At 65.6% G+C, this 114,951-nt stretch carries 99 protein-coding genes and 4 tRNA genes (2 of these 103 cut by a window edge); 54 read left to right on the top strand and 49 right to left on the bottom strand.

What is annotated here, in order from left to right; genetic code table 11:
- From GOQ09_RS22020 to pcp, 7 genes are all read left to right on the top strand, one after another.
- A protein-coding gene (locus GOQ09_RS22020; protein ID WP_157615709.1) for a LysE/ArgO family amino acid transporter crosses the window boundary here: on the top strand, positions 1 to 503 show its 3' portion. The gene continues 133 nt to the left of window position 1, outside the view; the window shows 503 of its 636 coding nt (coding positions 134–636); its start codon lies beyond the left edge, outside the window; the stop codon is at positions 501 to 503.
- Between the two features lie 30 nt (positions 504 to 533).
- Positions 534 to 1,208, top strand: coding sequence for an RsmD family RNA methyltransferase (locus tag GOQ09_RS22015; RefSeq protein WP_157615708.1), 675 nt, complete (start codon positions 534 to 536; stop codon positions 1,206 to 1,208).
- Between the two features lie 54 nt (positions 1,209 to 1,262).
- Positions 1,263 to 1,766, top strand: coding sequence for a pantetheine-phosphate adenylyltransferase (gene coaD, locus GOQ09_RS22010; RefSeq protein ID WP_157615706.1), 504 nt, complete (start codon positions 1,263 to 1,265; stop codon positions 1,764 to 1,766).
- A 141-nt stretch (positions 1,767 to 1,907) separates the two neighbouring features.
- The gene (gene pxpB, locus GOQ09_RS22005; RefSeq protein ID WP_157615704.1) at positions 1,908 to 2,573 is read left to right on the top strand and encodes a 5-oxoprolinase subunit PxpB; all 666 of its coding nucleotides are present in this window, start codon (positions 1,908 to 1,910) and stop codon (positions 2,571 to 2,573) included.
- Positions 2,570 to 3,568, top strand: coding sequence for a biotin-dependent carboxyltransferase family protein (locus GOQ09_RS22000; RefSeq protein ID WP_157615702.1), 999 nt, complete (start codon positions 2,570 to 2,572; stop codon positions 3,566 to 3,568). Before pxpB ends, GOQ09_RS22000 begins: the two co-directional genes overlap by 4 nt.
- 67 nt (positions 3,569 to 3,635) lie before the next feature.
- The gene (gene pxpA / locus GOQ09_RS21995; RefSeq protein ID WP_157615700.1) at positions 3,636 to 4,376 is read left to right on the top strand and encodes a 5-oxoprolinase subunit PxpA; all 741 of its coding nucleotides are present in this window, start codon (positions 3,636 to 3,638) and stop codon (positions 4,374 to 4,376) included.
- A gap of 15 nt (positions 4,377 to 4,391) precedes the next feature.
- On the top strand, positions 4,392 to 5,051 hold the full coding sequence (pcp, locus tag GOQ09_RS21990; protein WP_157615698.1) for a pyroglutamyl-peptidase I: 660 nt from the start codon (positions 4,392 to 4,394) through the stop codon (positions 5,049 to 5,051).
- On the opposite strand, the gene GOQ09_RS21985 is transcribed toward pcp, so the two are convergent.
- The gene (locus tag GOQ09_RS21985; RefSeq protein ID WP_431769287.1) at positions 5,039 to 5,740 is read right to left on the bottom strand and encodes an alpha/beta fold hydrolase; all 702 of its coding nucleotides are present in this window, start codon (positions 5,738 to 5,740) and stop codon (positions 5,039 to 5,041) included. The genes pcp and GOQ09_RS21985 overlap by 13 nt on opposite strands.
- A gap of 143 nt (positions 5,741 to 5,883) precedes the next feature.
- On the opposite strand from GOQ09_RS21985, the gene GOQ09_RS21980 reads away from it, so the two are divergent.
- Positions 5,884 to 6,525, top strand: a complete 642-nt coding sequence (locus GOQ09_RS21980) for a Yip1 family protein (RefSeq protein WP_157615694.1) — start codon at positions 5,884 to 5,886, stop codon at positions 6,523 to 6,525.
- A gap of 32 nt (positions 6,526 to 6,557) precedes the next feature.
- Positions 6,558 to 7,250, top strand: coding sequence for a histidine phosphatase family protein (locus GOQ09_RS21975; RefSeq protein ID WP_157615691.1), 693 nt, complete (start codon positions 6,558 to 6,560; stop codon positions 7,248 to 7,250).
- A gap of 55 nt (positions 7,251 to 7,305) precedes the next feature.
- Here the strand turns inward: GOQ09_RS21975 and GOQ09_RS21970 are convergent, their stop codons facing one another.
- Positions 7,306 to 8,664 carry a tetratricopeptide repeat protein gene (locus tag GOQ09_RS21970; protein ID WP_157615689.1) on the bottom strand — a complete coding sequence of 453 codons (1,359 nt, stop codon included), beginning with the start codon at positions 8,662 to 8,664 and terminating at the stop codon, positions 7,306 to 7,308.
- Positions 8,665 to 8,695: 31 nt separating this feature from the next.
- On the bottom strand, positions 8,696 to 9,094 hold the full coding sequence (locus GOQ09_RS21965) for a tautomerase family protein (RefSeq protein ID WP_157615687.1): 399 nt from the start codon (positions 9,092 to 9,094) through the stop codon (positions 8,696 to 8,698).
- A 108-nt stretch (positions 9,095 to 9,202) separates the two neighbouring features.
- Between GOQ09_RS21965 and GOQ09_RS21960 the strand changes: the two genes are divergently transcribed.
- Both GOQ09_RS21960 and GOQ09_RS21955 read left to right on the top strand, forming a co-directional pair.
- A complete protein-coding gene (locus GOQ09_RS21960; RefSeq protein WP_157615686.1) occupies positions 9,203 to 10,072 on the top strand; it encodes a LysR family transcriptional regulator in 870 nt (289 codons plus the stop codon).
- Positions 10,073 to 10,115: 43 nt separating this feature from the next.
- Positions 10,116 to 10,742, top strand: a complete 627-nt coding sequence (locus GOQ09_RS21955; RefSeq protein WP_157615684.1) for a YitT family protein — start codon at positions 10,116 to 10,118, stop codon at positions 10,740 to 10,742.
- 306 nt (positions 10,743 to 11,048) lie between these two features.
- On the opposite strand, the gene GOQ09_RS21950 is transcribed toward GOQ09_RS21955, so the two are convergent.
- From GOQ09_RS21950 to GOQ09_RS21925, 6 genes are all read right to left on the bottom strand, one after another.
- Complete coding sequence (locus tag GOQ09_RS21950; protein ID WP_157615682.1) at positions 11,049 to 12,470, bottom strand: amidase; 1,422 nt, start codon at positions 12,468 to 12,470, stop codon at positions 11,049 to 11,051.
- Positions 12,467 to 13,954, bottom strand: a complete 1,488-nt coding sequence (locus GOQ09_RS21945; protein WP_157615680.1) for an ABC transporter substrate-binding protein — start codon at positions 13,952 to 13,954, stop codon at positions 12,467 to 12,469. The genes GOQ09_RS21950 and GOQ09_RS21945 overlap by 4 nt, the downstream gene beginning before the upstream one ends.
- A gap of 263 nt (positions 13,955 to 14,217) precedes the next feature.
- A complete protein-coding gene (locus GOQ09_RS21940; RefSeq protein WP_157615678.1) occupies positions 14,218 to 15,048 on the bottom strand; it encodes an ATP-binding cassette domain-containing protein in 831 nt (276 codons plus the stop codon).
- Complete coding sequence (locus GOQ09_RS21935; RefSeq protein WP_157615676.1) at positions 15,045 to 16,034, bottom strand: ABC transporter ATP-binding protein; 990 nt, start codon at positions 16,032 to 16,034, stop codon at positions 15,045 to 15,047. The genes GOQ09_RS21940 and GOQ09_RS21935 overlap by 4 nt, the downstream gene beginning before the upstream one ends.
- Positions 16,035 to 16,038: 4 nt before the next feature.
- Positions 16,039 to 16,914 carry an ABC transporter permease gene (locus GOQ09_RS21930; protein WP_157615674.1) on the bottom strand — a complete coding sequence of 292 codons (876 nt, stop codon included), beginning with the start codon at positions 16,912 to 16,914 and terminating at the stop codon, positions 16,039 to 16,041.
- Positions 16,911 to 17,861, bottom strand: coding sequence for an ABC transporter permease (locus GOQ09_RS21925; RefSeq protein WP_157615672.1), 951 nt, complete (start codon positions 17,859 to 17,861; stop codon positions 16,911 to 16,913). Before GOQ09_RS21925 ends, GOQ09_RS21930 begins: the two co-directional genes overlap by 4 nt.
- Positions 17,862 to 17,923: 62 nt before the next feature.
- On the opposite strand from GOQ09_RS21925, the gene GOQ09_RS21920 reads away from it, so the two are divergent.
- Positions 17,924 to 18,226 (top strand): YfhL family 4Fe-4S dicluster ferredoxin, encoded by a 303-nt coding sequence (locus GOQ09_RS21920; protein ID WP_157615670.1) that lies wholly within the window; start codon positions 17,924 to 17,926, stop codon positions 18,224 to 18,226.
- Here the strand turns inward: GOQ09_RS21920 and GOQ09_RS21915 are convergent.
- The 8 genes from GOQ09_RS21915 to GOQ09_RS21880 form a co-directional block, all read right to left on the bottom strand.
- Entirely contained in the window at positions 18,212 to 18,562 is a 351-nt protein-coding gene (locus GOQ09_RS21915; RefSeq protein ID WP_242630913.1) for a hypothetical protein, read from the bottom strand. The genes GOQ09_RS21920 and GOQ09_RS21915 overlap by 15 nt on opposite strands.
- Positions 18,563 to 18,771: 209 nt before the next feature.
- Positions 18,772 to 19,404, bottom strand: coding sequence for an aminoacyl-tRNA hydrolase (gene pth / locus GOQ09_RS21910; protein WP_157615668.1), 633 nt, complete (start codon positions 19,402 to 19,404; stop codon positions 18,772 to 18,774).
- Between the two features lie 72 nt (positions 19,405 to 19,476).
- Positions 19,477 to 20,145: a 50S ribosomal protein L25/general stress protein Ctc gene (locus GOQ09_RS21905; protein WP_157615666.1), complete on the bottom strand. Its 669-nt coding sequence runs from the start codon at positions 20,143 to 20,145 to the stop codon at positions 19,477 to 19,479.
- 90 nt (positions 20,146 to 20,235) lie between these two features.
- A complete protein-coding gene (locus GOQ09_RS21900) occupies positions 20,236 to 21,207 on the bottom strand; it encodes a ribose-phosphate pyrophosphokinase (protein WP_126747032.1) in 972 nt (323 codons plus the stop codon).
- A 172-nt stretch (positions 21,208 to 21,379) separates the two neighbouring features.
- Positions 21,380 to 21,456 (bottom strand) — tRNA-Gln (locus GOQ09_RS21895).
- Between the two features lie 68 nt (positions 21,457 to 21,524).
- Positions 21,525 to 22,415 (bottom strand): 4-(cytidine 5'-diphospho)-2-C-methyl-D-erythritol kinase, encoded by an 891-nt coding sequence (gene ispE / locus GOQ09_RS21890; protein ID WP_157615664.1) that lies wholly within the window; start codon positions 22,413 to 22,415, stop codon positions 21,525 to 21,527.
- Complete coding sequence (locus GOQ09_RS21885; RefSeq protein WP_157616808.1) at positions 22,412 to 22,924, bottom strand: lipoprotein insertase outer membrane protein LolB; 513 nt, start codon at positions 22,922 to 22,924, stop codon at positions 22,412 to 22,414. Before GOQ09_RS21885 ends, ispE begins: the two co-directional genes overlap by 4 nt.
- Before the next feature lie 5 nt (positions 22,925 to 22,929).
- Positions 22,930 to 24,783 (bottom strand): tetratricopeptide repeat protein, encoded by a 1,854-nt coding sequence (locus GOQ09_RS21880; RefSeq protein ID WP_157615662.1) that lies wholly within the window; start codon positions 24,781 to 24,783, stop codon positions 22,930 to 22,932.
- A gap of 70 nt (positions 24,784 to 24,853) precedes the next feature.
- Here GOQ09_RS21880 and mutM point away from each other — a divergent pair, with 70 nt between their 5' ends.
- The 3 genes from mutM (at position 24,854) to mutY (ending at position 28,792) form a co-directional block, all read left to right on the top strand.
- A complete protein-coding gene (gene mutM, locus GOQ09_RS21875) occupies positions 24,854 to 25,666 on the top strand; it encodes a bifunctional DNA-formamidopyrimidine glycosylase/DNA-(apurinic or apyrimidinic site) lyase (protein ID WP_157615660.1) in 813 nt (270 codons plus the stop codon).
- 89 nt (positions 25,667 to 25,755) lie between these two features.
- A complete protein-coding gene (locus GOQ09_RS21870) occupies positions 25,756 to 27,717 on the top strand; it encodes a dynamin family protein (protein ID WP_157615659.1) in 1,962 nt (653 codons plus the stop codon).
- Positions 27,718 to 27,757: 40 nt separating this feature from the next.
- Positions 27,758 to 28,792 (top strand): A/G-specific adenine glycosylase, encoded by a 1,035-nt coding sequence (mutY, locus tag GOQ09_RS21865; RefSeq protein WP_157615657.1) that lies wholly within the window; start codon positions 27,758 to 27,760, stop codon positions 28,790 to 28,792.
- A gap of 28 nt (positions 28,793 to 28,820) precedes the next feature.
- Here mutY and rapZ read toward each other — a convergent pair whose 3' ends face one another.
- From rapZ to GOQ09_RS21850, 3 genes are read right to left on the bottom strand one after another with little or no spacing between them, the layout of a single operon-like run.
- Positions 28,821 to 29,696, bottom strand: a complete 876-nt coding sequence (rapZ, locus tag GOQ09_RS21860) for an RNase adapter RapZ (RefSeq protein WP_157615655.1) — start codon at positions 29,694 to 29,696, stop codon at positions 28,821 to 28,823.
- On the bottom strand, positions 29,696 to 31,375 hold the full coding sequence (gene recN, locus GOQ09_RS21855) for a DNA repair protein RecN (RefSeq protein ID WP_157615653.1): 1,680 nt from the start codon (positions 31,373 to 31,375) through the stop codon (positions 29,696 to 29,698). The genes rapZ and recN overlap by 1 nt, the downstream gene beginning before the upstream one ends.
- A gap of 1 nt (position 31,376) precedes the next feature.
- Positions 31,377 to 32,288 (bottom strand): NAD kinase, encoded by a 912-nt coding sequence (locus GOQ09_RS21850; RefSeq protein ID WP_157615651.1) that lies wholly within the window; start codon positions 32,286 to 32,288, stop codon positions 31,377 to 31,379.
- Between the two features lie 28 nt (positions 32,289 to 32,316).
- Between GOQ09_RS21850 and hrcA the strand changes: the two genes are divergently transcribed.
- The 3 genes from hrcA to GOQ09_RS21835 all read left to right on the top strand — a co-directional run bounded on the left by hrcA (position 32,317) and on the right by GOQ09_RS21835 (position 33,574).
- Positions 32,317 to 33,324, top strand: coding sequence for a heat-inducible transcriptional repressor HrcA (gene hrcA / locus GOQ09_RS21845; protein ID WP_157615649.1), 1,008 nt, complete (start codon positions 32,317 to 32,319; stop codon positions 33,322 to 33,324).
- Between the two features lie 33 nt (positions 33,325 to 33,357).
- Positions 33,358 to 33,434, top strand: a tRNA-Ile gene (locus GOQ09_RS21840).
- Positions 33,435 to 33,497: 63 nt separating this feature from the next.
- Positions 33,498 to 33,574, top strand: a tRNA-Arg gene (locus GOQ09_RS21835).
- A gap of 51 nt (positions 33,575 to 33,625) precedes the next feature.
- On the opposite strand, the gene GOQ09_RS21830 is transcribed toward GOQ09_RS21835, so the two are convergent.
- Positions 33,626 to 33,889 carry a hypothetical protein gene (locus GOQ09_RS21830; RefSeq protein ID WP_157615647.1) on the bottom strand — a complete coding sequence of 88 codons (264 nt, stop codon included), beginning with the start codon at positions 33,887 to 33,889 and terminating at the stop codon, positions 33,626 to 33,628.
- A 191-nt stretch (positions 33,890 to 34,080) separates the two neighbouring features.
- Here GOQ09_RS21830 and GOQ09_RS21825 point away from each other — a divergent pair, with 191 nt between their 5' ends.
- Both GOQ09_RS21825 and greB read left to right on the top strand, forming a co-directional pair.
- Positions 34,081 to 34,530, top strand: a complete 450-nt coding sequence (locus GOQ09_RS21825; protein WP_157615645.1) for a hypothetical protein — start codon at positions 34,081 to 34,083, stop codon at positions 34,528 to 34,530.
- A 140-nt stretch (positions 34,531 to 34,670) separates the two neighbouring features.
- Positions 34,671 to 35,249: a transcription elongation factor GreB gene (greB, locus tag GOQ09_RS21820; protein ID WP_157615643.1), complete on the top strand. Its 579-nt coding sequence runs from the start codon at positions 34,671 to 34,673 to the stop codon at positions 35,247 to 35,249.
- A 20-nt stretch (positions 35,250 to 35,269) separates the two neighbouring features.
- On the opposite strand, the gene GOQ09_RS21815 is transcribed toward greB, so the two are convergent.
- The 4 genes from GOQ09_RS21815 to GOQ09_RS21800 all read right to left on the bottom strand — a co-directional run bounded on the left by GOQ09_RS21815 (position 35,270) and on the right by GOQ09_RS21800 (position 39,397).
- Positions 35,270 to 37,525 (bottom strand): RelA/SpoT family protein, encoded by a 2,256-nt coding sequence (locus tag GOQ09_RS21815; RefSeq protein ID WP_157615641.1) that lies wholly within the window; start codon positions 37,523 to 37,525, stop codon positions 35,270 to 35,272.
- Positions 37,526 to 37,618: 93 nt separating this feature from the next.
- The gene (gene rpoZ, locus GOQ09_RS21810) at positions 37,619 to 37,822 is read right to left on the bottom strand and encodes a DNA-directed RNA polymerase subunit omega (RefSeq protein WP_021009011.1); all 204 of its coding nucleotides are present in this window, start codon (positions 37,820 to 37,822) and stop codon (positions 37,619 to 37,621) included.
- A gap of 31 nt (positions 37,823 to 37,853) precedes the next feature.
- Positions 37,854 to 38,474 carry a guanylate kinase gene (gene gmk, locus GOQ09_RS21805; protein ID WP_157615639.1) on the bottom strand — a complete coding sequence of 207 codons (621 nt, stop codon included), beginning with the start codon at positions 38,472 to 38,474 and terminating at the stop codon, positions 37,854 to 37,856.
- An 8-nt stretch (positions 38,475 to 38,482) separates the two neighbouring features.
- Positions 38,483 to 39,397, bottom strand: a complete 915-nt coding sequence (locus GOQ09_RS21800) for a YicC/YloC family endoribonuclease (protein ID WP_157615638.1) — start codon at positions 39,395 to 39,397, stop codon at positions 38,483 to 38,485.
- A 91-nt stretch (positions 39,398 to 39,488) separates the two neighbouring features.
- On the opposite strand from GOQ09_RS21800, the gene GOQ09_RS21795 reads away from it, so the two are divergent.
- From GOQ09_RS21795 to GOQ09_RS21770, 6 genes are all read left to right on the top strand, one after another.
- Complete coding sequence (locus tag GOQ09_RS21795; RefSeq protein WP_157615636.1) at positions 39,489 to 40,496, top strand: serine/threonine protein kinase; 1,008 nt, start codon at positions 39,489 to 39,491, stop codon at positions 40,494 to 40,496.
- The gene (locus tag GOQ09_RS21790; protein WP_157615634.1) at positions 40,493 to 41,398 is read left to right on the top strand and encodes a PP2C family protein-serine/threonine phosphatase; all 906 of its coding nucleotides are present in this window, start codon (positions 40,493 to 40,495) and stop codon (positions 41,396 to 41,398) included. Before GOQ09_RS21795 ends, GOQ09_RS21790 begins: the two co-directional genes overlap by 4 nt.
- A gap of 62 nt (positions 41,399 to 41,460) precedes the next feature.
- The gene (rph, locus tag GOQ09_RS21785; protein WP_157615632.1) at positions 41,461 to 42,192 is read left to right on the top strand and encodes a ribonuclease PH; all 732 of its coding nucleotides are present in this window, start codon (positions 41,461 to 41,463) and stop codon (positions 42,190 to 42,192) included.
- A gap of 12 nt (positions 42,193 to 42,204) precedes the next feature.
- The gene (rdgB, locus tag GOQ09_RS21780) at positions 42,205 to 42,804 is read left to right on the top strand and encodes an RdgB/HAM1 family non-canonical purine NTP pyrophosphatase (protein ID WP_157615630.1); all 600 of its coding nucleotides are present in this window, start codon (positions 42,205 to 42,207) and stop codon (positions 42,802 to 42,804) included.
- A gap of 29 nt (positions 42,805 to 42,833) precedes the next feature.
- On the top strand, positions 42,834 to 44,093 hold the full coding sequence (gene hemW, locus GOQ09_RS21775; protein WP_157615628.1) for a radical SAM family heme chaperone HemW: 1,260 nt from the start codon (positions 42,834 to 42,836) through the stop codon (positions 44,091 to 44,093).
- Between the two features lie 32 nt (positions 44,094 to 44,125).
- Positions 44,126 to 44,210: transfer RNA gene (locus GOQ09_RS21770), tRNA-Ser, on the top strand.
- A gap of 586 nt (positions 44,211 to 44,796) precedes the next feature.
- Here the strand turns inward: GOQ09_RS21770 and GOQ09_RS26145 are convergent.
- Positions 44,797 to 44,997, bottom strand: coding sequence for a hypothetical protein (locus GOQ09_RS26145; protein WP_165442112.1), 201 nt, complete (start codon positions 44,995 to 44,997; stop codon positions 44,797 to 44,799).
- On the opposite strand from GOQ09_RS26145, the gene GOQ09_RS21765 reads away from it, so the two are divergent.
- From GOQ09_RS21765 to GOQ09_RS21740, 6 genes are all read left to right on the top strand, one after another.
- Positions 44,986 to 55,788 (top strand): cadherin-like domain-containing protein, encoded by a 10,803-nt coding sequence (locus tag GOQ09_RS21765; RefSeq protein WP_165442111.1) that lies wholly within the window; start codon positions 44,986 to 44,988, stop codon positions 55,786 to 55,788. The two genes, GOQ09_RS26145 and GOQ09_RS21765, sit on opposite strands and share 12 nt — an antisense overlap.
- A 53-nt stretch (positions 55,789 to 55,841) precedes the next feature.
- Positions 55,842 to 57,743: a TolC family protein gene (locus tag GOQ09_RS21760; protein ID WP_157615624.1), complete on the top strand. Its 1,902-nt coding sequence runs from the start codon at positions 55,842 to 55,844 to the stop codon at positions 57,741 to 57,743.
- Positions 57,743 to 58,528 carry an efflux RND transporter periplasmic adaptor subunit gene (locus GOQ09_RS21755; protein WP_157615622.1) on the top strand — a complete coding sequence of 262 codons (786 nt, stop codon included), beginning with the start codon at positions 57,743 to 57,745 and terminating at the stop codon, positions 58,526 to 58,528. The genes GOQ09_RS21760 and GOQ09_RS21755 overlap by 1 nt, the downstream gene beginning before the upstream one ends.
- 31 nt (positions 58,529 to 58,559) lie before the next feature.
- The gene (locus GOQ09_RS21750; protein WP_157615620.1) at positions 58,560 to 59,912 is read left to right on the top strand and encodes an efflux RND transporter periplasmic adaptor subunit; all 1,353 of its coding nucleotides are present in this window, start codon (positions 58,560 to 58,562) and stop codon (positions 59,910 to 59,912) included.
- A complete protein-coding gene (locus GOQ09_RS21745) occupies positions 59,906 to 61,999 on the top strand; it encodes an HlyD family efflux transporter periplasmic adaptor subunit (protein WP_157615618.1) in 2,094 nt (697 codons plus the stop codon). Before GOQ09_RS21750 ends, GOQ09_RS21745 begins: the two co-directional genes overlap by 7 nt.
- 253 nt (positions 62,000 to 62,252) lie before the next feature.
- Positions 62,253 to 62,606 (top strand): hypothetical protein, encoded by a 354-nt coding sequence (locus GOQ09_RS21740; protein WP_157615616.1) that lies wholly within the window; start codon positions 62,253 to 62,255, stop codon positions 62,604 to 62,606.
- A 60-nt stretch (positions 62,607 to 62,666) separates the two neighbouring features.
- Here GOQ09_RS21740 and GOQ09_RS21735 read toward each other — a convergent pair whose 3' ends face one another.
- On the bottom strand, positions 62,667 to 62,921 hold the full coding sequence (locus GOQ09_RS21735) for a hypothetical protein (protein WP_157615614.1): 255 nt from the start codon (positions 62,919 to 62,921) through the stop codon (positions 62,667 to 62,669).
- A gap of 780 nt (positions 62,922 to 63,701) precedes the next feature.
- Here GOQ09_RS21735 and GOQ09_RS21730 point away from each other — a divergent pair.
- The 12 genes from GOQ09_RS21730 to GOQ09_RS21675 all read left to right on the top strand — a co-directional run bounded on the left by GOQ09_RS21730 (position 63,702) and on the right by GOQ09_RS21675 (position 82,134).
- On the top strand, positions 63,702 to 67,928 hold the full coding sequence (locus tag GOQ09_RS21730) for a tandem-95 repeat protein (protein ID WP_157615612.1): 4,227 nt from the start codon (positions 63,702 to 63,704) through the stop codon (positions 67,926 to 67,928).
- Between the two features lie 342 nt (positions 67,929 to 68,270).
- A complete protein-coding gene (locus GOQ09_RS21725; protein ID WP_157615611.1) occupies positions 68,271 to 69,512 on the top strand; it encodes a TolC family outer membrane protein in 1,242 nt (413 codons plus the stop codon).
- Between the two features lie 92 nt (positions 69,513 to 69,604).
- Complete coding sequence (locus GOQ09_RS21720; RefSeq protein ID WP_207309980.1) at positions 69,605 to 71,797, top strand: type I secretion system permease/ATPase; 2,193 nt, start codon at positions 69,605 to 69,607, stop codon at positions 71,795 to 71,797.
- Positions 71,794 to 73,023 (top strand): HlyD family efflux transporter periplasmic adaptor subunit, encoded by a 1,230-nt coding sequence (locus GOQ09_RS21715; protein WP_157615607.1) that lies wholly within the window; start codon positions 71,794 to 71,796, stop codon positions 73,021 to 73,023. Before GOQ09_RS21720 ends, GOQ09_RS21715 begins: the two co-directional genes overlap by 4 nt.
- A gap of 40 nt (positions 73,024 to 73,063) precedes the next feature.
- A complete protein-coding gene (gene bamE / locus GOQ09_RS21710; protein WP_242630910.1) occupies positions 73,064 to 73,516 on the top strand; it encodes an outer membrane protein assembly factor BamE domain-containing protein in 453 nt (150 codons plus the stop codon).
- A gap of 339 nt (positions 73,517 to 73,855) precedes the next feature.
- Complete coding sequence (locus tag GOQ09_RS21705; protein ID WP_157615602.1) at positions 73,856 to 74,146, top strand: winged helix-turn-helix domain-containing protein; 291 nt, start codon at positions 73,856 to 73,858, stop codon at positions 74,144 to 74,146.
- A 13-nt stretch (positions 74,147 to 74,159) separates the two neighbouring features.
- Entirely contained in the window at positions 74,160 to 74,306 is a 147-nt protein-coding gene (locus tag GOQ09_RS21700; RefSeq protein ID WP_157615600.1) for a hypothetical protein, read from the top strand.
- A 493-nt stretch (positions 74,307 to 74,799) separates the two neighbouring features.
- Positions 74,800 to 76,104, top strand: a complete 1,305-nt coding sequence (locus tag GOQ09_RS21695; protein ID WP_157615598.1) for an HlyD family efflux transporter periplasmic adaptor subunit — start codon at positions 74,800 to 74,802, stop codon at positions 76,102 to 76,104.
- Between the two features lie 41 nt (positions 76,105 to 76,145).
- The gene (locus tag GOQ09_RS21690; RefSeq protein ID WP_157615596.1) at positions 76,146 to 77,465 is read left to right on the top strand and encodes a hypothetical protein; all 1,320 of its coding nucleotides are present in this window, start codon (positions 76,146 to 76,148) and stop codon (positions 77,463 to 77,465) included.
- Positions 77,453 to 80,851 (top strand): efflux transporter outer membrane subunit, encoded by a 3,399-nt coding sequence (locus tag GOQ09_RS21685; RefSeq protein WP_157615594.1) that lies wholly within the window; start codon positions 77,453 to 77,455, stop codon positions 80,849 to 80,851. The genes GOQ09_RS21690 and GOQ09_RS21685 overlap by 13 nt, the downstream gene beginning before the upstream one ends.
- A 173-nt stretch (positions 80,852 to 81,024) precedes the next feature.
- A complete protein-coding gene (locus GOQ09_RS21680; protein ID WP_157615593.1) occupies positions 81,025 to 81,402 on the top strand; it encodes a hypothetical protein in 378 nt (125 codons plus the stop codon).
- A gap of 42 nt (positions 81,403 to 81,444) precedes the next feature.
- Positions 81,445 to 82,134, top strand: coding sequence for a L,D-transpeptidase (locus GOQ09_RS21675; RefSeq protein ID WP_242630909.1), 690 nt, complete (start codon positions 81,445 to 81,447; stop codon positions 82,132 to 82,134).
- 113 nt (positions 82,135 to 82,247) lie between these two features.
- Here the strand turns inward: GOQ09_RS21675 and GOQ09_RS21670 are convergent, their stop codons facing one another.
- The 12 genes from GOQ09_RS21670 to GOQ09_RS21615 form a co-directional block, all read right to left on the bottom strand.
- Positions 82,248 to 82,529: an HU family DNA-binding protein gene (locus GOQ09_RS21670; RefSeq protein ID WP_126747002.1), complete on the bottom strand. Its 282-nt coding sequence runs from the start codon at positions 82,527 to 82,529 to the stop codon at positions 82,248 to 82,250.
- Positions 82,530 to 82,664: 135 nt separating this feature from the next.
- Positions 82,665 to 82,895 carry a hypothetical protein gene (locus GOQ09_RS21665; protein ID WP_157615591.1) on the bottom strand — a complete coding sequence of 77 codons (231 nt, stop codon included), beginning with the start codon at positions 82,893 to 82,895 and terminating at the stop codon, positions 82,665 to 82,667.
- 182 nt (positions 82,896 to 83,077) lie between these two features.
- Positions 83,078 to 85,084 (bottom strand): AsmA family protein, encoded by a 2,007-nt coding sequence (locus tag GOQ09_RS21660; protein ID WP_157615589.1) that lies wholly within the window; start codon positions 85,082 to 85,084, stop codon positions 83,078 to 83,080.
- Positions 85,085 to 85,305: 221 nt separating this feature from the next.
- On the bottom strand, positions 85,306 to 85,752 hold the full coding sequence (locus GOQ09_RS21655) for a universal stress protein (protein WP_157615587.1): 447 nt from the start codon (positions 85,750 to 85,752) through the stop codon (positions 85,306 to 85,308).
- A gap of 137 nt (positions 85,753 to 85,889) precedes the next feature.
- Complete coding sequence (locus GOQ09_RS21650; protein ID WP_157615586.1) at positions 85,890 to 86,390, bottom strand: pyridoxamine 5'-phosphate oxidase family protein; 501 nt, start codon at positions 86,388 to 86,390, stop codon at positions 85,890 to 85,892.
- Between the two features lie 153 nt (positions 86,391 to 86,543).
- Positions 86,544 to 87,194 carry an urease accessory protein UreG gene (ureG, locus tag GOQ09_RS21645; protein ID WP_157615584.1) on the bottom strand — a complete coding sequence of 217 codons (651 nt, stop codon included), beginning with the start codon at positions 87,192 to 87,194 and terminating at the stop codon, positions 86,544 to 86,546.
- Between the two features lie 18 nt (positions 87,195 to 87,212).
- On the bottom strand, positions 87,213 to 87,884 hold the full coding sequence (locus tag GOQ09_RS21640) for an urease accessory protein UreF (RefSeq protein WP_157615581.1): 672 nt from the start codon (positions 87,882 to 87,884) through the stop codon (positions 87,213 to 87,215).
- A 64-nt stretch (positions 87,885 to 87,948) separates the two neighbouring features.
- Positions 87,949 to 88,527, bottom strand: coding sequence for an urease accessory protein UreE (gene ureE, locus GOQ09_RS21635; protein ID WP_157615579.1), 579 nt, complete (start codon positions 88,525 to 88,527; stop codon positions 87,949 to 87,951).
- Between the two features lie 109 nt (positions 88,528 to 88,636).
- Positions 88,637 to 90,379, bottom strand: a complete 1,743-nt coding sequence (gene ureC, locus GOQ09_RS21630; RefSeq protein WP_157615577.1) for an urease subunit alpha — start codon at positions 90,377 to 90,379, stop codon at positions 88,637 to 88,639.
- Positions 90,380 to 90,382: 3 nt separating this feature from the next.
- The gene (locus GOQ09_RS21625; protein ID WP_157615575.1) at positions 90,383 to 90,688 is read right to left on the bottom strand and encodes an urease subunit beta; all 306 of its coding nucleotides are present in this window, start codon (positions 90,686 to 90,688) and stop codon (positions 90,383 to 90,385) included.
- Between the two features lie 19 nt (positions 90,689 to 90,707).
- Positions 90,708 to 91,307: a HupE/UreJ family protein gene (locus GOQ09_RS21620; RefSeq protein ID WP_157615573.1), complete on the bottom strand. Its 600-nt coding sequence runs from the start codon at positions 91,305 to 91,307 to the stop codon at positions 90,708 to 90,710.
- A gap of 28 nt (positions 91,308 to 91,335) precedes the next feature.
- Positions 91,336 to 91,638, bottom strand: coding sequence for an urease subunit gamma (locus GOQ09_RS21615; protein WP_015867014.1), 303 nt, complete (start codon positions 91,636 to 91,638; stop codon positions 91,336 to 91,338).
- A gap of 105 nt (positions 91,639 to 91,743) precedes the next feature.
- Between GOQ09_RS21615 and GOQ09_RS21610 the strand changes: the two genes are divergently transcribed.
- From GOQ09_RS21610 to GOQ09_RS21600, 3 genes are all read left to right on the top strand, one after another.
- Positions 91,744 to 95,373, top strand: coding sequence for an ATP-binding protein (locus GOQ09_RS21610; protein ID WP_157615571.1), 3,630 nt, complete (start codon positions 91,744 to 91,746; stop codon positions 95,371 to 95,373).
- A gap of 23 nt (positions 95,374 to 95,396) precedes the next feature.
- Positions 95,397 to 96,401, top strand: a complete 1,005-nt coding sequence (locus tag GOQ09_RS21605; protein WP_157615569.1) for a response regulator transcription factor — start codon at positions 95,397 to 95,399, stop codon at positions 96,399 to 96,401.
- A gap of 80 nt (positions 96,402 to 96,481) precedes the next feature.
- Entirely contained in the window at positions 96,482 to 97,195 is a 714-nt protein-coding gene (locus GOQ09_RS21600) for a hypothetical protein (protein WP_242630908.1), read from the top strand.
- Positions 97,196 to 97,209: 14 nt separating this feature from the next.
- Here the strand turns inward: GOQ09_RS21600 and GOQ09_RS21595 are convergent, their stop codons facing one another.
- A complete protein-coding gene (locus GOQ09_RS21595; RefSeq protein WP_157615567.1) occupies positions 97,210 to 98,130 on the bottom strand; it encodes a LysR substrate-binding domain-containing protein in 921 nt (306 codons plus the stop codon).
- A 99-nt stretch (positions 98,131 to 98,229) separates the two neighbouring features.
- On the opposite strand from GOQ09_RS21595, the gene GOQ09_RS21590 reads away from it, so the two are divergent.
- Together GOQ09_RS21590 and GOQ09_RS21585 are read left to right on the top strand one after the other, a co-directional pair.
- Positions 98,230 to 99,441 carry a pyridoxal-phosphate dependent enzyme gene (locus GOQ09_RS21590; RefSeq protein WP_157615565.1) on the top strand — a complete coding sequence of 404 codons (1,212 nt, stop codon included), beginning with the start codon at positions 98,230 to 98,232 and terminating at the stop codon, positions 99,439 to 99,441.
- A 30-nt stretch (positions 99,442 to 99,471) separates the two neighbouring features.
- A complete protein-coding gene (locus tag GOQ09_RS21585; protein ID WP_157615563.1) occupies positions 99,472 to 100,455 on the top strand; it encodes a Bug family tripartite tricarboxylate transporter substrate binding protein in 984 nt (327 codons plus the stop codon).
- Between the two features lie 52 nt (positions 100,456 to 100,507).
- Here the strand turns inward: GOQ09_RS21585 and GOQ09_RS21580 are convergent, their stop codons facing one another.
- On the bottom strand, positions 100,508 to 100,816 hold the full coding sequence (locus GOQ09_RS21580; RefSeq protein ID WP_126746989.1) for a hypothetical protein: 309 nt from the start codon (positions 100,814 to 100,816) through the stop codon (positions 100,508 to 100,510).
- A gap of 190 nt (positions 100,817 to 101,006) precedes the next feature.
- Here GOQ09_RS21580 and secA point away from each other — a divergent pair, with 190 nt between their 5' ends.
- From secA to GOQ09_RS21555, 5 genes are read left to right on the top strand one after another with little or no spacing between them, the layout of a single operon-like run.
- Positions 101,007 to 103,799: a preprotein translocase subunit SecA gene (secA, locus tag GOQ09_RS21575; RefSeq protein WP_157615562.1), complete on the top strand. Its 2,793-nt coding sequence runs from the start codon at positions 101,007 to 101,009 to the stop codon at positions 103,797 to 103,799.
- A 28-nt stretch (positions 103,800 to 103,827) separates the two neighbouring features.
- A complete protein-coding gene (gene argJ, locus GOQ09_RS21570; protein ID WP_157615560.1) occupies positions 103,828 to 105,057 on the top strand; it encodes a bifunctional glutamate N-acetyltransferase/amino-acid acetyltransferase ArgJ in 1,230 nt (409 codons plus the stop codon).
- Entirely contained in the window at positions 105,054 to 105,929 is an 876-nt protein-coding gene (locus tag GOQ09_RS21565; RefSeq protein ID WP_126746986.1) for an ATP-binding protein, read from the top strand. Before argJ ends, GOQ09_RS21565 begins: the two co-directional genes overlap by 4 nt.
- Positions 105,926 to 106,375, top strand: a complete 450-nt coding sequence (locus tag GOQ09_RS21560; protein ID WP_157615558.1) for a (deoxy)nucleoside triphosphate pyrophosphohydrolase — start codon at positions 105,926 to 105,928, stop codon at positions 106,373 to 106,375. The genes GOQ09_RS21565 and GOQ09_RS21560 overlap by 4 nt, the downstream gene beginning before the upstream one ends.
- 55 nt (positions 106,376 to 106,430) lie before the next feature.
- A complete protein-coding gene (locus tag GOQ09_RS21555) occupies positions 106,431 to 108,398 on the top strand; it encodes an acyltransferase family protein (protein WP_157615556.1) in 1,968 nt (655 codons plus the stop codon).
- Positions 108,399 to 108,432: 34 nt separating this feature from the next.
- Here GOQ09_RS21555 and GOQ09_RS21550 read toward each other — a convergent pair whose 3' ends face one another.
- The 8 genes from GOQ09_RS21550 to pilB form a co-directional block, all read right to left on the bottom strand.
- Positions 108,433 to 108,654 (bottom strand): DNA gyrase inhibitor YacG, encoded by a 222-nt coding sequence (locus GOQ09_RS21550; protein WP_157615555.1) that lies wholly within the window; start codon positions 108,652 to 108,654, stop codon positions 108,433 to 108,435.
- 28 nt (positions 108,655 to 108,682) lie between these two features.
- On the bottom strand, positions 108,683 to 109,438 hold the full coding sequence (gene zapD / locus GOQ09_RS21545; RefSeq protein WP_157615553.1) for a cell division protein ZapD: 756 nt from the start codon (positions 109,436 to 109,438) through the stop codon (positions 108,683 to 108,685).
- A 27-nt stretch (positions 109,439 to 109,465) separates the two neighbouring features.
- Positions 109,466 to 110,506: a hypothetical protein gene (locus GOQ09_RS21540; RefSeq protein ID WP_157615551.1), complete on the bottom strand. Its 1,041-nt coding sequence runs from the start codon at positions 110,504 to 110,506 to the stop codon at positions 109,466 to 109,468.
- 1 nt (position 110,507) lies between these two features.
- A complete protein-coding gene (locus GOQ09_RS21535; protein WP_157616805.1) occupies positions 110,508 to 112,001 on the bottom strand; it encodes an MBOAT family O-acyltransferase in 1,494 nt (497 codons plus the stop codon).
- Between the two features lie 74 nt (positions 112,002 to 112,075).
- On the bottom strand, positions 112,076 to 112,678 hold the full coding sequence (gene coaE, locus GOQ09_RS21530) for a dephospho-CoA kinase (RefSeq protein ID WP_157615549.1): 603 nt from the start codon (positions 112,676 to 112,678) through the stop codon (positions 112,076 to 112,078).
- 10 nt (positions 112,679 to 112,688) lie between these two features.
- Complete coding sequence (locus GOQ09_RS21525) at positions 112,689 to 113,654, bottom strand: prepilin peptidase (RefSeq protein WP_157615546.1); 966 nt, start codon at positions 113,652 to 113,654, stop codon at positions 112,689 to 112,691.
- Complete coding sequence (locus tag GOQ09_RS21520) at positions 113,654 to 114,883, bottom strand: type II secretion system F family protein (RefSeq protein ID WP_157615544.1); 1,230 nt, start codon at positions 114,881 to 114,883, stop codon at positions 113,654 to 113,656. Before GOQ09_RS21520 ends, GOQ09_RS21525 begins: the two co-directional genes overlap by 1 nt.
- A 29-nt stretch (positions 114,884 to 114,912) precedes the next feature.
- Positions 114,913 to 114,951, bottom strand: the 3' end of a protein-coding gene (pilB, locus tag GOQ09_RS21515; RefSeq protein WP_157615542.1) for a type IV-A pilus assembly ATPase PilB. The gene runs 1,701 nt beyond the window's last position; only the last 39 of its 1,740 coding nucleotides appear in the window; its start codon lies off the right edge, out of view; it ends in the stop codon at positions 114,913 to 114,915.

Below are 114,951 nucleotides of genomic sequence, written 5' to 3'. Positions count from 1 at the left end.
TGCTGTTCTGCGCGGCGAGCGACGCGCTCCTGATCACGGCGGGCGTGGCCGGTATGGCGCAGGCGCTGCAAGGGCGGCCTGCGGTGGCCACGGCACTCGCGGGGCTTGGCGCCCTGTTCCTGGGCGGCTACGGGTTGCGCGCGCTGTGGCGCTCGCGGCAGCCCGGTGCGCTGCAGGCTACGGCCCAGGGCGCATCGCTTTCGCGCGCCGCCGTGCTCGCTCAGGCGGCAGGCTTCACGCTGCTGAATCCGCATGTCTACTTGGACACCGTGCTGCTCGTCGGCAGCACCGGCGCGCAGTACGGCGGAGCGCTCAAGGCCTGGTTCGTCGCGGGGGCGACGCTGGCAAGCGCGCTGTGGTTCTCTGCGCTGGGCTTCGGCGCGCGGTGGCTGGCACCGGTGTTCGCGCGCCCGCGTGCCTGGCAGGTGCTGGACGCGCTGATCGGCGGCACGATGCTCGTGCTTGCCGCGCTGCTCGCGCGGCGGGCCTTTCTCGGCATCTAGCGGCACGCGCGGCGGCGTTAAGCTTGCCGCATGCCCCAGAAGAAAGCCGCAGCCGCCAAGCGCCCCCCCTCGTCGTCATCGCCGTCATCGCAATCGCCCTCCCGATCCAAATCGCGGCCGAGCGAAGTGCGCATCATCGGAGGCCAGTGGAAGCGCACCCGTCTTTCCGTGGCCGACAAGCCGGGCCTGCGCCCCACGCCCGACCGCGTGAGGGAAACGCTGTTCAACTGGCTCGCAAGCATCGCGGGTGCGGGTGGCGGCGAGTTGCCGGGCTGGCATTGCGTCGACGCGTTCGCGGGCACTGGCGCCCTGGGCCTGGAGGCCGCTTCGCGCGGCGCCGCGAGCGTGCTGCTGTGCGAACAAGACGCCGCGCTGGTGGGGCAGCTGCAGGCCGCCAAGACCAAGCTCTCGGCCGAGGCCGTGCGCATCGAGCGCGGCAACGGGCTCACCGCGCTCGAACGCGTTGCCGCAGGCAGCCTGGATGCCGTATTTCTCGACCCGCCTTTCGACAGCACCGCCCTCTACGAACCTTCGCTGCGCGCCGCGGGCCGGGCCGTGAAGGCTGGGGGAGCCGTCTATCTGGAAGCACCTCGCAAGTGGACCGACGAGGAGCTCGCCGCCGTCGGCCTTGTTGGTTTTCGTTACCTAAAGGCGGGTGCCGTGCACGCGCACTTGCTGCGGCACCTTGCGACCGGAACCGCATAGGGACTGCATAATTCGCCGGACAAGCCGCACCGGCTGCATGAGGAAGAAGCAACCATGGCCAGCAACGTGATCGCGGTTTATCCCGGCACTTTCGATCCCATCACCCTCGGCCACGAGGACGTGGTGCGGCGTGCAACCCAGCTTTTTTCGAAGGTCATCGTCGCGGTTGCGGCGGGCCACCACAAGAAAGCGCTCTTCACCTTGCAAGAACGCATGGAAATGGCGCGCGAAGCTGTGAAGCCCTATAGCGACCAGGTCACGGTCGAGAGCTTTTCGGGCCTCCTGCGCGACTTTGTGGTGGCGCGCGGCGGCAAGGCCATGGTGCGCGGCCTGCGCGCCGTGACCGACTTCGACTACGAATTCCAGCTGGCGGGCATGAACCGATCGCTGATGCCCGATGTGGAAACCGTGTTCCTGACGCCCAGCGACAAATACCAGTTCATATCTAGCACCTTCGTGCGCGAGATCGCCATGCTTGGTGGCGAGATCCACAAGTTCGTTTCGCCCGATGTGGAGACGCATCTGGCCGCAAAGGTGCGCAGCCTCGGTCGTGAATAGGTCCTCCCCCAGTCTTCGCGCACTTCGTGTCGCTTCGCCAACCCCCTCGCCGGGGGCAACACCAGCGGCCCGGCAAAGCCGGTTCCGCGGTGTTCCACGAAGATGCAAGACCGTCATCCGCATAGACGGCATGGGACTGAGATGAGCAGTCAACATCCGGTACCTCGCCTGCATCCGCTGGGCGATGCGGCGTTGCTTTGCGAGCTGGCGCCGCCGGCCACGCTGGCTCAGCAGCAGCAGATCTGGGCCTTGGGTGCCGAGGTGCAGCAGTGGCCCGGCGTGGGCGAGGTGCTGCCGGGCATGAACAATCTCACGCTGACTTTTGATCCGCTCGCGATCGATGTCGATGCGCTGATGGCGCGGGTCAACGAGGCTTGGCCGCGGCTGTCGGCAGCCGCCATCGAAGGCCGTATGGTGGAGATTCCGGTGGCCTATGGTGGCGAGCACGGGCCTGACCTTGCCGATGTCGCGGCTCACACCGGCCTCACCCGAGCCGAGGTGGTGCGGCGCCACAGCGGCGGCGAATACGTGGTCTACCTGCTGGGCTTTCTGCCCGGCTTTGCCTTTATGGGCGGGCTGCCGCCCGAGCTCGCCACGCCCCGGCGGGCCGAACCACGCACGGCGGTGCCTGCGCGCTCCGTGGGCATTGGCGGCGAGCAGACCGGCATCTATCCGCTGGTGTCGCCGGGTGGCTGGCAGCTGATCGGCCGTACGTCGCTGGAGCTTTTCAACCCGGCGGCCGAACCTCCCACCTTGCTGCGTCCGGGCGACCGCGTGCGCTTTGTCGTCGAAAGCGTCGAGACATGATGCTGGTCCAGAAACCCGGCATGCTGGCCTCGGTGCAAGACCTGGGCCGTCACGGGCACCGGCAGGTCGGCATCTGCCCCGGCGGCGCGCTGGATGTGCTGGCGCTCACGCTGGCGAACCGGCTGGTCGGCAATGCCGACGGCGCAGCGGGCCTTGAACTCACCATGGGCGGCTGCGAGATCCGCTTCGAAACCGACACGCGCATCGCGTTGGCCGGCGATGATTTCGCCGCCCAGCTCGACGGCACACCGCTCTGGCCGTGCTGGAGCGTGCCCGTCAAGGCGGGGCAAACGCTCAAGCTCGCGGGCGCGAATGCACCCGGCGCAAAGAAGGCCGGCTTGCGCAGCTGGCTTGCGGTGGCGGGGGGTATCGACGTGCCGCCGGTGCTCGGTTCGCGCAGCACCGATCTGAAGGCCGGCTTTGGCGGCCACCAGGGGCGGGCGCTGCGCAAGGGCGACCGGCTCGCGCTGGGTGCAACGTTGCTCGATGCCGCCCGGCTCGCGCGGCGGCCTTTCGGGCTGCGCGGCCCCGAATGGGGACCGGAGGAAGACGACTCGGCCATCGAGTTGCGCGTGCTGCCGGGACCCGAATTCGACCAGTTCACCGCGGAGTCGCATGCGCAGCTCTGGAGCGAGCGCTGGCGCATCACGGCACAGAGCAATCGCATGGGAAGCCGGCTGGCGGGCGCCGAACTCAAGCGCAAGCGCAGCATCGACATGCTCTCGTCGGGCGTCATTCCCGGCACCATCCAGGTGCCGCCCTCGGGCCACCCGATCATCCTGATGGGCGACGCGCAGACCACCGGCGGCTATCCGCGCATGGGCGTGGTGATTCGCGCCGACCTCTGGAAGCTCGCACAGGCGCCGCTCGACGGCCGGCTGCGGCTGGTGCAGGTCGACATGGCGGCGGCGCTGGAGGCGTGGGCCGGGCAGCAGCGCTATCTTGCGCAAGTGGCGCAAGGGCTGGCGGCTGCGGGTTGGAGCAGACCGGCATAGACTGTGCGAGCAGCGGGCGCGCGTACGGCATCGATGTGCCGGCGGCCTGAAGAAGGAAGAAACCCAAATGCAAATCGACCTGAATGCCGACCTCGGCGAAGGCGCCGGCAGCGACGAAGCGCTGCTTGGCCTTGTGAGCTCGGCCAACATTGCCTGCGGCTGGCACGCGGGCGATGCCAAGACCATGCGGCAGTGCGTGCGCTGGGCCATCGAACACGGCGTGGCCATCGGCGCGCACCCCAGCTTTCCCGACCGCGAGAACTTCGGCCGCAGCACCATGCACCTGCCAGCCGACGAGATCGTGGCCAATGTGCTCTACCAGGTCGGCGCGCTCGCCGCGATCGTCAAGGCCGAAGGTGGCAAGCTCTCGCACGTCAAGCCGCACGGACAGCTCTACAACCAGGCCGTGAAGGAGCCCGAGCTTGCCGACGCGCTGTGCGAGGCGGTGCGGCGCTTCGACCCGTCGCTCAGGTTCTTCGGCCTTGCGGGCAGCGGCATGATCGACGCCGCGCGCCGCGCCGGCCTCACGCCCGTCGAAGAAGTGTTTGCCGATCGCGGCTACATGCCCGACGGCAGCCTTGTGCCGCGCAGCCAGCCCGGTGCGCTCATCGAAGACGAAGAACAGTCGCTTGCCCAGACGCTCTCGCTGGTGCGCGACCGCAAGGTGACCGCCATCGACGGCAGCACCGTGCCCGTCAACGCCCAGACCGTGTGCCTGCACGGCGACGGTGCCCACGCATTGGCCTTTGCCCGCCGCATTCGCGACCGCCTGCAGCAAGAAGGCATCGCGGTTCGCGCGACGGCCTGAGAGCACTGTTAACCCGTGGCGCAGCGAACCAACGTCCTGCTGACCGGTTTCGATCCGTTCGACCGCGAAGCCCTCAACCCTTCATGGGAGGCCGTGCGCGCGCTGCACGGCTGGAAATGCGGCCGCGCCACCGTGCATGCCCGCCAGATGCCCTGCGTTTTCGGCGATGCCATCGAGACGCTTGCGGGCGCCATGGACGAACTGCAGCCGCAGCTGGTGCTGTGCATCGGCCAAGCCGGTGGACGCGCGGAGATCACGCCCGAGCGCGTGGCCATCAACATCGACGACGGCCGCATTGCCGACAACGCAGGCCGGCAGCCGATCGACACCCCAGTGGTGCGCGGCGCGCCCGCCGCGTATTGTTCGACACTGCCGATCAAGGCCATCGTGCGTGACCTGCGCGCGGCCGGTGTGCCCGCGTCGGTGTCGAACACCGCTGGCACGTTCGTGTGCAACCACATCTTCTACGGCCTGATGCACCGCATGGCCACTCACCCGGTGCCGGGGCTGCGCGGCGGGTTCATTCATATTCCCTACCTGCCCGAGCAGGCAGCGCGCTTTCCGGGGCTGCCCAGCATGTCGCTGGCCACCATGGTCGAGGCGCTGCGCATTGCGGTGGCCACTGCGCTGGCGGTTGAAAAGGACATTGCCGAAACCGGCGGTCAGCTCCACTGAGCCAGCCAGGAGAGCAGCGCCGCATTGACGAGCGCGGGCTTCTCCATCGTGAGCATATGGCCGCACTGCGGCAGCCACACCACTTCCGCATGCAGCACCAGCGCCGCAATTTCGCGCGTGCAGTCGGGCGGTGTCAGCCGGTCGGTGTCGCCGCAGACCAGGAGCACCGGCACGCGAAGCGAAGGCAGGTGGGTGCGCGCATCGGGGCGTCGCATCACCGCACGGTTCTGGCTGATGAGCTGCTGCGTGCCGGCGTCCAGCACGATCTGGACGTAGCGCTCGACCAGCTCCTGGTCGGCCGCCTGCGCGGGGTGGAACGCGAAGACGGCATTCGGCTCGATCACGTCGCGCAGTTCGCCGCGCTCGAACAACTCGATCGCGCTTTCGCGCAGCTCGTACATCTCTGGCGACTCGGGCCGGGCGTTGGTGCCCAGCAGCGCAAGCCCCGCAATGCGCTCGGGCGCCTGCCGCGCGGCTTCCATGGCGACCATGCCGCCCATCGATGCGCCGCACAGCACCAGCGGGCCGGGGTTCTCGCGCAGCACGGCCGCGGCCATGTCTTCGATGGTGTCGTGCCGCATGTGGGCATCGCTCACGCGCGCTTCGAACATGGGCGGAAGAACGGGAAGCTGTGCCTCCCAGAGGCGCTCGTCGCAGGCGAGGCCGGGCAGCAAGACAAGGTGTGGCATGAGCGGATTTTGCGTCATCGCGCCCTCCGGCGTAACGGCATAGGCTGCTTGGCCAGAAGCCATCCGGCGGCGGAATCGACATACTTTCCATTGCTGCGCGATCTGCGGTTCGCGCGTTTCCGCTTCATACCGAGGACAAGAAAATGAACCTGGTTCAACGCGTGCAGGACATCCTGCTCAAACCCAAGGCCACCTGGCCCGCCATCGACGCAGAGCCCGCGGACACCGCGTCGCTCTACAAGAACTACGTGATGATCCTTGCGCTGATACCGGCGGTGGCGGGCTTCATCGGCCTGTCGGTCATCGGCTTCGGCGCCTTCGGCGTCAACTTTCGTGTGCCCGTGGTCACAGGGCTCGTGAACATGGTCGTCGGCTACGTGCTCTCGCTCGTCATGGTGTTTGTGCTGGCGTTGATCATCGATGCACTGGCACCGACTTTCGAGGGCTCGAAGAGCCAGATCGGCGCGCTCAAGCTGTCGGCCTATGCCAGCACGGCGAGCTTCCTGGGCGGGGTGTTCAGCCTGATCCCGTCGCTCTCGATCCTGGGCGCGCTCGCGGCGCTCTACGGCATCTACCTGATCTACGTGGGCCTGCCGGTGCTCATGAAGTGCCCGCCCGACAAGGCGCTGGCATACACGGCAGTGGTGGTGGTTTGCGCCATCATCGGCGGCGTGGTGATCGCCTGGGTGCTCTCGCTTCTCACGCCTTCGCCGGCACGCGTGGGCGCGGCACCGTTCGCGGTGCAGGTGGCGGCCATGCAACAGATGGTGCCGCCGAGGCTCTGAGCGCCGCGCATGCGGTGGAGAATGGGCGTTCCATGCCAACGCCCACACCCGACTCCGCGACCGAACTCATCCTGATCCGCCACGGCGAAACGGCCTGGAACCGCGAACTGCGTTTCCAGGGGCATGCCGATGTGCCGCTCAACGACATGGGGCACGAGCAGGCGCGCCGCCTGGGCTTGCGGATGGCGGGCGAAACGGCGCAGCACATTGTCAGCAGCGACCTCCTTCGTGCGCAGCAAACCGCGGCGCCGGCGTCGCTGCAGCTGTCGCTGCCGGTGGTTACCTCGGCTAGTTTGCGCGAGCAGCACTTCGGCGTGGTCGAGGGCATGCGGGCCGACGAAATACAAGCCCTGCACCCCAGGGCATGGGAAGAGTGGCTGCAGTTCCGCGAGGACCACGCCATGCCCGAGGGCGAGTCGGCACGCGAATTCCACACGCGCATCGTCGCGGCCCTGGGCAACCTCGCAGCCACCTACCGCGGCCAACGCCTCGTGGTCGTCACCCACGGCGGCGTGCTCGACATGGTGTGGCGCACCGCGCGCGGCCTCAGCCTCAGCGGGCCGCGGCAGAGCGACATTCCCAATGCGGGCTTCAACCGCATCCGCATTGCCGAGCCCGCCATGCCCGACGCGATCGAGATCGTCGACTGGGCCGACACGCGGCATCTTGCCGACCTGCCACCGCAGCCGGTGTACGACCAGCGGCGGCACCTCGAGAAGAGCTGAACAGCGAAAGGCCGCGCCTCTTCGAGCGAGGTGCAGCTGCCGGTTTTTTCATTTCTCAGAGGCGAGAAGCCAGTTCTCCGAGCCCAAGCCGCGCATACACATCGCCGGCCTGCCGCCGCAGCCGCAGCGATTCGGGTTGGCCATTGAGCTGCTGCTGCAGGATGCCCTGCGCCCCCGTGAGCGTGGCTTCGGTGTCGGCACGCACGAGCGCGTCGAGGTACACCTGCTCGAACAGGTCGCGCTGCGCATGGCTACCGCCGATCTCGATGAGGCGAGGCAAGGCGCTGCCGAGCCCGTCGATGGCCGAGGCGAAGTCTCCTCGTGCATGGGCAATGAGCCCGCGAGCGGCCGGCACGCACACGTGCTGCCACGCCGCCCGGGTCGAGGCGGGTGCGCGCGGCGCGAACGCCTCGATGTTGCGCAGCAGCGCATCCGCTTCGGGCCGACCCGCGCGGGCCAGGCCATAGAGGTACTGCAGGTCGAGAAAGGGCAGCACATGGTCTGACTGGCGCTGAACGAGGTAGTGGCCCACGTCGCTCCACCGTGTGCCGACATCGATACCCGCAAGCTCGAAGCGCGCCAGCAGCGAGACCGCGCCGATCTGGTCCTGCGAGTAGTCCTTGGCTACGCCCCACACCTCACGGTCGTACACCGCAAGCGCCTCGGCATCGCGCCCGAGCTCGATGAGGAACAGGGCCACGTGCCACCAGTTGTGCGTCACCATGAACGAATTGAGCCCGGTCCAGGTGTCGCTCACGCCCTGCATGAACGCCAAGCCCTCGGAAAGCCGGCCTTCGGTGAGCATCACATGCGCCAGCGCATGGTGCGCCCACGGCTCCTTGCGGCACATGCCGATGGCGCGGCGCGCGCTGGCCTCGGCATCGCGCATCAGGTGGCACTGCTCGTAGCCGAAGGCCGCCATGCCGTGAACGTAAGGCACGTCGGACGCGGCAGGCAATGCGGCAAGTGCTAGCCGGAGCATGCCGGGGCAGTCGCCAGTATTGAAGCAGTGGTATTGCCCCAGCTTCAGCGACACGAGGTCGCGCGGGTACTCGCGCGCCTGTTCCGTATGCAGTGCAATGGCCCTGGTGATGTCGCCGTCGGCCCAGGCCTCTATCGCTGCGACGTAACGTTGCTCGCGCTGCGTGGCACGGGAGGATGTGGCGCAGGCCTTGGCGAGATAGGGGCGCGCATTGGCCGCGGCATCGCGCGACTCGGCGAAGAGGTGGAGCGTTGCGCAATAGGCCTGGACGAGGGGGCTCGAGTCGCTGCCGGCCAAGGCCAGCAGGTTGACCGCACGCGCCTCGGTCGAAACGAAGCCCATGACGAAGTCGTCGAGAAGCGGCAGGCTGGCGGCATCGTCGAGCGTGAGCGGGTTGCCGAAGCTGTCGGCATGCAGGGTTGCGGAAGGCATGGCCGGATGGTGCCATGCCCCGCCGCAAGCTTCAAACGCCCGCTTGCTGGTGGCGGTACTCCTGCGTCTTTCCGCCGTAGCCGTAGGCCGCGCCGCGGGCGTCGATCACGTGGATGTACGACACCTCGTGCAGGTTCGGCCGCAGCCTTGCCATGGCGGCATGCACTTCGCGCAGGTAGCGCGCCTTTTCCGCCTTGGTGTTGGTTTCGTCCGTGACGCTGATGTCCAGGTGAAACGCCGACTTGCCAAGGGAGGCCAGAGACTGCCCGCCGATGAACCACGTGTCGGCGGCGATGTACTGCACCGTGATGGCGATCACCGGCAACTGCTTGCCGAGCACGCTCTGGGTGAGCTCGGCGACCGTGTCGACGGTCTTGCGGGTGAGATCGGCATCGGGCTCGCCCGAGAGATGAACAACGATATGGGGCATTTGGAACTCCGTGAATGAGTGAACGATGGGGCTATTCTGGTCATTGTGGTTCCATCGGAAAAGCGGGAAGATATGATGGCAATCATCGGATTACCGAATGGATAAGCCATGCAGACATTCGACCTGGAACAGCTTCGCACGCTGGCCGCGGTGATCGACGCCGGCAGCCTCACGGCGGCCGCGCCGCGCGTTTTTCTTTCGCAGTCATCGGTGAGCGAGCAGATCCGCAAGCTCGAGGAGCGGGCAGGGCAGTCATTGCTCACGCGCAGCAAGAGCGGCGTGGCGCCGACCGAGGCGGGCACGCGGCTGCTGGCCTATGCGCGCCGCATCCTCGCGCTCAGCGACGAGGCCTTTCGCAACCTGCACGGCGAAACCTTGCAGGGCGAGCTGCGGCTTGCCGTGACCGACTACTTTCGGCCCGGCGATCTGACTCAGCTGCTGGCACGGCTTGGCAGGAGCTATCCGCAGGTGCGGCTGAACGTGAGCATCCTGAAGAGCGACGCGTTGCGGGCGGCTTATTCGAACGGCGAATTCGACGTGGGGCTGGCGATGAATATCTCAGGTGCGGCCTCTTCGCCGGAGCAGGGCCCAAAGGTGCCGGCAATACGCCGCGAATCGCTCGTGTGGCTTGGCGCAGCCGGCATGCGGCTGGCCAAGGGCGAGCCGCTTCGGCTGCTGGCCTTGCCGGACACCTGCTCGTTGCATCAGTACACCGTGGCGCTGCTTCGGCGGCGCAAGGTGCCGTATGTGCTGGCGCATGTGGCGTCGGGCGTGGCGGGATTGCAGTCGGCGCTGGCCGCCGGGCTCGGGGTGGCGTGCCTGAACGAGTCTGCCGTGTGCGATGGCGTGGGGCGGCTGGTGCCGCCGCACGGATTGCCGGCGCTGCCCCGGGTTGCATTTCAATTCTTGCCAGGCCGCCGGGGCGAGACGGAGTTTGTGACCCGGGCCCGGGAAATGCTGGCGACCCACCTGGTATGACACCACCTAGAGGTGGCGCGGGACTTGCGTCAAGCTGCCTGACATGAGCGCGCCACAACCCAGAACCCCGGCGGACTTTTTGCGGCACTCCCGTTTCGACGACGCACAGGCCATCTTTTCAGGCACCTTGTTCGTTGCCATTGCCATGATGCTGTTCGGCCAGGCGGGCCTGCTCACGGGCGGCACGGCAGGCGTTGCGTTTCTCTTGCACTACGCCACCGGGGTGAGCTTCGGCAAACTGTTCTTCCTGGTCAACTTGCCGTTCTATTGGTTCGCATGGCGCCACATGGGGCGGGCCTTCACCATCAAGACCTTCTCCGCCATTGCACTGCTTTCGGTCATGACCGACTGGGCGCCTCGCTACATCTCCATCGATTCGCTGCACCCAGCCTTCGCGGCCGTGCTCGGTGGATTGCTGCTGGGCACCGGATGTCTGTTTCTCGCCCGACACCGCGCGAGCCTGGGTGGTGCGACGGTGCTGACGCTGTACCTGCAAGAGAAGCGCGGCTGGCCTGCCGGCAAGGTGCAGATCGGTATCGACTGCACGGTGGTGCTGCTGGCACTGTTCGTGATTCCGCCGCAGCGCGTGGGCTGGTCGGTGCTGGCCGCTGTGGTGATGGGGCTTTTCTTATGGATCAATCACAAGCCGGGGCGGTACGCTGCGACTTGATTCGTCGGGCGTTTTTTTGGGTGCCGCTATTCAGGGCTTGTGCAAAGGCCACCGGGTACTCCCCTCCGCGAATGTCCCCCGGGGCTGCGCCCCTCCTCCTTTATTTCGCTGCGGGGAGCACCCGATGCCCTATGCACCAGGGCACGCTGCTATTGATCCTGCGATCAACGACCGCCGTTCATCACGCACACGTCGATGGGGTGCCTTGCGCAGCGAAATAAAGGAGGAGGCCGCAGGCCGGGGAACATTCGCGGAGAAAGGTACCCCGTCGGCGGGTGAGCGCCCTGAACGGCGACGGCAAAACTGCTACGGCAGAACAGGCCAGGCCCGCTGCGGCTCCCGAATCTGCTCGAACGCACGCGACACGCGCAGCACGCCGAGATCGTCGAAACGCTTCCCGGCAATCTGCAGCCCGATCGGCAGTCCGCTCGCCGAGTACCCGCAGTTCACTGAAGACGCCGGCTGCTCCGACATGTTGAACGGGACAGTGAAACCGATGTGCTCCAGCGGCCGCAGTGGGTCGTTGGTCGGTGAGGGCGCTTCCGCGGCCGCGGGCATGTTGGGCGACACCGGCGAGATCACATAGTCGAACCGTGCACAGGCCTGCACCGCCGCCACGCGCGTTGCATGGAACTGGCTGAAGCCGCGGAACACATGTTCGCCGCTGAACTCGGCCGCGCTCTCGGCCCACTCGCGAATGTAGGGCAGCACCTTGGCGCGCTGGTCGGCGCGCAGGGCCTTCATGTCCACCAGCGAGCGCATGCGCCACAAATGGTCCATGCCGTCGAGCATGGCCTGCGACATGAAAGGCTGCATGGTTTCGACAATGGCTCCGGCCTTCTCGAACAGGCGGGCCGCACGCTCGACCGCCGCTTCGATCTCGGGCTCCACTGCCAGGCCGCAGCCCGCGTCGAGCAGCAGCCCGATGCGCAGCCCGCGCAAGTGGTCGGGCGTGACATCGAAGCTTGCCCAATCGATGTCTTGCGGCGGCAGGCTCATGCTGTCGCGCGCATCGGGCTTGGAGAGCACCTGCATCATCAGCGCGGCATCGGCCACGCTGCGGGTCATGGGGCCCGCGGCGCGCCCCATGTATGGTGGATCGATGGGAATGCGGCCCAGGCTCGGCTTCAGCGTGAAGATGCCGCACCAGCTTGCGGGCAGCCGCAGTGAGCCGCCGATGTCGGTGCCGATGTGCAGCGGGCCGTAGCCCGCGGCAGCCGCTGCGCCTGCGCCCGCGCTGGAGCCGCCCGGAGTCTTGCTCAGGTCCCACGGATTGCGCGCCAGCTTGTGAAAGCTCGAAAGCCCCGAAGACAGCATGCCGTAGTCCGGCATCGTGGTTTTGCTGACGATCACCGCGCCGGCTTCCTTCAGCCGCGCGGCCGGCGGTGCATCGGCGGTGGCAGGCTTCAAGTCGACGGCGGCGGTGCCCGCCGGCATCGGGTCGCCGCGCGTGGCGATGTTTTCCTTGATGGTGGCGGGAACGCCGTCGAGCGGGCTCAGCGCTTCGCCGCGCTGCCAGCGCGCTTCCGAAGCGCGCGCCTGTTCGAGCGCGGCTTCTGGCCTGAAGAGCCAGGTGGCCTGCAGCTTCGATTCCCAGCGCTCGATGTGCGCGATGACGGCCTGCGTCACCTCGACCGGCGACAGCCGCTTGTCGCGGTAGGCGGCGGAGAGCTCCTGGGCGGAAAGGTCGTTCAATGCAGAGGAAGGAGAAGACACGTCCGTGCTCATCCCCACGACAGCGCCGACAGGTCGTTCACGAAGATCGGGTTTTCCTTCCAGAGGCCCTTGACGTTCTTCTTCGCGATGGTCGGGAACTGCGGCTGATACAGGAAGCCGTTGGCCGCATCGGCGGCCAGCATCTTCTGCGCCTCGCCGAGCAGTTTGCCGCGTTCGGCCGCATTGCCCGTGGACTTGATCTTGTCGAACAGCGTGTTGAAGGCCTTCGACTGGTAGCCCCAGTAGTAGTCGGCCTTGGCGTAGTTGCCGAGGTCGAAGGGTTCCACGTGCGACACGATCGACAGGTCGTAGTCCTTGTTGCCGTAGGTGCCGCTGAGCCACTGGGCCCACTCGACGTTCTGCACCTTCACGGTGATGCCGATCTTGGCCAGCTGGGCCACGATCACTTCGCCGCCCTGGCGCGCATAGGGCGGCGGCGGCAGAGTCATGGTGAGTTCGAGCGGCGTCTTCACGCCGGCTTCGGCGAGCAGCTTCTTCGCTTTCTCCACGTCGAACGGGTTGACGGCGGTGGTGTCGACATAGCCGGCGGCGCCCGGCACATAGTGGCTGCCGATCGGCACGCCGAAGCCGTCCGCCGCGCCTTCGATCACGGCCTTGCGGTCGATGGCCGCGAGGATCGCGCGGCGCACGCGCACGTCGTCCAGCGGCTTCTTCTTGTTGTTGATCGAAAGAATGGTCTTGGCGCGCGAGCCGGCCAGGATGGTCTGGAACTGAGGGTTGTTCTTGAACTGCGGCACCACGCGCGTGCCGATGCGCGTGAACACATCGACATCGCCTGCCAGCAGCGATGCAGCCTGCGCGGCGGCATCGGCAATGAAGCGGAACGTGACCTTGTTGATCTTCGCGTTGCCGGGGCTGCGAAAGCCGTCCCACTTGCTCAGCGTGATCGACGAGCCCTTGGCCCAGTTGTCGAGCTTGTAGGGGCCGGTGCCCACCGGCTTGGTGGCATTGGTGTCGGCGCTCTTGGGCTCGACGATCACCGCCGTGGCCTGGCCCAGCACAAAGGGCAGGTCGGGGTCGATTTCCTTGTTGATGATGACCACGGTGTAGTCGTCGACCACCTGCGTGCTCAGGTTTGCGAAGGTGCGCTTGTCCTTGTTGGTGCTCTTCTCGCCGCCCGCGCGGTCGAAGGCGAACTTCACGGTGTTGGCGTTGAAGGGCTCGCCGTTCTGGTACTTGACGCCGCGCTTGAGCTTGAAGGTGTAGGTCTTCAGGTCGGGCGAGACTTCCCAGCTCTCGGCCAGCAGAGGCGTGACGTTGCCGTCGACGTTGATCTTGGTGAGCGTCTCGAGGATGTTGTAGTGCACCACTTCCCCAATCGCGGCCGCGGCACCCGCAGTGGGGTCGAGCCCCGGCGGCTCCAGCGCCATGCCGATCACGATGGCGTCCTTCCGACCCTGCGCCATGCCGGCGACAGGAGTGGCCAGGGCAACGGTGGCGCCGGCGGTGGCAAGGAGGGTGCGACGATTCAGCATACGGTGTGATCTCCGGAAAAACTGGGTGTGCGATTCGGCTGCTTCAACGCGCACGGCGCCCCGAATGGAGGCGCCGCGGCGCGGAGTAGGAGCACGCAGCACGAAAGATGCCACGCGCGCAGCCAAAGTCATTCTCTCGCAGCGGGCGCATTGCTGCTTGCCTGCGAGGGCGGTTTTTCCTCCGGACGTACCCGGATGCGGGTTCAGCGCCATCGGAGGGCGGCGCCGTCGCCGCCGCGACGACCCGACTGGTGCGCCTTTCCTCAGGCGGCCAGCAGCGTGCCGCCCGCGGGCGTGCGCGGCACCGCATCGAGCAGGGTGCGCGTGTACGGATGCTGCGCGTTGCTGAAAAGCTCGCCGGGCGGGCCTTGCTCGACGATCTTGCCCTTCCACACCACGCAGACCTCGTCGCACAGGTGGTTCACCACCGCGAGGTCGTGGCTGATGAGCAGGTAGCTGATGCCGAACTGCTGCTGCAGGTCCTGCATGAGGTTGAGCACCTGGGCCTGCACGGACACGTCGAGCGCGCTCACGGGCTCGTCGGCCACGATGAGCTTGGGGCGCGTGATGAGCGCGCGCGCAATCGCGATGCGCTGGCGCTGCCCGCCCGAAAATTCGTGCGGGTATTTGTCCATGTCGGTGGTGCGCAGGCCCACGGCGGCCAGCGCCTCGGAGGCACGCTCGCGCTGCACGGTGCGGCTGGTTTCGGCCAGCGCTTCGAGCGGCTCGGCCACGATTCGCGCCACCGTCTGGCGTGGATCTAGCGAGCCGTAAGGGTCCTGGAACACCATCTGGAAGTCGCGCCGCGCTGTGCGCAGTTCGCCGCGGGGCAGCTGGTGCAGGTCGCGGCCCAGCATGCGCACGCTGCCCGAGGTGGGTGTGTCGAGCGCCATCACCAGGCGTGCGATGGTCGACTTGCCCGAGCCCGATTCGCCCACGATGCCCAGGCTGCGGCCGGTCTCGACCTTGAAGCTGACGCCGTTAAGCGCCTTGACGAGCGGCGGCGGGCCGAAGAGCTTTTCGCGCGGCAGGGCGTAGTGGCGCACGAGGTCGGTCACCTCGAGCAGGGGCTGGTTGCTGATCGGCTGACTCATGATGCGAGGGCGCCTTCCGCGGCAATCTCTTCGAGCCGAATGCATCGCACCGCGTGGTCGTGCGGCAGCATCGTGGGCGCAGGCTTGGTCGCATGGCACGCGTCGACGGTGTACTTGCATCGGCCCGCAAAAGGGCAGCCCTGCGGCAGGTCGATCAATTCGGGCACGCTGCCGCGGATGGTCGCCAGGCGGATGCCGCGTGGCGCGCCAAGCGCCGGCCGCGCCGCAAACAGCCCCTGCGTGTACGGATGCGCGCGCTCGGCGAACACAGTTTCGGTCGGGCCGCTCTCGACCACGCTGCCGCCGTACATCACCAGCATCTTCGAGACGCTCTGGGCAATCACGCCAAGGTCGTGCGAGATCAGGATCAAGGCCATGCCGCGCTCGGCGACCAGGCCCTGGATGAGTTCGAGAATCTGCTTCTGGATGGTGACGTCGAGCGCGGTGGTGGGCTCGTCGGCAATGAGCAGGTCGGGGCCGCAGGCCAGCGCCATGGCAATGCCGATGCGCTGGCGTTGCCCGCCCGAAAACTGGTGCGGATAGGCATCGAGCCGCGAAGCCGCATCGGGAATGCCCACGCGCTCCAGCAATGCGAGCACCTCCTTGCGCGCATCGGCGCCTGTGAGCCCGCGGTGCAGGCGCAGCGGTTCGCCGACCTGTCGCGCAATCGTGTGCACCGGGTTCAGTGCCGTCATCGGCTCCTGGAAGATCATGCCGATGCGGTTGCCGCGAATCTGGCACATGGCTTTTTCGCCCAGGCCCACGAGCTCGGTGCCGTCGAAGCGGATGCTCCCGCTGACTTTTGCGGTGGCGGGCAGCAGGCCCATGAGCGACTGCACCGTGATCGATTTGCCGCAGCCCGATTCGCCCACGATGCCCAGTGTTTCGCCGCGCTCGAGCGTGAAGCCGATGCCGCGCACGGCCTCGGCGGGGCCGCGCTGCGTTTGCAGCTCGACGTGCAGGTCTTTTACTTCGAGAAGAGGCATGGCTTTAACGCGCCCTCGCCAGGCGCGGGTCGAGCAGGTCGCGCAGGCCGTCGCCCAGCAGGTTGAGCCCCAGCACCGCCAGCGCGATGGCCATGCCCGGAAACACCGCGAGCAAGGGCGACTGGAACATCATGGTCTGCGCCTCGTTGAGCATGCGGCCCCAGGAGGCCTGCGGCGGTTGCGTGCCCAGGCCAAGGTAGGAGAGGGCGGCCTCGGCGAGGATGGCTATCGCAAAGCGGATGGTGATCTGCACGATCAGCACGGCCGAGATGTTGGGCAGCACATGCTGCATGGTGATGGCGAACGAACCCTTGCCGCAGGCGCGCGCCGCCGCCACGTATTCGCGCGACCAGATGGCGTTGGCCGATGCGCGCGTGATGCGCGCGAACGTCGGAATGTTGTAGATGCCAATTGCGATGATCGCGTTGACGATGCCCGCGCCGAACACGGCCGTCATCATGATGGCCGACAGGATGGCCGGGAAGGCGAGCGAGAAGTCGGTGAGCCGCATGATGGCTTCTTCGACCCAGCCGCGCCGCGCCGCGGCCAAGAGGCCCAGCGCCGTGCCGACGACAAGGCCGATGCCCACGGCAATCATGCCCACCAGGATGGACGCTCGCGCGCCCACCAGAAGCAGCGAGGCGACGTCGCGCCCATAGGTGTCGGTGCCCAGCCAGTGCGCGCCGGAGGGCGGCTTGAGCTTGTTGGGCATGTCCATCTCGTAGGGCGACCACGGCGTCCACACCAGCGAGACGACGGCGGCCAGCAGCAGGAGCAGCGTGAGCACGCCGCCGAGCACGAAGCTGCGGTGCCGCAGCGCGCGGCGCCAGAAGCCGGGAACCTTGAGCGCCGCTGCGCTTGGAACGGGTACAGCGCTCATATGTCGCTCGCCTTGATGCGCGGGTCGATCACGGCGTAGAGCACGTCGACCACGAAATTCACGATGACCACCAGGGCCGCGAGCAGCATCACGCAGTTGCGCACCACGATCAGGTCGCGGTTGCCGATGGCTTCGAAGATCAGCCGGCCGAGGCCGGGAAGGTAGAACACTTTTTCGATCACGATGGTGCCGGCCAGCAGTTCGGAAAACTGCATGCCCATGACCGTGACCACCGGAATCATCGCGTTGCGCAGCACATGGGTCCAGAGCACCGCGCGCTGCGAAACGCCCTTGGCGCGCGCCGTGCGAACGAAGTCTTCGCGCATCACTTCGAGCACCGCCGAACGCGTAATGCGCGCGAGGATGGCCGCCTGCACCACGGCCAGCGACAGGGCCGGCAACAGCAGCGACTTGATGCCCGCGAAGACTCCCTCGCCCCAGCCCTCGAAGCCGCCCGCCGAGAACCACTGCAGCTGAACGGAGAACACCAAAATGAGCAGGATCGCGAACCAGAAATTGGGAATGGCGATGCCCACCTGCGTGAGGCCCATCAGGCCGACGTCGCCGAGCTTGTTGTGGCGCGCTGCGGCGGTAACGCCCACAAGCAGCGCGAGCACCGTCGTCAGCGCCATCGCGAGCAGCGCCAAAGGCACGGTGAGCGCGAGCCGTTCCAGGACGAGGTCGAGCACCGGGGTGCTGTAGGCATAGCTGTCGCCCAGGTTGCCGGTCAGGAGGCCCGCAATCCACTGCCAGTAGCGGGTCCAGGCGGGCTGGTCGAGGCCGAGCTTGGCGGCCAGCGCGGCCACTGCTTCCGGTGCCGCATCGGGGCCCATGAGCAACTGCGCGGCGTTGCCGGGCAGGATCTCCAGGACAAGAAACACTATGACCGAGGCGCCGATCAGCGTGGCGATCAGCGTGGCGAGGCGCTTGAGAATAAACAGGCTCATGGGGCGGGGCGCAGCATAACCCGACTCCTGCAACAAGCGTGCCTTGTTCGCGATAATCGGGTATGGCCCTCATGATCACCGACGAATGCATCAACTGCGATGTCTGCGAGCCCGAGTGCCCGAACGATGCGATCTACATGGGCGCGGAATTCTACGAAATCGATCCGCACAAGTGCACCGAATGCGTGGGCCATTTCGACGAGCCCCAGTGCGTGCAGGTGTGCCCGGTGGCGTGCATCCCCATCCATCCGGAGCACGTGGAAAGCCGCGAGACGCTGTGGCAGAAGTTCGAGCGGCTTGCCGCGGCCAAGGCAGCAGCCGCGGCTGTGGAGCCGCGGCCGCCAGTGCCTTCAGCCGGCGTCTGAGCCGGACGACGGCTTTCGCTTTTTCGTGCTGCCCGCGCCATCCGGCGGCGAGGCTGGTTTCCCGGCAGATGCGCCACTGAAGCGCGTGCTCGACTTGTGCGGCTCGGAGGCGAGTTTTCGGGCGCGTGCCTGCGCGAGTTGTTCGGAAGACGCGAGCTTTCGCTCGGCGACGGCGGCCTGCCGGGCCTCGTGGGCGGAACGGCGATCGCGCTCGTAGGCTTCTTTTTCCTGCGACAGGCGAATGCGTTCGAGCTGATCGGCGCGAACCTCGGCCTTGTGCGTGGCGGCCTCCGAGGCGCGGCGGTCCGCATCGGTGCGCAGGTCGTCAACCTTCACCGGTTTTCCGCCCTCGCAGGGCCGGTCGGTGTAGGTGTTGCCGCAGCGGTAGGTTTCGGACCTTCCTTGTGCCGCGGCGGGTAGCCAGACAAAACTCGATGCTATTAAAACTATAGCTGCGCCCGTTTTCCCGGTCTGGGTGGCTCTTCTGCTTCTTCTCATTTTTATTTCTCTCCCTTTTTCTCTCCCGCGCTCTCGTTGCCGGCTGACTAGGTGGCGGCGGGCGTGCCTCCGTCGCCGGGCTCTCGCCGCGGCGGTTTGGGCCGGGGCGGTTTGCTCGTGTGAATGATCAAGGTCGCCTTTTCCATCTCGCCCGCCACCAGGGCAGGGGCCGCATGCAGCGTGCGCACGATGGCGTCTTGGATGGCTTCGCGCTGTTCCTTCAGCGGCTTCTTCAGCACCCAGTTGATCACCTCCGACTTCACGCCGGGATGGCCGATGCCCAGGCGCAGGCGCCAGTAGTCGCCCGTGCCCAGCTGCGCATGGATGTCGCGCAGGCCGTTGTGGCCTGCATGGCTGCCACCGAACTTGAGCTTGGCCTGGCCGGGCACCACGTCGAGTTCGTCGTGCACCACGAGAATTTCTTCGGGTGCAATCTTGAAGAAGCGCGCGAGCGCGCCCACCGACTTGCCCGACAGGTTCATGAAGGTTTGGGGCTCGAGCAGCCACACGCTCTGCCCGCCGATGTTCGCGCGCGCCGCAAGGCCGTGATAGCTGCGCTCGGGCACTAGGTTGAGCTTCCAGTCGCGTGCGAGCGCGTCGATCCACCAGAAGCCCGCGTTGTGCCGTGTGGCTTCGTATTCAGGCCCGGGATTACCGAGGCCGACAAACAGCTTGATCATGAGGGAATTATCTCGCCGCCCCAAAAGCAAAAGGCCCGCACGAAGCGGGCCTTTTGCAGGGTGCGGGAAGAATTACTTCTTCGCAGCGGGCTTTGCCGTCTTGGCGGCAGGCTTGCCACCGGCAGCTGCGGCGCCTTCGGCAGGTGCTGCGCCTTCAGCGGCAGGTGCCGGCTCTTCGGCGACCAGCGGAGGCACGGCCGACACGATGACGGGGTTCAGCTTGCCGTGGCTCACGAACTTCACGCCCTTGGGCAGCTTGATGTCGCTCACGTGCAGCGTGGCGTTCTTCTTGAGGCTGGAGAGGTCGACCTCGATGAACTCGGGCAGGTCGCTCGGCAGGCAGCTCACTTCGAGCTCGTTCATCACGTGCGTCACCAGGTTGTGGTCGAGCTTGACGGCGTCGGACTCTTCTTCACCCTTGAAGTGAAGCGGCACCTTCATGTGCAGGCGGGTCTTGGCATCGACGCGCTGGAAGTCGATGTGTTGCACCAGCTGGCGGAATGGGTGGTACTGCACGTCGCGCAGCAGCACTTTGCTGGTGGCGCCGCCGAGTTCCATTTCGAGGATCGAGGCGTGGAAGGCTTCCTTCTTGAGGGCGTGCCACAACGCGTTGTGATCGAGCTCGATCAGCTGGGGCTTGCCTTCACCACCATAGACGATACCGGGCGTCTTGCCCGAGATGCGGAGACGGCGGCTCGCACCCGTGCCCTGCTTGGCGCGCTCAAAAGCGACGAATTTCATAACAACTCCTGTGAGAGTCCACCGCGACCAGTGCGACTCCGGTTCAACAAGGGCGCCGTTCCGACAAAGGAGGTGGCGCCCGCTTTTTGCTCAGAACAGGTTGTCCTGGTCCGAGAACAAACTCATGACCGACTCGCCCTTGGCAATGCGCTGGATCGTTTCGGCGATCAGCGGTGCCACGGAGAGTTGGCGGATCTTTCCGCACGCCAGGGCGCCGTCGGAGAGAGGAATGGTGTTGGTCACCACCACTTCGTCCAGCGCGGAGTGGGTGATGCGTTCGATGGCCGGGCCCGAGAAGATCGGGTGCGTGCAATAGGCGTAGACGCTTTTTGCGCCGCGTTCCTTGAGCACTTCGGCCGCTTTGACCAGCGTGCCGGCCGTGTCGATCATGTCGTCCATGATCACGCAGTTGCGGCCATCGATTTCGCCGATCACGTTCATGACCTCGCTCACGTTGGCCTTCGGGCGGCGCTTGTCGATGATGGCGAGGTCGCAATTCAGCTGCTTGGCCAAGGCGCGCGCGCGCACCACACCGCCCACGTCGGGCGACACGACGATCAGGTCTTCGTAGTTCCGCTGGCGCAGGTCGCCCAGCAGCACCGGCGACGCATAGATGTTGTCGACCGGAATATCGAAGAAGCCCTGGATCTGGTCGGCGTGCAGGTCCATGGTGAGCACGCGCTCGACACCCACGGTTTCCAGCAGGTTGGCCACAACCTTGGCCGAGATCGGCACCCGGCTGGAGCGCGGGCGGCGGTCTTGGCGGGCATAGCCGTAATAGGGAATCACGGCGCTGATCCGCTCGGCCGAGGCGCGCTTGAGCGCGTCGACCATGATGAGCAGTTCCATGAGGTTTTCGTTAGTCGGTGCGCAGGTGGACTGCACCACGAACACATCGCGCGCCCGGACGTTCTGGTTGATCTCGACGGTGACTTCGCCGTCGGAGAAGCGGCCAACGCGCGCGGCACCCAGCGAGGTACCGAGGTTTTGCGCGATTTCTGCGGCGAGGCCAGGATTGGCATTGCCGGTGAAAACCATGAAATCAGGGTGATTAGCCTGCATGAGCGCGTCCCGGCAGTCGAATGGCTTTTAGGAAGCCGCCAAAGAGTTTGAGTCGTGGTGGCGGCCCGGAGGCCGCCGATTATTGCAGCGGGTAGGCTGCAAAAGAAGCACTGCGGCCCGTGGGCCGCAGTCTGAAAGCGCTGCGGCGGTGAGACCGCAGCCTGAAGAGATTTGGCAGGGGAGAAAGGATTCGAACCTTTGCATGCTGGAATCAAAATCCAGTGCCTTAACCAACTTGGCGACTCCCCTACACGGGTCGATGGTTTTCACCACAAACCGATATATGTCGCATCGGACCCATCACGATCCGATTATCTTCAGGTCGCCCATCCCCAAAGTGGATGAACGGCCATGTTGCTGCATTGACGAACCTGCCAGCCCGCGGGGGCTTCGGTCAGTTCCGCTTCTTGCGGCCCTTGCGGCAATTTCGCGAATACCGAACTTCCGGAGCCGGTCATCCGGGCCTTCAATCCTTGGGCGCCGAGCCATTCGATGGCTTCGGTGACTGCAGGGCAAAGCCGTTGGGCAACCGGCTGCAGGTCGTTGTGGCCGAAGTCGAAAACCTTGAAAGCGCTGCTTTCCTGGTTTGGAGCTTCAAGCTGTTCGCTATCTGCAGCAAAGCCCGAGATTATAGCAGCAGGAGTGGCGCGTTGAAGGTCCGGCGCAGAAAAAATTAAGCGCGTGTCGAGTCCCTCGGGTGGCTTGGCCACAACGAAACGTGCCGCAGGCACATTCACGGGAGTAATTTTCTCGCCGATTCCCTCGACCCAGGCATTGCGGCCCCCAAGGAAAAACGGCACGTCGGCACCCAGTTTCACGCCTATTTCGGCCAGACGCGCCAGCGGCAGATTCAGGTTCCAGAGGCGGTTGAGCGCCAGTAGACACGTTGCAGCGTCCGAAGAGCCTCCGCCCATGCCGGCCTGCGCCGGAACCTGCTTGGCAACGCCGATATGGGCCCCCTGGCCCGGGCTGGCATGCACCTGCAGCGCCCGCGCCGCACGCAGCACCAGGTCGTCGGGCGGCAACTCGGTCGTCAGGTCTTCGCGGCTGAGTTGGCCATCGCGCCGTAGTTCGACGTGCAGTGTGTCGCACCAGTCGATCAGCATGAAGACCGACTGCAGCAGGTGGTAGCCGTCTTCGCGCCGGCCGGTGATGTGCAGGAAGAGGTTGAGCTTGGCCGGTGCGGGAAGGTCGTAGATTGCCTTCATGACCGTTCGAACACGATGCGCAGGTCGGCCGTGGGCCCCGGGTTCTCGCGCGTGGCCTGCAGGCGGCCGTTCGCGACCTGCGCCAAGTCGGGGCGCCAGCCGGGAACGCGGTCGTCGCGGCCCGCGAGCCAGCCGAAGAGCGCGCCGACGGGTATTGCGGCACCGGTGGCGGCTTCGATCAGTGCGTCGACCGACTCGTAGCGCCGGACTTCGCTGCCGTTCTTGAGCAGGGCCTCGCCAGGCGACCAGTGCAGTTGGGCCAGGGTGCTGCCGATGGGGCTCGTGAGCGACAGCTCACCCGCTTCAGGGGAGCCGCGCAATTCGAACAGGGCGGAGAAGGTCTGCACCGGCTGGCTGTCGATGCGCAGCGACATGCGGCCGCTCCATATGTCCGTGCCTTGAGGCCGCACGCCGCCGGAGAGCTGCGCGCAGCCGGCCGTGACCAGAAGCGCCGCGACGCCCGCCGCCAGCAAACCCCTGCGGCCGCCCTGAAGATCCGCCGCGAACATTGCCGTCACGGCTTGACCCGCAGGCGCTTGAGCGTCTCCTGCAGGGTTTCGTTTTCGGCGTCGCTCAGCAAGGCTTCTTTCCAGATCGTCACGGCGCGGTCTTTCTGACCGGTCGACCAGAGCACTTCACCAAAATGCGCGCCGATCTCCGGATCGGGCCGCGTCTTGTAGGCCGCCTCGAGAATGCGAATGGCTTCGGTGGTGTTGCCGAGCCGGAATTCCACCCAGCCCAGGCTGTCGGCAATGAACGGGTCCTGCGGTGCCAGCTGCACCGCTTTCTGAATCAGCGTGCGCGCTTCGTCGAGCCGGATCTTGCGATCGGCGAACGAGTAGCCGAGCGCGTTGTAGGCGTTCTGGTTTTCGGGCTTGAGCTCGATCAGCCGGCGCAGGAGCCGTTCCATTTCGTCGAGCCGGTTGAGCTTTTCGGCCACCATGGCCTGGTCGTAGATCAGGTCGGTGTCGTTCGGCGCAGCCACGGAAGCCTGCGCCAGCATGTCGTACGCGGCCTGGTATTGCTTGGCATCGCGCAGCAGCTGCACTTCGGCGAGAAACTTCTGCTTCTTGTCCTCGGGCGTGCGCTCGGGCAGGCCGCGCAGCACTTCGCGCGCTTGCGGCAGTTTGCCCTGGCGCGCCAGCAGGCCTGCGCGGCGGGTCTGCGCCACGACCAGGTCGTCGGTGCTGTCGACGCGTGCGAGCCAGCGCTCCGCGCCCGTAAAGTCCTTGCGGCGCTCCGAGAGCTGCGAGAGAAGCAGGTATGCCTGGGTGGTGCCGCGCTGGCGGTCGTCCGCATCCTTCTGGTCTTTTTGGGACGCGGCGAGCTCGACATAACGCTTGAGCGATGTTTCGGCGGCCCCGTCCTGCCGGGCCTGCGCCTGCAGGCTGCCGAGCAGCAGCCAGGGTTCGGCCAGCTCGGGCCGCGCCGAGGTCAGTGCCTGCAGTTGCGCACTGGAATCGGCAAAGCGGCGGTTCTCGACCAGCACGCGTGCGTAGGCAACACGCAGGTCGGGCGAGGCCTTGGGGTTGCTGGCGAGGTAGCGCGTGACGATCGGCTCGGCCAGCGGCTGGCTGGGGTCGATCATTTCGAGCGCCAAGGCGGCCGGCGCGTCGGAGGCGGGATCGATTTCCTGGCCCTTGAACGCGGCGTCGAGCGCACCGGAGGTATCGCCCGCATTCAGGCGCATACGGCCTACCGTTGCCCAGGCCAGCCCGCCGGTGGCGGGCTTCTTGAGTTCGTCGGCCAGTGCCTGCTCGACCACCGAGGCGGCCAGCTTCTTGTCGGTGGAGCGCGAGTAGTTGCGCACGATCACCGCCATGAGCATGGGGCGTTCGACTTGCGAGGTGGCGGCGACTTCGGCGCGCAGCAGCTCGGCGGTTTCGCCGATGCGATTGAGCGCAATCAGGATCTGGAGCTCGATGCGGCGTGCATCGCGCGAGTTGGGCAGCGTTTCCTGCCAGGCGCGGGCCGCTGCGAGCGCTGCATCGCCCGAGCGCGACTGCAATGCAATTTCGACCGCGCGCTGAAACAGCTTGCCGTCGCGCAGGCGACGCGCCGCGTCGAGCACCAGCGCGTAGCCCGCTCCGGGATCGCCGGACCGCGTGGTCATCTCGCCCATCAGGATTTCGTAGAACAACTCGGCCGTGAGCGCCGAGGGCTGTGCGACGGGTTCGCTCGCCGGCTTGGCGGCGACCGGTGCCGCGGCCGGCGGCCTTGTGCCGGGCCGGGACGGAGTCGGCCGCTCGATGATGGGCGCCGGGCTATTGGGCGCGGCGGGATCGGAGGTTTGCGCGTGAACCGCGCAAGCAAGCAGCACGAGAGACGCGGCCGCCGCAAGGCGGTGTCGGCGGGGCGATGGAATCATCGAACCATAATAATCCAAGCTTTTGAGCGAGCACCGCGTGGGGCTTCATTGCGGCCCGGAGTTTTTTCTTATGCCAGAGCTTCCAGAAGTTGAAGTGACGCGGCGCGGTTTTGCCGAGCGCATTGCCGGTGCACGCATCGATGCCGTGCGCATCGGCAAGCCCTTGCGCTGGGCGCTGATGGTCGCGCCCGAGGCACTGGTCGGGCGGCAGGTGCTGCAAGTGCGCCGGCGCGGCAAGTACCTGCTGATCGATCTCGATCGCGGCCTGCTGCTCTTGCACCTGGGCATGTCGGGCAGCCTGCGCTTCGATGCGGCGCTGCCGCCGCCCGGCGTTCACGATCACTTCGATCTCGTGACCGACCGGGGCACCTTGCGGCTCAACGATCCGCGCCGCTTCGGCGCCGTGGTCTACGTGGAAGACGAAGCGGCGCCATGGGCCACCAAGCTGCTCGGCGGACTGGGCATGGAGCCGCTGGGCGACGGATTCGACCTCGACGCGTTTCACGCCGGCCTTCGAAAGCGCCGCACCGCGGTGAAGCAGGTGCTGCTCGCGGGCGACGTGGTGGTGGGCGTCGGCAACATCTATGCGTCAGAGGCGCTGTTCCAGGCGGGCATTCGCCCGACCCTGTCTGCCGCGCGAATCAGCCGGCCGCGCGCCGCCAGGCTTCATGCGGCGGTGCGCGAAATTCTGGCCAGGGCGGTGGAGAAGGGCGGCAGCACGCTGCGCGATTTCTCCAACGTGGACGGGCAGAACGGCTATTTCCAGCTCGAAGCCACCGTTTATGGCCGGGCTGGCGAGCCTTGTCGGGTCTGCGCAACGCCCATACGGCAGCTACGCCAAGGCCAGCGTTCCACTTACTATTGCCCGAATTGTCAAAAATAGTGTTCCGGCGTCCGCGTTCGAATATCCTGCAAACGGTTGCTCCACAGCTTGCGATGCTATATTTGTAAGTTGTTTCTTACATATTCCCTTTGAGCCGCTCTTTCAACCAACAACTCGATCAGCACGGCGCCTGGCGAAGCAATTTTGCTCACCGCCTCCAGTGGCTGTCCCGCTGGCTGACCGAGAACGAGCTGCTCGACCAAGCCGTGGCCGAGCGCCTGCGCGGCCTCGAGCTGCAGATTCGCAACAGCAAGGTCATGGTCGCGTTCGTGGCCGAGTTCTCGCGCGGCAAGTCGGAGCTGATCAACGCGATCTTCTTCGCTGGCTACGGGCGGCGCATCATGCCCGCCAGTGCCGGACGCACGACGATGTGCCCGACCGAACTGGGCTACGACGCCGCGGTGTCGCCCAAGCTGCGGCTGCTGCCGATCGAAACCCGGCTGGAACCTCATTCGCTCACGCACTGGCGCGAGAAGCCCACGCGCTGGACCGAAATTGCAATCGACGTGGAGAACGCCGAGCAACTGGCCCAGGCCATGGGCAAGGTGGCCGAGGTGCGCTGGGTCAGCAAGGACGAGGCCAATGCGCTCGGCTTCTGGAACGAAGAAACCCCAGACGACAACCCGGTGCAGGACGCCGAAGGCCGAGTCGAAATTCCGCGCTGGCGCCACGCCATCCTGAACATGCCGCACCCCTTGCTGGAGCAGGGGCTGGTCATTCTGGACACCCCGGGCCTGAACGCGATTGGCGCCGAGCCCGAGCTCACCGTCAGCCTGATCCCGCAGGCGCATGCGGTGGTCTTCATCCTCGGCGCCGAAACGGGGGTGACGCGTTCCGACCTGTCCATCTGGCGCGAGCACCTGGTCACCGAAAGTGAAGGCAGCGACACGCGCTTCGTGGTGCTCAACAAGATCGACACCATGTGGGACACGCTGAGCACGCCCGCGCAGATCGAGATGCAGATCGAGCGGCAGCGTGAAGTGGCGGCCAAGTTTCTCGAGGTTCCGCTCGTGCAGGTGCTGCCGGTGTCGGCGCAAAAGGGCCTGCAGGCAAAAATCCAGCGCGACGGGCGACTGCTCGAAGCCAGCCGGTTGCTGGCGCTCGAAACATTGCTCGCCGAAGGCGTGCTCGGCAAGCGCGAAACCATGCTGCGGCTTGCTGTCGATGCCGGCATGGTGGCATTGCGCGTGGAAGCCGAGCGCATCCTGAAAGTGCGCCAGCGCGACCTGTCGGAGCAGGCGCTCGAACTGCAGGGGCTGCGCGGCAAGAACGTTTCGGTGATTCGCCACATGCGCGCCCGCATCGACCAGGAGCAGACCGAATTCGAAGGCAGCAACACGCGCATCCTCGCGCTGCGCTCCGTGCAGGGCAAGCTGCTGCGCGAGGTGTATGCCGTGCTTGGCCGTACCGCGCTCAAGGCGGACATGGTGCGGCTTTCGACCGCGCTCAAGCGCCCCGGCATCAAGCTCAACGTGCGTAAGGTGTACGGCGAGACCTTCGATTCATTGCGCAACAACCTGCGCGAAGTGCAGGCGACTACCGCCGAGATCCAGTCGATGCTGCACGCCACCTTCCGCCAGCTCAATGCGGAGCAGGGCTTCAACCTGCAGGCGCCGGCGGAGCCCGACCTGACGAGCTTCGAGCAGGAGCTGAGCCAGATCGAGCGCAGCCACATCCATTACCTGAGCGTCGGCAATCTGCTGAGGCTGGCGCAGGCGGATTTTTGCGACAAGCTGGTCCGTGCGCTCGCTAGCCGGCTGCGGCTGGTCAACGAAGCGGCCATGACCGAGGTCGAACGCTGGAGCAAGGGCGCCAGCGCACAGATCGACGCGCAGCTGAAAGAGCGCCGCCGCACTTTCAGCAAGCGCATCCAGGCGATCGAGCGCATCCAGAATGCGGCCGGCAATCTCGATGAGCGTTTGCTTGAGCTTGCCGCGCAAGAGAGCAGCCTGGCCGAATTGCATCTCCGACTGAATGAATTCACTTCGATGATCACGCATCAGGGAAAGCCGGCTGCTCCGGCCGCTATCGGCGAACTGCGTGCGGCCTGATTGTTCGGTGCCTCGCGGCGGCGCAACGCAGGAGTTGCACGTGCCGCTCGATTTTGCGCAGCGTATCGTTGCCTGGCAGCGCAGCCACGGGCGCAGCGAGCTGCCGTGGCAGAACACGCGCGACCCCTACCGCGTGTGGCTGTCGGAGGTCATGCTCCAGCAGACCCAGGTTTCGACGGTGCTCGGTTACTTCGCGCGCTTTCTTGAACGTTTTCCGACGGTGCGGGCTCTGGCCGACGGCACCGAAGACGAGGTGTTCGGACTCTGGAGCGGCCTGGGCTATTACAGCCGCGCGCGCAACATGCACCGCTGCGCCCAGGAGGTGGTCGCGCGCTTCGGCGGCGAGTTTCCGCGCACGGCCGCCGAGCTCACCACCTTGCCCGGCATCGGCCGTTCCACCGCGTCAGCAATTGCGGCCTTCTGCTTTGGCGAGCGCGTTGCAATTCTCGACGGCAACGTGAAGCGCGTCCTGACGCGCGTGCTCGGCTTTGGCGGAGACATGTCGTCATCGGCGCAGGAGCGCGCGCTGTGGGACCGGGCTACCGAGCTGCTTCCGCCCGACGGGCAGAAGGAGGCCATTGCGGGCTACACGCAGGGCGTGATGGATCTGGGCGCCACGGTTTGCCTGCCGCGCAAGCCGAGCTGCATGATCTGCCCGGTGAACAGCATCTGCACCGGCTTGCGGGAAGGCCAGCCGGAGCGCTATCCGGTCAAGACCCGCAAGCTCAAGCGCAGTGCCCAGTCGCTCTGGACCCTGCTGGCGCGCGATGCGCAAGGCCGTGTCTGGCTTGAAAAGCGTCCCGCCAAGGGGATCTGGGCCGGGCTCTATTGCCTGCCGGTGTTCGAAAGCCGCGAAGACCTGTTGGCCGCACTGCCGCCGGCCGCGCAGCGCAAGGCCCAAGACCTGCCGCCCTTCGTGCACGTGCTGACCCACAAGGACTTGCATCTTCACCCGGTGATGCTTCAGGGCGGCCAACCGCAAGGCGAGACCGCGCGCTGGGTGGATGCAGAGGAGTGGGGGCGGCTCGGGTTGCCGGCGCCGATGCGCAAGCTGCTGGAAAGCAGCGCAGGCTAGCTTCGAGAGCTGCCGGCTGTGGGCGAGTTCAGATCGCGTCCAGCTCGCGGTGCCGCTTGAGGGCACCCCAACGCGCGCCAAAGGCACGTGCCAGCTGTTCGACCAGAAATACCGAGCGATGCTGGCCGCCGGTGCAGCCGATGGCCACCGTCACGTAGCTGCGATGGTCTCGCGCCAACGCATCCAGCCAGCGTGAAAGGAACTGCTCGATGTCGTCGTACATGCGTGCCACGTCTTCATGCTCGCGCAGCCATTCGACCACCGGCGCGTCGCGGCCGGTGAGCGGCCGCAAAGCGGGCACGTAGTGCGGATTGGGGAGCATGCGCACGTCGAACACGTAGTCGGCGTCCAGCGGCACGCCACGCTTGAAAGCGAACGATTCGAACACCAGCGTGAGCGCGCTCTGCGGCGCGGAGATCAGCGCCTTGATGTAGCTCTGGAGCTGCGCCGGCCGTATCAGGCTGGTGTCGATCACGTCGGCGCCGTCGCGCAGGTCGGCCAGCAGCTCGCGCTCCAGTTCAATGGCCTGTATCAGCGCGCGCTCCTGCTCGGGCGCGTCGGTGCGGCCCTCCTGGCGCGACAGCGGGTGCCGCCGGCGGGTTTCCGAATAGCGCCGCAGCAGGGCATCGGTGGTGGCGTCGAGAAACAGCGAACGCAGCGAAACGCCGTCGTGCCGCAATGCCTCGAGCTGCTGCGGAACGATCGGCAGCGACACGCCGCTGCGCACGTCCATGGCAATGGCAACGCGCTTGGCCTCCTGCTCGTGCTGCAGCGCGATGAAAGGCGTCAGCAACTCAGGCGGAAGGTTGTCGACGCAGTAGTAGCCCGCGTCTTCCAGCGCATGCAGCGCCACGGATTTGCCCGAACCCGACATGCCGGTGATGAGCACCAGATCGAGGTTCATCACAGCGTCGCCGAAGTCTTGTGGCCGAGCATTTCGCGGGCATGCGCCAGCGAGGTGTGCGAAACCTTCTCGCCGCCGAGCATGCGGGCGATTTCCCGGGCGCGGTTCTCGTCGTCCAGCCGCGAAACGCCGCTTTCGGTGCGCGGGCCGTCCTGGCCGGCCGCGGCCGTCTGGCGCTTGGCCACCACCAGATGATGATCGGCGCAGGCAGCCACTTGCGGCAGATGCGTGACGGCCAGGACCTGGCGGTCGCGCCCGAGCTGCTTCATGAGGCGCCCCACGGTCTCTGCGACAGCCCCGCCCACGCCGGCATCGACCTCGTCGAAGATCAGCGTGTGCGCGGCGCCAAGCTGGCTCGTGGTGACCGCGATGGCCAAGGCGATGCGGGAAAGCTCGCCGCCCGATGCCACCTTGCCGATGGGCCGGGGCGTGCTGCCGGGATGGCCGCTCACCAGAAAGGCGACGTCTTCGAGCCCCGCGCGGCCCGGCTGCGCCAGCGGCTGCAATTCGACTTCGAACCGGCCGCCCTGCATGCCCAGCCCTTGCATGGCCTGTGTGACCGCTTCGGACAGGCGCGGCGCGGCCTGCTTGCGCGACTTGGCGACCGCCTTGGCTTCCTTCATGTAGGCCTGCTGTGCAGCCTGCTCGGCGCGCTCCAGGCCTTCGAGGTCGCTTTGTGCGTCCAACGCCTTCAACTCGGCTTGCCATCCCGCCAGCAGCGCGGGCAGGTCGTCGGGCGTGCGCTTGTAGCGGCGCGCCAGCGACATCCACAAGCCCATGCGTTCGTCCAATTCGGCAAGGCGCTGCGGATCGGCCTCGGCGTTGCGCAGGTAGCCGTGCAGCGAGTGCGCGGCGTCGGATGCTTGCGCCACGCTGGAGGCCAGCACTTCGCCGAGCGCTCGAAACTCCGGCTCGATGTGCTCGCAGTTCTGCAGCAGCGTCACCGCGCGCGAGAGCGCCGCCAGGGCGCCGTTGTCGTCGTCTTCGAGCGCCTGGCTTGCGCCCTGCGCCGCATCGATCAAAGCCTGCGCGTTTGAAATGCGCGCGTGGTTGGTCGAGAGCTCTTCCCACTCGCCTTCGGCGGGCGCCAGCTTCATCACCTCGGCAATCTGCCATTGCAACCGTTCGCGTTCGCGCTGCAGAGAATCCTGCGCGGAGCGCGCGTTGTCCAGTGCCGAGATCGCTTGCCGCCAGCTGTGCCAGGCTGCGTCGAGCGCGTCGGTGCGCACGCCGGCATAGGCGTCGAGCAGGCCGCGCACGGCCTCGGGCCGCGTCAGGCTTTGCCATGCATGCTGGCCGTGGATGTCGAGCAGGCGGTCGCCGAGCTCCCGCAACTGCGTGGCCGTGGCCGGGCTGCCGTTGATCCAGCCGCGACTGCGGCCTTGCACGTCCACCGTTCGGCGTAGCAGCAGGGCGTCGCCGGATTCGAATCCGCCTTCGTCGAGCCACGCCGCGAAGGCCGGATCAGCGTCGAATTCGGCGCTCACGTCCAGGCGCTCGGCGCCCTCGCGCACAGCGCCTGCATCGGCGCGGTTGCCGAGCGCCAGCTGAAGCGCGTCGATCAATATGGATTTGCCGGCGCCGGTTTCACCGGTCAATACCGTAAAGCCGCCGGACAGGTCGAGTTCGAGTGATCGCACGATCACGAAGTCGCGCAGTGCGATGCGTCGCAGCGCCATCTCAGGAGCCCCCTTCGTTCCAATGAAGTTTCTTGCGCAGCGTGTCGAAATAGCTCCAGCCGCGCGGGTGCAGAAAGCGCACCCGGAAGTCGGAGCGGCGCACCACCACCCGGTCGCCGATGGCGAGCGAGGCCAGGGACTGCATGTCGAAATTGGCGCTGGCGCCGCGCCCCGACACCAGCTCTATCACGATCTCGTCCGCGTCGGGCAGCAGCACCGGGCGGTTCGACAAGGTGTGCGGTGCAATGGGCACCAGCACCCACCCCGGCACCGCCGGATGCAGCAGCGGCCCGCCGGCCGACAGCGCATACGCCGTCGACCCCGTGGGAGACGCAATGATCAGCCCGTCGGCGCGCTGGTTGGCCACGAAGTGCCGGCCCACCGACACCCTCAACTCGACCATGCCCGAGGTGGAGTCGCGGTTCACCACCACATCGTTCATTGCCAGCGCATCGAACACCGACACACCGTCGCGCATGACCTGCGCATGCATGAGGCTGCGGTGGTCTTCCTCGTACTCGCCGGCCAGCATGGGAATCAGCGTGGCCTGGTAGTTGTCGAGCGGAATGTCGGTGATGAAACCGAGTCGGCCGCGGTTGATGCCGATCAGCGGAATGCCATAGCACGCCAACTGGCGGCCAATGCCCAGCATGGTTCCGTCGCCCCCGACCACCAGGCCAAGGTCGCAGCGCTGCCCGATTTCTTCCACGCTCAGCGGCTGGTAGCGGCCGCCCACGCTGGCGTCCGCTTCGGCCTCCTCAGCGGCGGATTTTTCGACGAAAACCGTGCACCCTTGCGATTCCAGGAAGGCGCCAATATCTTCCATGACACCGTCGCGCGCGTCCCCCTGCGCCCGGGCGCCTGAAGCCTGGTATTTGCCGATCAGGGCGACGTTGCGGAAGCGGGAAGTCATGTACAAATTACAACACTAAAATCTTGCAATGCTGGACGACCGTGCCAAGTTGCTCCTCAAGACATTGGTGGAGCGTTACATCGCCGAAGGCCAACCGGTCGGGTCGCGGACTTTGTCGCGCGCGCCGGGGCTGGACCTTTCGCCCGCGACCATTCGCAACGTCATGTCTGACCTCGAGGCGCTGGGGCTGATTGCCAGCCCGCACACCTCCGCCGGCCGCATTCCCACAGCCCGTGGCTACCGGCTCTTCGTCGACACCATGCTCACTGCGCAGCGCGAGCAGATGAGCACGCCAAGCCTGGCGCCCGACCAGCCGCAAAAGGTGATTGCGAACGCGGCCAGCCTGCTGTCCAACCTGTCGCAGTTCGTGGGCGTCGTCATGGCGCCGCGGCGGGCCTCGGTGTTCAAGCAGATCGAGTTCCTTCGGCTTTCCGACCGGCGGCTGCTGGTGATCATCGTCTCGCCAGATGGCGACGTACAGAACCGCGTGATCTTTCCCGAGGCCGACTATTCGCAGTCGCAGCTGGTCGAGGCGTCGAATTACATCAACGCCCACTATGCGGGCCTGACCATCGAACAGGTGCGCGACCGGCTTCAGTCGGAAGTCGAAAAGCTGCGCGGCGAGATCGCCGCTTTGATGCAGGCCGCCGTCAAGGTCAGCTCCGAGGTGCTCACCGAAGCGCAGGAAGACGACGTTGTGATCTCCGGCGAGCGCAACCTGCTCTCGGTGACCGACTTTTCGAGCGATATGGGCCAGCTGCGCCGCGCCTTCGAGCTGTTCGAGCAAAAGGCGCAGCTCATGCGCCTGCTCGATGTGTCGAGCAAGGCAGAGGGCGTGCGCATCTTCATCGGCGGCGAGAGCCAGGTGGTGCCCATCGAAGAGCTTTCCATCGTCAGCGCCAACTACGAAGTCGACGGGCAGGTCGTGGGTACCCTGGGCGTCATCGGCCCGACCCGCATGCCTTACGAGCGCATGATCCAGATCGTCGACATCACCTCGCGCCTGGTCAGCAACGCGCTGAGCCACCGTAAGTAAGGCCGCACGGCGAATAGAATCGGGGTCTCTCGTGGGCCGTTAGCTCAGTTGGTTAGAGCAGCGGACTCATAATCCGTTGGTCGATGGTTCAAGCCCATCACGGCCTACCACTTGCATTCATTTCTAACCTGGCCCGGTTTGGGCCAAAAATGGATGCTATAATCGATAGCTGTGCGGCTGTAGCTCAGTTGGATAGAGTACTTGGCTACGAACCAAGGGGTCGTGGGTTCAATTCCTGCCAGCCGCACCACTCTCTTAAAGGGTTAGGACATCAACGTGTCCTAACCCTTTTTCTTTTTGCCTACCGGCATGCCAAAGAGGGGCTTCCAGGCAAGCTGGTCACATCGATGGGATCTCTGCCGATGCTGGTGGCAAACCACCGAAAGGTGTTCGTCCGGTTGTCGCCGCGGCCCGTCGTTCGCACGAACAGATAGCCTGAGGTTGCATTGCCCAACCCGTCGACCGGAATGCCCGCGGTCCGAAGCGCCGCCACTTCGGCGCTGGCACTCATGCCGAAGGGCAATTGCAGCGTGATCGTCGCGTTGTGAATGACCTGAGTGACCATTGCTTCCCACCAGAGTCCATAGAACTCAGAGCTTCCCTCCCACTCGACTCATCAGTAGCAAGCCTCCGGAATGAAGAACGTGACTTATTTCACGTGAAGACGAAAATGTTAACGTTTATTGATGCCGTAACAATTAGTCCATACGACGTAGGTCGAACCCTGCCGGCCGGGGAAACGGCTTAGAGTGAATCATGGGTACCCACGCAAAAAGAATCGCATTTCCGCTCCTTTTCTTGCTGTCCTTGGCCACAGGTTCGACCTGGGCAGGAAAGATCACCTGCATTCCGGGCGCAAACAGCGGAACCGCCTCGCCTCTCAATTCGATCCGCAGGATCTCGATCGACGAGCACTCTCGCACCGTCAACATGGACGTCGTTCGCTCCAGAACGAAAGACACGGAAACCATGGGCAAGCTGAGAGCGGACCTGGTGAACATGGAAGACAACCAGTCCGGCGAGCCCGTCTATGTCTTCAACTCCATCCCGACGGTCGGGGTCGAAACCACGAGCCTCTTCAAGCTGTTCAAGACCACGGAGTGGCGCCTGATAAGCGCTGGCGTGACTTTTGTGAACAAGGTACCCGCGTTGCGCGCCGTCGAGCAAAGCGTGGTCTTCGACTGCAAGCGCTCCGACCTGGGGTGAGCAAGCCGGCCCGGTCCCCAGGCCTCGCGCCCATGCATCGGGGCACAATATGTTGAACGGGCGACTCAGGAGTTCGCCGCACTTCATCATGAAGGCCTGCAACGAAAGTTGCGGGCCTTTTTAAATTCGGAGGTTTTGCCTTGAGCAAAGCATTCACCAAGGAAACAGACGCCGACGAAGACGACGATGGCGGCGAAAGCGCCGGCCCCGCGTTGCCGAGCGGAAGCAAAAACTACATCACGCCGGCCGGCTATGCCCGGCTGCGCGATGAATTGCTGCAATTGATGGATGAAGAGCGTCCCAAGGTCGTCGAGGCGGTGCATTGGGCCGCCAAGAATGGCGATCGCTCCGAAAACGGCGACTATCTCTACGGCAAAAAGCGCCTGCGAGAAATCGACCGACGCATCCGCTTTCTGACCAAGCGGCTAGAGATTGCCGAAGTGACCGATCCCTCGGTGCACCACGGCAGCGACCAGGTCTTTTTTGGCGCCACGGTGCGCTATGCCGATGAAACGGGCGACGAACGCAGCGTCACCATCCTGGGCATCGATGAGGCGGACAGCGCCCAGTCGCAGGTCAGCTGGATCTCGCCCATTGCCCGGGCCCTGCTCAAGTCGCGCGAAGGCGATGTGGTGAAGCTCGTAACGCCCGGCGGCACGCATGAGGTCGAGCTGCTGTCCGTGAGCTATCCCGCTCCGGGGTCAGGCACCGCGGCATAAAACTGCCGCGGGCGGGCATTTCAGGGCGCGGGAACCGTTCGCGCCGCCGTCAGCACGGAAGCAGTTCGCCGCGCCGCGCGCAACACCGCGTCAAGGTGGCTTCTGTCGCGCACGGCAATCACAAAGCGCAGGTCGGTCGAATCTTGCGGCGTTTCATCGGCCATTTCGACGTGCGTGATGTCGGCCTCGGCATCCGCCAGCGTTGCAGCCACCCGTGCGAGCACGCCCTTGTCGTTGCGCACGGTAATCACCACGCCGGTTTCGAACGCGCGGGTCGGCTCGTCGGCCCATTCGACTGCGAAAAAGCGCTCGCTGTCCTTATGCCGCAAGCGTTGGCCGACACCGCAGCTTTCGGTGTGCACCACCAGGCCCTCGCCGTGCCCCAGATAGCCGACGATCTCGTCACCCGGAATCGGTCGGCAGCACAGTGCAAAGCGAACGGAGGAGTTTTCGCTTCCGTCCAGCGTCACGGCGCCCTGCGAAATGGTTTCGTGCGAAATGAAGCGCTCGCGGCTCAGCAGCAGTGCATCCGGCCGCTCGCCCAGTTCGGAGAGCATGGCCACGAGCCGCTTGGCCACGATGCTGGCAATTCGCTTGCCCAGGCCGATGTCAGTCAGCAGCTCGGCGCGGGTGCGGTTGCCGGTAAAGCGCAGCAGCTTTTCCCACAGCGCCTGGTGCTCGGCGTCGTCGGCCGGCAGCTTGCTAAGGCCTTCGGCACGCAGCGCCTGCGCCAGCAGTTTTTCGCCGAGCCCTTCAGACTCGGCGTGCGCCAGCGTCTTCAAATAGTGGCGGATCTTGGATCGCGCGCGGCCCGTTCGAACAAAGCCGAGCCAGGCCGGGTTGGGCGTTGACACCGGCGCGGTAATCACCTCGACCACGTCGCCGTTTTTCAGCTCGGTGCGCAGCGGCACCTGGTCGCCGTTGATCCGCGCGGCGGAGGTGTGGTCGCCGATGTTGCTGTGAATGGCGTAGGCAAAGTCGACCACCGTGGCACCGCGCGGCAGCGCCAGAATCTGGCTCTTGGGCGTGAACACGTAAACGGCATCGGGAAACAGGTCGACCTTGACGTGGTCCCAGAACTCGGCCGCGTCACGGGTTTCGTCCTGAATGTCGAGTAGCGACTGCAGCCACTTGGTGCCAAGCCGGTCATTGCTGGCCGCATTCGGCTCCGCGGCTTTGTAGAGCCAATGCGCCGCCACGCCCGATTCGGCTACCACGTGCATGGCCTCGGTGCGCAGCTGAAATTCCACGTTCACACCCGCCGGGCCCACCAGCGTGGTGTGCAGCGACTGGTAGCCGTTGAGCTTGGCAATGGCGATGTGGTCCTTGAACTTGCCCGGCAGCGGCTTGTACATCTGGTGCAGGATGCCCAGGCCCGTGTAGCAGGCGATCACGTTTGGCACGATCAGCCGAAAACCGTAGATGTCGGTCACCTGGGCAAAGCTCAGGTGCTTTTCTTCCATCTTGCGGTAGATCGAATAGAGCGTTTTTTCGCGGCCCGCAATCCGCAGCGTCATGCCGGCGGCCGAGAAGGCGGTTTCGACCTCTTTCTGCACCTTCTGGATCAGGTCGCGCCGACGGCCTCTCGCCTTGGCCACAGCCTTGGACAGCGTGGCGTAGCGCCAAGGCTTCAGGTGTCGGAACGAGAGTTCTTGCAGCTCCCGATAAGTCTGGTTCAGGCCGAGCCGGTGCGCGATGGGCGCATAGATCTCGAGCGTTTCGCGCGAGATGCGGGCCCATTTTTCGCGCGGCGCATCGTCCAGCGTGCGCATGTTGTGCGTGCGGTCGGCCAGCTTGACCAGAATGACGCGCACGTCGCGCGCCATGGCCAGCAGCATCTTGCGGAACGATTCGGCCTGGTTTTCTTCGCGCGTGTTGAACTGCAGCTTGTCGAGCTTGGTGAGCCCGTCGACCAGCTCGGCAACTGGGGCGCCAAAGCGCTCGATCAGTTCCGGCTTGGTGACGCCGCAATCTTCGATGGCGTCGTGCAGCAGGGCGGCCATCAGGGCCTGCGCGTCGAGCTTCCATTCGGCACATTGCGCAGCCACGGCAATCGGGTGCGTAATGTAGGGCTCGCCGCTGTTGCGCAGTTGGCCCAGGTGAGCCTCGTCGGCAAAGCGGTAGGCGCGGCGGACCAGCTCGGTGTCTTCGGGGCTCAGGTAATCGAGCCTGGCCGTCAGCGCGGCAAAGCTTGCGGCGGCCGCATTCAGCGCCGCCGGGCTCGGCTTTGGCATGCCCGAAGGGGCATGGGACTGATGTTTGGCAACCGCACTCATGGCTACCACTTTAGCGTGACCGCTGTATGGACGCGTCCAGACGTAAAAAAAGCACCGCTTTGCGGTGCCTTTTCGTTGCAGGGCTGCGTCAGATCAGCCCGGCACCTTCTTGAGCATTTCGATGCCGATCTTGCCTTCGGCGATTTCGCGCAGGGCGGTGACGGCGGGCTTGTTCTTGCTCTCGATCTTGGGCGCGTGGCCTTGGCTCAGCATGCGCGCACGGTAGGTGGCGGCCAGAACCAGTTGGAAACGGTTGGGGATCTGAAGCAGACAATCTTCGACGGTGATGCGGGCCATGATCAGAATCTTTCGGTCGGTGAGCAGGAAATCAGGGGATGTTCAGTGCGGCGAATGTGTCGGCACGTGCGCGGCGCTGTGCAGAGTACCGAAGCCGCTGAGCGTGGACGATCGCCTTGAGATCGAAAAGCGCGCGCTCAAATAACTCGTTGATTATAACGAAGTCGAATTCCCCCGCCCGGGCCATCTCTTCGGCGGCATTCTTCAGCCGCAGCTCGATGACGGCGGCGCTGTCTTCCCCGCGCCGCTCCAGCCGGGAGCGCAGTTCTTCCCAGCTTGGCGGCAGGATGAAAATCATGACCGCGTTCGCAAAAGTCTTGCGGATCTGGATCGCGCCCTGGAAGTCGATTTCGAGAATGACGTCTGCCCCCTGGACAATCCGCTCTTCGATGGCCTTTTTGGAGGTGCCGTACCGGTGCCCGTGCACATGGGCCCATTCCACGAAGCCGTCCGCGGCAATCATGGCGTCGAACTCCGAGGGCGAGGTAAAAAAGTACTCCCGGCCGTGTTTTTCTTGCCCGCGCGGCGGCCGGGTGGTGTGCGAAACCGAGGGCTGAACGGCCGTGTCCAGTTCCATGAGCGCTTTGACCAGGCTCGATTTGCCGGCACCGCTGGGTGCCGCCACGACAAAGATGTTGCCTGGATAGTCCATTCGCTCGCTCATTCGATGTTTTGTACCTGTTCGCGCATCTGCTCGATCAGCACCTTCATGTCCACGCCAATGCGGGTGAGCTCCAGCGCTGCGGACTTGGAGCCCAGTGTATTGGCCTCCCGGTGCAGCTCCTGGATCAAAAAGTCCAGCCGCTTGCCGATTTCGCCGCCCTTCTTCAGCAGCCGCTCGATTTCGTCCAGGTGCGAATTGAGGCGCGTGAGCTCTTCCGCCACGTCGATGCGAATCGCAAAAGCCGTGGCTTCGTTCAGCGCCCGGTCTTGCGCCGCCTCGGGCAGGGTGCCGCCCGTCAGGCCCATGGCCTCTTGCCAGCGCTCCAGGAAGCGCGCGCGCTGCTGCTCGACCAGTTGCGGAATCAGCGGGCCGGCCTGTTCGACCAGCGTACGCAACTGGGCCAGATGGGCTTCCAGCATCTTGGCGAGCCGCGCGCCTTCGCGCTGGCGGGCGGACATCAGCGCTTCCAGCGCCTTGCCGGCCACGTCGAGCAGGTCGCTGCCCCAGTCGCCGCGGGTGGTGCCGTCGCCGCCGGCCAGCCGCAATACGTCGGCCACGCTCAGTTCGCGGGCGCCGGGCAGCCAGGCCTTGATGCCGTCCTGCACGCCGTTCAGCCGCTGCAGCAGCTTGACCGAGGGTTCGGCAATGCCGCCCTGGGCCGTGTTTTCGATGGCGGCCCGCACCTCGACCTTGCCGCGCTTCAGCTTGCCCGTGAGCAGCTCGCGCAGTGCGGTTTCATGCTGGCGCAGTTCTTCCGGCAGCTTGAATGTGAGGTCGAGAAAGCGGCTGTTGACCGAGCGTATTTCGACCCCGAGTCGGCCTGCGGCGCTAGGCCGTGCTTCGGCTTCGGAGTGGCTGCCAACGGGGCCGTTCTGGCCACTGGCATAGCCGGTCATGCTGTAAACTGGCATTGCGCCTCACTGTGGTTTTTGCTGTATGCACCGAGGCGTCGGCATGGCGTTCGCTTGCCGCACCATCGCCTTCGGGCGAAACTCCCGGATTATGTCAAAGGTCAAGCCTTCGCCCCTGCCGCCCGATACGGTCATTGGCGGTTACCGCATCGTTCGCCGGCTTTCAGCAGGCGGGTTTGGCGTCGTCTATCTCGCCATCGACCCCAGCGGACAGCAGGTTGCCATCAAGGAATACCTGCCTTCCTCGCTTGCAACGCGCGGGCCGGGCGAGCTCACGCCCGAAGTTGCGCCCGAAAAGCTCTCGCTCTACCGGCTCGGCCTGAAGAGCTTTTTCGAAGAAGGGCGCTCGCTCGCGCAAATCTCGCATGCCTCGGTGGTCAGCGTTCTCAATTTTTTCCGCGAGAACGAAACCGTCTACATGGTCATGAACTACCTGGAGGGTGCCACCCTGCAGGACTTTGTGGTGACCGCGCGCGACCTGAAACGGCCCAAGGTCTTCCGCGAATCGACCATCCGCTCGCTTTTCGATGAAATTCTGCGCGGCCTTCGCATCGTGCACCAGTACAAGATGCTCCACCTGGACATCAAGCCCGCCAACATCTTTGTCACCGACGAAGACCGCGCGGTGCTGATCGACTTTGGTGCCGCACGCGAAGTGCTCAGCAAAGAGGGCATCTTCATCCGCCCCATGTACACCCCTGGCTTTGCCGCGCCCGAGATGTACCGGCGCGACTCGTCCATGGGCCCCTGGACCGACATCTACGCCATTGGCGCCTGCATCTACGCCTGCATGCAGGGCTACCCGCCCAACGACGCGCCGCGCCGCATCGAGAAAGACCGGCTCAGCCTGTCGCTGTCGCGCCTGCGCGGCGTGTACTCCGACAACCTCATCGAAGTGGTTGAATGGTGCATGTCGCTCGACCCGCTCTCCCGCCCGCAGTCGGTCTTTGCGCTGCAAAAAGAACTCAGCCGCGAAGGCGAGCGGCGCTACACCAAGCTCACCGTTGGCGAGAAGGTGCGGCTTTCATTCGACAACATCCGCTCCTTCGATAAGAAGGCCCTGCCCAGGGCCGCGGCACCTACCACCCGTCCGGCATGAAATTCTCGGTATTCCAGGTCAGCCGAAAAGGCGGCCGCGTCAAGAACGAAGACCGCATGGGCTATTGCTACACGCGGGAGTCCGGCCTTTTTGTGCTGGCCGACGGCATGGGCGGCCACCCCGAGGGCGAGGTTGCGGCCCAGCTCGCGTTGCAGACCATTGCGGCGCTGTACCAGCGTGAAGCCCGCCCAACGGTCAAGGACGTAAAGGCCTTTCTGGCTGAATCGGCCATGGCGGCGCACCAGCAGATCATGCGGTACGCCAGCAACAAGGCCATGCTCGACACGCCCCGCACCACCGTGGTTGCGGCCGTGCTCCAGGGCACCACGGCCACCTGGATGCATTGCGGCGACTCGCGCCTTTACGTGGTGCGCGACGGCCGCCTGCTCACCCGCACGCGCGACCATTCGCATGCCGAGCGCCCGCGCCCGCAGGGCTCTGACATGCCCGTCAACCGCAACCTGCTGCTCACCTGCTTGGGCTCGCCGACCACGCCGCTGTTCGATATTTCTGCCCCGCTGCAACTGCAGCGCGGCGACCGCATCATGCTGTGCTCCGACGGCGTGTGGGGCGTGCTCGACGACGCCGTCATCGTGCACACCCTGTCTTCCGACAAGCCCGTGTCCGACGCCGCGCCAGACCTGGCTGAAATGGCGCTTCGCAAAGGCGGCGCCCACAGCGACAACGTCACGCTCATTGCGCTCGAATGGGAAATGTCCGATTCAAAGCGCGAAGACCGCGGCGTTTCGACCGAAACCATCGACGACGGCGTGTTTGCCTCCACCATCCAGGCCGGCATGCCCTCCGATGGCGAGATCGACGACATGGACGAAGACGCCATCGAGCGCTCCATTGCCGAAATCAACGAAGCCATTCGCCGCTCTGCTGCCAAGAAAATCTGATTCCAGGGCTGCTTCGGCTTGCGGGGCTGCCCCCGCTTTTGTCTCTTACACACCTCTAAAAAATGACTGCTTTCACACGAAGCGGCGGCCGTGCCGCCGACCAGCTGCGCCCCGTTCGCATGACCCGCGGCTTCACCATTCACGCTGAAGGCTCGGTGCTCATCGAATTCGGCCAAACCCGCGTGCTGTGCACCGCATCCGTTGAAGAGCGCGTGCCCCCGCACAAAAAGGGCAGCGGCGAAGGCTGGGTTACCGCCGAATACGGCATGCTGCCGCGCGCCACCCACACCCGCAGCAGCCGCGAAGCCGCCAAGGGCAAGCAGACCGGCCGCACGCAAGAAATCCAGCGCCTTATCGGCCGCTCGATGCGCGCCGTGTTCGACCTGGCCGCCCTGGGCGAGCGCACCATTCACCTCGACTGCGACGTGCTCCAGGCCGACGGCGGCACCCGCACCGCCGCCATTACCGGCGCCTTTGTTGCCGCGCAAGACGCCGTCAACAAGCTGCTGGCCGCCGGCACCATTCCCGCAACGCCCATCCGGGGCCACGTGGCAGCTATTTCTGTCGGCATCGTCGGTGGCACGCCGCTGCTCGACCTGGAATACACCGAAGACTCCGCCTGCGACACCGACATGAACGTGGTGATGACCGGCGCCGGCCACTTTGTCGAAGTGCAGGGCACCGCCGAAGGCGCGGCGTTTTCGCGCGACGAGATGAACATCCTGCTTGGCCTGGCCGAAAAGGGCATTGGCGAACTCATCGTCGTGCAGCAGCAGGTTTTGCTCGCTAAATAAGCAATGGCGGCAATGCAACTGGTCCTGGCATCAAACAACGCCGGCAAGCTGGCCGAGCTGCAGCAGCTGTTTGCGGAGCTGTCGGTCACGCTCGTGCCCCAATCGGCACTTGGCGTGGGAGAGGCCGAAGAGCCGTTTCGCACCTTTGTAGAAAATGCCCTGGCCAAGGCGCGCCATGCCAGCGCCGCCACCGGCCTGCCCGCCATTGCAGACGACGCCGGCCTGTGCGTTGATGCATTCGGCGGCCTGCCCGGCGTCGACACCGCGTTTTATGCCACCCAGTTCGGCTACGCCAAGGGCGACGCCAACAACGTGAAGACCCTGCTCGAGCAGCTGAACGGCGTCGCCAACCGCCGCGCCGCGCTCGTCAGCACCCTGGTTGCGCTGCGCGGCCACGACGACCCCGAGCCCCTCATCGCCGTAGGCCGCGTGGTCGGCGAAATTACGCAGGCGCCCATTGGCGACAACGGCTTCGGGTTCGACCCCGTCATGTACCTGCCCAGCTTTGGCAAAACCTTTGCCCAACTGCCGCCCGAAGTAAAAAACGCCAACAGCCACCGCGGCCAGGCGGCAAAGGCCATGCTCGCCCTGATGCGCGAACGCTGGTTCTGACCGACGGGCTGACTGACTGACTGAACCCAATGGCCACCGTGTTCCCTATTCAGCCGGCGCAGGCCGCGGGCGCCCCGCAGGCCAACGACGTGCTGCACTGGATGCGCCCCGGCCCGCTGCAACTGGCCGCGCTGCCGCCCCTGTCGCTCTACATTCATTTGCCGTGGTGCCTGCGCAAGTGCCCCTACTGCGACTTCAACTCGCACGAGTGGCGCGCCGCCAGCGAGGCCGAGGCCGAGGGCATTCCTGAAGCCGCGTACCTCGATGCGCTGATTGCCGACCTGGACGCCGCGCTGCCTCTGATCTGGGGTCGCACAGTTCACACCATTTTTATCGGCGGCGGAACGCCCAGCCTCTTTTCGCCCCAGGCCATAGACCGCCTGCTGGGCGACGTGCGCGCTCGCCTCAAGCTAGCGCCCGAGTGCGAAATAACGCTCGAAGCCAACCCCGGCACCTTCGAGCGCAACCGCTTTCGCGCCTATCGCAGCGCCGGCGTTACCCGCCTTTCAGTGGGCGTGCAAAGCTTCAATGACGAGCACCTGAAAGCACTTGGCCGCGTGCACGACCGCGCCCAGGCCATTGCCGCCGTGGAAGAGGCTGCCAGCGCGTTCGACACCTTCAACCTCGACCTGATGTACGCCCTACCGGGCCAGACCATCGAGGGCCTGGACGCCGACCTGAGCCAAGCGCTGGCGCTCGCGCCGCCGCACATATCGGTGTACCACCTCACCATTGAGCCCAACACCTGGTTCGCCAAGTTTCCGCCCGCGCTGCCGGAAGATGATTTGGCCTACGCCATGCTCGACCGCATTACAGAGCGAACCGCTGCCAGCGGCATGTCGCGCTACGAGGTTTCTGCCTATGCGCGCAGCGGCCACACCTGCGCGCATAACCTCAATTACTGGCAGTTTGGCGACTACCTTGGCATTGGCGCCGGCGCCCACAGCAAGCTGAGCTTTGCGCACCGCATCGTGCGGCAGGTACGCTTTCGCGAGCCGCGCCTGTACATGCAAAACGCCAGTGCCGGCATGGCCGTATCGCAAAGCGACGAGGTTGCGCTGGCCGACCTGCCGTTCGAGTTCATGCTGAACGCGCTGCGCCTTAAAGAAGGCTTTACGCTGCCCCAGTTCAGCGAGCGCACCGGCCTTGCCATGACCAGCATTCAAAAAGGTTTGGAAGAAGCCGAGCGCAAGGGCCTCATCGCCCGCGACCTGCACCGCGTGTGGCCCACCGAACGCGGGCTGGATTTTTTGAGCGACCTGCAGACGCTTTTCCTCCCCGAGGATTGAAGGGCCGGCGTCAGCATAAAATCGACGGTTCCGGAGAGTTGGGTGAGTGGTTTAAACCAGCAGTCTTGAAAACTGCCGACGTGAAAGCGTCCGTGAGTTCGAATCTCACACTCTCCGCCGGCAGCCCAATATCTATGCGGGTTTGCAGCAGAGCAGGCACTTTGCCCACGTTTTTCCCCCTTTTCTTTTTACGCTCGGGTGGGCTTTTTGGGGCCCCTTTGCACAAGCCGTACTCACTGGCCGCGTGGGCGGCGGCTCAAACCCTAGCTTCGCAGCACGCTAGCTCGCCCTCGAAGAGGCCGGCGCCAAGGCGCGGCGGGCCGCTCGAAAGACATGGCCAGCGGCCGTCCAACCAGCTTTTTTGACCGCTCGTTCAACGATTCCTGTGGATCACGCTGAGCCGGTCTGAGACATGAGACCGCACCAACCAGCGCGACGGTCCGACGTAACGGCCGTCCGGTCGCTCCAGCCGTGCTCCAAAAACTGCGGCCCAACTGCGACAAATCTGTAACACGGACTTGTGGACTATTTCACGGATTGGTCCGCTTTCTCTAAGGCAATGGTGCCATTGATAGTGATTGTTAGCGGATTTTCCTTTGTTGACAACAACTTAGACTAGTTAGGAGGCGATGAGGGTTGCATCTTGGATTCTTGGGCAAATGGCGAGTTTGCAATCAAAATCGCGCCGCCGTTAACAATTGTTTCAGATCGAGAACAGTTGCGCAGCCGCGGTCAGCTGAAAACTTTCATGCCCAAGCTCAAATTTCTTCGTCCTCGTGCCCACCGATTCGCACTCGAGAGCCGCCAGCTTTTTGATGGTGCCGCCATCGTCGAGGCCGCGGCGCATGCCGATGCGGCGCCGGCCGACGCGCACCACGCGCCTGCGCCCGAAATGCCAGTTCAAGCGCAGCCCGCTCCGCATGAGGCCGTGGCCGAGCATGCCACCGCCGAGCCGGTCCAGCCTGCGGCAACGGCGCCCCACGAGGTCTATGTCGTCGACCAGAACATCGCCGGTTGGCAGCAGCTTGCCGCCGCAGTGCCGCCGGGCGCACAGCTGATCCTGCTTGATTCCGGCTCTTCCGGCGTTCAGCAGCTTGCCAACGCACTCAGCGGCCAGAGCGGGATTACCGCGCTGCACATCCTGAGCCATGGCAGCACGGGGGAGATCACCCTCGGCAACGAGCAGGTCGACACGGCTTCGCTCAACGGTTCGGCAGAAGCCTGGCGCGCCATCGGTGCAAGCCTGAGCGCCAATGCCGACATCCTGCTCTACGGCTGCGACGTGGCGGCCGACGGCGCGCAGTTCTCACTGGCCCTGGCCAATCTGACCGGCGCGGACGTCGCATCCTCCTCCGACGCCACCGGTGCCGCGGCGCGCGGCGCAGACTGGGCGCTCGAATCCGCGACCGGCGTCATCGAGGCGCGCAGCTTCGCGGCCGCGGATTTCGACGGCCTGATGGCGGCCCCGACGGTGGCAACCACCGCGACCCGCCTGACCGTGGCGGAACCGAGTGATCTCAACGCGGTCGGCGCCGACCGCGCGACCCTGAGTGGCTGGACCATCACCGACGACGGATCGGGCAACGTGACCGTCACCGTGGTTGTGGAAAATCCGTCCGTGGGCACGCTGTCTTCGGCCAGCACCACGGGCGTGAGCGCCATCGCCGGCGGCTTCAGCTTCACCGGCAGCGTGGCGAACGCGAACATCTGGGTGAACCAGCTGGTGTTCACCTCGGCCAATGTCGAGCTCGGCACCACGGCCGCGAGCACGCGAATTCTCGTCAACGTCACCGATTCCGAAGCGCCCGCGCTCACCGCGAACCGCGCCCTCGACGTGACAGTCACGCCGTCCAACGATTCGGTCGCCGTTGCGGACACGGCCCAGGCCGTTTCCGAAATCGGCAGCACCACGATCACCGTTGCGACACTGAATGCGATCGATCCCGAAGTGACGCTCGGCACCCAGGTGCCGAGTCAGATCGTCTACGGCCTCACGGTTGCGCCGGCCTACGGCTACCTGACGCTCAACGGCACGCGCCTGGGCATTGGCAGCGTGTTCACGCAGCAAGACGTCATCGCCGGCCTCGTGGTCTACGTTCACACGGCAACTGGTGTCGACCAGAACACCCAGGACGGCTTTGCCGTGCAGATCAACGACGGTGCCACCTTGGCGAACCGCTCCGATACGGCCACGATCACGCTGAACGTCACGCCGCAGAACCAGGCTCCGTCCGTGAGCGGCTCGGGCAACATCCTCGAAGGCCAGCCGGCCAATGCGCTCGACAGCGGCGGCAATCCCGCTTCCGTGGTCGGCAACTTCATCGTGGCGGAGGGCGGCGGCGACGACGGCGAATCGGCACTCATGGTGCGGCTGACCAGCCTGCCAAGCGACGGAACCCTGTTCTATACCGGGGCGGTGACCATCAATGGAGTCCTGCAGACGGTTACCAACCGACCCGTGACGCAGGCCGACATCGATACAGGCTCCGGCTTTGTGTTCGCCTACGGTGCACGCGGCGGCCTGACCTATGCCAACACCGGCAACCGCGACGCCGATGTCGACCCGGCGACCGGCTACCCATTCGCCGACGGCTTTGGCGTCCAGATCACCGACGGCGGCGGCGGCGCCGGCGCCGGCGCGGCGCTGACCGCCAGCACGACCATCGCTCTGAACATCCGGCCGACCGACGACGAGCCGGCGCTCGTTCCTGGCAGCAGCCTCGAGGCCACCGTAACCGCGGCAGGCGATGGCAGCGGCCCTTACATGGTGACGCTGACCGCAGCCATGCTGAATGCGATGGACGTCGACTCGAGCGACGAGCGCCTGACCATCGCCGTGGTTTCGCAAGCCGGCATGAACCAGGGCCGCCTGCTGCTGAACGGGAAGGAGTTGCCGAACGGCGGCACCTTCACGGTCGCCGACGTCAAGGCCGGCCGCGTCAAGTACGTGCAGCAGCTCGGTGCGAACGCGGGCGATATCGACAACTTCCAGTTCCAGGTCCGCGACAACACGACAAGCGTGCACTGGAATGCGGACGGCACGCCGGTCCTGCGCGACGGCGGCCAGTACGACGACAACGGCACCCCGGGCGACCATGGCGACGACAGCCTGCGCACCTTCAATTTCACGATCAACCTCGCGCAAACGCCCGCAGGTAACGGAGGCGCTCTGGTGCCGCTGGACAACACGGCCGCTCATGCCGATTCGAGCTATGCGGGCACCAATACCGCCGGCGTGTCGCGCGGCACCCTTAGCGAAGGTGGCGTCATCATCCTGTCGGGCACCGGCGCCGACTTCAGTGTCACGCCAGGGCTCAGCTACACGGTCGGCGGCGTCTCGCCCAATCAGGTGGTCTACACCGTTCTGGGCCTCAGTGGCGGCGACGACGGCGAGAGCGACGGCGAATGGAACGGCGCCCTGCAGCGCTTCGACACGGCCACCAACAGCTGGGTCGACCTTGGCGTCTTCGATACCTTCACGCAGGCCGACCTCAACGCCAACAGGGTCCGCTTCGTGCACGACGGCGCCAGCGAGGACTTCGAATCGAGCGTGCAGCTGTCGGCGTCGGCCGGCGTGCTGGTCAGCGATGGCAATGGCGGCGTGCAGGCCGACTCGTGGACCACGAGCTTCAGCTTCTATGCGAGGCCGGTCAACGACGCGCCCGTTACCACGGGCTCCTCCAACACCGTGATTCCCGAAGGCGGCACGGCCTACATCACGACCGATCAGATCCGGATCAACGATCCGGACGATGTGCTCAGCGAGGGCTATCTGGAAAGTTCGGCCACGCTGCCTGGCGGCGGCAGCAACTACGCGTTCGACAATGCCGCGAGCGGCGCGGGCGCGCTGCAATTCCAGGTCCTCGCGTTGCCGCCCGGCGGCACGCTGCAGTATTCGCTCGACGGCGGTCTCAATTGGAGCAATGTGGCGGTCAATACCCCTCTGGCCGCGTCGTTGATCACCGGTGCGGCCGGCACCACCGGCCTGCGCTTCGTGAGCGATGGCTCCGAAGTGCGCAACACGAGCTTCGACGTGGTCGCGATCGACCGCTGGGGCGCCACGTCGAACACAGCGACCGTGACGATCCAGATCACCAACGTCAACGATGCGCCGCGGATCGCGACTGATCCGACGAAGGCCGATCCGGACGCTTTCTCCCACAACGAGCCGCTCACCGTCGCCGAAGGCGGCTATGCGCGGATCACGACGGCCATGCTCTCCGCCTTCGATCCGGACAGCACCACCACGCAGGTGCAGTACACCATCACCACCGCGGCGGCGCAGGGCAGCATCGCCTATTCGACCGACGGCCTCACCTTCCTGCGCCTGGGCGTCGGCTCCAGCTTCACCGAAGCCGATGTGCAGGCGGGACGCATTTACTACCTGCATGGCGGCACCGAATCGAACGGCGCGACCTATCCGGCCTCGCCGACCGATTCCTTCCGCTTCAGCCTCGGCGACGGCGACAAGGAACAGCAGAACAACCAGTTCTGGATCTACGTCACGCCCGCCAACGATGCGCCGGTGGTGAGCGGGCCGACCAACCCGATCCCCGTCGACAGCGCGAGCGGCGCCAACAACCCGGTGCCGGGCTTCAGCGTGGCCGATTCAGAGCTGGACACCATCACGGCGGGCGTCGAGACCGACTTCGTACAGGTCACGGTGCGCCTGCTCGACGCCGGTGGCAACGCCTTCGGAGGCGGCGCCTACACGGGCGTGACGATCGGCACGACCTCGCTCGGCGCAGCGACGATGGACAGCAATCACGACGGCTCCGGCGACTACCTGACGCTGCGCGGCACGCGCGCCGAGGTGAACGCGGCACTGGCCGGGCTGACCGTCACCTTCGGCGACGACCGCGATGCGGTCTACCAGGTGCAGGTCATCGCCGACGACCGGATGCGTGACGAAACGACCGGCGCGCTGCTGGATGCCGATGCGGGCACGGCCGGCGTGCAGCCGACCGCCAACGGCGGCCCCGTGAACGAACCCGAGTCGCCGGGCACCGCGAACATCGCGATCCCGAACACCGAATACGACTGGTACAGCGCCGCGGTGCCAGCTGCCGGCGCCATCACCGGCAACATCTCAGCCGCCTCGGTGCGCATCTTCGCGTCGAGCGAGAACGACCCCGCGACGCTGACCGCCTCGCCCACCGCCACGGTGGTCGAAGACCAGGCGAGCTACATCGGCGGCGGCTTCGTCGTTGCCGACCCCGAGTCCGCCGCGTTCGATACGCCGGTCACAGTGACCTTCTCCGTGCCGAGCGGAACCCTCGGCATCGGCGGTGCCGGCGCGCAGGGCACGTTCACCCTCGGCGGTGGCCAACCGGTCACGATCACCGGCGACAACACCGGCACGCTGACGCTCACCGGCCGGGCCAGCGACATCGAGGCGCTGCTCAACAGCGGCGCCACCACCGGCCTGACCTATCGCAGCGCAGCCAACGTCAACCACGACACCAACGGTGTCGCCGGCGGCGACGTGACGCTCACTGTTTCCTTCCAGGACACGGGTTCGCGCATCGGCGACGACGTCGGCAGCGGCAGCGTTGCCAACAACCCGGCCGACGTAACAATGGCATTGACGATCACGCCGGTGAACGACGCGCCGACCGTCACGCTACGCGGCGGCGCCACGACAGGCACGCCGGTCGTGCTGGTCGGCGGCACAACGCCCACCGCGGTGCCAGGTTTCGTGGTCGACGACCTCGACGTCAATAATGACATCGGCAACGGTTCGGATGCCGACGTGACCGATGGCGAAACCGATTTCCTGCAGGTCACCGTCCGCATCACCGACGCGGCCGGCAATGCCCTGCCCCTGAGCTCTTACAACGGCGCGAACAGCGTCACCATTACCTCGACCACCTCCGGCACCTCCGGCGCGACGGTCGACGCCGCGCTCGACGGTACCGGCAGTGCGCTCATCATCAGGGGCACGCACGCCCAGGTGCAGGCCTATCTGGACGGCCTGGAGGTTGCGCTCACCGGCGACCTCGCCAACGGCGACCAGAGCTACCGCGTCGAGGTCATCGCCGACGACCGGCTGCGCGACGCGGCCGGGACGCTGATAGACACCGACGCAGGCACAGCCGGCGTGCAAACAACCGCCAACGGCGGCCTCAACAACAACGCGGGCAACGGCACCGTGGCGCCGCCCACGACCGTGGTCGATCCTTACGCAGCCATCCCGGTCGGGCTCGCGAACAATGTCGCGTCGACCTACCGCACGCTGTTCCCGTCGTCCATCAACGATCCGGCGCACATCGCGGCCGGCAACCTGACCGCGGGCGAAGGCAGCGGCAGCGTCACGATCACGGGCATCACCGTGACCGACCAGGACGCCCTGGCCACCAGCGTCCTGACCACCACGGTCTCGGTGCCCGCGGGCTTCACCATCACGGGCATCGGCGCGGGCACCGGCGGCAGCGCGGTGATCGCGGGCGACGGCTTGTCGGTCACCATCACGGGCACGCTGGCGGAGATCAACAGCCGCATCAACACCATCGCGGTGCAACTGCCGGACGCGCCCGGCGATGCGACGCGAACGGATTGGAACGGCGCCTTCACGGTGACCGTGGTTGTCGACGACGAAGGCAATACGGGCGGTCGTCCCACCACGTTGGCGCCCGGCGACAACAGCACCACCGGCACCTTCCAGTACCAGGACGGCACTGCGGCCGACCTCGTTACCACGCGCACTTTCAGCTTCACAGTCAATCCGCTCAACGATGCGCCCGGTGTGGTCAATGGCAACACCGAGACCCTCGCGGCCGTCAACGAAGACGTGGGCGCCTCCGCGGCGGGCGCCACGGTGGGCGCACTGTTCGGCGGCCATTTCGCCGATGCGATCGACGCCATCGACAACAGCGGCGTTGGCGCCACGGGCGGCAGCGCGTCCGACAGCTTCTTCGGCGTTGCGATCACGGGGCTCGCGCTCGATCCGGCGCAGGGCGAGTGGCAGTACTCGCTCAACGGTTCGACCTGGACCGCCGTCGGCGCGCGCAGCGACACGAACGCACTGGTGCTTGCATCGAATGCGCAGCTGCGCTTCGTGCCCGCGGCCAATTTCCACGGCACGCCGAATGCACTGACGGTGCGCCTCGTCGAGAGCGACGCCAACAACGACAGCGCCACGGTTGACCCGGTCTCCGGCTCGAACGTGGACGTCTCCGGCACCGGCAACGGCGGCACCACCCTCTACAGCGCTGGCACCGTGGTGCTTTCGACCAGCGTCGCCAATGTGAACGACCGGCCCACCGCGACCGATGCCGTGCTCACGAGCGGCGTGGAAGACCAGCAGGGCCAGTCCTCCACCGCAGCCGAGCTGTTCGGCCCCGGCTACGGCGACGCCACCGACAACCAGAGCGCCATTGCCGGCGGCGGCAATGCGGCCACCAGCTTCGGCGGCATTGCGATCGTCGGCAACGCCGCTACCGCGGCACAGGGCACCTGGGAGTACTCGACGAATAACGGCACGAGCTGGGCGAGCGTGCCGACCGGCGCCTCCGACAGCAGTGCACTCCTGCTCGCGCCAGATGCGCGGCTGCGCTTCGTGCCGGCTGCCGACTACAACGGCGCCCCAGGCAGCCTGACCGTGCGCGTCTCCGATGCGCCGGTGGTGGCAGGCACAGGCGACATCAGCGCCACCGTCGGCAATCAGACCAGTCAGTGGTCCGTCAACCGCACGCTGTCGACCACCGTGGATCCGCGCAACGATGCGCCGGTTCTCGGCGGAACGACAGGCGCGACCGTCATCGAAAACGGCCAGACAGGCACCGGCACCAGCATCCCGCCGGTGGCACTGCTCACAGGCTCGGCCGTGACCGACCTCGACCTGACGACCACGCCCGGCCTGGCAACCGGCACCTTCGGCGCCGGCAGCATCACTGTCGGCCTCGACGTTTACCAGGCCGGCGACGTGCTGTCCGTCAATCCGGCGGCATTGCCCGCGGGCGTCAATGTCTCGGGCGGCAATGGCGTCCCCCTGGTCGTGCAGTTCGACGCCGACACCACTGTGGCCGAGGTGCAGGCGGTGCTGAATGCGATCACCTACAGCAGCACCAGCGACAACCCGACCAACTACGGCACCGACCTCGACCGCGTCTACACCATCGTCATCAACGACGGTAACAACATGCAGGTCGGCGGCAATTCGGGCGGCCCCGCGCTCAACAGCGACCCGCTGATCGGCACGATCACGATCGCGGCCACGAACGACGCGCCGACGGCCAGGGACGACACGCACGACATCACAGAGGGCATGGTCTCGGTCGGCAGCAACGTCATCACCGGCCGCGTGTCGGGCCAGGGCGACACCGATCCCGATAACACCGCGCTGGTGGTGACCAGCGTGCGCACCGGCCTCGAGGCCGGCAGCGGCACCGCAGGCACCGTGAGCACGCCACTGCCCGGCACCTATGGCAGCCTGACGCTCGATATCAACGGGAACTACACCTACACGCTCAACAACTCCGATGCGCGCGTGCAGGCGCTGATCGCCGGCGAGACCCTGACCGAGGTCTATACCTACACCATCTCCGATGGCGCGGGCGGCACCGACGTGGCCCAGCTCACCATCACGATCACGGGCGCCGGCAACGGAAGCCCGGCCGACGACCTGCCCGCCATTGTGGTGAACGATGAGAACGGCGCCGCCACCGGCGAGCTCACCGTGTTCGAGGCGGGCCTCACCAGCGGTGCCGATACCGACGAGACAGCGGACAGCACCTTCACAATCAGCGCGGCGGACGGCCTGGCCTCGATCACCGTCAATGGCTCGTCGTTCACGTTGGCGCAACTGCAGGCCGCCACGTCGAACGCGCCGCTGACCGTCACCACAGCAGACGGCGTGCTCAGCATCACCGGCTTCACGCCGACCACCGTGGCGGGCATCCATACGACCGCCGGTGCGGTGAGCTACAGCTACACGCTCACGCAGCAGCAGGACCACACCAACGGCGAAGTCACCGACCCGTTCGCGCTGACCGTGACCGATCGAGACGGCGACGTTGCGAGCGGCACGCTCACTGTGCTGATCGTCGACGACGTGCCGTTGGCGGACAACGACACGGCCAGCATCAGCGAGGACGCGGCACCGAACACGGTCAGCGGCGACCTGAAGTTCAACGACACGAACGGCGCCGACGACAACAGCGTCCCGGTCCCAGTTCCGGTCTCGGCCGTGAGCTTCGGCGCCACCGCAGGCACGCTGGGCCTCCCGCTCACCACCGCCTACGGCAGCATCGTGGTCAACGCGGACGGCACCTACACCTACACGCTCGACAACGACAACGCCACCGTCAACGCGCTCAAGGACGGCGAGACGCTGACCGAAACGGTGGACTACACCATCGTCGACGCCGACGGCGACGAGTCGTCCGCCACGCTCACGATCACCATCAATGGCCGTACCGACGTTGCAAGCGGGCCATCGATCGTTTCGGTGGACGGCAACGGTTCCGCGGCAGGCGAAACCGAGGTGCACGAAAGCGGCCTCACCGACGGCCCCGGCGGCACGGACCCGCGCGAAACCAGCAACGGCACCATCGCCATCGACGCGGCCGACGGATTGACGTCGGTCACAGTCGGCGGCACCACGCTGACGGTGGCGCAGCTGCAGGCGCTCGGCACCACGCCGGTCACCATCGACACCGGCGAGGGCACGCTGGTGCTCACCGGCTTCACCGTGACCAGTTCAGTGGGCGGCGGCACCGTGCCCACAGCCGGGGAGCTGAGCTACACCTACACGGTCAAGAACCCGATCAACCAGCCCGGCGCGACGGAGAGCTTCGACCCGGTCGCCTTGCAGGTCACCGACGCGGGCGGCGGCACGAACACCGGCACGCTGCTGGTGCGAATCGTCGACGACGTGCCGGTGGCGGTGAACGACACGGCCAGCATCACCGAAGATGCCGCGCCCAACACCGTGAGCGGCGCCGTCAAGGCCAACGACACCAACGGCGCGGACAATGCCAACGGCGTGCCGGTCACCGGCGTGAGCTTTGGCGGCACGGCCGGCAGCCTGGGCTCGCCGCTGACCATGGCCTACGGCAGCATCGTCGTGAACGCGGACGGCAGCTACACCTACACGCTCGACAACGGCAACCCCGCAGTCCAACACCTGGTGCCTGGCGAGACGCTGACCGACACGGTCAGCTACACCATCACCGATGCCGACGGCGACACCTCGACGGCCACCATCACCATCACTATCGGCGGCGCCAACGACGGCGTGGTGCTCGATCTGACGGACGGCAACGGCCCCGACGGCACCGGCCATGCCACCGTCTCCGAGCGCGGGCTTGGCGATGGCAACGACCCGAGCGAGACGACCACCGGCCGCTTCGTGATCCGCACGCCCGACGGGCTTGGCAGCATCGATGTGGGCGGCACGACCGTGACGCCGGCACAGCTCGCGAATCTCGGCACGACACCGGTCACCATCGTCACCGACAAGGGCACCATCACGCTGACCGGCTACGACCCGGCAACGGGCGCCGTCAGCTACAGCTACACGCTGAGCCAGCGCCAGCCGCATGGCGGCGCCGAGGTGACGGACGACATCGCCGTGGTCGTGCGCGACCGCGACGGCGACAGCACGACCGGCACGCTGCGCGTGCTGGTGATCGACGACGTGCCCACCGCGCGCGACGATGCGGCTTCGGTCGGCACCGCGCGGCCCGGCGCCACCTCGGTGGGGGGTAACCTGTTTGGGCCGAACGGCCGTGGACCCGGCGACGTCGGCGACCGCATCGGTGCCGATTTTGTGGCCGAGCCCGTGACTGGCTTCTCGTTCGAAGGGCGGCCCGGCATCATCGGCGGCGCGCCGCTGGCAGGCGCCTACGGCACGCTACAGCTGAACGCGGACGGCAGCTACACCTATGCGGTCGACAGCAACAACTCGCGCGTGTCCTCGCTCGGCGACGGGCAGACGCTGACCGAGGTGTTCAGCTACACCATCACCGATGCCGACGGCAGCACAAGCACGGCGCAACTTGTCGTGACGATTCGCGGCGCTTCGCAGTTCCGTCCGCCCACGTCCGAAGAGGTCTTCCCGGACGACTACGCGCCCCGTCAGCGCTACATCGCCCAGGGCATGGTGCCGGCGCTCTTCGTCGAGTTCTCGGTGCAGGAGTCGTATCGCGCGAGCCAGGAGGCGGTGGCGTCCATCGCCTCGCGCGTGGCGGGCGGCGCCTACAACTCGGTCGACCGGAACCGGGTCTTCAGCTTCGGCCAGGACATGAGCCACACCGAGCACGTGAGCCGCGACGGCGTTTCCTTGTCGCTGCGCCTGCTCGAGGAAATGCGGCAGGTGCAGGCGCTGCGCGGGCTGGATGCCGGGCTGCCGGATGCCGGCAACGCCCTGTTCGGCGATTTCCCGGACTTTGCCGCACCCGCGGAAAAGCCCGCCGAGGCCCCGCAGGCTCGGCAGCCGCAGGGCGAGCGCATCGTGGTGCCCGGCGCGGCAACCTCGGCCGCGCCGCTCGCCGAGCGTGCGCAGCATGCGGAAGCCATCCAGCTGCCCGCAACACCTGGCGGCGCCAGGCAATCCGCGGAGCCGGCGGAGGCCGCGCGCTCCTTCTCGAGCCGGCTGGCTGCGAGCGCAGGCGAACGCGGCACGGTGCGCGACGTCGTGCGCGTGCAGCAGCAGGAAGCGGTGCGCGTCAAAGTGCCCGCAGCCCAGTCATGAAACCGGCCACCGCACGGCCTGCCATCGAACCATCTTTCAGAACCGATACCCAAATGACCAAAACTCTCAACGTGAAGAAATCGAAGCTCCCCGGTGCCCCTACCTGGGCGGCCGCGGCCATCGCCGTGCTGCTGGCGGGTTGCAGCGTCAATCCCGTGCAGGTCACGCCGGAGGAGGTCGCGCAGCGCGTGCAGAGCGACCAGGCCCAGATGTACAAGGACCAGGCACCGGTCTCCGCGCCGATCGGCTACTCCGATGCATTGGCGCGTGCCCTCAAGTACAACCTGGACTACCGCCTCAAGCTGATGGAGAGCGCGCTCGCACGCGGGCTGCTCGACGTGTCGGCCACAGACATGCTGCCCAAGCTGGTGGCCGACGCGGGCTACAACGACCGCAACAACGATTCCGGCGGCACCAGCATCGGCATCGAGGACCGGGTGGTGAGCCTGCGCCCCTCGACCTCCGAGCAGCGCTCGCACTACTACGGCCGCGCCACGCTGTCGTGGAACGCGCTTGATTTCGGCCTGGCCTACTTTCGCACCAAGCAGGCAGCGGATGAGGTCAACATTGCCGAGGAGCGCCGCCGCAAGATCCTGCAGAACATCGTGCAGGACGTGCGCAACGCCTATTGGCGGGCGCTCGGCGCACAACGCTTGCTGGCCGAAGCCGACCAGCTCGCCAAGCGCATCGAAGACGCGCTGGCCAAGTCGCGCGAGGCCGAGCGTGCCGGGGTGCTGCCGCCGGCGCAGGGCCTCGCCTATCAGCGCGCATTGCTCGACGCCATGTCGCTGGTCAACGCCAAGCGCCAGGAAATGCAGTTTGCGAAGCGCGAACTTGCGGCGCTCATGAGCCTGCCGCCCGGCACCCAGTTCACGCTGGTGGACAGCCCGATGGGCCAGCATGCGCCGGCGACGCTGGACATCGACAAGCTCGAACGCATTGCGCTGGAAAACCGGCCCGAGTTGCGCGAGGAGGACTACAAGGCCCGCGTCGGCGTCAACGAAACCAGGAAGCAGATCGCGGCCCTGTTCCCGAGCCTGAACCTCTACGGCGGCCCGCGCTACAACTCCAACGATCTGCTGTACAACAACAGCTGGACCGATGTGGGCGTGAGCGTGTCGATGGACCTGTTCCGCCTGGCGGCCATTCCCGCGATCAACCGTACCAACGAAGCGCGCCTGCGCAACGACGAGGCACGTCGCCTGGCGCTTTCGATGGCGGTGATCACGCAGGTGCGTGTGTCGGCCGAGCGCTACAAGCTCGCACTGGTCGACCAGGAGCTCGCGGCCGAATCGAGCCGCGTCGACCAGCGCCTGGCAAGTGTCTCGCGCGCCGGCAGCAGCAACCGGCTGGAGAGCGAGCTGGAAGCCTTGCGCACCGATTCGCGTGCACTGGTTTCGCGTTTTCAGCTCTCCACCGCCTACGCGGCAACGCAGGCCTCGTACGCCCGCGTGTTGAACTCGGTGGGCATCGACCTGCTGCCCGACACCGTTACCGGCACCGACATTCCCACGTTGGCCAGCGCCATCGACAAGAGCTTGCTCGAAGGTGAAAAAGTCGTGTTCGTCCGCACGGCTGCCGTGCAGACGCCCAGCCGTCCGATCACGGTGCGCGTGCAAAACCTCCCTGCGGGCGTGAACGAGGCCGCGGTGCGTGGCGCCGTCGAGCGCATCGTCTCGCGCAACGACCTGCAGACCTCGCAAGGCGGCGACGCGCTGGTGCTGACACTGGCATTCGAGCGCATGGAGTCTCGTGCCACCACGCGTGCGCAATGGCGCGTCACCGTCGCGGAACCCGGCGGCCGCGGGCTGCTGTCGCAGAGCTACGTGAGCTTTCTGCCGAATGCGCCGAGCGAGAGCGCGCTCGGCGCATTCGCCGAGGCAGCGACGCTGTCGGTCATTTCCGATCTGCGCCGCCTTGCAAGCAACAGCGCTTCGGTCGCCGGGAAGCCGTGATGCGCCGCTCCAGAGCATTCGGCCTGCTGGCCGCGTCGATCTGCGGCCTCGGCATCGGTCTGCAACAAGCTGCGGCTCAAACGGCACCGTCTCGGGCTGCGGCCCCGAGCGCAGCCAGCGCTGCGGCGCCGGTGCGCTTTCTCGTGGTGGCCTCGCAGGAAAGCGTTCTTTCGGCCTCGACAGCCGGACGCTTCGCCAAGGTCCATGCGAACCTCGGCGATACCGTTCGCGCCGGCCAGGTGCTGGCCTCTTTCGATTGCGCTGAATTCCAGGCCCGCCGCGACGCGGCGCGCGCCGAGGCCGAGTCGGCCCGCGTGCAGTACGAAGCCAAGCTGAAGCTGCAGGGGCTTCAGTCGGCCGCGGAGGTCGAGGTCGAACTTGCCGCCGCGAACGTCAACAAGGCCCAAAGCCAAATCCGCATCTTCGATGCGCAACTCGGCCAGTGCGCTTTCGTGGCGCCCTTTGCAGGCAAGGTCGCGCGCGTGCATGTAAAGGTGGGGCAGGGCGTGAACCCGGGTGCACCCGTGGTGGAACTGGTGGGCAACGGCCCTCTCAAGGCGCGCATGAACGTGCCTTCGCAATGGCTCGCATGGCTCAAGGTGGGCGACCGCCTTCAAGGCACGGTGGACGAAACCGCCAGCGCCTGCGACCTCAAGGTGACGCGCGTCGCCGGCCGCGTCGATGCCGTGAGCCAGACGGTCGAGATCGAGACCGAACTCGCCAGCGGCGCAGCCCAGGTGCTCCCTGGCATGAGCGGCCAGATTCGCCCTCCGGCGGGCCATTGAGCCGAGCCCGCTTCCGCCCGAAAAACGAACTGTGACCGATCTGGCTTTTCATGCGCTCGCCGCGAAGGTGCGCGCGTCCAACCGCGCGGCGGACCTGGCGTTTGTCATCTGCAACGAAACGCACGCGCTCGCGCACTACCGGCAGGCGGCCCTGGTGGGCTACTTCGGCGCGCGGCGTACCCGGCTGGTCGGCCATTCGGGGCTGGCCGACGTCGAGGCCGATTCGCCCTATGCGCTCTGGCTGGCCGAGTTGGCCGACCACCTGCGGCCGCGGCTCGATGCCCTGCCGGCGGCCGCGCGGGTGCTTTCGCTCGCGCCCTCGATGCTGCCACCGGCGTTGGCCGCGTCCTGGGCGGACTGGCTGCCCGACCATGTCTGGATGCTGCCGCTGACAGGCCCGGACGGCCATACACGTGCCGTGCTGCTGCTCGCGCGCGAGCTTCCATGGCCGAGCGAGTTCGGCGCCGAGGCGCCGGAGTACCTGCTGTTGCAGGCCGCGGCAACCTACGGTCATGCCTGGTGGGCGCTGACCGGCCGCCGGCGCTCGATCGGCACGCTCTGGCAGGGCCTCTGGTCCAAGAGGGCACTGCGCTGGTCGCTGCTTGTGCTGCCGCTCGCGCTGCTGGCGCCGGTGCGCGAATACGCACTGGTGCAGGCCGAAGTCATTTCGCTGCGCAGCCAGGTGATTGCGTCGCCGCGCGACGGCGTCATCCGGCGGATCACCGTGCAGCCCAACACCCCGGTCGAGGCGGACCAGGTGATTGCCGAGCTCGACGATACAACCCTCTTCAATCGCCTGGCGGTGGCGCAGGCGGCGCTGGCCAGTGCGCGGCTCGAACTGCACCAGGCGTCGCAGCGCGCGATCGAGTCGCAAAGCGCCAAGGCCGAGCTCAACCTGGCCGAAGGCAAGTTGCGCGAGCGCGAAGTCGACGTGGCGTCTCTCCAGCGCGAGGTGGCGCAGCTTTCGATCAAGGCGCCGGCCAAAGGCGTGTTCGTCTATTCCGACCCCGACGATTGGGCAGGCCGGCCGGTACAGACCGGCGAACGCGTCGGCCTGCTGGCCGACCCGGCTTCGCTGGGCGTGCAGGCTTGGGCGCCGGTGAGCGAAGCCGTCAATCTTGCACCGGGCGCACCGATGACGCTGTTCCTGCGCGTGGCGCCGCTCGACCCGGTGTCGGCACGGCTCGACTACGCGGGTTACCAGGCCGTCGAGGCACCCAACGGCGTCGCGAGCTATCAGCTGCGCGGGCACATCGATGAGAAGGCGCCCATTGCGCGCATCGGGCTGCGTGGCACCGCGCGCGTGTCGGGCGACTGGACCGTGCTCGGATACCTGATGTTCCGGCGGCCCTTCGCCGCAATGCGGGAGTGGTGCGGATGCTGAGCCACGCGGCCGCAGGGCCGGCGCCGTGGCCGGATTTGCGCGAAGAACTGCAGATTCACGCGACCGGCGCCAATCGCGACGGCTCGCCGGCATGGCACATCTGCGACCCGGTGCGCAACCTGTTCTTTCGCATCGGCTGGCTCGAGTTCGAATTCCTGCGGCGGTGGCGGCTCGCCGATGCGCAGCGCATCGCGAATGATGTCGCGCAGGCCACCACGCTCGCGCCCGAGCCGGACGACGTGGCCGAGTTCCAGGGCTTTCTCGCCCGCCATCAACTGTTGCGGGCAGCGCGGCCAAAACCACCGATGCCGGCCTGGCGCTGGCTGCTCAACAACTACCTGTTTGTGCGCATTCCGCTCGTGCGGCCGGCGCTCTTGCTGGAGCGGCTGCTGCCCTGGGTGAGCTGGCTGTTCACGCGCTGGTTCGTGGGGCTGACGGCGTTCGCCGCGCTGGCCGGCCTGGTACTCGCAGCGCGCCAGTGGGACACCGTCGAGGCCAACCTGCGTGGTGCGCTGAGCTGGGAGGGCGTGCTGGGCTTTGCCGGTGCGCTGATCGTTTCCAAGCTGCTCCACGAGCTGGGACATGCGCTCGTCTCGACGCGGCACGGTGTGCGCGTGGGCCACATGGGCGTCGCGCTGCTTGTGATGTGGCCGATGGCCTATACCGACACGGGCGAGAGCTGGAAGCTCGAGCGCTCGCGCCATCGCTTTGCCATTGCTTCGGCCGGCATCGCATCCGAACTGGTGCTGGCGGCCTGGTCGACCTTGCTATGGGCCTTTCTGCCCGACGGCGATCTGCGCAATGCGCTGTTCTTTCTGGCGACCACGGCCTGGGTGTTGACGCTGCTGGTCAACGCCAGCCCGTTCATGCGCTTCGACGGCTACTACATGCTGACCGATGCGCTCGATTTTCCGGGCTTGCACGAACGTGCGGGGCAGCAGGCGAAACGCTTCATGCGCCGCTGGCTGCTCGGGCTCGACGACCCTCTGCCGGAGACGCTTTCGCCCGGCTTCCGGCGCTTTCTGATCGCCTTCGCCTTCGCCACCTGGATCTATCGGCTCGTGCTCTTCGTCGGGATCGCGGTCGTCGTGTATCACGCCTTCTTCAAGGCGCTGGGCGTTCTTCTGTTCTTCGTTGAGCTTGCCGTCTTCGTCGGGCGCCCGATTGCAGCGGAGTTCCGCGTGTGGATGCAACGAAGGGCGGAGATTCCGCACCGCCGGAAGCTGGTCTGGCTGCTGGTGCTCGCCGTCGCCGCGCTCGTGCTGTGGGTGCCGTGGCGGGCGGGCATCACGGCACCGGGCGTACTCAAGGCCGGTTCGGAGCAGCCTGTGTATTCCCCTTTCGCAGCCCGCGTGACGGCCATGGACATTCGCAACGGGCTCGAGGTTCAACCTGGCCGCCAGTTGCTCACGCTCGACGCGCCCGCCCAAGCGGGAGAGCGCGACAAGGCACATGCGCTCGCAAGCGCCTATGCGCGCGCCGCGCGCGGTTCGCTCGGACTGACCGAAGGCCCGGCTGCGCAACTGGCCGTGGCGGAGCAGCAGGCGAGCCGATGGCTGGCCGAGGGCCGCGCGCGCGAGGCGGAATTGCTTCGGCTGCGGCTCGTGGCGTCGCACAGCGGAGAGGTTCGCGACCTCGATCCGCTCGTGGGCCAGGAGACCTGGCTCGGCCCGTCGCAGCTGATTGCGATGGTCGTGGACGGCCGCCGCTGGCGCGTCGAGGCGCTGGTGCCGGAACACGACCGCCAGCGCCTGTCGCTCGACAGCGAAGCCACGGTGATCGTGAAGGGGCGCACGCGCAAGCTGCAGGGGAAGGTGCGGGCGATTGACAGCAGTCCGGTCAAGCGCCTGCCGCACCTGCTGCTCGCGCAGGACCACGGCGGGCCGATTGCACTCAACCCCACCCGGCCCAAGACGGAACTGCGGCCAGCCGAAGGGTGGTTCCGCGTGCTCGTGGAAGGCGAATCGGACACGCCTCTTGCCGCGGTGCGCGAGGTGAAGGTGCATTTCGAAGGCACCCGAGAAAGCATTGCACACAACTGGACTGCCAGTGCGGTCTCGGTATTGATCCAGCAGGCGGGTTTCTAGGATGTGCGTCGTTCTTGCCAGAGAAGCTGAACGGCCCGTGGGAAGGGCGCTGAGTCCGGAGAAGGCCGCCTCTGCGGTTGCTAAAAAATGTGCTGCCGCGATCCCCGCCAATGCTGCGAGCGCCTACGCGCAACAGTCGTCTCTTCCTGACATTGAGCCAGGCCCACGCACAGTAGGCTCAACAGCTTCAGATCTCCAGTTTGCCCAAGTGCTGCGCGAGGGCGGCACTGCGGAACATCTCTGCAAAAGAAACATGGACAAAGATACCAACGAGCAAGACATGGGCCCTGTAGAGGCGCGTCCGCATGCGCCAGTGGAGGTCACGGTAGAGGAAGCCATGCTGGAGCGAGACCGACAGCTGCGTTCGGTGATGCAAACCTTGACGGCAGCGATCAGCAAGGCGACCGGCACTGCCGCCCACCTCGTGCATCTGAACGACCCGGCGCAAGCGCTCAGGCTGCAAGATTCCCTCAGGGCCGCTGGGAGCACGGGTGACATTGATGCAGTGACGCTCGTCGGTGAAATGCAGGCGCTGGCACTGAGACTTTTACGGTTGGAATCGGCATTGGCACGGGCAGTTCGCAGGGCGCGGCGTGGTGCTGCCTAGACGCACTCTAGAAAAAGCAGGACGGGGTTGCTGACTCCGCTGAAGGACTCGTCGCCGTGGTCACTTCGCAAGCCGCTGGGAGCGCACATCGATCGGATGCGCCAGGAGCTTCGGGAGCCGCTTCACGATGGAGCGGCCGACCGCCGCGCCAATATTGGCCCCCGGCTTTGGATTGTCGATTTGATAGACCTCGTCGAAGGCGCGCTCCAACCGGTCTGGCGAAATCCCAACGGCCGCATCTTCCGGCATTTCGATAGAGCCTTCTCCGCAAATGCAAGACGGTACGCAGACGACAGCGAGCGAGTTGTCGAACATGTTCCCAGCGGCCGAGACTCAAGAAACCCCGAATCGGGGGGGTGTGGGAACTGTGAAGTTTTCCGCAAAATCGACTTGATTTCATAAATCCTAAAAACGCTCAGGGCAGTTGTAAATAAACTCGCCGCCCCCAAAAAAAAGCCAGATTGTTTTCGGCCGCAATGCGGCGCGGATCCCGGACCTTGTCAGGAGGCAAGAAATTCCGAGTCTCGCGGCGCCGCTTCCTGCCAATTGCGGATGATGGCAATCCGCGGCGTCTAGGTCCGCAATTCGACGCGTGCTCGCCAACCACCCACGCGCTTCGAACAGCCTCAGGGCCACCGGCTCCTGCACCACGGTGATCAATGGCTGAGGAATTGGACGCGGCCGCGTCTAGGTGATTTCCCTTGTTCGATGTGAACAAAGTCACATCTAAAAGAATTGACTGTAATTGCATGAAGCGAATTCGCTATTCGCGTTGCGGCGAAATTCATGTGAAAAACTCACATTTGCAAATACGGACTGCATTTTGCTGTGCCGCATGCGCTCACTCGGCAAAAGCAGAGGAAACGTTCGTCGCAACGTTGCTGCAGCCAAGGTCTGCGAGAGCGAGCCCTCGCCCGGAATAACTCCGGTCGGCTAAAGATCGCCAATTAATTCACAGTTGTTAATTTTTCATCGCTAGAGCTTGCAGATGTTGCACGCGTTGTATCTAGCATCGGCGCCGTCGCGGAATCAAACCAATTGGTAAATCCGCCAGTCCAGAGTCGGAGCGCTGCCGACTCATCACCCTCAATTAAGATGAAGCAAATACAAGTTGTTCCCAAGGATGGTGGCCCAGTTGTCGATACCCGCGTCGAAGCGCTCTCTCTCGAGAAGGCCTCTGTCATTCACCTGAAGATCGCTCCGGAGAGCGTCGTCAGGTATGAACGAAAAGGTGGCGATCTGGTCTTGTCGCTGCGCGACGGCAGCTCCACCGTTTTGCAAGGCTTTTTCAACGAGTATCCGCAGGGGGGTCGCAACGACCTCGTCCTGGAGGATGAGGCAGGCGTGCTCTGGTGGGGCCAGTACACCGGATCCTGGTCCGAGTTCCACTTCACCGAGATCGAATGGCTCGACGGCGTTCCAGTGGCTGCGGCATCGGATGGCCTGCCTGGCTGGCTCGTCGCAGGTCTGGCGCTTCTGGGCGTCGGCGTTGCGGCAGGCGCTGGTGGTGGTGGCGGCGGTGGAGGAGGTGGGGGTTTCTCCCTGCCTCCAGTCGCGCAGCCGCCCTTGAACAGAGCGCCAACGGGTGAGCCCGATTCGGTTGCAGTTCGCGTTGGCCACAGCGGGAGCGGCACCGTGGTCGCTCGTGATCCCGATGGAGACACGCTGACCTACACGCTGGGACAGCCTCCGGCTCATGGCACGGTCGTGATCGACCCCCAAACGGGCGAGTACACGTACACGCCCGAACCGGGATACGAGGGCCCGGACAGCTTCACTGTCGTCATCACCGACGGCAGAGGCGGAACGACCACCAGCACGGTCGACGTGACGGTGCAGCCGAACAACGAGCCAACCCTTCCGGATTACGCACTGACCACCCCCGAGGACACGCCCGTGGGCGGCCAGGTGACCGGCGTCGACCTGGACGGCGACAGCCTGACCTACGTGGTGGGCACGCCGCCTTCCAACGGCACGGTAACCGTCAACCCCGACGGCACCTACACGTACACGCCGGGCCCGAACTTCAACGGCACGGACAGCTTCACGGTCGTCGTCGACGACGGCAACGGCGGCACGGCCACGAGCACCGTGGAAGTGACGGTCGGGCCGACCAACGACGCGCCCACCGTTCCGAACTACACGCTGACCACCCCCGAGGACACGCCCGTGGGCGGCCAGGTGACCGGCGTCGACCTGGACGGCGACAGCCTGACCTACGTGGTGGGCACGCCGCCAGCCAACGGCACGGTAACCGTCAACCCCGACGGCACCTATACGTACACGCCGGGCCCAGACTTCAACGGCACGGACAGCTTCACGGTCGTCGTCGACGACGGCAACGGCGGCACGGCCACGAGCACCGTGGAAGTGACGGTCGGCCCGACCAACGACGCGCCCACCGTTCCGGACTACACGCTGACCACCCCCGAGGACACGCCCGTGGGCGGCCAGGTGACTGGCGTCGACCTGGACGGCGACAGCCTGACCTACGTGGTGGGCACGCCGCCAGCCAACGGCACGGTGACCGTCAACCCCGACGGCACCTACACGTACACGCCGGGCACGAACTTCAACGGCACGGACAGCTTCACGGTCGTCGTCAATGACGGCAACGGCGGCACGGCCACGAGCACCGTGGAAGTGACGGTCGGCCCGACCAACGACGCGCCCACCGTTCCGAACTACACGCTGACCACCCCCGAGGACACGCCCGTGGGCGGCCAGGTGACCGGCGTCGACCTGGACGGCGACAGCCTGACCTACGTGGTGGGCACGCCGCCAGCCAACGGCACGGTGACCGTCAACCCCGACGGCACCTATACGTACACGCCGGGCCCAGACTTCAACGGCACGGACAGCTTCACGGTCGTCGTCAATGACGGCAACGGCGGCACGGCCACGAGCACCGTGGAAGTGACGGTCGGCCCGACCAACGACGCGCCCACCGTTCCGAACTACGCGCTGACCACCCCCGAGGACACGCCCGTGGGCGGCCAGGTGACCGGCGTCGACCTGGACGGCGACAGCCTGACCTACGTGGTGGGTACCCCGCCAGCCAACGGCACGGTGACCGTCAACCCCGACGGCACCTACACGTACACGCCGGGCACGAACTTCAACGGCACGGACAGCTTCACGGTCGTCGTCAATGACGGCAACGGCGGCACGGCCACGAGCACCGTGGAAGTGACGATCAACCCGGTCAACGATGCGCCCGTGTTCGTCGGCGGCGACAACAACCCGACCGGCAGCTATTCGTTCTCGTACGACGAGAACAGCACGGAAGCAGATGTCCTGGGGGTTGTGAGAGCGACCGACGTGGACGGCCCGTCGACCACCTACGCCATCACGGCGGGCAACGACAACGGGTGGTATGCGATCGACGCCGATGGCCGCATCACCCTGACGGCAGCCGGTGTGAGTGCGCAGGCCAACAACTATGAAGCCGGCCCCAACGTCCACACGCTGACCGTGCGGGCCACCGACGGCGCCGGCGGCGCGACGGACATCGCGGTCAACCTCGCGGAGCAGGACCTCAATGAAGCGCCGACGGTGAGCGCGACATCGGCAGGGCCCGTCTACGAGGATGCCCTGCCTGGCGGTATCTACGACGGCTCGGACCATTCCGACGTGACGCAGGGGACGCTCTCGTTCGCCGATGGCGACGCGGGCACCGTGGCCTCCGATCTTGTCGTGTCGCTCGGCGGTCCCGCCGGCATCACGTCCCAGGGGCAACCCGTGACATGGAACTGGGATGCCGCCTCGGGCACGCTGACCGGCAGCGCGGTGATCGGCGGTGTCGTGACCTCGATCATGACGGTGCAGGTGGGCCCGGTGAGCGAAACGAGCCCGGGCAATTTTGCTGCGACGTATACGGCTACTTTGACCGGTCCGATGGACCACCCGGCAGGTGGAGCGGACGCGCTGTCCCTCGCCTTCACGGCCACCGTCGGCGACGGCGTGAACAACAGCGCGCCGGCGACCTTCAATGTCGGTGTGCAAGACGACGCGCCGTTGCTCGGCGACGGTCAGATCTCCGTGAACGTGGAGCCACTCCAGACGAACCTGATGGTGGTGCTGGATCTGTCGGGCAGCATGGCCATGGAGACCCCTACTCGGCTCCAGCGCGCCAAGGAGGCCATCCAGAAGCTGATCGAAGGCTATGACGACTACGGCGACGTGATGATCAAGCTGGTGACTTTCAGCACGAACGGCCAGGCCTATGACAACTGGATGGACGCGGGGACGGCGATCTCGACCATCAATGCACTGTCGTCCAATGGAACGACCAACTATTGGTCCGCGCTGCAGGCTGCCATGAGCGCCACCGGCTACGATTCCGCTGGCAAGCTGGCCGGGCCCGACGTTCAGAACGTCGCGTACTTCTTCACCGACGGCGAACCCAACGCCGGGGCAGGCATTACGCCCGACCGGGAAGCGACATGGACAGAGTTCCTGGCCGACAGGGACATCAATTCGTACGCAGTCGGCATCGGCAACAGCCTCAATGCGGGACACGCGGCGCAGGTCAACCCGATCGCCTACGACGGCAGCACGGATCCGGATGGCACCGACAAGGACGGCCTGATCATCAGCGACACCAGCGAGCTGGACGATGTGCTCCAAGGCACGATCAGCCCACCGGCCGTGGGCAACCTGCTGACCGGCGGCCTCGGAGAGGGCCAAGGGTTCGGAGGAGATGGCGGCTATGTCTCGACGTTGAGCATCGACGGCGATGTCTATGCCTACGACACCGCCACCGGCCAGCTGATCGTGACGCCGGATGGAAGCCCCCCTGACTACGCCTTCGATGCGATCGCGAAAACGCTGACCGTGACCACAGCGGCAGGCGGGACGCTGCTCGTGGAACTCGAGACGGGCGAATTCAACTACCAGGCACTGCCGGCCAACTACACGGAGACCATCACCTATCAGGTCACGGACCGCGACGGCGATGTGAGCAACGTAGCGACCCAGACGCTGAACGTCACATTCGGCAATGCTGCGCCACCGACCGCTTTCAGTTTCATGGGCGCCGACGCACTGGGGCTGCAGGCTGTGGATGGTCTCGAAGCGCAGGACGACGCGGGCGAAAGGAACTACGCCGCGTGGAAGGCGGATCTGCTGAGCTCGGAAGACAGTTCCGCGTCGTCCTTCGATGGTCTGCTCAACGCCGCCTTCCTTCCAGCGCAGACGGCGATGGGCGTACACACGGTGACCGGCGAAGGGTCGTTCAGCGCAGATTCGCCGACCTTCGTTCCGCCGGTGGCGACTGCGCTTGACGACGAGCTGCACCACGCTTCGGCGATGTACGCCTAGCAGTTGACCAAGTGGCGCGGCGCTGCTCCGCAGTGTCGCGCCACTAAGGACGGATGCCACCTCGCCGAGTATCCGCTCGGCAGGTGGCAGCGAGGCTACTTTGGTGGATCGCGATGAAAGTCGAGGAGTTCACCCGTTTTCTGCACGTCATTCGTCCGGGTTCATTTTTTTCCTTCTCATTCCATGCTTCCTTTTCTCATAGGCGCTCGGCGCAAGCGTGCGACTGCTTCCGCGGCGGTCGGAGCCTGCCTGCTGGCGCTATCGGGCGTGGTACAGGCGCAGGTCCCGCCAGCCTCACCCGGACATCCGCAGGTGCCAGCCGGCGCAGTGCAATCCATTCGATTGAGTCTGCCCCAGGCGATGCGGGCAGCGGTCGAATGGCATCCCAGTGTGCGGACGACCGCGCAGCAGATCCTGCAGGCGGCCGAAGGCATCGAAACCGCGCGTGCGGGGTACTACCCCCAAGTGCGCGGCGGCATCAACTCGCAGCTGAGCAACCGGAACATCGGCTCCTACGAGAGCCGCCGGCTGCATACGGTCGAACTGTCCGTGTCTCAAATGCTCTACGACTTCGGGAAAGTCGCAAGCGCGGTGGAACAGGCGGAGGCTTCGGTGGCCGCCACCAAGGCGCAGTCCCTGTTGTCCGCGGATGAGGTCGCGCGCGAGACGGCCTTCTCGTGGATCGAGATCCACCGGCAGAAGGAACTGGCTCAGATCGCACGCGAACAAATCCAGGGTGTTCAGGCATTGACCGATCTGGTGCTGGAACGCGGCCGGATGGGCGCGAGTTCGCGCTCGGATGTGGTCCAGGCCCAATCTCGTGTGGAGGCGGCCCGTGCCCAACAGCTGACGGCGGACGCGCAACTCGCCCGCTGGCGCGTGAATCTGATGCATCTCACGGGCTCTCGCTCGCCGGTCGACATCGCCGATGCGACTCCGGCCGCGCTCGACGGGGCTTGCCGCGCGGGCACCGACACGCAACAGATCAATCCACCCGCTGTGCAGCTTGCCGACGCTCAGCGCGAGATCGCCAAGGCGGACCTTCGCGCGGCCGAGGCGCAGCTCCTGCCCACGCTGTCGCTGGACGGTTCGGTGGGCCGAGGCCTGGATGCTCGCTCTCGCCTGCCGGGCGAAAACGGCTTGAACACCAGCGTGGGATTGAACTTCTCGGCGCCGCTGTACGAGGGCGGCGGCAATCAGGCGCGCAAGCGCGCTGCTGCGTACGCGCTGAGTGCGGCAGACGCAGCGCGGGCCCAGGCAGAGCTGGCAGCACGTCAGTCGCTGGAGGATGCGCTGGCTCAATCGCAGGGCCAGGTTCAGCGGTTGCCCGTGCTGGCCGCCCGGGCCGACAGCATCCGCTCCACGCGGGATCTGTACAAGCAACAGTACCTGCAGCTGGGAACGCGCTCGCTCCTTGACTTGCTCAACGCCGAGCAGGAGTACCACGCCGTGCGCTTCGAGCAGGTCGAAAGCGCGCACGAGCTGCAGCGCCTCTCGGTGCAATGCCTCTATCAGACTGGCCGGTTGCGCACGACGTTCGGCATCGACGATCTGAGCGCCAGCGTGGCGGGGGGCGTGCGATGAGTGCCATCGTCTCGCCCAGCTGGAACAACGAGGCAGTGGAGTCTTCCCCGGCGGCGGCCGCGCGCGGACTCTCCGGCCTCGCGCAGGGATGGATGGACGCGGTGCTGACCGTGGCCGCTCACTACCAGCTCGATGCGTCGCGCGAACGCATCCGCGTCGCGGCGGACTGGGACAGCAGCCTGACGCTGGAAGAGAGCGTGCGCCGGATGGCGCAGCAGGCCGGGCTCGCACTGCGCCACATGGCGCCTCGCCTCGATGCACTCAGTCCCTGGCGCCTCCCTGTGGTCGTTCAGCTCGACGGCGATCAGGTGGCCGTGGTCACGGCCATCACGGCCGAGGGGCTGCGTCTGGCCTTCTGCGGAGATCAGGGGGCGGAAAGTACGCGCACCGTCGAGGAACTTCAGCCCCATGTGCAGGCGATGGCCGTGCTTCGCCCCTTGCAGTCGGCACCCGATTCGCGTGTGGACGGCTATATCAAGCCTGTCGAACGCCATTGGCTGCGCCGCATCGTGCTCGCCGACCTGCGGCCCTTCGCGCACATTCTGATCGCGTCGTTCATCACGAACCTGATGGCCCTGGGTGGTGTGCTGTTCTCCATGCAGGTCTATGACCGCGTGGTGCCGGCCCAGTCCACGCCGACGCTCTGGGTATTGTTCGGTGGCGTCCTGCTGTCGCTGCTCTTCGCATCGATGATGCGCGGTGCGCGCATGCACATCACCGATGCGCTTGGAAAGCGCGCCGACCTGCGGATCTCGGACCGCGTCTTCGGGCACGCATTGCGCGTGCGGAACACGGCGCGCCCTCGCGCGACCGGCACCTTCATCTCGCAGATCAGGGAGCTGGAACCGGTGCGCGAAATGCTCACCTCCACGACCGTGACGGCGGCGGCGGATCTGCCGTTCTTCCTGCTGTTCAGCGTGGTGTTCTGGTTCATCGCCGGCCCGCTGGTTCTGGTGCCGCTGGCGGCGTTCGTGCTGCTGCTGCTTCCCAGCCTGCTGGCTCAGCGCCGACTGCGGGAGCTCGCACAGGCCAGCATGCGCGAGTCGTCGCTGCGCAGTGCCATGCTGGTCGAGGCGGTGCAGGGCATCGAGGACATCAAGGTGCTCCAGGCGGAACCCCGGTTCCAGAATCAATGGAATCACTACAACGCCGTCAACGCCGAATCCGGCCTGAAGCTGCGCGCACTGCTCAACGGTCTGAACAATTGGCTGCAAACGGTCCAGGGGGGCGCCTTCGCCGTCGTGATCTTCTTCGGAGCCCCGATGGTGATTGCCGGCGAGATGAGCACGGGTGTGCTGGTGGCCGCGTCGATCCTGGTGAGCCGCATGCTCGCACCGCTGGCGGGCGTGACCCAGGTGCTCAATAGGTGGCAGCAGGCCCGCGTGGCGAGCCAGGGTCTGGACCAATTGATGCAATTGCCGGTCGACCACGCGCCCGACAGCACGCGCATCCATCGCCCCTCTCTGCAAGGCGACTACGAGCTCCGGGAGGCCGCGTTCACGCATGATGGCCGAACGCCAGTGCTCAGCGTAAAGACGCTGAATATCCGTGCGGGCGAGCGCATCGCCATACTCGGACGCAACGGCGCAGGCAAGTCCACGCTGCTGCAGGCGCTGTCGGGGTTGCTCGAGCCCACAGCCGGCATGGTGCTGCTGGATCGCGTGGCCCTGTCTCATATCGATCCTGCCGACGTGCGGCGGGACGTGGCCCTCCTGACGCAGAATGCCCGGCTCTTTCACGGCACGCTGCGGGAAAATCTCACGCTGGGCGCACCGCATGCCACCGACGCCCAGCTGATCGATGCATTGCGCGCCGTGGGCGCATGGTCCTTCGTGTGTCAGCTCGCGACGGGCATGGACCATCCAGTGCAAGAGGGCGGCCTCGGCCTATCCGGCGGTCAGCGGCAGAGTCTGCTTCTCGCACGCCTGATGCTGCGAGAGCCGCGCGTGCTGCTGCTCGACGAGCCGACTGCCACGCTGGACGAAGTGTCAGAACGCGAGGTCATCGCAACGCTGCGTTCCATGGCGCCCGGTCGAACGCTGGTCGTGGCAACCCACCGCCCCGCCGTGCTCGATGCAGTCGACCGGGTCATCGTGGTCGACCGTGGCACCGTCGTGATAGACGGCAGGCGCGACGACGTGCTGGCTCAACTGCGCAAAGGTGCGTCCGCGAGTTCTTCGGAAACGGGTGCCAAGCCCGAGTCGCCGCGGGTCATCCATCGCATGCAAGCGCAGGGCCAGGCCGCGCGCACGCAGGACGAACACACGGGGAGAGATGCATCATGAACGCAGGTCTGAAGACCAGGCCTCACCCGGCTGCAGATGCGGCGCGCCGGGCCGCGAGCGTTGCGAACCTGGACGACTACGATGAAGTTCGCGCCAGCAAGTCCGGTCGGATCGTGTGGTTGACAGCGGTGTTCCTGGCGGCGTTCTTCGCCTGGGCCTGGTACTTCCAGATCGACGAGGTATCCAGCGGTACAGGCAAGGTGATCCCCAGTTCGCGCGAGCAGCGCATCCAGTCCCTCGAAGGCGGGATCTTGACCGAACTGCGCGTGCGTGAAGGTCAGATCGTCGAGAAGGGCGAGGTGCTGGCCCAGCTCGATCCAACCCGCGGCGAGTCGAACGTGGAAGAGTCCGCGGCGCGATACCGCGCGGCGCTCGCCAGCAGTGCGCGCCTGCGCGCGGAAGTCAACGGGCAGAGCGAGATCAATTTTCCGGATGAGCTCAAGGAGTGGCCGCAGCTGACATCCTCGGAGGCGGCCCTGTTCCGTTCGCGGCGTGCGGGCCTCGCCGAGACCGTGGGCGGCTTGAGTCAAGCGTTGGGGCTGGTGCGCCGCGAGCTGGAGATCACCCGCTCTCTGGTTGCCAGCGGCGCCGCCAGCAATGTCGAGTTGATCCGCTTGCAGCGCCAGGGTGCCGAACTCGAACTCAAGATTGCCGAGGCGCGCTCCAGCTATATGGTGCGCAGTCGCGAGGAGCTCGCCAAGGCAGACGCCGAAGTCAAGTCGCTGTCTTCCGTGGTGCGGGGGCGGGCGGACATGCTGGATCGACTGACACTGCAGTCGCCCGTGCGTGGCATCGTCAAGAGTCTGGACGTCACCACGATCGGTGGTGTGGTGCCGCCCAACGGTTCGTTGTTGACGCTGGTACCGCTCGACGACCAATTGCTGGTGGAAGTGCGCATCTCGCCACGCGACATCGCCTTCATTCATCCCGGCCAGAACGCGCTGGTGAAGATCACCGCATACGACTACTCAATCTACGGCGGCCTGGACGGCAAGGTCGTGAACATCGCGCCCGACACCCTGCGCGATGAGGTCAAGCCCGAAGTCGTTTACTACCCTGTGCTGGTGCGCACCGATTCGGACGCGCTGGTCAGCAAGAACGGGCAGCGATTTCCCATCGTGCCGGGGATGGTCGCCACGGCCGACATCCGGACCGGCCAGAAAACCGTCTGGGACTACCTGACCAAACCACTGAACCGCGCGCGGGAAGCGCTGCGAGAGCGTTGATCCATTCCAGCAACCACCCTGAAAAATGAGGACCTTTTCCATGCATTCTTTCCGAACCAACCCCGTGTCCGCCCTCGTGCTGAGCCTCACGCTGGTCGCAGGAGCGCTTCCGGCTGCTGCACGGGACAATCCGGTCGATCCGGTCAGCAACCCGAACAAGCTTGAATACCGGGACGTCGATGCGCGGCGCCCCGACTTCCGTGAGCCCTTCTTGCGCGACGGTGTGGGGACGCAACCGTCGGCATTCCGGCAGATCACAGCCGGTCTGGCAGCAGCCCAGGTGCAAAGCCTTCTGGGGCAACCGCTGCGTGAATCGCAGGGACCGCGTGGTCCGGAGTGGGACTACAACTTCAAGTTCCGACTGCCCGAATCCAGCAACTACCTCGTGTGCCAATACAAGGTCGTGTTCGACGAGGGAAAGAAAGCCGTGCGGGAGACCGTCTGGCGCCGCAAGCAGTGCATGGACCTGGTGTCCAGAGCGACGGCCAAGTAACCCGCCGGCAACCCTCAGTTGGCGCGGCGTGGCGATTGCAACTGGCCTGCATGCTTCTTTTGACAGGAGAGCCCCGGGGAGCACCTCGGGACACGCGGGCCGGCTGTGACCTTCCGCCGAGCCTGTGGGGCGATCGGTCGTGAGAAGAGACCGTCGCATTGCTGCTTGCACGTGGGCCCCAAGGAGAACACCATTCAGGACGCTTGTGCTACCGAGAACGAGACGCTTCAGCGTCTCCTGGACATCTGTGGGCATCGCTCCGTCGCTGGGCCCTCTGCGGCAGGGACGTTCGGACCCAGTCTGATACAGGCAGCGACTTGGGGCGACTATCAATTCGCTTTGAATGGCAGCAATCTTGTTCTCGTGAAAGGCCAGCGATTTCACCTGCACCCGCGGCAGTTCGCCGTCGCCTTTACGTTTTTCTGCAACCTGGAGCAGGCCGTCTCCCAGGAGTTTCTGCTGAGTTCGTATTGGAGAAGTTCCCGAGCCTCCGATCCCTCGCGCGCGCTTGCCACGTGCGTGTCGCAAATCCGTACGCGTCTGAGCCTCGATCGCGAGAACGAATTCAAGTTGCTTCGGCTCTCCGGCCGCAATTACAAGCTGACGGCACAGCCGCTGAGCTGGTGTTGAGCTGAAGGCCTGGTTGCCATCTTCCATGTGCCGCGCCAGCGTGGCTGATCCGGGCGGGCGATTCAGCCACATCGAGCGCGACCAGCGCTGGAGGGCGGACAAGCGCATGAGCGAATACGCACTTTTTTCGGCGCGCCGTGCCGGGCGCATCGTCAACTGAGCTCTTTCTGTTATTCAGTGGATTTGCCACGGGCGACCAGTCGCCCCGCGTTGCCCAAAACCGTCAGACTTGGATCAGCTTGGTTACCGGATATGTTTCGCCACGCTGCGCGAAACGGCCGTGACATGCCGGCGGTTGAACTTTTGGGCGCACTGCCATTCGGGGCTCCTCTTGCCGGCTTACTGGGGCCCCTCTGGCGAAAAAGCACGTCGCCTGTTGTATGAGACCTTTTGTTGTCAATGCTGCCGGAGCGGACAGCCGTGTAGGACCTTTGCTCGACTGATATGTGTCGCGGGAATGTGAAGTCCGCACATCTTGTTGCTCACGGAAGCAGTGGTAATCCGCCAATCACCGTACCTTCTTATTGCACTGCAGCATTGCGGAGGCGCCCTCAAGGGGCGGGCTGCTCCGCCAGCTTCAGGCAAGTTCCCTTTTTATCCACGAGTGTTGCGCCGGTCGCTTCGGCGCACGCCTTCGCATCAAGAGGTGAGGTATGCGTGTGTCGAAACTGCCTTCATTCGTTTTCTTTCGCGGCCAGCGCCGCACCGGCAGCAGCAGGGCGCGCCGCGTTTGGCGGGGCGGCTGCCGGGGCGGGCAATCTGGCGCCTTCGTTCCCAAGCTGGCTGGCTATGTGCTGCTGGCCTTTGTGCTGTGGCTGATGGTCTCAACGCTGGTTCAGCCGCTGTTGTCTTCGCAGGCCACCCGCGCGGTACTGCAGGCGCCGGTGGGGTTGATCACATCGCCCATCAACGGCGTGGTCACGCAAATGGTGGTGCATTCGCGTGACATGGTGGAGCCCGGCACGGTGGTGGCCACGGTGCGCAACCCGACGGTCAACCAGGAGATCCTGACCACGCTTCGCTCGCAGCACCTGGCGCTGCAAAGCCAGTTGGCGCAGCTCGGCAACCAGTTCAAGGCCGACAACCAGGAGATGAGGTCCGTTGGCCAGGAGGCCAACGTTCACCGCCAGGCCTCGGTGGCCCAGGCCTGGGAGGCCTGGCAGGTTGCGCGCCGGCAGCGCGACGCGGCGCACAGCATGGTCGAAGAGCAAGAAAACAAGGTCAAGACCAACCAGGCCTTGCTGGCGGAAGGCGCCATCAGCGAGCAGGTGATGAACGCATCGGTGGCGCAGCTGAACACGGCGCGCGCCACTGCGGCGGTGGCAGAGCAGGCGTTTGCCGGCCAGGCCCAAACGGTGGCAAGCGCGGGGCAGGGCGCTTTTGTGGGCACCAGCGGCAACAGCCTTTTCCAGACGCTGGCAAGCCGCCGCGAGGCGCTGCGCAACAGCGTGGGCCGCGCCCAGCAAGACGGCGCGGCCATTCTCCAGCAGCTCAAGCAAGTCATTCAGCTCGAAGACGAAGAGCGTCGCCGGGTCGAAAAGTTGTCTTCCTACGAGATCAAGGCCACGCAGGCGGGGCAGGTTCACTCGGTGCTCGCGCCTGAGGGCGCTTACGTTACGGCCGGTGCCTCGCTCGTGCGCGTAACCGACTGCAGCCGGCTTGGCGTGGTGGCGGTGTTTCCGGCGCGCGTGGCCAAGCGGCTGGGCATCGGCTCCATGCTGGACGTGAAGATCGGCGAAAACTCCAAGTCGATGCCGGCGCGGGTCGAGCAATTGCTGCCCGTGGCTTCAGAAGAGCTGCAAAGCACCTACAGCGTGCCGTTCCCCTATGCGGAGCAGGGCTCCCTCTACGCCGTGGCGCGCATCGAAAGCAAAGAGGCGCCAGCCGCTCCGGCCGACGGGGGCAGCAACATGTGCGCGCCCGGCAAGGTGGTGACGGCCACCCTTCAAAGATCTTGAGCGCAGGCAGAAATGCACCGCCCGGCAACCGAAAAAAGCCCATGCAGGTTCTCTCCTCCATTCCGCGCACCTTGGCGCATTGCGCCGTCGCATCGATGGTGTCGATGTTGCTGATGCCCGCGGCCCATGCGCAAAAGCCTGGTGCCACGCAGCAACAGCTCGCGCGCCAAAGCTGCGAGGGGCTGCGCCGCGCGGTGGCTGAAGACCAGAAGGGCGCGGCCTCGGGGCCGCTGTTTCTGGCCAGCTACCGGCTTGCGGACAACAAGCAGGGCCCGCCGCTGGAGCCCGCGCTGGCCGGCGCAGCCTTCACTTACGACAACGCACTGGCCGGCATTGCGCTGCTGGCCTGCGGCGACACGGCTTCGGCCAAGCGCATTGGCGATGCCGTGGTGCGCGCAATGGAGCGCGACCCAGGCATGCCCGACGGCCGCGTGCGCAACGCCTATCGCGCAGGTCCCATGACCGAAGACAAGGCCGCGCTGCCGGGCCGCTGGGATGCGGGCAAGAAGCAATGGATTGCCGATGCCTACCAGGTGAGCACCGCCACCGGCAACGTGGCGTGGGCCGCCTTGCTGCTGCTGAACCTGTCGGAGGCGGAGCGGTCGCCGGCCTACCTGGCCAGCGCGCGCAAGCTGCTGGGCTGGATCGAGCAGCGCACGCGCGCCAAGAATGCGCCCGACGGCTACAACGGCGGCTGGTACGGCTGGGACAACGCGCAGCGCGCGCAGACCTGGAAGTCCACCGAGCACAACATCGACATTGCCATGGCGGCAGCCTGGGCCGCGCGCGCGGGCGGGCCCAATGAAGCCGAGCGCCAGCAAGCGCGCACCGCGCTCGAGTTCGTCAACCGCATGTGGAATGCGCAGGAGCAGCGCTTCAATATCGGCACAAAAGAAGACGGTGCCACCGTCTCCACCGAAGCCTCGGGCCTCGATGCACAGCTGTGGCCCGTGCTGGCGGCGCCTGAAGGTTCATGCGTGTGGACCCGGGCGCTCGATTGGGTCGAAAAGAACCATCGCTTCGCCGAAGGATACGGTTTCTCGCGCAACCCCGACGGCATCTGGACCGAGGGCAGCGCGCAGGCCGCCGCAACGCTGGTGGCGCGCAAGGGCACGGCGCCCGAGGCGCTGTGGCAGCTGCTTGCATCGCAGCGTGCCGACAACGGCCTGTATTACGCAACCCCGAGCACCCGCATTTCCACCGGCCTGGCCATAGGGCCGGATTCGACGGGCGCCGACTTTTACTACTACCGCTGGCCCCACTTGGGCGCTACCGCCTGGATTGCGCTTGCCGCAACCGGCTTCAACCCCTTCACCGGCAAGACCATTGCCGCAGGAGCTATCCCATCATGTCCAACCTGATCGCTACGCCGGAGTTCCAGCTCAACGCCCTTGTTGCGGGCCTCGCGCTTCTCCTCATGTCATTGGCGCGGGTCGATCGCACCAGCCATCGCATGGTGTTTGGCGCCCTCACCGCGCTGCTGCTGATGCGCTATGCCGTGTGGCGCGTGGTGGCGACCATGCCGCCTTCGGACCTGGGCTTTGAAACGCTGTTTGCATGGGTTTTTTTGGCCTTCGAGCTCACGGCCATCGTCTACACGCTGATGTCCATTCACATGCTGGTGGGCCGGCGCGACAACACGCCGCTGGCCGACGTGGGCGAGGCCGAGTTGCGCCGCCGCGGTGACAAGGTGCCGGCGGTGGACGTGTTCATCTGCACCTACAACGAAGAACTGGCGGTGCTCGAAAAAACCATCATCGCCGCGCAGGCCATCGACTATCCGCGAGTGAACGTCTGGGTGCTCGATGACACCCGGCGCGACTGGCTGCGCGACTATTGCGAGCGCAAGGGCGTGCACTACGCGCGCCGGCCCGACAACAGCCACGCCAAGGCGGGCAACATGAACAACGGGCTGAGCATTTCTGCGGGCGTAACCAACGCGCCGTACATCCTGGTGCTCGACGCCGACTTTGCGCCGCAGCGGCAAATCATCTATCGCATGCTCGGCCTCTTCGCGGACCGCAAGGTCGGGCTGGTGCAAACGCCGCAGTTCTATTACAACGCCGACCCCATCCAGCACAACCTGCGCGCGACCGACAGCTGGGTCGACGAGCAGCGCGTGTTCTTCGACGTGCTGCAACCCGCCAAGGACGCGGCGGACTCGGCTTTTTGCGTAGGCACCTCGTTCATCGTGCGGCGCGACCTGATCACCGCGGCGGGCGGCTTTCCGGTGGGCAGCGTGTGCGAAGACATCCACACTACCTACCTGCTGCTGCGCAAGGGCCACGTCACGCGCTGGCTGGGCGAGCGCCTGTCGAACGGCTTGTCGGCCGAGAGCATCATCGACTACATCAACCAGCGCAGCCGCTGGTGCCTTGGCACCGTGCAACTCGCGCTGCTGCCCAACGGCCCGCTGCGCGGCAAGGGCTACAGCTTCTCGGCGCGGCTGCACTTCTTGCACGGGCTGCTGCATTGGCTGGGCAAGCCCTTCATGGCAATGATCATGCTGGCGCCCGCGCTTTATTGGTATGCGGGCGTGTCGGTGTTCCACGCCACGCCGCAAGCTTTTGCCTCGTTCGGGTTGCCGCCGCTCATGATGTTCTGGGCCTACAGCTATTGGATCAGCCAGCGGCGCTGCCTGCCGGTGTTCAGCGAGGTGAGCCAGCTCGTGGCCGCCATGGCGGTAACAGGCACGCTCGCCAGCGCAATGCTGCGGCCATTCGGGCGCCCATTCAAGGTAACGAACAAGGGGCTCGACCGCTCCAAGACCGTGGTGCACTGGAAGCTGGTGGCCGTCTTCGGCGGTCTGCTGGTGGCGCTGCAGCTGGGTGGCGCATCGGTGGCCTTGAGCGGTGAAGCGCTCACGCCGGGCGACGAGCTCAACCTCGTGTGGACCGGCATTGCGCTCATTCTTTGCCTGGCGGCGCTCATCGCCTGCATCGATCTGCCGCGGCCAGACCAGGAAGAACGTTTTCCGTGGCACGCGCGCACCCGCGTGCGAACAGCGGCGGGCGAAAGCGATTCGCGCTTCGTCAACATTGCCGCGGACGGCGCACTGCTCGAATCGCGCGCTCTCAAGCGCATGCACATCGGGCAGCCGCTGGAGGTGTATATCGATCCGGTCGGCTGGTTGCCTGCGAAGCTTGCCGGCAAAAGCTCCGCTGGGGCCGAACTGCGGTTTGCCGGCACCGAGGCGCAGCGCGAACATCTGGTGAGCCATGTGTTCAACGTGCCTCCGAGCCACGTCGCGGTTCAGGTGCGGCCATGGCGCGCGGCCTCGGCCTTGCTCGCGAGCGCGGGCTTCGGCGCGCCTGGAGCGGGTTTCGTGCGCTTGTCCCTGCGGCTGATATTGATGTTGCTGGCCGTGTGCGTGGTGCTGGTGGTGAGCGGCTGCAACCTGACGCCGCCCATGAAGCAGCCCGACCTGGCGCTGCCGTCGCAATGGCCCGCCGGTACCATGGCGCCCAATGCCGAGCCCGTCGAATGGCGCAACTTTGTTCAAGACGAAGAACTGCGCGGGCTCATCGCCACCGCGCTCACCCAGAACCGCGACCTGCGCGCCTATGCCGCGAAGGCCCGCGAAGCGCGCGCCGTGTATGCGGGTAGCCGCGCCTCGCTGTTCCCGCAAATCGGTTTGTCGGGCCATGCGCAGCGCGCGCAAACCACGCCGCAGGGCTCGCTCAGCCCGGTCGGCAATGTGCCGTCCGACGGGCGTGTGTCGAACAGCTTCGACATTCAGGCGGGCGTCACGTCGTACGAGCTCGACTTCTTCGGCCGCCAGCAGAGCACGGCGCAGCAAGCCGGCGCGTTGGCCGAGGCGGGCGACAAGGACTTTGCCGCGGCACGCATGAACCTGGTGGGCGAGGTGTCGAACGCCTATCTCACGCTGCGCGCCGACCGCGCATTGCTTGCGCTGGCAAATGCCAACGAAAGCGGCCTGGCCTCCAACGCCGACATGATCGGCCGCGCCAAGGCGGCCGGCGGTGCGGCGCAGCTCGACGTGTTTCGCGCGCAGTCGCTGCTGCAGAACGCGCGGGTGCGGCAAGAAGAATTCCGCATGCGCGTTGCACAAGACCTGCAATGGCTGAACGTGCTGGTCGGCCAACCGGTGCCGCCCGACACAGGCAGCGCACGGCCCTGGCCTCAGAGCTCGACGGCATCGGTTGCGGCAGGCCTGCCGTCCAGCCTGCTTCAAAGGCGCCCGGATCTTCTGGCGGCCTATTCACGGGTTGAGGCCGCCAATGCCGGTGTGGGGGCAGCAAAGGCCGCCATGCTGCCCACCATTTCGCTCACGGCATTGGCAGGTGGCATCAGCGGAGACTTGTCGACGCTGCTGAGCAGCGGCAATCGGAGCTGGGCCGGCGTGCTGGGCGTGTCGCTGCCCATCTTCGATTGGGGCCGCCGCTCGGCGAACATCACCGGCAACGAAGAGCGGCTGGCTGCTGCAATGGCATCGTATGAGTACGCCGCGCAGGTGGCGTTCCGCGAGACTGCCAATGCGCTGATTGCCGATGACCACATGCGCCCGCAACTCGAGGCACAGCACGCCCGCGTGCAGGCGCTCGAAAAGGTGGCGAGCATTTCGCGCACGCGATTCCGCGGCGGCCTGGAAGATTATTTTTCGAGCCAGGACGCGCAGCGCGAGCTCTATTCGGAGCAACAGCAGCTGATCGAGATGCAACTCAAGCAGGCTGTGAACATGGTGAACCTTTACAAAGCGCTTGGGGGTGGCTGGCGCAGCGCGTAATGGCGTCGCAGCAGCGCCGCATGCAAGCGCGTCAAATTTCACGACTTGTGCGGATCGTCGACCGCGCGCTGTCGTCTTCGGGCCGCTCCCTGCGTTCTTGATTGCAGACTGCGCTCGCGCTGGGCATCCGCCCCCGGGTTGCCGGTCGAAATCAGACTCCAGGGAGATTACAAATGAAGATTCAGCACTCGATCGCTCGCGTTCTTGTGACCACCGCCATGGCCTTTGCAATTGCGCCGGCAATGGCGCAAGGCGTTGCACAAACGGCGACGAGCGACGCACCTGCCGTTTCGGGCAACGTGTACATGCCCGCCGGCCAACAAAACCAGACAGGCGGCCCCATGGGCGAAACCGGCACGACGCTGCAAGTTGCAACGCCCACTGCACCCGCGCCCGCACCTGTGCGCGTGGTTGCCCCGGCACCCGCACCCGAGCCGGTGCGCATGGTGGCGGCGCCGGCACCGGCACCTGTTGCCGCACCAATGCCCACACCCGCGCCCGAGCCGGCGCCCGCACCGCAAGTGCGCCGCGCCCGCGCCGACCGAGGCTGATCGACTGCGCCTCCGGCGCCTGAACGCGGCCGCCAATGCTGTTTGGCGGCCGCGCTTCGAGCCGGGTTCTCGTGCCATGTTTTCCTGCTGCCCATGAAGAACTCCCTGCTCCTGTCTTTTGCGATTGCATGTGGGGCCACTTTCATTCATGCGGCAGCAGGTGCTGTCGAGGCCTTCGCAAGCACCGAAGCATCAGCTGATGTGTGGCAGCTGGCGCAGGCAGCCACCAGCACGCAAGACAACCGAGGCCTTCCTTTCGCAATCGTCGACAAGATGAACGCGCGCGTCTTTGTTTTTGGTGCCGAGGGAACCCTGCAAGGCGCATCGCCCGTGCTGCTGGGGCTCGCGCAAGGAGACGGATCGGTGCCGGGCATCGGCGAGCGAAAGCTGTCCGACATACGCCCTGATGAACGCACCACACCCGCCGGACGTTTTCTTTCGGAGCCTGGCATCAACCTGCAAGGCGAAGACATCGTTTGGGTGGACTACAGCGCGGCGGTGTCCATGCATCGCGTTCGAACGAACAACAAATCAGAGCGGCGGCTGGAGCGGCTTGCGTCGGCAAATGCGGAAGATCACCGCATTTCCTACGGCTGCATCAATGTGCCCACGGCGTTTTACGACACCTATGTGAAGCCGGTGTTCGGCAGTGCGCGTGGGGTGGTCTACGTCTTGCCCGAGAAGCAGCCTGCGCGCGCGTATTTCAGCTTTTTGCCTGAAGGCGATGGTTGACACTGGTATCGGGCCTCATGCAGCGCGGTGCGTTGCAGGTCGACGCGCCGGCCCGAAGATGTATTCGAACCGGCGAATCGCCGGCCTTGGATCGGGGCCGGCGCCCCGATGGATCAGCCCACCTGGTTGATGGCGTCCTTCAGCGCCTTGCCGGCGGCGAACTTGGGGCTCTTGCTGGCCTTGATGGTGATCGCTTCGCCGGTCGACGGGTTGCGGCCCTGGCGCTCGGCGCGGCTCGCCACGGTAAAGGTGCCGAAGCCGATCAGCTGAACGGTTTCTCCGCGCACCAGGGCACGCGAGAGATGCTCGAGCGCCGAGTCGAATGCGCGGCCTGCGTCGGCCTTGCTGAGGTTGGTGTCTTCTGCGATTGCGGCAATGAGGTCGGTCTTGTTCAAAACAGGAGTTCCTTTCAATAGAACGGTTGAAAAAAGTCTGGTACAGCCCCCGAGTTTGACTGAATGCGAATGCCGAATTTCCGCACGGCGAGAACTTCGCGGTCGGGTGTGTGGCGTACTGGACAGAGTTGTACCCTAGTTATGTTTTCTCCACGTAAACCGATTCGGAACGTGAAGCAATTCCTGTAGCAATTCGGGTACAGCAAGTATCTTCGTGGCCAGCAAAAAATGGGCAACTGCTGATGTTGCCGGCTTGCGTACCCACACAATGAACAACTCGGCATCTTCGGTCTTTCGCAAGCGGAACTGGCAAAGCACACTCACCGCAGCCCTTATCGGGCTGCTGATCGTGATGGCAGTGCTCATGAAATGGCTCGTGCAGTCCCAGGTCGACGCGGCGCAGGAGCGCCGCTCTCTCGAGGGACTCGCGCGCGAAGCAGAAACGCGTTGCTTTGCACTGGCATCGCATCGCGCAACTGAGGCGTGCCGTGCAGCGCATGCGTCAGCCGCCGCAAGCGGAACCCCCGTCAGATAAAAGCAATGCATTGTCAGCGCTTGCGGCTCCTGGCCGAAGGCGCCTGCGGCTTTGCGCTTGCGGCGGCCTCGAGCGGCGCGCAGCCCGCAAACTCCTCCGATCCCACATTCAACAGTGGCAGCAATGCCGCGGCGGGAGCCACGGCACCCAAGGCGATGGCGGCACCCAGCTTGAGCGCTACCGCGGCCTTGTCGACGCCGACAGCGGGGTTCTTGAAACTGCCTTTCACGTAAAGCGGCGAGCGCAGCGAAAGCACGCGCAGTGCCTTGTTCCGTGGCTGGATCTCCAGCGCAAGCTGCTCGCTGGACAAGTTGATTTGCCCTGTCACGTTGATGATCGATTCATCGGTGTCCAGCACAAACGATCGCGTTTGCATCAGGCCTTGCGTCACCTTGAAGTCGCTTGCCAGGCAGTTCAGTTGAACTTGCCTGTCGCCGAAGATCTGGGTTGCCACCACGTTGCCGATGTTCAGCCCCATGGCTTCGAGCAAGAACTTGCTCATCGTGCCCTTGCTGACCAGCGCTTTCACCTCGCCGTTCGAAGTGCCCAGCAAGCTCGCAACCGAGTTGCCGGCCGCGGACAACGCGGCATCGCCGCCGACTTCGCCCAGGCTGGCTTGCATGGTGTTCAGCGTTGGAAAAAGCTCCTTGATCTTCAAACGGCGTGCCGAAAAACGCACGTCCGCGCGAATCGGGTCTTGCCTGCCGTCGAGCTTCACGGTGGCCGCCAGGTTGCCGCCGGCCACGCCAAAGCTCAAGGGCGTGAGCGACAGCACGCTGTCCTTCAGGTGCAAATCGGCCACCAGGCTGTCGATGGGCAGGTCCTTGGCGTGGATGATCTTGCGGCCGGCAAACTTCACGTCGGCGTCGATGCTGCCCCAGCTTGCCGTGTCGAACTTTTCCACCGGCAGCACTTTGTCTGTCGGCTGAACGGCGGCGGCGCCTCGCTTGGCCTTGTTGGCATTGGAGTCCGCACCGATCAGCGGTGCCAGGTCTTCCAGCCGCAACTGGTTGGATTGCACCTGCCCGCGCAGCAGCGGACGAGGCTGATGCGAAATGTATTCGAGCGTGCCGCCGATGTCGCTTTCACCCACGCTGCCCTTGAAGTGTTCGTACAGCCAACGCCCGCCGGCCTTGTCGAGCTTGCCGACCAGATGGCCTTCGGTGCTGAACGGCGGTGTGTTGGGCAGTGTGATGCCCGTGATCGGGTATAGGTGCGCCATGCTCGCGCCAGAGAGCTTCAGCCGCAGGTCCAGTGCAGCGAGCGCATCCGGCTTGGTCAACGTGCCTGCGATGTCGATGCGCGTGGTGCCGATCTGCACGCCTGCCTGCAGCGGATAGGGCTTCTTGTCCTGCTGGAGCGACAGCACCGCGCCGGCCCGGCCGCTTCCGTGCAGAGGTGTCTGGCGGAACGTGCCGCCAAGCTTCCATCCGATGCCGTAGCCTTCGGCGGTCTCGCGCGGCAGGCTCTCGACGTCGATCTTGAGATTGAGCTTTGCCTGCGCATCGGCGAGTTTTATCGTGCCGTGGTTCAGCACCAGCCGCTGCAAGTCGAGCTTCCACGCCGACGGCGCTGTGTCGCCGGAAGCCAGCGTCCAGTTGTTCTTGCCGTCCGCGGTGCGTTCCAGCGAAAGAACGGGGCCCGCGAGTTCCAGCGTGGGGATACGGATCGTGTGATCCAGCAGCGGCAGCGGGTTCAGCGAGAAAGTCAGCTGCTTGATTTCCGCCAGGTGTGGACCGGTCTTGCTCCAATCGGCATTGCCCAGGGTGATGTCGTGCGCGCTCAACCTCGGCCAGGGCACCCAACGGCGCCAGCCTGTTTCAGTCTCCGGGTTGTTCCATTGCAAGACCAGGTCGCCACGGATGGCAAACGGGCGGCCAGTCGCTTCGCTCACGCGTTGGTTGATCCATGGCCGTGCCCGATTCCAATCAAGGCACAGGACAAGTGCGATGCCGATGGCCGCCAGGCCCAGCAGGAAAAGCAGGGTCCAGGCGGCAATGCGTGGGAATAATGATTTCAATCTGACTCCCTTGAAACGATGCCCATTGTTCGGGCTCGGGAGAGCGGCGCGAGAAGTGCGGCTTCAATCGGCGCCGCATTCGCGAGGTTTGTGAAACCTGCTCCCTGGATCGGCCAGCATGGCCATGAGCGGCAAGGGTATCAGCGGTGCGGGCAATCGCCCGGAAACGATCAAGTCGAACTGTGAACTTGTGCTTTGTTGCCGAAGAAACGCAGCGGCCCCTACCGCAGCACAAGCACCGGGATGTGCGAGTGCGTCAGTACATGCAGCGTTTCACTTCCCATCAGCAGGCGCGCAAGGCTGCGCCGGCCGTGCGAGGCCATCACGATCAGATCGCATTGCTGGTTCTTGGCCGTCGAGATGATGGCCTCGGCCACCTGGTTGGACTTGATCACGATGGCCTGAGCGCTGCGCACGCCCTTGGCCGCCGCGGTGGTCCGCACCGCATCTACCAGACGCTGGGCGTCGTTATCCACCTGTTCCTGCGAGGCTTCGATTTCGCGCTGGTTCATCACCATCGAGCCTTCGAAGTAGCCATAGGGCAGCAGGTGCGTGACTGTCACGCTCACCAGTTCGGCCCGCGCCAGCAAGGCCAGGTCGATGGCGGCATCGACCGCTTTGTCGGAGAGTGAAGAGCCATCGGTTGCGACGAGGATGCGCTTGTACATGGCCTGCTCCTTGGCCCCCGGCACTGCGGGTGCCTTCACAGTCCAGTCTAGTACCCGGCAAGCGGGCCTACAAGGCAGGGAGCTGGGCGGCCGCCTCTAATCGCAAGCGCCGGACTAGCGGCGCTTCTTCGCGCTTCTCAGCCGAGATCCAGCTTCTTGTGTTCGCCCAGCGACGGCGGCTGATTGCCGGTGATGGCCGCCTTGGCCATCTTCAGCAATTGCACCATCTTGCTTTCCTTCACGTCCCAGTATTCGGCGCCGACGATCTCGACCGCGAGCAGCGCCAGGTTCGGATCGGTCGCGCCGCCTGGAAACCAAGCCTTGGCCGCGGGATTGAAAAGAGCTTCCTTCTTGTCCTGGTCTTCCCGCAGCGTGGCGCGGCCCGTCACGGACACATAGCTGTCGTCGTCGGTGTTGGCGTAGGCGATGTTCACGCTGGGGTCGCTTGCCACATGGCGCGCGATGTCGCCATTCTTGGGCACGAAGAAGTAGAGCGTCGAGCCTTCGTCGATGTTCTTGCTCTGTGTGGTGAGCGGATGGCTGTGCAGCTGGCCGTCGTCGTGGCGGTGGGTCAGCATGCCGTAGCGGGTGTCCTTGATCAGGTCCCAGAGCTTGGCGTGTTCGTCGGTGGTGGTCATGGTTTGCTTGCTCTCCGTTGTTCGTCACGTGGTCGAAAATCGAAGGCACCACCGTAGGCGGCCGAAAGCCGGCGCCATGAGGAAGTTGGGCGCATGCGCGTGTCATCCGATGCCGACGCAAGGCGCGGCACGGCTACCAACGACGCGCGGAGGTCAGGCGGCGGTGAGCATGCCGCGCTTCTCGATGAAGGCGACCACCTCGGCCACGCCGGTATGGGTCTTGAGGTTGGTCATCACGTACGGCCGCTGGCGGCGCATGCGCTGCGTGTCCTGCTCCATCACGTCGAGGTTCGCGCCCACGTACGGCGCGAGATCGGTCTTGTTGATGACGAACAAATCGCTCTTGGTGATGCCGGGGCCGCCCTTGCGCGGAATCTTCTCGCCGGCCGCCACGTCGATCACGTAGATGGTCAGGTCCGAGAGCTCGGGGCTGAAGGTGGCTGCAAGGTTGTCGCCGCCCGATTCGACGAACACCACGTCGGCATCGGGAAAGTCCTCGAGCATGCGGTCGATGGCCTCCAGGTTGATGGATGCATCTTCGCGGATGGCGGTGTGCGGGCAGCCGCCGGTTTCCACGCCCATGATGCGCTCGGCGGGCAACGCGCCGGCCACGGTGAGCAGGCGCTGGTCTTCCTTGGTGTAGATGTCGTTGGTAATGGCGACAAGGTCGTACTTGTCGCGCATAGCCTTGCAGAGCATTTCGAGCAGGGTGGTCTTGCCCGAGCCGACGGGGCCGCCGATGCCCACGCGCAGCGGAGGCAGTTTCTTGGTGCGATGAGGAATGTGGTGCAGGGCGGAGGTCATGGCAAAGGTCCGATTGGGTCAGCTTCTGAAGAGGCGCGAGTATTGTGTTTCATGGCGTGCCGACAGCACGGCCAAGAGGGGTGCGAAGGCCTGGCGCTCGTGGTCGCCGAGCTGCATGGCACGTTCGACGGCGTTCGGAATTTCGTTCGCAAGGCGGGCAAGAATGCGCTGGCCCGCGCTTTGGCCGAGCGGAACGGCTTTCACTGCCGCGGCGACCATGTTCTCGGCCCAGCCGAAGGCGAAGGCAAGGCAGCCGTCGTGCACTGAGGCACCGGTGCGGCTTGCGGCAAAGGCAAAGGCGACGGGGTAGCTCGCGGGCAGGTCGGCAAAAACGGCCGCGGTGTCGTCGTGGTGCAGCTTGAGCCATTCGACGAAGGAACGGCCCATCTGTTCAGTCTGCAAAAAGAACTCGGCCGATTCGCGAGTGGTCATCACCCACTCGTTGAGTTGCCGGATGCGTGCTGAATCGCCTTCGCGCCAAGCCGGAATGGCTTGCGCTACCAGTGCAAGGTCGCCGCGCGCGAAGCTCAGATAGAGCTGGTCGGAGAGCCACTCGATGGCTTTTGATTCTGAATCGATGCCGGCCCATTCGACGGCTGCTTCAACCCCTTCCGAATAGGAGAAGCCGCCTACGGGGAGGGCGGGAGAGGCAAGCCAGATGAGCTGCAGGAGGCTTTGTGCGTCGGGCATGTCAACTCTGTGCTTGGCGCTGTTTTGTGGGGCGCTTCTGTTCGGGGCGGGTGCGCGCCCTGAATCACCCATGGTCGTGATCGTCAAGCAACTCAGGTGCAAGCACGAGCGGCTTCGGACTCTTCGAATGCGAATGACCATGATCATGCGCATGGTCATGACTGTGCCCACCGCCATGCGAATGCTCATGCGACCCATAGGCGCCGCCTTCAGGCTCGAAAGCTTCCTCGACCGCAACGACGATCAGGTGCATCGAGCGCAGCATGTCGGCCAGCACATGGTCGGGCTCGATCTTCAGGTGGTCGGGCTTGAGCTCGATCGGCACATGCCGGTTGCCCAGGTGATAGGCCGCGCGCGTCAGGTCGAACGGAGTGCCGTGGGCCGTGCAATGCGTGATGCGCAGCACCGGCTGCGGCGCGGCGATCACGCGAACCAGCGAGCCGTCTTCCGCCACCAGCACGTCGCCGCCGCGCACTGCGGTGCCGCGCGGCAGAAACACGCCGATCTGCCGGCCGTGCGAATCGGTGGCGTCGAAGCGGCTTTTCTGGCGCACGTCCCAGTCGAGTTCGATGGTGGCGGCGCGCTTGAGTAGCACGGGCGCAAGGCCCCGGCCCTGGGGCATGAGTTTGTTGGCGGTGAGCATGGTGCGAATGGAACGCCAAAGGCGTGAAACGACAGGATGGATACCTTCGAGGATACGCAGCCTGTCAAGCGGGCGCCGGGCCTCTTGTGCAAGACCCTGAGGGCTCCGCTCAGAACAGGAAGTAGCGCTGCGTCAGCGGCAACTGCACCGCCGGGTCGCAGGTCAGCAAGTGCCCGTCGGCGCGCACGGCATAGGTCTGCGCATCGATCTCCATCTTCGGCGCGTAGCTGTTGTGGATCAGGTCTTTCTTGCGCACGTTGCGGATGTTCTTTACTGCGCTGAGGTGCTTGGCCAGGCCGTAGCGTTCCTTGATGCCCGCGGCCAGGCCGGCCTGCGAGACGAAGGTCAGCGAGCTTTTGGCGAGCGAGCCGCCATAGCTGCCGAACATCGGGCGATAGTGCACCGGCTGCGGCGTGGGAATGGACGCGTTGGGGTCGCCCATGGCTGCCATCGCAATGGTGCCGCCCTTGATTAGGGTGAAGGGCTTCACGCCGAAGAAGGCGGCCTTCCAGATGACGATGTCGGCCCACTTGCCGACTTCGAGCGAGCCCACCTCGTGCGCAATGCCGTGCGCAATGGCGGGGTTGATCGTGTACTTGGCCACGTAGCGCTTGGCGCGGAAGTTGTCGTTGCGCTCGTTGTCTTCCGGCAGCTTGCCGCGCTGCAGCTTCATCTTGTGCGCCGTTTGCCAGCAGCGCAGCACCACCTCGCCCACACGGCCCATGGCCTGGCTGTCGGAGCTGAACATGCTGATGGCGCCCAGGTCGTGCAGCACGTCTTCGGCGGCAATGGTTTCCTTGCGGATGCGCGACTCGGCAAAGGCCAGGTCTTCGGCAATGCCGGCGTCCAGGTGGTGGCACACCATGAGCATGTCGACGTGTTCGTCGAGCGTGTTCACGGTGTAGGGCATGGTGGGGTTGGTGGAAGATGGGAGAAAGTTTTCTTCGCCCACCACGCGCAGGATGTCCGGCGCATGGCCGCCGCCCGCGCCTTCGGTGTGAAAGGCGCAGATCGAACGGCCGCCCACGGCGGCAATGGTGTTCTCGACAAAGCCCGATTCGTTGAGCGTGTCGCTGTGGATTGCCACCTGCGTGTCGGTGGCGTCGGCCACGTCCAGGCAGTTGCTGATGGCCGAGGGCGTGGTGCCCCAGTCTTCGTGCAGTTTCAGGCCCATGACCCCCGCTTCGATCTGCTCGTGCAGCGCATCGGGCAGGCTGGCGTTGCCTTTGCCCAGGAAGCCCAGGTTCATGGGGAACGCGTCGGCCGCCTGGAGCATGCGCTCGATGTGCCAAGGGCCGGGAGTCGAGGTGGTTGCAAAGGTGCCAGTGGCGGGGCCGGTACCGCCGCCGAGCATGGTGGTCACGCCCGAAGCAAGCGCTTCTTCGATCTGCTGCGGGCAGATGAAGTGGATGTGGCTGTCGATGCCGCCGGCCGTGACGATGTTGCCTTCGCAGCTGATGATCTCGGTGCCCGGGCCGATGACGATGTCCACGCCCGGCTGAACGTCGGGATTGCCGGCCTTGCCGATGGCGGCGATGCGGCCACCCTTCAGGCCGATGTCGGCCTTGACGATGCCCCAGTGGTCCAGGATGAGCGCATTGGTCAGCACGGTGTCGACGGCGCCGCCGGCGGTCGGTCCGGTGCCCTTGCCGTCGCGCGTGCGCTGCGACTGCGCCATGCCGTCGCGAATGGTCTTGCCGCCGCCGAACTTCACTTCTTCGCCGTAGCCGCCGGCGCGCAGCGTGTAGTCGGCCTCGACCTCGATCAGCAGATCGGTGTCCGCAAGACGAACCCGGTCGCCCACGGTCGGGCCGAATATCTCGGCGTATGCACGCCTTCCGATCGTTGCCATGGCTTAGAGCTTTCCTTGAACGAGGCCGCGAAAGCCGTAGACGACGCGGTCGCCCGAAAAATCGACCAGTTCCACCGTGCGCTGCTGGCCCGGTTCGAATCGCACCGCCGCGCCAGAGGCAATGTTGAGCCGCATGCCGCGCGCGGCCTCGCGGTCGAAGCCGAGCGCGCCGTTGGTCTCGGCAAAGTGATAGTGCGAACCGACCTGGATCGGCCGGTCGGCGGTGTTCTGCACCACCAGCGTGAGCGTGCGGCGGCCGGGGTTGAGCGTGTGCTCGCCCTCGTCGGTAATGAATTCTCCGGGGATCATGGTGTCGCGGCGACTGTGATCAGACCGCCTGCGAGAGCAGCGCAGCGCCCAGCGCCACCACCGCGGCGCCTGCCGCGCGCGGCAGCCACGCGTTGGCATGGCGCAGCGCCCAGCCGATGCCGATGCCCGCGAGATGCAGCAGCACGGTGGCGGCCACCATGCCGGCCAGCGTCAGGGCCGCGCCTTGCTCGCTTGCGAGTTCCTGGCCGTGCGCCACGCCGTGGAAGACGGCAAACACACCGACCACCGCCGCAGCCGCCGCAGCAGGCAGGTGGATGCGGGTGGCCACCAGCAGGCCCAGCACCAGCAGCGAGGCCGCGCTCATCGGCTCGACGGCCGGCAACTGCATGCCCGCCAGCCCCATCAGCGCGCCGGCCAGCAGCATGCCCGCGAAAGCCAGCGGCGCCCACAGCAGATCGGGCCAGGCACGGCGTGCGGCCAGCGCGCTCCAGAGGCCGACCGCGACCATGGCAGCCAGGTGATCGGCGCCGGTCAGCGGGTGCAGAAAACCGGTGGCGAAACCGTGGTGCACGCCGCCGTCGGCGCCGGTGTGGGCGCTGGCCGCGAGCGGCAGCAGCATGGCAAGGAGGGCAAGAGTCTTGGAAGCGTTGTGGCGCATGACAGGGCTTTCTTGTTCTGGAGGAGGGTCAGACGATGGGTTGGTGGACGGTGACCAGCTTGGTGCCGTCGGGGAAAGTGGCTTCCACCTGGATGTCCGGAATCATCTCGGCGATGCCGTCCATCACGTCGGCGCGGGTGAGCACGGTGCGGCCTTCGCTCATGAGCGCCGCGACGCTCTTTCCGTCGCGCGCGCCTTCCATTACGGCAGCGGAAATCAGCGCGACGGCTTCCGGGTAGTTGAGCTTCAGGCCCCGCGCCTTGCGGCGTTCGGCCAGCAATGCTGCGGTGAAGATCAGCAGCTTGTCTTTTTCGCGCGGGGTCAGTTCCATGAGGGGGCGGCGTCGGATGCGTGGAGGTCGGCCATTATTGGGCAGGCTTCAGCTTTGCAACAGTCGTGCCGCTGTTCGCCAAAAGACGTATGTGTGGCACGAAAGATGCACCGAAACGGTGTGAACCCCGCCGAGACTTCCTCCAACCCCGACGACGCGCCGCAGCGCATCGTCAAGGTGCGGCGCGACTACAACAGCTGGGTGGCGAGCGAAACACTCGAGGACTACGCGCTGCGCTACACGCCGCAGCGCTTTCGCAAATGGTCCGAATGGCGGGTGGCCAACACGGCTTTCGGCGCGGCGTCGTTCCTCATCCTGGAGGCGGTCGGCGCCACGCTGCTGGTGCAGTACGGCTTTGCCAACGCGTTCTGGGCCATCCTGGTTACCGGCCTCATCATCTTTCTGGCGGGCCTGCCAATCAGCGTGTATGCCGCGCGCTACGGCGTCGACATGGACCTGCTCACGCGCGGCGCGGGCTTCGGCTACATCGGCTCCACGCTCACATCGCTCATCTACGCCTCGTTCACCTTCATCTTCTTCGCGCTCGAGGCGGCGGTAATGGCCTACGCGCTGGAGCTGGCGCTGGGCGTGCCGCCGGTCTGGGGCTACCTGGTGTGCGCGCTGGTGGTGATTCCGCTGGTCACCCACGGCGTGTCGGCCATCAGCCGGCTGCAGCTCTGGACCCAGCCGCTGTGGCTGGTGATGCTGGTGGTTCCGTTTGTTTTTGTATTGGTGCGCGATCCTGGTGCATTTGCCGGCATCGTGCACTACAACGGTGTGAAAGCGGGTGCGAAGGGCTTCGATTTGCACCTGTTTGGCGCCGCCTTGACCGTCGGCATCGCGTTGATCACCCAAATGGGGGAGCAGGCCGACTACCTCCGCTTCATGCCCGCGCGCACTGCCGTGAGCGCCAGGCGCTGGTGGGCGGGCGTGCTGGCCGGCGGGCCGGGCTGGGTGGTGCTGGGGGTGCTCAAGATGCTGGGCGGCGCGCTGCTGGCCTACCTGGCCATCACGCACATGGTGCCGGTCGATCGCGCCGTCGATCCCAACCAGATGTACCTGGCGGCCTATGAATACGTGTTTCCCAACTACGGCTGGGCCGTGGCCGCAACTGCGCTGTTCGTGGTGATTTCGCAGCTCAAGATCAACGTGACCAACGCGTACGCGGGTTCGCTGGCGTGGAGCAATTTTTTCTCGCGCGTGGCGCACAGCCACCCGGGGCGGGTGGTCTGGGTGGTGTTCAACGCGCTCATCGCCTTCATGCTGATGGAGATGAACGTGTTCGAGGCGCTGGGCGACGTGCTCGGCCTGTTCGCCAACATCGCCATCGCCTGGATGATGGCCGTGGTGGCCGACCTGGTCATCAACAAGCCGCTGGGCCTTTCGCCGCCGGGCATCGAGTTCAAGCGGGCGCACCTGTGGGACATCAACCCGGTGGGCGTGGGGGCGATAGCGCTGGCTTCGCTGCTTTCCATCACCGCGCACCTCGGTGTCTTCGGGCCGCTGGCCCAGGCTTTTTCGGCGCTCATCGCGCTCGGTACGGCGCTGGTGGTTTCGCCGCTGATTGCCTGGGCCACTGGCGGCAAGTACTACCTGGCGCGGGGTTCGGTGTGCCATGGCGCGGTGCCTTTTGCACCGGGCTCGGGCTCGCGCGCGGTCCGGTGGGCGCGTGTGGAGAACGACGTGGACGAGCGCGGCGCCGATGGCAGCTACCAGCGCCTCAAGGTGCAGCACTGCGTGATCTGCGAGCGCGAATACGAAGGCCCGGACATGGCCCATTGCCCGGCCTACCAGGGGGCGATCTGCTCGCTGTGCTGCACGCTCGATGCGCGCTGCGGCGATTTGTGCAAGCCGCATGCGAGCCTTTCGGCGCAATGGTCGTCGGCGCTGCGGTGGCTGCTGCCGCGCCTCAGCTGGCGCTATCTGGACACGGGGCTTGGACATTTTCTGCTGCTGATGCTGATCATCGTGCCGGTGCTGGCGGTGGTGTTCGGCGTGCTCTACCAGCAGGAGCTGCGCGCATTGGGCGAAAGCGCACTGCAGCTCGCATCGCAATCGGAACTGGCCGAAGCGCTGGCCGGGGTGCAGCGTTCGTCGCTGCGCTCTGGCTTTCTGAAGGCGTACATGGCGCTGCTGGTCATTGCCGGCGTCGTGGCCTGGTGGCTGGTGCTGGCGCACCAGAGCCGCAAGGTGGCGCAAGAAGAATCGAACCGCCAGACCCACTTGCTGATGCGCGAGATCGAGCTGCACCGCGCCACCGACCGGGCGCTGCAGTCCGCCAAGCAAACGGCGGAAGAGGCGCGCGAGGTGGCCGAGCAGGCCAAGCTCGCGGCGGAGCAAGCGCGGCGCGCCGCGGACCAGGCCAACCAGGCCAAGAGCCGCTATATCAGCGCCATCAGCCACGAGCTGCGTACGCCGCTCAACAGCATTCTTGGCTACGCGCAGCTCATGGGCGAAGACGCATCGGTGCCGCCGCACCGCCAGCAGGCGGTGGCGGTGATCAAGCGGGGCGGCGAGCATCTGCTGTCGCTCATCGAGGGCACGCTGGCCATTGCGCACATCGAGGCCGGCAAGCTCACGCTGCACGCCCGGCCCATGCGCTTTGCGGACACCCTGCGCGAGCTGGCGGACATGTTCGAGCTGCAGGCGGCCGAGAAGGGCCTGCGGTTCCGCTTCGAGACGACAGGCACCTTGCCCGAGGTGGTGCGCGCCGATGAAAAGCGGGTGTGCCAGATTCTTATCAACCTGCTGGGCAATGCCATCAAGTTCACGGCGGCAGGTGAGGTGACGCTGCGGCTTTCCTATGCACGCGAGTTCGCGTCGGTCGAAATAGAAGACACCGGGCCAGGCATGACGGCCGAGGACATCGAGCGGATCTTCGAGCCTTTTACGCGCGGCGATGCGGCAGCTGCTGCGACGCCCGGCGCCGGGCTGGGTCTCACCATCGCCAAGATGCTGACCGACCTGATGGGCGGCGAGATGAAGGTGCGCAGCACGCCGGGGGAGGGCTCGCTGTTCCGCGTGCGGCTTTTCCTGCCGCGCGTGCACGAGACTGCGGGCGCGACGGGCCAGCCGGCGCAGGTGCAGCGCGCGCGGCGCGGCTATGAAGGGCGCCGGCGGCAACTGCTGGTGGTCGACAACGAAGAGGCCGACCGCGATCTGCTCGGCCATGTGCTGGCGCCGCTCGGCTTTGGCCTGCGCACCGCCGCAAGCGGGCACGACGCGCTCGACCTCATCGCAGCCGGCTACCGGCCGGACGCGATGTTCATCGACCTGGCCATGCCGGGCATCGACGGATGGGAGACGATCCGCCGTGCGCGCAAGCTGGGCCTGGTCGATGCGCCGGTGGCCATCGTCTCGGCCAATGCCTTCGACAAGGGGCTGGAGAACGATGTGGGCATTGCCCCCGAAGATTTCTTCGTCAAGCCGGTGCGGCACTCAGAGCTGCTCGATTGGCTCGAACGGCGGCTCGGCCTGCAATGGACGGACACGGCCGCCAAGCCGTTGCCCGCCGCCGCGCCGCGCGCCGTGCAGGCGCCTTCGCTTTCGCGGCTGCGCGCACTCGACGAAGCCGTAAGCCTGGGCTACTTTCGCGGCATCATGAACCAGCTCGACGAGATCGACGCCGAAGAGCCCGAATGCAGGGCATGGACCGAGGCGCAGCGCGTGCTCGCCCGTCAGTTCCAGTTCGAGGCCATGAGCCGCGCGCTGGCCGCGGCCGTGAGCGCGGCCTGAAAATCGCGGCGGACATCAACCCCATGGAAACCACACCGCTTGCGAAAACGTTGCGCGAACAGGGCGCCAACAGCGACCTGGTGCTGATCGTCGACGACGTGCCCGACAACCTCGCGGTGCTGCACGACGCGCTCGATGAATCCGGCTACACGGTGCTCATTGCCACCAACGGCGAACAGGCGCTGCAGCGCGCCGCGCAGGCCCGCCCCGACATCGTGCTGCTCGACGCGATGATGCCGGGCATCGACGGTTTCGAGGTCGCGCGCCGCCTCAAGGCCGATGCCGCGACGGCGCATATTCCCATCGTGTTCATGACCGGGCTCACCGAAACCGAGCACCTGGTGGCCGCGCTCGAGGCGGGTGGGGTCGACTACGTCACCAAGCCGATCAAGCCAAAGGAAGTGCTGGCGCGCATGAACGTGCACCTGCAGGGCGCCCGCCGCGCCCGGCAGGACGCACGCCAGGCCGGCCAGGCGCGCAATGCGCTCGACGCCTTCGGCTACGCCAGCATTACCGTGCGGCTGCCCGAGGGCAGGCTGATCTGGCAGACGGCGCTCGCGCGCGACCTGCTGCAGCGCTACTGCGACACCCGTGCGCCCGAAACACCGCCGGCCATACTGGAATGGCTGCGACGCCATGCGCCCGATGCCCGGCAACAGGGCATCGAGCCGCCGGCGCTTTCGGTGGTGCAAGGTGCAAGCAGTCTCAGTCTTCGGCTGCACCGGCAAACAGGGCAGGACGAGGACGGCGACGAATGGATGATCGTCATGCGCGAGATCTCGGACACGGGCGTGATCGAGGCCATGAGCCTGAGCCTGAAGCTCACGGCACGCGAGGCCGAGGTGCTCTATTGGGTGGTGAAAGGCAAGACCAACAAGGACATCGGCGAGATCCTCGGCAGCAGCCCCGCCACGGCCAAGAAGCACCTGGAGCGGGTGTACGTGAAGCTCGGCGTGGAGACGCGCACGGCCGCCGCCGGGGTAGCCATCAAACGCATCCGCGAGCTGCAGCCGCAGTTCGAGATCTGAGGCAATCTGCCCGGGGCGCTGCCGCGTCGCCGCGGCCACTTTCATCGTCCCTAGAATGCCCGATCCCCGGGATGCAGGCGATGAAGAAGAACAGACTCACAACAACGATTCAATGGCCCCGGCTCGCGTGGTTGCCCCTGGCCGCCTGCGCCCTGGCAAGCGCGGGTGCCCAGGCCGGCGGCCATTTCGACATCGACGATGCCGGCACTCTCGACGCGGGCCGATGCCAGTACGAAGCCTGGTGGGGCCGTACCGGCCCGGAACCGGTGACGGTGCTGCACGCCGGCCCGTCCTGCCGCGTCGGGCCTGTCGAACTGGGGCTGAACATCGACCGGTTCTCGGTGGAGGGCGTGCATTCGGTCACCGTGGGGCCGCAGCTCAAATGGAACTTCTTCGGGCCGGCGGCCGATGCGCCGCTGAGCGCGGCAATTTCGCTCGGTGCCGTGTTCGACGTGACGCGCGGCGGCCGTGCCGGCGGGCAACTGGTGCTGCCGGTCACGTGGCGCCCGCTGGACCGCCTGCAGGTTCACGCCAACATCGGTGCCGACTGGGCCACGGGCACCGGCGCCCGAACGCCGCGCGGCGGTTTGGCGGCGGAGTGGGCGCTCGATGAAAAGGTCTCGCTGATTGCAGAGCGCAGCCGCGCATCGGGCGTGTGGACTTCACGCATCGGTTGGCGCTTCGGCCTCACGCCGCTGATCAGCCTGGATGTGAGCGCTTCGCGTACTGGGGCAGGCTCCCGCGGCGTGAACGGCTTCGTCGTGGGGCTGAACCAAGAGTTCGGCTGGAAGTAAGTAGGCCGCGGGGATCAGCGCAGGTAGCGCTGGATGCGTTTCTCGTCTTCCGCCAACTGCTGGCGCATGAGCGAAAGAAAGTCGCGGGCGGTGGTCGAAAGCACCTTGCCTGCGGGCATGGCCAGCACGCATGAAAAGAACACGTCGACCGAGAGCCGGCGCACCACGAGGCCGCGTTCGGCGTAGTCGAGCGCGGTGATCGGGTTGACGAGTCCCACGCCCAAGCCGCGCAGGGCCATTTCGCACACGCTGGCCGCGTAGGGCGTTTGCACCATCACCCGGAGCGGGACGCCGCGTTCGGCAAGTGCGGCTTCGAGGCCGCGGTGCGAAGGGTCCTCGGGGTTCAGCGCCAGGAAAGGCGCTTGCGCGAGCTGCTCGGGCTCGATGCGCTTGAAACGGGCCAGCGCATGGCCCTGCGGCATCACGACCACCCCGGGAAAGCGCGCGAAGGTCGAGTGGTCGATGCCTTCAAGCGACAGTTCGTCGGCCATCAGGCCGAAGTCTGAAATGCCCTTGGCCACGCGGTCGCGCACGTCCTTGGAGCTGAGAACCTGCAACGACACCTGCGGCCACGGGCTGTCGCCGCGCTGCGCCTTCAGGCGCTCCAGCGCACGCGGCATGAAGCCCAGCCCAAAAGCCGGATAGCAGCTGAGTTCAAGCTGGTTGGTGCCGAAGTCGCGCAGGCTGCGCATGCGGTGCTCGATGGCTTCCATGCCGATGAAGACCCGCTCCACCTCCGTCAACAGCGCGCGCGCCTCGGGCGTGGGCACCAGCCGGCCCCCGGTGCGCTGGAACAGGACCATGCCGGCCTGGGCCTCGAGCCGCTTGAGCGACTGGCTGATGGCGGGCTGCGTCACATGCAGCAACGCAGCGGCCTTGCGGGTAGAGCCGGCGCGCATCAGGGCCCGGAATGTTTCTATTTCGGTGAAGCGCATCGATAAGTTTTCTTATCGCTTGAGTATTTCAAGCTAGATGATTTTATTTGCAGATGCCTAAGATTTCGGCACGACTTCCTACCCGAGACCGCCTGAAACATGCCCGCGCCCGTAATGCACTTCAAGTTCGCCTCGCCTTCCGAGCCGCCCGCCGATTCGGCGAACACCGCGCGGGCGCGCCCGCCGCAGCCGGTGAGAAACCCCCGTTTGCAGGGCTTTCGCTGCCTGCGCTGCGAGGCTCCTTATCCGCTCACCCTGGCGAACGAGGGCTGCCCCGCCTGCCGTGCCATGGGCGTCCACGCCGGGTTGCGTGCCAGCTACCTGCCCGACCGCGGCAGCCCGCTGCCCATGCCTTACACGCCAGGGTTCACGCTGGGCGAGGGCGGCACGCCGCTGCTGGAGATGCCGGAACTGGCGCGCGAGTTCGGCGTGGCACGTCTCGCGCTCAAGGACGAATCGTCCAACCCCACCGGCTCGCATAAAGATCGGATGACGGCTGTGGGCGTAGCCCAGGCGCTGGACTTCGGCGCCCACACGCTGGTGCTGGCCTCGTCGGGCAACGCCGCGATCTCCGCGGCGCACTATGCGTGGGCCGCAGGCCTGGGCTGCGAAGTGGCAACGTACGAAGGCCTGCCGGCGGCCTATGCACGGCAGCTCGACGCCCTTGGTGCCCGGCGCTACACCTTTGCCGACAACGCCGGCCGCTGGGCTTTCGTGTGTGAGCGCTCACAGCATGCGGGCTATTTCGCGCTGACGAATTACCGTTTGCCCGCGTTGGGCAGCGCGCCGCTGGCGATCGAGGGCTACAAGCCCATTGCCCTGGAGTGCCTGAACGAGGGCGGCCTGCCCGATCACATCGTGATTCCCACGGCGCGCGGCGACTTGGCCTGGGGCATCTACGCGGGCTTTGGCGATTTGCTGGCTGCGGGGCGCATTGCGCGCCTGCCGCGGCTCTGGCTGGTGGAACCTTTTGCGCGGCTCTCGCGCGTGCTGGCCGGCGGCGCACTCAACGGGGTGTATCCGGGCCATACCGCGCAGTTTTCCACCGCTGGGTCGACCGTGACCTTTTTGCAGTGGCAGGCCGCCACTGCCTCTGGGGGCGGTGCGGTGGTGGTCAACGACGACCAGGCCCGCGCCGCGAGGCAGAAGCTCACGGCAGCCGGCATGAGTGCCGAGCTTTGCGCCGCGGGCGGACTCGACGCCGTGCGCCAGCTGCGCGAAGGCGGCGCCATTGCAGGCGATGCCCACGTGGTGCTGATGCTGACTGCCAACGCCTCGCGCGACCCGAGCTGGCCCGACCCGGCCGCCTGAGCCCTCCAGTTGCCCAAAGGAATCGAAACCATGCAAGCAATGCAACGCCGCGCCTTCCTGGCTGCCGGATCGGCCGCTCTTTTCTGCACCACGGCGCAGCGCGCCTGGGCGGCCTTTCCCGACAAACCGATCAAGCTGATCGTGCCCTGGGCGGCGGGCGGTAGCACCGATGCCATTGCGCGCGCCATGGCGCAGCGCATGAGCCAGACGCTCGGCAGCTCGGTGATCGTCGACAACCGGCCTGGCGCCGCTGGCCAGATCGGCACCGAGGCGGCGGCCAAGGCCGCGCCCGACGGCTACACGCTGGCCATTGTCGAATTGCCGCACGCCATTGCGCCCGCGGTAACGGCGCGGCTGCCCTACGACCTGCTGCGCGACTTCACGCCGGTGACGATGATCGGCACCTCGCCCCTCGTCTTCTTTGCGGGCATGGACGACGACAGCCGGGATTTCAAGACTTTCGTCAAGACCGCCGGCACGCGCCCGATGCCACCGGCCATCGCCCACAGCGGCGCGGGCACGGTGAGCCACCTGGCGGCCGAACTGCTGGCGAACCGCACCAGGATCAAGTTCAACATGGTTCCCTACCGCGGATCGGCGCCGGCGCTCACCGATGTGGCGGCGGGCACGGTGGGCGGGCATTTCGCGACCCTGGCCAGCGGCTCCAGCCTGATGGGAGCCAACCGGATCCGTCCGCTACTGGTGACGAGCGCGCAACGCGTGAGCCTTCCGGGGCTGAAGGAGGTGCCTGCCCTGGCGGAGAGCGGGCTCAAGGGGCTCGAGATCGACCAGTGGTGGGCCCTGGTCGCGCCAGCCACCACGCCGCTGGAGGTGATCGAGCGGCTGCGGCGCGAAGCCATCGCGGCGCTGGACCATCCGGCGGTGAGGGAGCGCATGACGGCGCTGGGGGTGCAGCTGAAGGGTTCCACCACAGGCGAGCTGCGGGCCTTCATGCGCGCGGAGGCCGAGCGCTGGCAGAAGGTGGCGCACGACATCGGGCTTCAGCCGCAATAGATAGAGATTGGCCGGATCGGCGGCCCGGGGCCCGGCCGGCCGCCTTTTTCTTTCAGCGCCCGGATTGCACCTTGATCCGGATCGTGTTCACGTCCCAACCCCGGTTTCGCAGCCGGGTGACAAGCATGGGCGACAGCTGGCGCAACTTGGCGGCGGCGGCGCTGCCATTGACCAGCAGGCACCACACATCCCCTTCGGCCGGGCCGGCCTGCACGGCCGGGCGCATGGCCGGCGGAATCAATCCCTCGACCGCCCGCAGCCGGTCGCCAGAGTCGCGCGCGCGCGCAATCAGGCTTGCCAGGGTGGGCGAACCTTCGGCGGCCTGGTGCAGCGTGACGGGCGGGACGGAGCGGCGATTCATGGGTAATCCGAAGGGTGGAACAAGGCAGCTAAAATGCCCGGTTTGCCGACGCTTGCGCCGGCAGATCCGGTCTGAGCCGCTTGCTTTCGAGGCTTGCATTCGAAGAAGGCGCGCCCAACTGCTTTCACCATATCTTAGGGAATCCGGTCGCAGTGCCTGCCTGGTCAGGTGCACGCCCATCTCCACGCCAATGGCAACCAACTTCCTGACCCAGATTTTCGGCAGTCGCAACGACCGGCTCCTCAAGCAGTATCGCAAGACGGTGGAGCGCATCAATGCGCTGGAACCCGAATTCGAGAAGCTCACCGACGACGGGCTGCGCGCCAAGACCCAGGAATTCAAGGACCGCATCGCCAAGGGCGAAACCCTCGATGCCCTGCTGCCCGAAGCTTTTGCCACTGTTCGCGAAGGCTCCAAGCGCGTCATGAAGATGCGCCATTTCGACGTGCAGCTGCTCGGCGGCATGGCGCTCCACAACGGCAAGATCGCCGAAATGCGCACCGGCGAAGGCAAGACCCTGACCGCCACGCTGCCGGTGTACCTGAATGCCCTGTCGGGCCAGGGCGTGCACGTGGTCACGGTGAACGACTACCTCGCCAACCGCGACGCCCAATGGATGGGCCGCCTGTACAACTTCCTGGGTCTTACGGTGGGTATCAACCTGCCGCAGATGCCGCGCGAGGAAAAGCAGCAGGCCTACGCGAGCGACATCACGTACGGCACCAACAACGAATACGGCTTCGACTACCTGCGCGACAATATGGTGTACGAGCCGGGTGACCGGGTTCAGCGCACGCTGAACTACGCCATCGTCGACGAGGTGGACTCCATCCTGATCGACGAGGCCCGCACGCCGCTGATCATCAGCGGCCAGGCCGAAGACCACACCGAGCTCTACCTGGCCATCAACAAGGTGGTGCCGCTGCTGACCAAGCAGGAAGGCGAAGCCGATCCGCGCACGGGCGAGGGCGTCACGGTGCCGGGCGACTTCACGGTCGACGAGAAGACCCACCAGGTGTTCCTGACCGAAGACGGCCACGAGAAGGCCGAACAGCTGCTGAGCGAATTCAAGCTGCTGCCTGAAGGTGCCTCGCTCTACGATCCGGCGAACATCACGCTGATGCACCACCTGAACGCCGCGCTGCGCGCTCGGCACCTGTACCACCGCGACCAGCATTACGTGGTGCAGCAGGGCGAAGTGGTCATCGTCGACGAATTCACCGGCCGCCTGATGACGGGCCGCCGCTGGAGCGACGGCCTGCACCAGGCCGTGGAAGCCAAGGAAGGCGTGCAGATCCAGGCCGAGAACCAGACGCTTGCCTCGATCACCTTTCAGAACTACTTCCGCCTGTACAACAAGCTGGCCGGCATGACCGGCACGGCCGACACCGAGGCCTACGAGTTCCAGGAAATCTACGGTCTCGAGACCGTCATCATTCCGCCGAACCGCATCAGCAAGCGCGAGGACCAGCTCGACCGCGTCTACAAGACCACGCGCGAAAAGTACGAAGCAGCCATCCAGGACATTCGCGAGTGCTACGAGCGCGGCCAGCCGGTGCTGGTGGGCACCTCGTCGATCGAGAACTCCGAAATCATCGACGGCCTGCTCACCAAGGCAGGGCTGCCGCACCAGGTGCTGAACGCCAAGCAGCATGCGCGCGAAGCCGACATCGTGGCGCAGGCCGGCCGCACGAAGATGATCACCATCGCGACCAACATGGCGGGCCGCGGTACCGACATCGTGCTGGGCGGCAACATCGAGAAGATGATCGAGGCGGTCGAAAACGACGAGTCGCTCGACGAGGCCGCCAAGCAGGCCGAGGTGGCACGCATCCGCGCCGAGTGGACCAAGGACCATGAATTCGTCAAGTCGCTCGGCGGCTTGCGCATCATCGCGACCGAGCGCCATGAGTCGCGCCGCATCGACAACCAGCTGCGTGGCCGTTCGGGCCGCCAGGGCGACCCGGGCTCTTCGCGCTTCTACCTGAGCCTGGACGATCCGCTGATGCGCATCTTTGCGGGCGACCGCGTGAAGGCGATCATGGATCGCCTGAAGATGCCCGACGGCGAAGCCATCGAAGCGGGGATCGTCACGCGCAGCATCGAAAGCGCGCAGCGCAAGGTCGAGGCGCGCAATTTCGACATCCGCAAGCAGCTGCTCGAGTACGACGACGTGTCGAACGACCAGCGCAAGGTGATCTACCAGCAGCGCAACGACATCCTCGACGCGGCCGACCTCACGGCGCAGATCGCGGCGCTGCGCGAAGGCTGCTTCATCGATCTGGTGCGGCAGTACGTGCCGGCCGAATCGGTCGAGGAGCAGTGGGACCTGGCGGGCCTGGAGAAGACGCTCTTCAACGAGTGGGGCATCGACATGCCCCTGAAGAGCGAAGTCGAGGCCGCCGAGGCCGTGAGCGACGAAGATATCGTCGAAAAGGTGGTGAAGGCCGCCAACGACACCTTCGACGCCAAGGTGGCGCTGATCGGCCAGGAGAACTTCACCCAGTTCGAGCGCATGGTGCTGCTGCAGAGCATCGACACGCACTGGCGCGAGCACCTGGCTTCGCTCGACTACCTGCGCCAGGGCATCCACCTGCGCGGCTATGCGCAAAAGCAGCCCAAGCAGGAATACAAGCGCGAAGCCTTCGAGCTCTTCGGACAGCTGCTCGATTCGGTCAAGAACGAAGTCACGCGCCAGCTGATGACCGTGCGCGTGCAATCGGGCGAGCAGCTCGAGCAGGCGGCCGATGCGCTCGAGAGCCGCGGCGAAAACGTATCCAACATCACCTACAGCGCGCCGACCGAAACCGGCGAGGTAGAGGTTCGCCTCGACGAGGAAAACCAGCGCCGCATCGCGGCCGCCGGATTGGGACTTGGCACGCTCAGCGCAGAGGCGGCCGCCTTTGCGCGCGTGGGCCGCAACGACCCGTGCCCTTGCGGCAGTGGCAAGAAGTACAAGCAGTGCCACGGCAAGCTCAGCTGACCCAGAAAACTCCAGAAGAGAAACTCCCATGCCCGTGAACCTGTCCGCTCCTGATCCTGCCGCCTTGTTCGCGGTGCCTGGCGTCCGCATCGGCGTGGCCGAAGCGGGCGTGCGCAAGGCCAACCGCAAGGACCTGACCGTCGTGCTGATCGACGAAGGATCGGCGGTCGGCGGGGTGTTCACCCAGAATCGTTTCTGCGCGGCGCCGGTGCAGGTTTGCCGCGACCACCTGGCGGCCAGCTACGGCATTCGCGCGATGGTCATCAACACCGGCAACGCCAACGCCGGCACCGGCGAAGACGGCCTGATGCGCACGCGCTCCACCTGCATCGCGCTGGCGCGGCACCTGGAAATCGCACCCGAGCAGATCCTGCCGTTCTCCACCGGCGTGATCATGGAGCCGCTGCCGGTGGACCGCATCGAAGCTGGCCTGCCCGCCGCGCTGGCCGATGCTTCGGAGAACCACTGGGCGCGTGCGGCCGAAGGCATCATGACCACCGACACGATTCCCAAGGCGTTCAGCCAGCAGGCTCAGGTCGGCGGCGCCACTGTCACCATCACCGGCATCAGCAAGGGCGCGGGCATGATCCGCCCGAACATGGCGACCATGCTGGGCTTCATGGCCACCGACGCGAAGATCGATCCGTCGCTGATCCAGCCGCTGGCCAAGCGCCTGGCCGATGCTTCGTTCAACCGCGTGACCATCGACGGCGACACCTCGACCAACGACTCGTTCGTGGTCATCGCGACGCAGAAGGCCGCGCACGCAACCATCACCTCGCTCGATTCGCCCGAAGGGCAAGCGCTCGTTGCTGCGATGCAGAACGTGGCGCGCCAGCTCGCGCAGGCCATCGTGCGCGACGGCGAAGGCGCCACCAAGTTCATCACCATCCAGGTCGATGGCGGCCGCAATCCGGAAGAGTGCAGGCAAGTGGCCTATGCCGTGGCGCATTCGCCGCTGGTCAAGACGGCTTTCTTTGCGAGCGATCCGAACCTGGGCCGCATCCTGGCGGCCGTGGGGTACGCGGGCATTGCCGACCTGGACCAGACCGGCATCGACCTGTTCCTGGACGACGTGCACGTGGCGGTGAAGGGCGGGCGCAATCCGTCGTACCGCGAGGAAGACGGCCAGCGCGTGATGAAGCAGAGCGAGATCACAGTGCGCATCGGCCTGGGCCGCGGCAATGCGAGCGAGACGGTCTGGACCTGCGACCTGAGCCACGACTACGTGACCATCAACGCCGACTACAGGTCATGAATGAGCAATTCCAGAAGCTGATCGAGCGCGCCGAGCAGCTGATCGGCCGCATCGAGTCGATCCTGCCGCAGCCGCTGGCTGCACCCGCCGACTGGAACGCGTCGATCGCATGGCGTTATCGGCGCCGCAGTTCGGGCCACGGCGTGCTCGAACCGGTGAAGCATGTGGCCGCAATGGCGCTCGATTCACTGAAGGAAATCGACGTCCAGAAGGAAAAGATCGAGCGCAACACGCGCCAGTTCGTTGAAGGCAAGCCGGCCAACAACGTGCTGCTGACCGGCGCGCGCGGCACGGGCAAGTCGTCGCTCATTCGCGCCTGCCTGCAGGCCTATGCGCCGCAGGGCCTGCGCCTGATCGAAGTCGACAAGGCCGAACTGACCGACCTGCCGGACATCGTCGAAGTGGTGTCGCAGCGGCCCGAAAAATTCATCGTGTTCAGCGACGATTTGAGCTTTGACGAAGGCGAGCCGGGCTACAAGGCGCTGAAGTCGATTCTCGACGGCTCGATCGCGGCGGCCACGCCCAATGTGCTGATCTACGCGACCAGCAACCGGCGCCACCTGTTGCCCGAATACATGAAGGACAACCTTTCGTACACCCACACCGAGGACGGCGAAGTGCATCCCGGCGAAGTGATCGAAGAGAAGATTTCGCTGTCGGAGCGCTTCGGCCTGTGGGTCAGCTTCTATCCGTTCAGCCAGAACGAATACCTGGCCATCGTTGCGCAGTGGTTGTCGTCGTTCGGCGTCGGCGAGGCTGCCATCGAAGCGGCACGGCCCGAGGCGCTGGTGTGGGCACTCGAGCGTGGCTCGCGCAGCGGCCGCGTGGCCTACCAGTTTGCGCGCGACTACGCGGGGCGGGCCAGCGCATGAGCGCGCAGCCGCAGCCCCAGGGCCGCAAGCACACTGAAGTCGCCGTCGGCGTGCTGATCCGTCTGGCGGACGACGCATTGCTGCTGTCGACCCGGCCCGACGGCAAGGCGTACGCAGGCTTCTGGGAGTTTCCGGGCGGCAAGATCGAGGCCGGCGAAACGGTCGAGCAAGCGCTGCGGCGCGAGCTGCAGGAAGAACTCGGCATCACCATTGCGGGCGCCGAGGTCTGGAAAGTCACCGAGCACGACTATCCGCATGCGCTGGTGCGGCTGCATTGGTGCAAGGTCACGGCCTGGAGCGGTGAGTTCGAAATGCGCGAAGGGCAGGAAATGCGTTGGCAGCAGCTGCCGCTGGATGTGACGCCTGTGCTGCCCGGCGCCATGCCGGTGCTCGAATGGCTGGCCGAGGAGCGCGGACTTCCTCATGCCGCCGGGTCGGCGGCATAGGCGCCTTCAAGAGAAACAACCAGGACCGCCACAGCGCGTTCAACGACCCCATTCGATGCTGCATCCCAAGTACCGACCGGACATAGACGGCCTGCGTGCCATTGCCGTGGCCTCCGTGGTGATCTATCACGCGTTTCCGGGCGTGCTGCCCGGCGGTTTCATCGGCGTCGACATCTTCTTCGTGATCTCGGGCTACCTGATCTCGACCATTCTTCTGCAGAGCCAGGTGGCGGGTGATTTCAGCTATCGCGACTTCTACGCGCGGCGCATCCGGCGCATCTTCCCGGCCCTCATCCTGGTGCTCTTGGCCACCTTGTGCTTCGGCTGGTACATGCTGCTGTCCGACGAGTTCGCGCAGCTGGGCAAGCAGGTCACGGGTGGCGCGGCCTTCTTTGCCAATTTCGTGTTCTGGGCGGATGCCGGCTATTTCGATTCGGCCGCCGAAACCAAGCCGCTGCTGCATCTGTGGTCGCTCGGCATCGAAGAGCAGTTCTACATTTTCTGGCCGGTGCTGCTGGGCGTGGCCTGGCGCCGCCGCTGGCCGATGATCCGCGTGATCCTGGCGATTGCGGTGGTGTCGTTTCTCGTCAATGTGCTCACGATCCATCCGTTTCGCACGGCGGCTTTCTATTCGCCGGCTTCGCGCTTCTGGGAGTTGATGGTGGGGGGCATCCTGGCGTGCATGCGGCTGAAGCCCGCAGTGCCGAGCCGCTTGCGCAGCCACGTGCAGTCCGTCGTCGGCGTGGGCCTGCTCGGACTCGGACTGGTGATGATCCGCGGCGACAAGGCTTTTCCGGGCTGGTGGGCGCTGCTGCCCACGCTGGGTGCGGTGAGCTGCATTGCGGCCGGGCCCACGGGCTTCCTGAACAAGTACCTGCTGTCGAACCGGGTGATGGTGTGGATCGGGCTCATCAGCTATCCGCTTTATCTGTGGCATTGGCCGCTGCTCGCTTATGCGCGCGTTCTGAGCGACGGATTGCCGTCGCTGCCCGTGCGTGCGGGCGCGGTGGTCGCGAGCGTGGTGCTGGCGTGGCTGACCTACAGGTTCGTCGAGCGCTACACGCGCACGCGCACCAGCCCCGGCCTGCTGCGCTGGCTGGCTGGCCTGGGCATTGCGCTGGTGGTCGTGGGCCTGGTGGTCTTCTCTGGCGTGCTGCAACCGCGCCATCACGACATTCGCCTTCAGCAGATCTCCGAGGCCGCGGCCGACGTGGGGTACTACGACGATTTCAAGAACTACGAACTAGGGCGGCACTTGCTCTACCAGGTGGGTAAGGGTTCGCGTAAGAGCCTGCTGATCGGCGACAGCCATGTGCAGCAGTATGGCCCGCGTGCCGAGGAGCTTGCGCGGACGGTGCCTGACAAGGCCAACACCATCTACTTTGCAACGCAGGGGTCTTGCCCGCCGATTCCCGGTGTTTACGCGGATGCGAACATTGGCTGCGCCGAGCGGCGCACGGCAGTGCTCGAATTCGCCCGGAGCCCTGAGATCGACACGGTGGTGATCGGTGGCTGCTGGAACTGCTACTTCATCGCGGGCGGCGCACCGGGCTACTACTTCCGCGATGCGGCAGGCGCGGCCCATCAGTTCCGGGGCGGCGATGGCATGGCCCTGGCGTTCGACTCGCTCGGCCAGTTGCTGCGAGAACTGACGGGCAAGGGCAAGAAGGTTTTTCTGCTGCTCGATATTCCGGTAGCACCCGATTTCGAGCCGAAGCGCTTGCTCGAAGGCAGCCGATTGACCTCCATGAAGGTCTCGACGACAACCCCGACGCTGCCGATACCGCAGGACCAGCGCGAGTTGAACGATCGCCTTCGGCAGATCGGCATTGCGAGCGGCGTGGAAGTGATCGACGCGGTTGCGAACCTGTGCACGGCGGATGGCCAGTGCCTGCGCACCATGTCCGACGGTGCTCCCGCATACAAGGACGCGGGCCACTTGCGGCCCAAGTACACCCGCTCGTTCGCAACCTACATGGATCGCGCGCTGCTGAACGACGGCGGCGCGGCGCCCAAGAAGTAGCGCGGAGGAGGCGCTGCGGCGGCTGCGGCGCCTGCTACTGCTTCAGCTTGGGGTCGCCGAAGGTCTCTTCGTCCGGCGGCTCTTCGGCGGGCATCCTGAATTCCTCGTTGGCCCACGCGCCGAGATCGATGCCCTTGCAGCGTGCGCTGCAAAAAGGCCGATAGAGGTTGCTGGCGGCGTAGATGCTGTCTCCGCCGCAGGCGGGGCAGCGGACGATCCGCTCGCCGATGTCGTTGTGGGTCCTGCCGTTGCTCATGGCGTATGTTTTTGGCGCGCTGCTGCGCTCAGGCGCAGAGCGTGAGTTCGAAGGCGGCGTCTTCCGTGCTCTGGTGCAGGCGGTCGTCGGCCTCATGGCGCATCATTCGCACCGAAACCATGAGCCGGTTGCCGCTGATTTCGGGCACCAGCCCGAGTGCCGGGTCAATCCGCAGGCGCAGCAGCTGAAAGCTGCGCCCCTGCGGCAGGTTCTGCTGAAACTGCCCGTGGGTGGCGATGACCTTGTAGGGCACGTCGGCCTCGCGCAGCAGCTTGAGCAGCAGGTAAATGGATTCGGCCAGTGGCGCGAGCGTGCTCGACCACCGCTCCAGGTCCTTGCGCCGGCTCTGTGCGCTGCGGTGCTGCCAGGCGTAGTACGCGGGCAGGTCGAACTCGCAGGTGCCGCCCGGAATGCCGGCACGGCTGCGAATGCTCATGAGCCACTCGTTCTCGGTCAACGCTTGGCCGGCCTTGCCCGACACACTGTTGAGTGCCGAAAAATTGCGCTCGAGTTGGGTGACGACCTGGTCCAGCGCCGCCTCGGCGATTGCTGGATTGCCGCGGTAGCTATTGAAGACGTTCTTGTGCTTTTCCAGGTCCCGCATGACGTCGGCCTTGAGGTCGGCGCGCGCGGCAACGTCCATGATCTCGAAAATCGTGACCAGGGCGAAATGATGGGAGAGCGCGGATTCCGCCGGCACCAGTTCGCCGAGGCGGCGGAACAGGTGCTCCAGCCTCAGGTAGGTTCGGATGCGCTCGTTGAATGGGTACTCGTAGAGGATCACGCGTTCGGGTTCATGTGAGGGACGAGTTCAAGGCGATTTCGCGGCCGCCGGGTTGGGCTGCACTTCACGCACAGCCTCCAGCATACGCTGACCGAAGAGCAGATACCCTGCGATGGAAACGTGCGTTTCGTTGGCAGGATACAAGTCCGTGATTTTGAAGCGGTTCTGCTCGGACAGTGTAAAAAGATCGGGCCCGATCTTCAGGTCGTTGAACGTGCTGCGGAACGCGGCGGCATGGTTTTGGTCGAGGTATACCGTGCTCTTGTTGGGCACGACCATCCAGATGATGCGCAGGGATGGCGCCATTTTTTCCGTGAACTTCGCCATGAAAGCGGCGGAGTCCGCGGTGAGCGGCGCCATCAGGCGGTCTTCGGCCGTCATGAGCAATTTGTTGCAAGCGACGTGGCTGAATTGCTTGCAGCCGTCGGGAACGGTGCGCGCGTCAATGAGCGGACCCCAGCGGTCCGGCGTGTTGGTCCAGCTCTCGGAACGCTCGATGGCGCGGGTATTGCGATAGGTCAGCCAGCCCCTGAGCAGCTCTGCGTCCCAGTTCAGGCGGAACTCGGTAGGAGCCTGCTTGGACGGATTTTCAAACGGAGGAGGCGAGGGCACGAAGGTGTGCTTCATGGCCGCGCATTCCTTCGAGTCTTCGATGCGTCCCTGGAGCAGGCGCTCGATGCTCTCGATGATGACGACCTTGCCCTTGAAGCCTGACTTGCGCACCCATTCCGAGAAGTCGCTGCACATCGGCCCAGTCTTGTCCCAGTGCGTGGTGGCGACGCGATAGCCAGCCCCGACCAACGGCGACTGCCAGGCATAGCGAACCGAAAAGCTGTCGCCGATCACAAGCACATCGGCTTCCTGGATCGATGAGGCCTTTATGTTGGCGTCCGGAATAGGCGGAGGCGGATGGTGCCATCCGAAATCGCGTTCGGAAATGCGCCCGATGCGTGTCAGGTCGCCATATGGGATGGGCGTCAGCAGGCTGGTGACCAGCAGCGCGGCGCAGACAAGAAAGCCTGCAGCGAAGATGGCGAGCCACATGCGGGCCGGTTTCGTGTCTTCCATGTCAGAACTGGAAATAGAGGAAGGGACTGTAGTTGCCGAATTTCGACACGCACAGTCCGAAGAGGAAAACGCATCCCAACGCCGTCAGCAGCGTCGCAATGCGGTTGAGCGCGGGACGGCCGGCAAGCGCGGCGACGGACGGGATCCAGCGGTCGAGCGTGATGGTCGGAGGCAGCGCCAGGCAGATGACGAGGCCGGCCAGCATCGTCTGGAAGAACTCGGGTTTGCGGAACGGTACCTTGAACTCGCCGAAAGCGCTCGGAATCACGCCGTGCATGCCCAGCATGCCCTTGTAGATCTCGACGGCCGCCGTCATGCTGTCGGCGCGGAAAACCACCCACGCCACCATCACGCACAGGAAGGTGATGAACCACCCGAGCACGCGGCCGAGGCGTGACGAGCTTGTCTTGCCGCGACGGACCGTGGCGTTCCAGAGGTGGTTGACCATGAGGAAGAGGCCGTGCAGCGCGCCCCAGATCACGAAGGTCCATGCGGCGCCGTGCCACAGGCCGCCCAGCAGCATGGTGAGGAACAGGTTCAGGTAGCGCCGGGCCGGGCCCTTGCGGTTGCCGCCGAGCGGCACGTAGAGATAGTCGCGCAGGAAGTTCGAAAGCGAGATGTGCCAGCGGCGCCAGAACTCGATGATGTTGGTCGACTTGTACGGCGAGCGGAAGTTGAGCGGCAACTGCACGCCCATGCAAAGGGACAGGCCGACCGCCATGTCCGAATAGCCCGAGAAGTCGAAATAGATCTGCAGCGTATAGGCAAGCACGCCGAGCCACGCGGTGTACAGCGAGGGCAGCACGCCCTCGTGCACGCCCTTGAACATCATGTCCGCGTACTGCCCGAGCGGGTCGGCAATCAGCATCTTCTTGGCCAGGCCGAAAGTGAAGATACCCAGGCCCAGCGCAATGTTGCTGGCGTTGACCCGGTAGGTGGATGGGTTGCCGAACTGCGGCATCATCTGCGCGTGGTGCAGCACCGGGCCGGCGATCAGGTGCGGAAAATAGGTGACGAACAGCACGTAGTGGATGAAGCTGCGCTCATGCACTTTGCCCTGCCAGCAGTCGACCAGGAAGGCGATCTGGGTGAAGGTATAAAACGAGATGCCGATCGGCAGCACGATGTGCAGCAGCGGGATCTGCGAGAGGCCCGCCGCGGCCAGCCCGTCGTTCACATTCGAAACGAAGAAATTGGCGTACTTGAAGATCGCCAGCACGCCGAGGTTGACCACCAGCGCGATGATCAGCAGGGACTTTCGCTTGCGTTCGTCCCGCCCTGGAGCGGGGGTCAGGCGCAGGCCGAACCAGTAGTTAATACAGATCGACGCTAGCAGCAGCGGAAGCGCCTTGACGCTCCACCAGCCGTAGAAGAACAGCGATGCCAGGGCAAGAAACCCGGCAGCGGCCCGAGCATTGCGCTTGCCGATCAGGAAGAAACCGATCAGGACCAGCGGAAAGAAGACAAAAATAAAAGGATACGAGTTGAAAAGCATCGCGGGGAATGGCACCCCGGTGGCGCCTTCTCTGTCTTGATCGTTGTGCAGCCGCTGCTGCGGCAAGTCTCGAATTATCGCGTGCCGGGCGAAGCCCACAGCTTCCAGAGACTCCGTACCTCTCGGCCGAGTTCCTCCAGCGAGAGCGACTCGTTGAAAATGACCGCATCCGCGGCCGCCCTGCGCAGCCTGCGCGCAGCCTGCTGGGCGATCACTGCGCGCACGGCGTCGGGCGTCCAGCCCGAGCGCGCCATGACGCGGCGCAGCTGCGTTTCCTCGGTCGCATCGACCACGAGCACCCTGTCGACGTTGGCGCGCCAGCGGCCGGATTCGACCAGAAGCGGCACATCGAAAACGACCGGGGACTGCCCTGCGGCCGCAGCCAGCCGTTCCGTTTCGGCGCCGATCAGCGGGTGGAGGATCGACTCTAGGCGCTTCCTGGCGCTGCTGTCGGCGAACACGAGTTGCCGCATGCCGGCGCGATCGAGGCCGCCATCCGACGCGACCACGGTGCGGCCGAACGCGGCTTCGATGGCGGGCATTGCAATGCCGCCGGGTTCGGCAATGCGGCGCGCGATGGCGTCGGTGTCGACGAGCACGGCGCCCTCGGCGACCAGCAACGCCGCGACAGTGCTCTTGCCGCTTCCGATTCCGCCCGTCAAGCCGATGCGCCGCATCACGCGCTCTTCAACGAATCAATGGGCCGAGCGGAAAGGCGAAGGGAATCCACTGCCGCACGACTTCAGGGCCCACGACAAGGCAGACCAGGCCCGCCCCGGCGAGGAAGGGGCCGAACGCCATGGGAATGTCCTTGTGCGCCAGCTTGCCGACGAGCCGCAGCGTGAGGCCGATCACTGCGCCCACCAGCGAAGAAACGAGGACGATGGCGATGAGGTAGTCGGCCCCGAGCCATGCGCCCAACGCAGCCAGTAGTTTGAAGTCGCCATATCCCATGCCTTCCTTGCCTGTGGCCAGGCGATAGCCATGGTACACAAGCCAGAGGCTCAGGTAGCCGAACACGGCGCCCCAGACCGCGGAACTCAACGCAACGCCCGTCCAGCCCATGGCCGCGCCGACGAGTCCCAGCCAGAGCAGCGGGTAGTTGAGCGAGTCCGGCAGGAACTGCGTATCGAAATCGATCAGGAATTGGCACACGAGCAGCGCCGCGAACGCCGCCCAGAGTGCGCCGGTGGACGTCAGGCCGAAGCGATAGGCGCAAAGCGCGAAGAGCGCACCCGTGATCAGTTCAACCAGCGGATAGCGCGGGCTGATGGACGTCTTGCAGGCGCCGCAACGGCCCCGCAGCACGAGATAGCTCAACACCGGAATGTTCTGGTACCACCGGATCCTGTGCCCGCAAGCCCCGCAACGCGATGCCGGCTGGGCCAGGTTGAAGGGCGGCAAGTTCTCGATAGCCAAGGCAGCCTTGTCCGCAGCGGCTTCAAGCCCGGCAGGAGGCGCTGATTTCGGCCCGAACACCAGCGCCCAGAGCGATGGTGCATCCTTGGACGACATGAGATTGGCCACGGCATCCGCCAGCCAGCCCCTGTACATCATCACCGGGGTGCGGTAGATCACCACGTTGAGGAAGCTGCCGACCAGCAGGCCCAGGACGCCCGCGAAAGCGGCGTCGAACTCCCGCGAAACCAGCATCAAACGACTTGGCCCAGCTTGAAGATAGGCAGGTACATGGACACCACGATGCCGCCGATGATCGTGCCCAGGAACACGATGATGATGGGCTCCATCAGGCTCGAGAGGCCGGCCACCATGTCGTCCACTTCGGATTCGTAGAAGTCGGCGGCCTTGCCCAGCATGTGGTCGATGGAGCCGGACTCTTCACCGATGGCCGTCATCTGGATCACCATCGAGGGAAACAGGTTGACGTTGGTCATGGCGGTGGTGAGGCTGGTGCCGGTCGAGACCTCTTGCTGGATCTTGGCCGTGGCGTCGCCGTAAACGGTATTGCCCGATGCGCCACCCACGGAATCGAGTGCTTCGACCAGTGGAACGCCCGCGGCAAACATGGTGGCCAGGGTGCGGGTCCAGCGGGCCACGCACGATTTTTCGATGAGAGTGCCGAAGATCGGCACGCGCAGCAGTGCGCGGTCCATCACGCGTTGCACTTTTTCGTTGCGCTTCCAGGCCTGCAGGAAGAAGTAAATGCCCCCGCCAATTCCGCCGAAGATCAGCCACCAGTACGAGACGAAGAACTCACTCATGGCCATCACGAAGAGCGTTGGGGCGGGCAGATCGGCACCGAAGGAAGTGAACACCTGCTTGAACGCAGGAATCACGAAGATCATGATGATGGCCACCACGACAAACGCCACCACCACCACCGACGTCGGATACATCAGCGCCGACTTGATCTTCGACTTGATCGCCTCGGTCTTTTCCATGTAGGTGGCAAGGCGGTCCAGCAGGTCTTCCAGGATACCGGCGGCCTCGCCAGCCTCCACCAGGTTGCAGTAGAGGTTGTCGAAATACTTCGGAAACTTGCGGAAGGCCGCCGAAAGCGAGGTTCCGGTCTCCACGTCGCTGCGGATGTCGTTCAACAGCTTGGCAACGCTCGGGTTGGCGTTGCCCCGGCCGACGATGTCGAACGACTGCAGCAAGGGAACGCCCGCCTTCATCATCGTTGCCAGTTGGCGCGTGAAGATCGCGATGTCCTTGGGCTTGATCGTCTTGCCCGAGCGCATGCGGCGCTTCTTGATCTTGGATGCAAGAACGCCCTGGCGGCGCAATGCGGCCTGCACTTGGTTCTCGCCGGCCGCGCGGAGTTCGCCGCGCACCAGCTTGCCGTTGCGGTCCTTGCCTTCCCACTCGTAGACAGATTCCTTGAGCGTGTTTGAAGTGCGCTTGGATGCCACTGTTGCCATTCGATCTCCGATTTCTTACGGTGTGTTCGTTATTCGTTGGTGACCGCCACCACTTCCTCGAGTGAGGT

It is taken from the genome of Variovorax paradoxus, from assembly GCF_009755665.1.
Lineage (GTDB): Bacteria > Pseudomonadota > Gammaproteobacteria > Burkholderiales > Burkholderiaceae_C > Variovorax > Variovorax paradoxus_G.
This window is presented reverse-complemented; position numbering and strand designations above follow the sequence as displayed.

Coding starts and splice junctions, on each gene's coding strand:
- GOQ09_RS21975 (WP_157615691.1), top strand. CDS start 6,558: ATGCCAACGCCCACACCCGACTCCGCGACCGAACTCATCCTGATCCGC.
- GOQ09_RS21730 (WP_157615612.1), top strand. CDS start 63,702: ATGAAGCAAATACAAGTTGTTCCCAAGGATGGTGGCCCAGTTGTCGAT.
- GOQ09_RS21970 (WP_157615689.1), bottom strand. CDS start 8,664: ATGCCTTCCGCAACCCTGCATGCCGACAGCTTCGGCAACCCGCTCACG.
- GOQ09_RS21565 (WP_126746986.1), top strand. CDS start 105,054: ATGAATGAGCAATTCCAGAAGCTGATCGAGCGCGCCGAGCAGCTGATC.
- rdgB (WP_157615630.1), top strand. CDS start 42,205: ATGCAACTGGTCCTGGCATCAAACAACGCCGGCAAGCTGGCCGAGCTG.
- GOQ09_RS21640 (WP_157615581.1), bottom strand. CDS start 87,884: ATGCCCGACGCACAAAGCCTCCTGCAGCTCATCTGGCTTGCCTCTCCC.
- GOQ09_RS21740 (WP_157615616.1), top strand. CDS start 62,253: ATGGACAAAGATACCAACGAGCAAGACATGGGCCCTGTAGAGGCGCGT.
- ureE (WP_157615579.1), bottom strand. CDS start 88,527: ATGCTCACCGCCAACAAACTCATGCCCCAGGGCCGGGGCCTTGCGCCC.
- GOQ09_RS21960 (WP_157615686.1), top strand. CDS start 9,203: ATGCAGACATTCGACCTGGAACAGCTTCGCACGCTGGCCGCGGTGATC.
- GOQ09_RS21685 (WP_157615594.1), top strand. CDS start 77,453: ATGTCCAACCTGATCGCTACGCCGGAGTTCCAGCTCAACGCCCTTGTT.
- GOQ09_RS21625 (WP_157615575.1), bottom strand. CDS start 90,688: ATGATCCCCGGAGAATTCATTACCGACGAGGGCGAGCACACGCTCAAC.
- GOQ09_RS21535 (WP_157616805.1), bottom strand. CDS start 112,001: ATGCTTTTCAACTCGTATCCTTTTATTTTTGTCTTCTTTCCGCTGGTC.
- mutM (WP_157615660.1), top strand. CDS start 24,854: ATGCCAGAGCTTCCAGAAGTTGAAGTGACGCGGCGCGGTTTTGCCGAG.
- GOQ09_RS21980 (WP_157615694.1), top strand. CDS start 5,884: ATGAACCTGGTTCAACGCGTGCAGGACATCCTGCTCAAACCCAAGGCC.
- GOQ09_RS21610 (WP_157615571.1), top strand. CDS start 91,744: ATGCACCGAAACGGTGTGAACCCCGCCGAGACTTCCTCCAACCCCGAC.
- coaD (WP_157615706.1), top strand. CDS start 1,263: ATGGCCAGCAACGTGATCGCGGTTTATCCCGGCACTTTCGATCCCATC.
- GOQ09_RS21655 (WP_157615587.1), bottom strand. CDS start 85,752: ATGTACAAGCGCATCCTCGTCGCAACCGATGGCTCTTCACTCTCCGAC.
- GOQ09_RS21905 (WP_157615666.1), bottom strand. CDS start 20,145: ATGAAATTCGTCGCTTTTGAGCGCGCCAAGCAGGGCACGGGTGCGAGC.
- GOQ09_RS21600 (WP_242630908.1), top strand. CDS start 96,482: ATGAAGAAGAACAGACTCACAACAACGATTCAATGGCCCCGGCTCGCG.
- GOQ09_RS21525 (WP_157615546.1), bottom strand. CDS start 113,654: ATGCTGGTTTCGCGGGAGTTCGACGCCGCTTTCGCGGGCGTCCTGGGC.
- GOQ09_RS21650 (WP_157615586.1), bottom strand. CDS start 86,390: ATGACCACCACCGACGAACACGCCAAGCTCTGGGACCTGATCAAGGAC.
- GOQ09_RS21590 (WP_157615565.1), top strand. CDS start 98,230: ATGCCCGCGCCCGTAATGCACTTCAAGTTCGCCTCGCCTTCCGAGCCG.
- GOQ09_RS21755 (WP_157615622.1), top strand. CDS start 57,743: ATGCGCCGCTCCAGAGCATTCGGCCTGCTGGCCGCGTCGATCTGCGGC.
- GOQ09_RS21945 (WP_157615680.1), bottom strand. CDS start 13,954: ATGCTGAATCGTCGCACCCTCCTTGCCACCGCCGGCGCCACCGTTGCC.
- GOQ09_RS21720 (WP_207309980.1), top strand. CDS start 69,605: ATGGACGCGGTGCTGACCGTGGCCGCTCACTACCAGCTCGATGCGTCG.
- GOQ09_RS22015 (WP_157615708.1), top strand. CDS start 534: ATGCCCCAGAAGAAAGCCGCAGCCGCCAAGCGCCCCCCCTCGTCGTCA.
- bamE (WP_242630910.1), top strand. CDS start 73,064: ATGCATTCTTTCCGAACCAACCCCGTGTCCGCCCTCGTGCTGAGCCTC.
- GOQ09_RS21880 (WP_157615662.1), bottom strand. CDS start 24,783: ATGATTCCATCGCCCCGCCGACACCGCCTTGCGGCGGCCGCGTCTCTC.
- GOQ09_RS21580 (WP_126746989.1), bottom strand. CDS start 100,816: ATGAATCGCCGCTCCGTCCCGCCCGTCACGCTGCACCAGGCCGCCGAA.
- GOQ09_RS21595 (WP_157615567.1), bottom strand. CDS start 98,130: ATGCGCTTCACCGAAATAGAAACATTCCGGGCCCTGATGCGCGCCGGC.
- GOQ09_RS21695 (WP_157615598.1), top strand. CDS start 74,800: ATGCGTGTGTCGAAACTGCCTTCATTCGTTTTCTTTCGCGGCCAGCGC.
- hemW (WP_157615628.1), top strand. CDS start 42,834: ATGGCCACCGTGTTCCCTATTCAGCCGGCGCAGGCCGCGGGCGCCCCG.
- GOQ09_RS21950 (WP_157615682.1), bottom strand. CDS start 12,470: ATGAGCACGGACGTGTCTTCTCCTTCCTCTGCATTGAACGACCTTTCC.
- rapZ (WP_157615655.1), bottom strand. CDS start 29,696: ATGAACCTCGATCTGGTGCTCATCACCGGCATGTCGGGTTCGGGCAAA.
- gmk (WP_157615639.1), bottom strand. CDS start 38,474: ATGGACTATCCAGGCAACATCTTTGTCGTGGCGGCACCCAGCGGTGCC.
- recN (WP_157615653.1), bottom strand. CDS start 31,375: ATGGCGCTGCGACGCATCGCACTGCGCGACTTCGTGATCGTGCGATCA.
- GOQ09_RS21555 (WP_157615556.1), top strand. CDS start 106,431: ATGCTGCATCCCAAGTACCGACCGGACATAGACGGCCTGCGTGCCATT.
- GOQ09_RS21615 (WP_015867014.1), bottom strand. CDS start 91,638: ATGGAACTGACCCCGCGCGAAAAAGACAAGCTGCTGATCTTCACCGCA.
- GOQ09_RS21540 (WP_157615551.1), bottom strand. CDS start 110,506: ATGGAAGACACGAAACCGGCCCGCATGTGGCTCGCCATCTTCGCTGCA.
- GOQ09_RS21735 (WP_157615614.1), bottom strand. CDS start 62,921: ATGTTCGACAACTCGCTCGCTGTCGTCTGCGTACCGTCTTGCATTTGC.
- GOQ09_RS21825 (WP_157615645.1), top strand. CDS start 34,081: ATGGGTACCCACGCAAAAAGAATCGCATTTCCGCTCCTTTTCTTGCTG.
- GOQ09_RS21760 (WP_157615624.1), top strand. CDS start 55,842: ATGACCAAAACTCTCAACGTGAAGAAATCGAAGCTCCCCGGTGCCCCT.
- argJ (WP_157615560.1), top strand. CDS start 103,828: ATGCCCGTGAACCTGTCCGCTCCTGATCCTGCCGCCTTGTTCGCGGTG.
- GOQ09_RS21800 (WP_157615638.1), bottom strand. CDS start 39,397: ATGCCAGTTTACAGCATGACCGGCTATGCCAGTGGCCAGAACGGCCCC.
- hrcA (WP_157615649.1), top strand. CDS start 32,317: ATGCTGGACGACCGTGCCAAGTTGCTCCTCAAGACATTGGTGGAGCGT.
- GOQ09_RS21935 (WP_157615676.1), bottom strand. CDS start 16,034: ATGCCTCTTCTCGAAGTAAAAGACCTGCACGTCGAGCTGCAAACGCAG.
- coaE (WP_157615549.1), bottom strand. CDS start 112,678: ATGCGGCGCATCGGCTTGACGGGCGGAATCGGAAGCGGCAAGAGCACT.
- GOQ09_RS21900 (WP_126747032.1), bottom strand. CDS start 21,207: ATGCAGGCTAATCACCCTGATTTCATGGTTTTCACCGGCAATGCCAAT.
- GOQ09_RS21965 (WP_157615687.1), bottom strand. CDS start 9,094: ATGCCCCATATCGTTGTTCATCTCTCGGGCGAGCCCGATGCCGATCTC.
- GOQ09_RS21830 (WP_157615647.1), bottom strand. CDS start 33,889: ATGGTCACTCAGGTCATTCACAACGCGACGATCACGCTGCAATTGCCC.
- GOQ09_RS21930 (WP_157615674.1), bottom strand. CDS start 16,914: ATGAGCGCTGTACCCGTTCCAAGCGCAGCGGCGCTCAAGGTTCCCGGC.
- GOQ09_RS21850 (WP_157615651.1), bottom strand. CDS start 32,288: ATGACTTCCCGCTTCCGCAACGTCGCCCTGATCGGCAAATACCAGGCT.
- rpoZ (WP_021009011.1), bottom strand. CDS start 37,822: ATGGCCCGCATCACCGTCGAAGATTGTCTGCTTCAGATCCCCAACCGT.
- secA (WP_157615562.1), top strand. CDS start 101,007: ATGGCAACCAACTTCCTGACCCAGATTTTCGGCAGTCGCAACGACCGG.
- GOQ09_RS21665 (WP_157615591.1), bottom strand. CDS start 82,895: ATGAGCACTGCCATCACGATCAGCAGCCCGATAAGGGCTGCGGTGAGT.
- rph (WP_157615632.1), top strand. CDS start 41,461: ATGACTGCTTTCACACGAAGCGGCGGCCGTGCCGCCGACCAGCTGCGC.
- pxpA (WP_157615700.1), top strand. CDS start 3,636: ATGCAAATCGACCTGAATGCCGACCTCGGCGAAGGCGCCGGCAGCGAC.
- GOQ09_RS21940 (WP_157615678.1), bottom strand. CDS start 15,048: ATGAGTCAGCCGATCAGCAACCAGCCCCTGCTCGAGGTGACCGACCTC.
- GOQ09_RS21955 (WP_157615684.1), top strand. CDS start 10,116: ATGAGCGCGCCACAACCCAGAACCCCGGCGGACTTTTTGCGGCACTCC.
- GOQ09_RS21620 (WP_157615573.1), bottom strand. CDS start 91,307: ATGCGCCACAACGCTTCCAAGACTCTTGCCCTCCTTGCCATGCTGCTG.
- GOQ09_RS21690 (WP_157615596.1), top strand. CDS start 76,146: ATGCAGGTTCTCTCCTCCATTCCGCGCACCTTGGCGCATTGCGCCGTC.
- GOQ09_RS21795 (WP_157615636.1), top strand. CDS start 39,489: ATGTCAAAGGTCAAGCCTTCGCCCCTGCCGCCCGATACGGTCATTGGC.
- GOQ09_RS22000 (WP_157615702.1), top strand. CDS start 2,570: ATGATGCTGGTCCAGAAACCCGGCATGCTGGCCTCGGTGCAAGACCTG.
- GOQ09_RS21765 (WP_165442111.1), top strand. CDS start 44,986: ATGCCAGTTCAAGCGCAGCCCGCTCCGCATGAGGCCGTGGCCGAGCAT.
- GOQ09_RS21985 (WP_431769287.1), bottom strand. CDS start 5,740: ATGCCACACCTTGTCTTGCTGCCCGGCCTCGCCTGCGACGAGCGCCTC.
- GOQ09_RS21550 (WP_157615555.1), bottom strand. CDS start 108,654: ATGAGCAACGGCAGGACCCACAACGACATCGGCGAGCGGATCGTCCGC.
- GOQ09_RS21745 (WP_157615618.1), top strand. CDS start 59,906: ATGCTGAGCCACGCGGCCGCAGGGCCGGCGCCGTGGCCGGATTTGCGC.
- GOQ09_RS21925 (WP_157615672.1), bottom strand. CDS start 17,861: ATGAGCCTGTTTATTCTCAAGCGCCTCGCCACGCTGATCGCCACGCTG.
- pxpB (WP_157615704.1), top strand. CDS start 1,908: ATGAGCAGTCAACATCCGGTACCTCGCCTGCATCCGCTGGGCGATGCG.
- GOQ09_RS21920 (WP_157615670.1), top strand. CDS start 17,924: ATGGCCCTCATGATCACCGACGAATGCATCAACTGCGATGTCTGCGAG.
- GOQ09_RS21885 (WP_157616808.1), bottom strand. CDS start 22,924: ATGTTCGCGGCGGATCTTCAGGGCGGCCGCAGGGGTTTGCTGGCGGCG.
- GOQ09_RS21715 (WP_157615607.1), top strand. CDS start 71,794: ATGAACGCAGGTCTGAAGACCAGGCCTCACCCGGCTGCAGATGCGGCG.
- GOQ09_RS21790 (WP_157615634.1), top strand. CDS start 40,493: ATGAAATTCTCGGTATTCCAGGTCAGCCGAAAAGGCGGCCGCGTCAAG.
- GOQ09_RS21815 (WP_157615641.1), bottom strand. CDS start 37,525: ATGAGTGCGGTTGCCAAACATCAGTCCCATGCCCCTTCGGGCATGCCA.
- pth (WP_157615668.1), bottom strand. CDS start 19,404: ATGATCAAGCTGTTTGTCGGCCTCGGTAATCCCGGGCCTGAATACGAA.
- GOQ09_RS21680 (WP_157615593.1), top strand. CDS start 81,025: ATGAAGATTCAGCACTCGATCGCTCGCGTTCTTGTGACCACCGCCATG.
- ureG (WP_157615584.1), bottom strand. CDS start 87,194: ATGACCTCCGCCCTGCACCACATTCCTCATCGCACCAAGAAACTGCCT.
- ispE (WP_157615664.1), bottom strand. CDS start 22,415: ATGAAGGCAATCTACGACCTTCCCGCACCGGCCAAGCTCAACCTCTTC.
- GOQ09_RS21585 (WP_157615563.1), top strand. CDS start 99,472: ATGCAAGCAATGCAACGCCGCGCCTTCCTGGCTGCCGGATCGGCCGCT.
- GOQ09_RS21520 (WP_157615544.1), bottom strand. CDS start 114,883: ATGGCAACAGTGGCATCCAAGCGCACTTCAAACACGCTCAAGGAATCT.
- GOQ09_RS21605 (WP_157615569.1), top strand. CDS start 95,397: ATGGAAACCACACCGCTTGCGAAAACGTTGCGCGAACAGGGCGCCAAC.
- ureC (WP_157615577.1), bottom strand. CDS start 90,379: ATGGCAACGATCGGAAGGCGTGCATACGCCGAGATATTCGGCCCGACC.
- GOQ09_RS21560 (WP_157615558.1), top strand. CDS start 105,926: ATGAGCGCGCAGCCGCAGCCCCAGGGCCGCAAGCACACTGAAGTCGCC.